77 protein-coding genes, 3 tRNA genes and 3 pseudogenes are annotated in these 87,526 nt (G+C 73.7%); 47 read left to right on the plus strand and 36 right to left on the minus strand.

Going from position 1 to position 87,526, the window contains the following annotated elements; all coding sequences use genetic code 11:
• Positions 1-132: 132 nt before the first annotated feature.
• Positions 133-576: a hypothetical protein gene (locus tag FH969_RS02475; protein ID WP_139985878.1), complete on the minus strand. Its 444-nt coding sequence runs from the start codon at positions 574-576 to the stop codon at positions 133-135.
• 40 nt (positions 577-616) lie between these two features.
• A complete protein-coding gene (locus FH969_RS02480; RefSeq protein WP_139985880.1) occupies positions 617-1,381 on the minus strand; it encodes a maleylpyruvate isomerase family mycothiol-dependent enzyme in 765 nt (254 codons plus the stop codon).
• A gap of 42 nt (positions 1,382-1,423) precedes the next feature.
• Here FH969_RS02480 and lepA point away from each other — a divergent pair, with 42 nt between their 5' ends.
• From lepA to FH969_RS02495, 3 genes are all read left to right on the plus strand, one after another.
• Complete coding sequence (gene lepA / locus FH969_RS02485; RefSeq protein WP_139985882.1) at positions 1,424-3,313, plus strand: translation elongation factor 4; 1,890 nt, start codon at positions 1,424-1,426, stop codon at positions 3,311-3,313.
• A complete protein-coding gene (gene hemW / locus FH969_RS02490) occupies positions 3,310-4,530 on the plus strand; it encodes a radical SAM family heme chaperone HemW (protein WP_139985884.1) in 1,221 nt (406 codons plus the stop codon). The genes lepA and hemW overlap by 4 nt, the downstream gene beginning before the upstream one ends.
• Positions 4,531-4,713: 183 nt before the next feature.
• Positions 4,714-5,889 (plus strand): DUF2189 domain-containing protein, encoded by a 1,176-nt coding sequence (locus FH969_RS02495; RefSeq protein WP_139985886.1) that lies wholly within the window; start codon positions 4,714-4,716, stop codon positions 5,887-5,889.
• Positions 5,890-5,955: 66 nt separating this feature from the next.
• Here the strand turns inward: FH969_RS02495 and FH969_RS02500 are convergent, their stop codons facing one another.
• The gene (locus FH969_RS02500) at positions 5,956-6,870 is read right to left on the minus strand and encodes a DUF3097 family protein (protein ID WP_425462444.1); all 915 of its coding nucleotides are present in this window, start codon (positions 6,868-6,870) and stop codon (positions 5,956-5,958) included.
• A gap of 98 nt (positions 6,871-6,968) precedes the next feature.
• On the opposite strand from FH969_RS02500, the gene hrcA reads away from it, so the two are divergent.
• The 10 genes from hrcA (at position 6,969) to FH969_RS02550 (ending at position 17,668) form a co-directional block, all read left to right on the plus strand.
• On the plus strand, positions 6,969-8,048 hold the full coding sequence (gene hrcA, locus FH969_RS02505; RefSeq protein WP_139985888.1) for a heat-inducible transcriptional repressor HrcA: 1,080 nt from the start codon (positions 6,969-6,971) through the stop codon (positions 8,046-8,048).
• A gap of 69 nt (positions 8,049-8,117) precedes the next feature.
• The gene (gene dnaJ, locus FH969_RS02510; RefSeq protein WP_139985890.1) at positions 8,118-9,230 is read left to right on the plus strand and encodes a molecular chaperone DnaJ; all 1,113 of its coding nucleotides are present in this window, start codon (positions 8,118-8,120) and stop codon (positions 9,228-9,230) included.
• On the plus strand, positions 9,227-10,261 hold the full coding sequence (locus tag FH969_RS02515) for a PhoH family protein (RefSeq protein WP_139985892.1): 1,035 nt from the start codon (positions 9,227-9,229) through the stop codon (positions 10,259-10,261). Before dnaJ ends, FH969_RS02515 begins: the two co-directional genes overlap by 4 nt.
• A complete protein-coding gene (gene ybeY / locus FH969_RS02520) occupies positions 10,258-10,710 on the plus strand; it encodes an rRNA maturation RNase YbeY (RefSeq protein WP_139985894.1) in 453 nt (150 codons plus the stop codon). Before FH969_RS02515 ends, ybeY begins: the two co-directional genes overlap by 4 nt.
• Positions 10,711-10,717: 7 nt before the next feature.
• Positions 10,718-11,671, plus strand: a complete 954-nt coding sequence (gene era / locus FH969_RS02525) for a GTPase Era (RefSeq protein WP_139985896.1) — start codon at positions 10,718-10,720, stop codon at positions 11,669-11,671.
• Entirely contained in the window at positions 11,671-13,455 is a 1,785-nt protein-coding gene (locus FH969_RS02530; RefSeq protein WP_139985898.1) for an alpha/beta hydrolase family protein, read from the plus strand. The genes era and FH969_RS02530 overlap by 1 nt, the downstream gene beginning before the upstream one ends.
• Before the next feature lie 171 nt (positions 13,456-13,626).
• Positions 13,627-15,411, plus strand: coding sequence for a 2-isopropylmalate synthase (gene leuA, locus FH969_RS02535; protein ID WP_246071657.1), 1,785 nt, complete (start codon positions 13,627-13,629; stop codon positions 15,409-15,411).
• Positions 15,412-15,598: 187 nt separating this feature from the next.
• Entirely contained in the window at positions 15,599-16,393 is a 795-nt protein-coding gene (gene recO, locus FH969_RS02540) for a DNA repair protein RecO (protein ID WP_108717672.1), read from the plus strand.
• Positions 16,390-17,247 carry an isoprenyl transferase gene (locus FH969_RS02545; protein ID WP_246071658.1) on the plus strand — a complete coding sequence of 286 codons (858 nt, stop codon included), beginning with the start codon at positions 16,390-16,392 and terminating at the stop codon, positions 17,245-17,247. Before recO ends, FH969_RS02545 begins: the two co-directional genes overlap by 4 nt.
• A 73-nt stretch (positions 17,248-17,320) precedes the next feature.
• Positions 17,321-17,668: a VOC family protein gene (locus FH969_RS02550; RefSeq protein WP_139985900.1), complete on the plus strand. Its 348-nt coding sequence runs from the start codon at positions 17,321-17,323 to the stop codon at positions 17,666-17,668.
• A gap of 32 nt (positions 17,669-17,700) precedes the next feature.
• Here the strand turns inward: FH969_RS02550 and FH969_RS02555 are convergent, their stop codons facing one another.
• The 5 genes from FH969_RS02555 to FH969_RS02575 are packed head-to-tail and all read right to left on the minus strand — an operon-like array spanning position 17,701 to position 21,377.
• Positions 17,701-18,261 (minus strand): DedA family protein, encoded by a 561-nt coding sequence (locus FH969_RS02555; RefSeq protein ID WP_246071659.1) that lies wholly within the window; start codon positions 18,259-18,261, stop codon positions 17,701-17,703.
• Positions 18,258-18,659, minus strand: a complete 402-nt coding sequence (locus tag FH969_RS02560; RefSeq protein ID WP_108717670.1) for a Fur family transcriptional regulator — start codon at positions 18,657-18,659, stop codon at positions 18,258-18,260. Before FH969_RS02560 ends, FH969_RS02555 begins: the two co-directional genes overlap by 4 nt.
• A 23-nt stretch (positions 18,660-18,682) precedes the next feature.
• Positions 18,683-19,579: a metal ABC transporter permease gene (locus FH969_RS02565; RefSeq protein WP_425462445.1), complete on the minus strand. Its 897-nt coding sequence runs from the start codon at positions 19,577-19,579 to the stop codon at positions 18,683-18,685.
• Positions 19,576-20,412, minus strand: a complete 837-nt coding sequence (locus tag FH969_RS02570) for a metal ABC transporter ATP-binding protein (protein ID WP_139985902.1) — start codon at positions 20,410-20,412, stop codon at positions 19,576-19,578. The genes FH969_RS02565 and FH969_RS02570 overlap by 4 nt, the downstream gene beginning before the upstream one ends.
• Positions 20,409-21,377, minus strand: coding sequence for a metal ABC transporter substrate-binding protein (locus FH969_RS02575; protein ID WP_108717668.1), 969 nt, complete (start codon positions 21,375-21,377; stop codon positions 20,409-20,411). Before FH969_RS02575 ends, FH969_RS02570 begins: the two co-directional genes overlap by 4 nt.
• A gap of 140 nt (positions 21,378-21,517) precedes the next feature.
• On the opposite strand from FH969_RS02575, the gene FH969_RS02580 reads away from it, so the two are divergent.
• Genes FH969_RS02580 through FH969_RS02595 form a run of 4 tightly spaced genes read left to right on the plus strand, consistent with a single transcriptional unit; the run spans position 21,518 to position 26,822 of the window.
• The gene (locus FH969_RS02580; protein WP_139985904.1) at positions 21,518-22,900 is read left to right on the plus strand and encodes a glycine--tRNA ligase; all 1,383 of its coding nucleotides are present in this window, start codon (positions 21,518-21,520) and stop codon (positions 22,898-22,900) included.
• A 4-nt stretch (positions 22,901-22,904) separates the two neighbouring features.
• Positions 22,905-24,119, plus strand: a complete 1,215-nt coding sequence (locus FH969_RS02585) for a YibE/F family protein (protein ID WP_139985906.1) — start codon at positions 22,905-22,907, stop codon at positions 24,117-24,119.
• Between the two features lie 50 nt (positions 24,120-24,169).
• Positions 24,170-25,312, plus strand: coding sequence for a tRNA dihydrouridine synthase DusB (gene dusB / locus FH969_RS02590; protein WP_246071664.1), 1,143 nt, complete (start codon positions 24,170-24,172; stop codon positions 25,310-25,312).
• The gene (locus FH969_RS02595; RefSeq protein ID WP_180359635.1) at positions 25,305-26,822 is read left to right on the plus strand and encodes an alpha-amylase; all 1,518 of its coding nucleotides are present in this window, start codon (positions 25,305-25,307) and stop codon (positions 26,820-26,822) included. Before dusB ends, FH969_RS02595 begins: the two co-directional genes overlap by 8 nt.
• Before the next feature lies 1 nt (position 26,823).
• On the opposite strand, the gene FH969_RS02600 is transcribed toward FH969_RS02595, so the two are convergent.
• Positions 26,824-27,879 carry a LacI family DNA-binding transcriptional regulator gene (locus FH969_RS02600; protein ID WP_108717664.1) on the minus strand — a complete coding sequence of 352 codons (1,056 nt, stop codon included), beginning with the start codon at positions 27,877-27,879 and terminating at the stop codon, positions 26,824-26,826.
• Positions 27,880-28,228: 349 nt separating this feature from the next.
• Between FH969_RS02600 and FH969_RS02605 the strand changes: the two genes are divergently transcribed.
• The 5 genes from FH969_RS02605 (at position 28,229) to FH969_RS02625 (ending at position 35,790) form a co-directional block, all read left to right on the plus strand.
• Complete coding sequence (locus FH969_RS02605; protein WP_139985908.1) at positions 28,229-29,569, plus strand: sugar ABC transporter substrate-binding protein; 1,341 nt, start codon at positions 28,229-28,231, stop codon at positions 29,567-29,569.
• Between the two features lie 176 nt (positions 29,570-29,745).
• Entirely contained in the window at positions 29,746-31,380 is a 1,635-nt protein-coding gene (locus FH969_RS02610) for an ABC transporter permease subunit (protein ID WP_246071660.1), read from the plus strand.
• 1 nt (position 31,381) lies between these two features.
• On the plus strand, positions 31,382-32,326 hold the full coding sequence (locus tag FH969_RS02615; protein WP_139985910.1) for a sugar ABC transporter permease: 945 nt from the start codon (positions 31,382-31,384) through the stop codon (positions 32,324-32,326).
• A 4-nt stretch (positions 32,327-32,330) separates the two neighbouring features.
• Positions 32,331-34,292 carry a glycoside hydrolase family 13 protein gene (locus FH969_RS02620; protein ID WP_139985912.1) on the plus strand — a complete coding sequence of 654 codons (1,962 nt, stop codon included), beginning with the start codon at positions 32,331-32,333 and terminating at the stop codon, positions 34,290-34,292.
• 145 nt (positions 34,293-34,437) lie between these two features.
• Positions 34,438-35,790, plus strand: coding sequence for an alpha-amylase family glycosyl hydrolase (locus tag FH969_RS02625; protein ID WP_108717659.1), 1,353 nt, complete (start codon positions 34,438-34,440; stop codon positions 35,788-35,790).
• 57 nt (positions 35,791-35,847) lie between these two features.
• Here the strand turns inward: FH969_RS02625 and FH969_RS02630 are convergent, their stop codons facing one another.
• On the minus strand, positions 35,848-37,689 hold the full coding sequence (locus tag FH969_RS02630; protein ID WP_139985914.1) for a glycoside hydrolase family 13 protein: 1,842 nt from the start codon (positions 37,687-37,689) through the stop codon (positions 35,848-35,850).
• A 231-nt stretch (positions 37,690-37,920) separates the two neighbouring features.
• Between FH969_RS02630 and FH969_RS02635 the strand changes: the two genes are divergently transcribed.
• Positions 37,921-39,207 carry a deoxyguanosinetriphosphate triphosphohydrolase gene (locus FH969_RS02635; RefSeq protein WP_139985916.1) on the plus strand — a complete coding sequence of 429 codons (1,287 nt, stop codon included), beginning with the start codon at positions 37,921-37,923 and terminating at the stop codon, positions 39,205-39,207.
• Positions 39,208-39,288: 81 nt separating this feature from the next.
• Here the strand turns inward: FH969_RS02635 and FH969_RS02640 are convergent, their stop codons facing one another.
• The 3 genes and pseudogenes from FH969_RS02640 to FH969_RS02650 form a co-directional block, all read right to left on the minus strand.
• Positions 39,289-40,425, minus strand: a complete 1,137-nt coding sequence (locus FH969_RS02640; protein ID WP_139985918.1) for a hypothetical protein — start codon at positions 40,423-40,425, stop codon at positions 39,289-39,291.
• Positions 40,422-41,156 (minus strand): LLM class F420-dependent oxidoreductase, encoded by a 735-nt coding sequence (locus tag FH969_RS02645; RefSeq protein ID WP_246071665.1) that lies wholly within the window; start codon positions 41,154-41,156, stop codon positions 40,422-40,424. Before FH969_RS02645 ends, FH969_RS02640 begins: the two co-directional genes overlap by 4 nt.
• Before the next feature lie 138 nt (positions 41,157-41,294).
• Positions 41,295-42,402: pseudogene (locus FH969_RS02650) on the minus strand (pyridoxal-dependent decarboxylase).
• Positions 42,403-42,652: 250 nt separating this feature from the next.
• Here FH969_RS02650 and dnaG point away from each other — a divergent pair.
• The gene (dnaG, locus tag FH969_RS02655) at positions 42,653-44,581 is read left to right on the plus strand and encodes a DNA primase (RefSeq protein WP_139985919.1); all 1,929 of its coding nucleotides are present in this window, start codon (positions 42,653-42,655) and stop codon (positions 44,579-44,581) included.
• 8 nt (positions 44,582-44,589) lie between these two features.
• Here the strand turns inward: dnaG and FH969_RS02660 are convergent, their stop codons facing one another.
• Positions 44,590-45,525 (minus strand): LysR family transcriptional regulator, encoded by a 936-nt coding sequence (locus tag FH969_RS02660; RefSeq protein WP_108717641.1) that lies wholly within the window; start codon positions 45,523-45,525, stop codon positions 44,590-44,592.
• Positions 45,526-45,596: 71 nt separating this feature from the next.
• On the opposite strand from FH969_RS02660, the gene FH969_RS02665 reads away from it, so the two are divergent.
• Positions 45,597-46,676 carry an aminotransferase class V-fold PLP-dependent enzyme gene (locus FH969_RS02665; protein ID WP_139985921.1) on the plus strand — a complete coding sequence of 360 codons (1,080 nt, stop codon included), beginning with the start codon at positions 45,597-45,599 and terminating at the stop codon, positions 46,674-46,676.
• Positions 46,677-46,682: 6 nt separating this feature from the next.
• Here FH969_RS02665 and FH969_RS15405 read toward each other — a convergent pair whose 3' ends face one another.
• Positions 46,683-47,780 carry a glycosyltransferase family 2 protein gene (locus FH969_RS15405; protein ID WP_199916508.1) on the minus strand — a complete coding sequence of 366 codons (1,098 nt, stop codon included), beginning with the start codon at positions 47,778-47,780 and terminating at the stop codon, positions 46,683-46,685.
• Positions 47,777-48,541, minus strand: a complete 765-nt coding sequence (locus FH969_RS15410; protein WP_218975242.1) for a lysophospholipid acyltransferase family protein — start codon at positions 48,539-48,541, stop codon at positions 47,777-47,779. The genes FH969_RS15405 and FH969_RS15410 overlap by 4 nt, the downstream gene beginning before the upstream one ends.
• 68 nt (positions 48,542-48,609) lie before the next feature.
• Between FH969_RS15410 and FH969_RS02675 the strand changes: the two genes are divergently transcribed.
• The 5 genes and pseudogenes from FH969_RS02675 to FH969_RS02695 all read left to right on the plus strand — a co-directional run bounded on the left by FH969_RS02675 (position 48,610) and on the right by FH969_RS02695 (position 51,240).
• Positions 48,610-48,682, plus strand: a tRNA-Asn gene (locus tag FH969_RS02675).
• 179 nt (positions 48,683-48,861) lie between these two features.
• Complete coding sequence (locus FH969_RS02680) at positions 48,862-49,191, plus strand: PadR family transcriptional regulator (RefSeq protein ID WP_139985925.1); 330 nt, start codon at positions 48,862-48,864, stop codon at positions 49,189-49,191.
• 1 nt (position 49,192) lies between these two features.
• Positions 49,193-49,630, plus strand: a complete 438-nt coding sequence (locus FH969_RS02685; RefSeq protein ID WP_108717637.1) for a DUF1048 domain-containing protein — start codon at positions 49,193-49,195, stop codon at positions 49,628-49,630.
• A pseudogene (locus tag FH969_RS02690) lies at positions 49,627-50,394 on the plus strand (ABC transporter ATP-binding protein); the annotation flags it as partial. The gene FH969_RS02685 and the pseudogene FH969_RS02690, both read left to right, overlap by 4 nt.
• A 42-nt stretch (positions 50,395-50,436) precedes the next feature.
• Positions 50,437-51,240, plus strand: a complete 804-nt coding sequence (locus FH969_RS02695) for an ABC transporter permease (protein ID WP_108717635.1) — start codon at positions 50,437-50,439, stop codon at positions 51,238-51,240.
• On the opposite strand, the gene FH969_RS02700 is transcribed toward FH969_RS02695, so the two are convergent.
• The 3 genes from FH969_RS02700 to FH969_RS02710 all read right to left on the minus strand — a co-directional run bounded on the left by FH969_RS02700 (position 51,237) and on the right by FH969_RS02710 (position 52,568).
• Positions 51,237-51,908 (minus strand): ThuA domain-containing protein, encoded by a 672-nt coding sequence (locus tag FH969_RS02700; RefSeq protein ID WP_139985927.1) that lies wholly within the window; start codon positions 51,906-51,908, stop codon positions 51,237-51,239. The two genes, FH969_RS02695 and FH969_RS02700, sit on opposite strands and share 4 nt — an antisense overlap.
• Positions 51,905-52,450 carry a hypothetical protein gene (locus tag FH969_RS02705; RefSeq protein WP_108717633.1) on the minus strand — a complete coding sequence of 182 codons (546 nt, stop codon included), beginning with the start codon at positions 52,448-52,450 and terminating at the stop codon, positions 51,905-51,907. Before FH969_RS02705 ends, FH969_RS02700 begins: the two co-directional genes overlap by 4 nt.
• 44 nt (positions 52,451-52,494) lie before the next feature.
• Positions 52,495-52,568: transfer RNA gene (locus FH969_RS02710), tRNA-Ile, on the minus strand.
• A 176-nt stretch (positions 52,569-52,744) separates the two neighbouring features.
• On the opposite strand from FH969_RS02710, the gene FH969_RS15920 reads away from it, so the two are divergent.
• From FH969_RS15920 to FH969_RS02725, 3 genes are all read left to right on the plus strand, one after another.
• Positions 52,745-53,884, plus strand: coding sequence for a hypothetical protein (locus FH969_RS15920; protein WP_139985929.1), 1,140 nt, complete (start codon positions 52,745-52,747; stop codon positions 53,882-53,884).
• The gene (gene def, locus FH969_RS02720; protein ID WP_139985931.1) at positions 53,884-54,369 is read left to right on the plus strand and encodes a peptide deformylase; all 486 of its coding nucleotides are present in this window, start codon (positions 53,884-53,886) and stop codon (positions 54,367-54,369) included. The genes FH969_RS15920 and def overlap by 1 nt, the downstream gene beginning before the upstream one ends.
• Before the next feature lie 177 nt (positions 54,370-54,546).
• The gene (locus FH969_RS02725) at positions 54,547-55,044 is read left to right on the plus strand and encodes a DUF3145 domain-containing protein (protein WP_139985933.1); all 498 of its coding nucleotides are present in this window, start codon (positions 54,547-54,549) and stop codon (positions 55,042-55,044) included.
• Between the two features lie 88 nt (positions 55,045-55,132).
• On the opposite strand, the gene FH969_RS02730 is transcribed toward FH969_RS02725, so the two are convergent.
• The 5 genes from FH969_RS02730 to FH969_RS02750 form a co-directional block, all read right to left on the minus strand.
• Positions 55,133-56,353 carry a beta-ketoacyl-[acyl-carrier-protein] synthase family protein gene (locus FH969_RS02730; protein ID WP_139985935.1) on the minus strand — a complete coding sequence of 407 codons (1,221 nt, stop codon included), beginning with the start codon at positions 56,351-56,353 and terminating at the stop codon, positions 55,133-55,135.
• A 114-nt stretch (positions 56,354-56,467) separates the two neighbouring features.
• Positions 56,468-56,716, minus strand: a complete 249-nt coding sequence (locus FH969_RS02735; protein ID WP_108717628.1) for an acyl carrier protein — start codon at positions 56,714-56,716, stop codon at positions 56,468-56,470.
• Positions 56,717-56,840: 124 nt separating this feature from the next.
• Positions 56,841-57,869, minus strand: a complete 1,029-nt coding sequence (locus tag FH969_RS02740; RefSeq protein WP_108717627.1) for a beta-ketoacyl-ACP synthase III — start codon at positions 57,867-57,869, stop codon at positions 56,841-56,843.
• Positions 57,866-58,840, minus strand: coding sequence for an ACP S-malonyltransferase (locus FH969_RS02745; protein WP_139985937.1), 975 nt, complete (start codon positions 58,838-58,840; stop codon positions 57,866-57,868). The genes FH969_RS02740 and FH969_RS02745 overlap by 4 nt, the downstream gene beginning before the upstream one ends.
• Before the next feature lie 78 nt (positions 58,841-58,918).
• Positions 58,919-60,100, minus strand: coding sequence for a PucR family transcriptional regulator (locus FH969_RS02750; protein WP_342776986.1), 1,182 nt, complete (start codon positions 60,098-60,100; stop codon positions 58,919-58,921).
• Positions 60,101-60,291: 191 nt separating this feature from the next.
• On the opposite strand from FH969_RS02750, the gene FH969_RS02755 reads away from it, so the two are divergent.
• On the plus strand, positions 60,292-60,939 hold the full coding sequence (locus FH969_RS02755) for a hypothetical protein (RefSeq protein WP_139985939.1): 648 nt from the start codon (positions 60,292-60,294) through the stop codon (positions 60,937-60,939).
• Positions 60,940-61,059: 120 nt separating this feature from the next.
• Here the strand turns inward: FH969_RS02755 and aceE are convergent, their stop codons facing one another.
• A complete protein-coding gene (aceE, locus tag FH969_RS02760; protein ID WP_139985941.1) occupies positions 61,060-63,819 on the minus strand; it encodes a pyruvate dehydrogenase (acetyl-transferring), homodimeric type in 2,760 nt (919 codons plus the stop codon).
• A gap of 280 nt (positions 63,820-64,099) precedes the next feature.
• On the opposite strand from aceE, the gene FH969_RS15090 reads away from it, so the two are divergent.
• From FH969_RS15090 to FH969_RS02780, 5 genes and pseudogenes are all read left to right on the plus strand, one after another.
• A complete protein-coding gene (locus FH969_RS15090) occupies positions 64,100-64,522 on the plus strand; it encodes a DUF3052 domain-containing protein (protein WP_108717623.1) in 423 nt (140 codons plus the stop codon).
• Between the two features lie 8 nt (positions 64,523-64,530).
• Positions 64,531-65,004, plus strand: a complete 474-nt coding sequence (locus tag FH969_RS15095; protein WP_281285324.1) for a redoxin domain-containing protein — start codon at positions 64,531-64,533, stop codon at positions 65,002-65,004.
• A gap of 9 nt (positions 65,005-65,013) precedes the next feature.
• On the plus strand, positions 65,014-66,144 hold the full coding sequence (locus tag FH969_RS02770; RefSeq protein ID WP_139985945.1) for a CPBP family intramembrane glutamic endopeptidase: 1,131 nt from the start codon (positions 65,014-65,016) through the stop codon (positions 66,142-66,144).
• A gap of 14 nt (positions 66,145-66,158) precedes the next feature.
• Positions 66,159-66,232 (plus strand) — tRNA-Val (locus FH969_RS02775).
• Positions 66,233-66,362: 130 nt separating this feature from the next.
• A pseudogene (locus tag FH969_RS02780) lies at positions 66,363-67,569 on the plus strand (arginine deiminase).
• Between the two features lie 247 nt (positions 67,570-67,816).
• Here FH969_RS02780 and FH969_RS02785 read toward each other — a convergent pair.
• Entirely contained in the window at positions 67,817-68,095 is a 279-nt protein-coding gene (locus FH969_RS02785; RefSeq protein WP_108717620.1) for a metal-sensitive transcriptional regulator, read from the minus strand.
• Positions 68,079-69,869 (minus strand): FAD-dependent oxidoreductase, encoded by a 1,791-nt coding sequence (locus FH969_RS02790; protein ID WP_281285319.1) that lies wholly within the window; start codon positions 69,867-69,869, stop codon positions 68,079-68,081. Before FH969_RS02790 ends, FH969_RS02785 begins: the two co-directional genes overlap by 17 nt.
• 162 nt (positions 69,870-70,031) lie before the next feature.
• Between FH969_RS02790 and FH969_RS02795 the strand changes: the two genes are divergently transcribed.
• On the plus strand, positions 70,032-72,269 hold the full coding sequence (locus tag FH969_RS02795; protein WP_139985949.1) for a glycoside hydrolase domain-containing protein: 2,238 nt from the start codon (positions 70,032-70,034) through the stop codon (positions 72,267-72,269).
• A gap of 57 nt (positions 72,270-72,326) precedes the next feature.
• A complete protein-coding gene (locus FH969_RS02800; protein WP_139985951.1) occupies positions 72,327-73,625 on the plus strand; it encodes a glycosyltransferase in 1,299 nt (432 codons plus the stop codon).
• Positions 73,626-73,701: 76 nt separating this feature from the next.
• Here the strand turns inward: FH969_RS02800 and ypfJ are convergent, their stop codons facing one another.
• Positions 73,702-74,625: a KPN_02809 family neutral zinc metallopeptidase gene (gene ypfJ, locus FH969_RS02805; protein WP_139985953.1), complete on the minus strand. Its 924-nt coding sequence runs from the start codon at positions 74,623-74,625 to the stop codon at positions 73,702-73,704.
• Between the two features lie 153 nt (positions 74,626-74,778).
• On the opposite strand from ypfJ, the gene FH969_RS02810 reads away from it, so the two are divergent.
• Both FH969_RS02810 and FH969_RS02815 read left to right on the plus strand, forming a co-directional pair.
• The gene (locus FH969_RS02810) at positions 74,779-75,381 is read left to right on the plus strand and encodes a biotin transporter BioY (protein WP_139985955.1); all 603 of its coding nucleotides are present in this window, start codon (positions 74,779-74,781) and stop codon (positions 75,379-75,381) included.
• 54 nt (positions 75,382-75,435) lie between these two features.
• Positions 75,436-77,034 (plus strand): ABC-F family ATP-binding cassette domain-containing protein, encoded by a 1,599-nt coding sequence (locus tag FH969_RS02815; RefSeq protein ID WP_139985957.1) that lies wholly within the window; start codon positions 75,436-75,438, stop codon positions 77,032-77,034.
• Positions 77,035-77,094: 60 nt separating this feature from the next.
• Here FH969_RS02815 and phoA read toward each other — a convergent pair whose 3' ends face one another.
• From phoA to FH969_RS02840, 5 genes are all read right to left on the minus strand, one after another.
• The gene (gene phoA / locus FH969_RS02820; RefSeq protein ID WP_139985959.1) at positions 77,095-78,984 is read right to left on the minus strand and encodes an alkaline phosphatase; all 1,890 of its coding nucleotides are present in this window, start codon (positions 78,982-78,984) and stop codon (positions 77,095-77,097) included.
• A 157-nt stretch (positions 78,985-79,141) separates the two neighbouring features.
• Entirely contained in the window at positions 79,142-79,543 is a 402-nt protein-coding gene (locus tag FH969_RS02825; RefSeq protein WP_108717612.1) for a hypothetical protein, read from the minus strand.
• Between the two features lie 88 nt (positions 79,544-79,631).
• On the minus strand, positions 79,632-80,573 hold the full coding sequence (locus FH969_RS02830) for an SURF1 family protein (protein WP_180359637.1): 942 nt from the start codon (positions 80,571-80,573) through the stop codon (positions 79,632-79,634).
• Entirely contained in the window at positions 80,570-80,800 is a 231-nt protein-coding gene (locus tag FH969_RS02835) for a hypothetical protein (RefSeq protein WP_108717610.1), read from the minus strand. The genes FH969_RS02830 and FH969_RS02835 overlap by 4 nt, the downstream gene beginning before the upstream one ends.
• On the minus strand, positions 80,797-81,177 hold the full coding sequence (locus FH969_RS02840) for a DUF3099 domain-containing protein (RefSeq protein WP_108717609.1): 381 nt from the start codon (positions 81,175-81,177) through the stop codon (positions 80,797-80,799). Before FH969_RS02840 ends, FH969_RS02835 begins: the two co-directional genes overlap by 4 nt.
• A 54-nt stretch (positions 81,178-81,231) precedes the next feature.
• Between FH969_RS02840 and fabG the strand changes: the two genes are divergently transcribed.
• The 3 genes from fabG to FH969_RS02855 are packed head-to-tail and all read left to right on the plus strand — an operon-like array spanning position 81,232 to position 83,272.
• Positions 81,232-81,969: a 3-oxoacyl-ACP reductase FabG gene (fabG, locus tag FH969_RS02845; RefSeq protein WP_246071662.1), complete on the plus strand. Its 738-nt coding sequence runs from the start codon at positions 81,232-81,234 to the stop codon at positions 81,967-81,969.
• A 29-nt stretch (positions 81,970-81,998) separates the two neighbouring features.
• Positions 81,999-82,766, plus strand: a complete 768-nt coding sequence (fabI, locus tag FH969_RS02850) for an enoyl-ACP reductase FabI (RefSeq protein ID WP_108717607.1) — start codon at positions 81,999-82,001, stop codon at positions 82,764-82,766.
• Positions 82,766-83,272, plus strand: coding sequence for a SixA phosphatase family protein (locus FH969_RS02855; RefSeq protein WP_108717606.1), 507 nt, complete (start codon positions 82,766-82,768; stop codon positions 83,270-83,272). Before fabI ends, FH969_RS02855 begins: the two co-directional genes overlap by 1 nt.
• Here FH969_RS02855 and serB read toward each other — a convergent pair.
• Positions 83,269-83,922, minus strand: a complete 654-nt coding sequence (gene serB / locus FH969_RS02860) for a phosphoserine phosphatase SerB (RefSeq protein WP_281285322.1) — start codon at positions 83,920-83,922, stop codon at positions 83,269-83,271. The two genes, FH969_RS02855 and serB, sit on opposite strands and share 4 nt — an antisense overlap.
• A 16-nt stretch (positions 83,923-83,938) precedes the next feature.
• On the minus strand, positions 83,939-85,207 hold the full coding sequence (locus FH969_RS02865) for a glucose-1-phosphate adenylyltransferase (protein WP_108717605.1): 1,269 nt from the start codon (positions 85,205-85,207) through the stop codon (positions 83,939-83,941).
• A gap of 129 nt (positions 85,208-85,336) precedes the next feature.
• Here FH969_RS02865 and glgA point away from each other — a divergent pair, with 129 nt between their 5' ends.
• A complete protein-coding gene (gene glgA, locus FH969_RS02870) occupies positions 85,337-86,578 on the plus strand; it encodes a glycogen synthase (protein ID WP_139985965.1) in 1,242 nt (413 codons plus the stop codon).
• A gap of 30 nt (positions 86,579-86,608) precedes the next feature.
• On the opposite strand, the gene FH969_RS02875 is transcribed toward glgA, so the two are convergent.
• Positions 86,609-87,346, minus strand: a complete 738-nt coding sequence (locus tag FH969_RS02875; protein WP_139985967.1) for a hypothetical protein — start codon at positions 87,344-87,346, stop codon at positions 86,609-86,611.
• Between the last annotated feature and the right edge of the window lie 180 nt (positions 87,347-87,526).

The raw sequence follows: 87,526 nt of genomic DNA on the forward strand, positions 1-87,526 counted from the left end.
CTCCTCAGATCGTCGGTGCCGGCCTGGTCAGGTGTGCCCGGGTCCCCGAGGGGGCTCCGTGCGGTGCCGGGTCGCCGAAGGCAACCTGGGACGATAGCGCACTCGGCACGGCCGCCGCACTCAGAGCCGCACTCAGAGCAGCGCCGCGATCCCGATGATCACGAGAATGCCGAACGAGATCCCCGCCGAGGCCAGCGACGCGAACGCGAGGGCGGTGAGCCCACCGATGCCGGTGCGCGGCACGACGCTGGTCTCCGCACCGGACACCACGACGGTGACCTCCTGACCGTCCGGGGTCCGGGTGTGCACGACGTTGTCGGGGTGCTCGCCCGTGCGCTCCATCTCGCCGAGCCGGCCCAGCACCTGGTGGCGCCGGACGGCGAGCCACACCACGGGCACGGCGAGCAGCAGCGCCACGAAGCGCAGCACCCAGGCGCCGAACCCCTGGACGGACAGGGTCGCGAGCACGAGCCCGCCCACGCACACCCCGGCGATCACGAGCACCACGAGCGAGGGTCGTGCGACGGCGCGGGTGCCACCGCGGCCGAACGCGCCCCAGTCCACACCGTTCGTCATGGCTCGAGCCTGACACGTCACGCTGCGGCGTGCATCCCGCCTACGGGGTGAGGCTCGTCGCGAGGAGCGCGTCCAGCGCGCGCAGCCCGTCGGGATCGCCCCCGACGGCGAGCGAGGGGTCGTGCGCCGACGTGCGGCCCCACAGGAGGAGGGCGAGCGCGGGCGCCGGCCCGGTGACGCTCACCGCCGGTGCGCCGGGCGGCGCACCCGACAACGTCCACCTCTGCTCGCCGTCGGCGGCGAGCGTGAGGGCGATCGGCGGTGGCGCGATCCGGGCGAGCCGGATCTGGCGCGGGTGCATCACGGTGACGGCCTCGTCGACGCAGTCCAGCCACCACGCGTCCGGGACTTCCGCCGTGTGGAGGCCGGTCGCCTTGCGCAGGTCCCACAGGTGCACGAGCGTCTCGGACTTCTGGCGTCGGTGCCAGAACGCGACCGTGCCACCGGCGTCACCGGGGGAGTCGTCCAGGAGGGTCCACGCGGGCGCGTCGGCGTCGAGGCGGCGCAGCACGTCCGCGAGCTCGGTCGCTCCCGCCCGGTAGTGGCAGGCGAGGTCGACCGGCGCGTCGACGGGCTCGGCGAGCGGCGCGTCCGGCGGCGGCTCGGGGAAGCGCGCAGCCTGGGCGGCGGCCCAGCGGTGGATCTCGACGAGGTGCGTCACGAGGTCCCTCACGCGCCAGGTGCCGCACGAGGGGACGGGCTCGTCGGGATCCACGAGCGGCACGGTGGCGAGGAAGCGGGCCTGGAGGTCGAGGAGGTCGAGGAGGTCCGTGGGCAGCGCGCGCGGGGGGTGGTCCGGGCTCATGGGACCATTGTGGGAGTCCCACTCGTCTGTCCCGGAGCACTCGTGCCGATTCCCTCGCCTGCGCTCGCCGCCGGCATCCAGCCCGCCGCCACGGCGCCCCACCTGCTGCGCAACTTCTGCATCATCGCGCACATCGACCACGGCAAGTCCACGCTGGCCGACCGGATGCTCCAGCTCACCGGGGTGGTGGACTCGCGCGCCATGCGGGCCCAGTACCTGGACCGGATGGACATCGAGCGCGAGCGCGGCATCACGATCAAGAGCCAGGCGGTCCGGATGCCCTGGGGCGTCACCGGCGACGACGGCGTGGAGTCCGCCTACGCGCTCAACATGATCGACACCCCGGGCCACGTCGACTTCACGTACGAGGTCTCGCGCTCGCTCGCGGCGTGCGAGGGTGCCGTGCTGCTCGTCGACGCCGCGCAGGGAATCGAGGCGCAGACCCTGGCGAACCTGTATCTCGCGCTCGAGAACGACCTCACGATCATCCCGGTGCTCAACAAGATCGACCTGCCGGCCGCCCAGCCCGAGAAGTACGCCGAGGAGCTGGCGAACCTCATCGGCGGCGACCCCGAGGACTGCCTGCGCGTCTCGGGCAAGACCGGCGCCGGCGTGGTCGAGCTGCTCGACCGCATCGTCGCGGACATCCCGGCGCCGACGGGCGACCCCACGGCGCCGGCGCGCGCCATGATCTTCGACTCGGTCTACGACACCTACCGCGGCGTGGTGACCTACGTGCGCGTGGTGGACGGCCAGCTGAGCCCGCGCGAGCGCATCCTCATGATGTCCACCCGCGCGACCCACGAGCTGCTCGAGATCGGCGTCTCGGCGCCGGAGCCCACGCCGACCCGCGGCCTCGGGGTGGGGGAGGTGGGGTATCTCATCACGGGCGTGAAGGACGTGCGCCAGTCCCGCGTCGGCGACACCGTGACGAACGCGCACAAGCCCGCGAGCGACGAGCTCGGGGGGTACCGCGACCCCAAGCCCATGGTCTTCTCCGGGCTGTACCCCATCGACGGCTCGGACTACCCCGTGCTGCGGGACGCCCTTGACCGGCTCAAGCTCAACGACGCCGCGCTGGTGTACGAGCCGGAGACGTCCGCGGCGCTGGGCTTCGGCTTCCGGTGCGGCTTCCTCGGCCTGCTCCACCTGGAGATCGTGCGCGAGCGGCTCGAGCGCGAGTTCACCCTCGACCTCATCTCCACCGCGCCGAACGTGGTCTACGACGTGACGATGGAGGACGGCACCGAGCACGTGGTGACGAACCCGAGCGAGTATCCCGCGGGCAAGATCCGCGAGGTCCGCGAGCCCGTGGTGCGCGCCACGATCCTCACGCCGAACGAGTTCGTCGGCGGGATCATGGAGCTGTGCCAGTCGCGGCGAGGAGCGCTGCAGGGCATGGACTACCTGTCCGAGGACCGCGTCGAGATGCGCTACACGCTCCCGCTCGCCGAGATCGTCTTCGACTTCTTCGACCAGCTGAAGTCGAAGACCCGCGGGTACGCCTCGCTCGACTACGAGACGACCGGCGACGCGCCCGCCGACCTCGTCAAGGTCGACATCCTGCTGCAGGGCGAGACGGTCGACGCGTTCAGCGCCATCGTGCACAAGGACAAGGCGTACTCCTACGGCGTGATGATGGCCGGCAAGCTCAAGGACCTCATCCCGCGTCAGCAGTTCGAGGTGCCGATCCAGGCCGCGGTGGGGTCGCGGATCATCGCGCGCGAGACCGTCCGCGCGATGCGCAAGGACGTGCTCGCCAAGTGCTACGGCGGTGACATCTCGCGCAAGCGCAAGCTGCTCGAGAAGCAGAAGGAGGGCAAGAAGCGCATGAAGACGATCGGTCGCGTCGACGTGCCGCAGGAGGCCTTCATCGCCGCGCTGTCCTCCGACGCCCCGACCGGCAAGGACGCCAAGGACGCGAAGAGGTGAGGCTGCCCGACGGCGAGGACGCGCCGTCGGACGGCACGCTTCCTTCCGCGGTGGTCCAGGGGGCGGCGGAGCGCGCGTTCGGGGTCTACCTGCACGTCCCGTTCTGCGCCGTGCGGTGTGGATACTGCGACTTCAACACCTACACGGCGCTGGAGCTCGCCCGCCCCGGCGAGCAGCTCGTCGGCGCGAGCCAGGACACCTACGCCCAGGCCGCATGCGCCGAGATCGCCTTCGCCGACGCCGCACTGCGGGCGTCGGGCGTGCCGCGCCGCACGGTGGAGACCGTCTTCGTCGGCGGGGGGACGCCCACCCTGCTGCCCGCGGCCGACCTCGCGGCGATGCTCCAGGCGGTACGGGACACCTGGGGCCTCACCCCGGACGCGGAGGTGACCACCGAGGCCAACCCGGACTCGGTCACGCCGGACGCCCTGCGTGCACTGGCCCGGGCGGGCTTCACCCGCATCTCGTTCGGCATGCAGTCCGCCGTGCCGCACGTGCTCGCCACGCTCGACCGCACCCACGATCCCGAGCGGGTGCCCGATGCGGTGCGCTGGGCGCGCGAGGCGGGCCTGGGGGTGTCGGTGGACCTCATCTACGGCACACCGGGGGAGTCCCTCGCGGACTGGGCCACGAGCCTCGCGGCCGCCGTCGCGCTCGAGCCGGACCACGTGTCGGCCTACGCGCTCACCGTGGAGGAGGGCACCGCGCTGCACCGCCGCGTGGCGCGGGGTGAGCTGCCCGCCCCCACCGACGACGATGAGGCCGCGAAGTACGAGCTCGCCGACGCCGTGCTCGCTGGGGCGGGCTACGACTGGTACGAGATCAGCAACTGGGCCCGCACGCCCGCCGACCGGTGCCGGCACAACGTCGCCTACTGGCGCAACCAGGACTGGTGGGGCATCGGCCCGGGCGCGCACAGCCATGTCGGCGGGACGCGGTGGTGGAACATCAAGCACCCGCGGGCGTACGCGGCGCGGATCGCCGCCGGCGTCTCGCCGGCCGCCGCGCGCGAGGTGCTCGACGGCGAGGCTCGCCTGCTCGAGGACGTCCTCCTCGGGACGCGGCTGGTCGAGGGGTATCCGGTCAGCGCACTCTCGCGGCAGGCGGTCGAGGGCCTGGTTGCCGACGGCCTCGCCGTCCGCACCGACGCCGACCGGCTCGTGCTCACGCTGCGTGGACGCCTGCTCGCCGACACCGTGGTGCACCGCCTGACCTGAGCCGTGCCCGTGCGATCGCGTGACCGGGAGCCGGGTCTCGGGTGGCCGGGTGCATGGGACTGCCGGGCGCCTGCTTGACACTCCTGGGGCGTACCGCTTCGCTGACAGGTGCGGTGACCGCCGCCCGCGTGGACACGGCTGCTCGAGGGCCGTAGCGCACGACAGATCGAGAGGACGTCATCGATGAGCGAGCCCAACGCTCCAGAGGAGAAGAAGCCCACCGCGCCGGACGGTGAGGGTTCGACGCCCGCGCCCCCGCCGCCTGCGTGGGGTGGCACCGAGGGCGACTCGCCCGCGCCGACCACCCCGCCGGCGCCGTCCGCCCCCGCGCCGTCCGCGCCGTCCGCCCCGAGCTGGGGCGCCACGCCGTCGGACACCCCGCCGCCCAGCGCGCCGCCCGCGTACGGCAGCCAGACGCCGCCGTCGCCGTACGGCGCACCCAGCGCGCCCACGCCGCCGCCCGCGTACGGTGCGCCGAGCCAGCCGACGCCGCCGTCGCCCTACGGTGCGCCGAGCCAGCCGACGCCGCCCTACGGTGCGCCCCCGCAGCCGTCGAGTGCCTACCCGCAGTCCTCCGACGCGGGCTACACGCCCCCGCCGGGTTCGGGCGGCTTCCCGACGCCGCCGCCGGCCCCCGAGTACGGGTACGGCTCCCAGCAGGCCGGCTACGCCGGCGGCTACCAGCAGCCCGCCGACATCGGCAGCGCGCTGGGCTGGGGCTGGAAGAAGTTCGGCCAGAACGCCGGCGTGCTCATCGGCTCGCACGTCCTGTGGTACCTGGTGATCATCGCGATCGCGCTCGTCGGGTTCGCCGTCGCGGGCCTGTTCGGCACCACGCGCTACAACACGTCCGACGGCGTGAACGTCGCCGCCGCGTTCGGCGTCTTCGGCTCGATCGTCCTGTACTTCTTCGTCTTCGCGGCCGTCTTCCTCGCCCAGATCGGCCTCATCAACGGCTACCTCACGATCGCGGACGGTCAGCGCGCGGCGCTCGGGACGTTCTTCACGTTCCGCAACATCGGGGCCGCGCTGCTCGCGGTGCTGCTGATCGCGGTGGTGTCCGCCGTGCTCTCGATCGTCCCGGTGATCGGTTCGATCGCCGTCGCGTTCTTCACGGTCTTCGCGCTGTACTTCGTGGTCGACCGCAACCAGGACGCGATCTCCGGGATCCGGTCCGCCGCCACGCTGGCGATCCAGAACCCCGCGCAGACGCTGCTGCTCATCGTCGTGACCTACCTGCTCAACGTGGTCGGTGCGCTCGTGTGCGGCGTCGGCCTGCTCGTCACGGTGCCGCTCGCCGGCCTTGCCACGGTGTACCTGTACCGCCGCCTGTCCGGCGGCCAGGTCGCCGCAGCCTGAGCCGGCGACCGCCCCCGGTCACACGAACGAACGCCGGTCCCGCATCGCGGGGCCGGCGTTCGGCGTTCAGTGAGCCGTGACGAAGTCGACGAGCTCCTCGACCCGGCCGAGCAGCGCGGGGGAGAGGTCGCGGTAGTCGCGCACTCGCCCGAGGATGCGGGCCCAGCCGCGCGCGACGTCGGCCTGGGTCGCGTGGGGCCAGCCCAGGGCGGTGAGCGTGCCCACCTTGATGTCCGTGCCGCGCGGTACGTGGGGCCACGCCGTGAGACCCACGCGGTCGGGGTTCACCGCCTGCCAGACGTCGACGTACGGGTGGCCCAGCACGAGGACGTGGGCGGCCCGCCCGCCGAGCGCCCGCAGGGTGTCGTCGGCGAGCCGACGCTCCTTCGACCCCGGGACGAGGTGGTCCAGGAGCACGCCGGCCCGGCGCTCGGGGCCCGGGGCGAAGTCGGTGAGCACCTCGCAGAGGTGATCCGCGCCGTCGAGCATCTCCACGACGACGCCCTCGAGGCGCAGGTCCTCGCCCCAGACGCGCTCGACGAGCTCGGCGTCGTGCTTGCCCTCCACCCAGATCCGCGAGGCGCGCGCCACGCGAGCGCGAGCACCGGCGACGGCGAGCGAGCCGGACGCGGTCCGCGCCGGTCCGGTCGCGCCCCCGGCGCCCGCGGGGCGCGGCGGACGGACGAGGCGCACCGGCGCGCCGTCCACCCAGAACCCCGCGCCGAGCGGGAACGAGCGCTGGGCGCCACGGCGGTCCTCCAGCACGACGACGTCCCCGCCGTTGGTGCGCTCGACGCGCAGCACGGCGCCCACGTACCCGGTCGTGACGTCCTCGACCACGAGGCCGGCGACGGCGGGCTCGTCCCGGGTGACCTTCCGGCTGCCCGTGCGCACCCGGGGGTCGCGCACGCGGTCGGGGGCGTCGGCGGCGAGCACGTCGGCGGCGTAGAGGTCGGGTCGGAGCGGGTCGCGCGAGGGCACCCGCGGACCATACCGGCGTAGGATTAGCACTCTGGCACGTCGAGTGCCACGGCGGCGCGGGCTGCGTCGCGTGCGGTGAGCGGACCTGGGAGGGGACGATGGCAGCGGATCGGCGCCTGGACGTGCTGCGCGCCATCGTGTCCGACTACGTCGAGACGCGGGAGCCGGTCGGCTCGCGCACGCTCGTCGAGCGGCACCAGCTCGGCGTGTCGCCGGCCACCATCCGCAACGACATGGCGGCGCTGGAGGAGGCCGGCTACATTGCGCAGCCGCACACCTCCGCGGGCCGCATCCCCACCGACGCTGGCTACCGCGTGTTCGTGGACCACCTCGCGTCGCTGCGCCCCCTCCAGCCGCCCGAGCGCCGGGCCATCGAGTCCTTCCTCAGCGCCTCGGTCGACCTCGACGACGCCGTGAGCCGCACGGTGCGCCTGCTCGCGCAGCTCACGCACCAGGTCGCCGTCGTGCAGTACCCGTCGCTGCGCCGCTCGGCGCTGCGCCACCTCGAGCTCGTGCCGCTCGGCGCGGACCGGATGCTGGTCGTGATGATCACCGACAGCGGCCGGGTCGAGCAGCGCACCCTCACCGTCCCGTCCGCAGGCGCCGCGCACGACGCGACCGCCACGACCGCGCTCGACGAGGGCGTCGTCGCCGACCTGCGGGCGAGGCTCAACGCGGCCGCCGCCGGTCGGCGGATGCCGCAGCTCGCCGTCGCGCTCGCCGCGGTGGGGGACGAGGTCGAGCCGCGCCTCGCGCCGCTGGTCGAGGCACTCGCCGCGGTGGTGGGCGAGACGCTCCTGGAGGAGGTCGAGGACCGCATCGTCATGGCCGGCACGGCCAACCTCGCGCGGTCGGGCTTCGACTTCGCGCACACGATCTCGCCGGTGCTCGAGGCGCTCGAGGAGCAGGTCGTCCTCATGCGCCTGCTCGCCGAGATGGCCGCGGACGCCGACGCGCTGCGCCAGGAGCACGGCGAGGTCGCGGTCCGGATCGGCGCGGAGAACCGGCACACCGGGCTCGCGGAGACGTCTGTCGTTGCCGCGCCGTACGGTGGGGAGGGCAGCGGGGACGCGCTGGCGTTCCTCGGCGTCCTCGGACCGACCCGGATGGACTACCCGGGAACCATGGCGGCCGTCCGGGCCGTCGCGCGGTACCTCTCGCGCATCGTCACGCCGTGACCGGCGCGACCCACGCCTTTCGTCCCAGCACTGACCACCCAGATCCCCGAACGAGGATGAACCACCCACGTGACTGACTACTACGAGGTCCTCGGCGTCTCGCGTGACGCGTCCACGGACGAGATCAAGCGCGCCTACCGCAAGCTCGCCCGGCAGCACCACCCCGACATCGCGGGTGAGGCCGGCGCGGAGCGGTTCAAGGAGGTCACGGCCGCGCACGAGGTGCTGTCGGACCCGGACAAGCGCGCGATGTACGACGCGGGCGGCGGCCCCGGCGGCGCCGGTGCGGGGGCCTTCGGGTTCTCCGACATCTTCGAGACGTTCTTCGGCGCGGCCGCCGGCGGCAGCGCACGCGGCCCCGTGCCGCGCGCCCGCCGAGGGCAGGACGCGCTCGTGCGGCTCGACCTCGAGCTGGCCGAGGAGGCGTTCGGCGCGCGCAAGGAGATCACGGTCGAGACCGCCGTGGTGTGCGGCACGTGCCACGGCTCCTGCGCGCGGCCCGGCACCTCGCCCCGCCCCTGTCAGGTGTGCGGCGGCCGCGGATCGGTGCAGCGCGTCGCGCGCTCGTTCCTCGGCAACGTCATGACCCAGGCGCGCTGCGACGCGTGCCAGGGCTTCGGCTCGACGATCCCCGAGCCGTGTCCCGAGTGCTCCGGCGAGGGGCGCGTGCGCACCCGCCGCACCATCACCGTGGACGTGCCCGCCGGCGTCGAGAACGGCACGCGGATCAAGCTCGTCGGGCACGGCGAGGTCGGCCCCGGCGGCGGCCCCGCCGGCGACCTCTACGTCGAGATCCGCGAGCACCCCCACCCCGTCTTCACCCGTCGGGGGGACGACCTGCACTGCACCACCTCCCTGCCGATGACCGCGGCCGCCCTCGGCACGGTCGTCTCGCTCGACACGCTCGACGGCGAGCAGGAGGTCGACATCGCACCCGGCACCCAGGGTGACCACGTCATCACCCTGCGCGGCAAGGGCATGGGCCGGCTGCGCGGCCACGGGCGCGGTGACCTGCACGTCCACCTCGACGTCCAGGTGCCGACGCGCCTCGACGAGCGGCAGGAGGAGCTGCTGCGCGAGCTCGCCGCGCTGCGCGGCGAGGAGCAGCCGCAGGCGCGGCTCGCGCCGGTCGGGGCCGGGATGTTCTCCCGACTGCGGGACAAGCTGGCGGGTCGCTCATGACGGTCGCCCACCAGGTCACGGTCCCCGACGACGTCGACATGCGCTCGCTGCTGGGCCCGCGCGACGAGGTGCTGCGCGCGTTGGAGCGGGGGTTCCCCGACCTCACGGTGCACGTGCTCGGCAGCGTCGTCACCCTGGAGGGCGAGCCCGCCGACGTGTCCCTGGCCGAGCGACTCGTGGACGAGCTCGCCCAGGTCTCGCGCGCGTCCCAGCCGCTCACGGCCGACGCCGTCGAGCGCGCCATCGCGATGCTGCGCTCGCCCGCGCCGACGTCGCCCGCGAGCGTCCTGACGATGAACATCCTGTCCTCGCGCGGCCGCACGATCCGGCCCAAGACCGTGGGGCAGAAGGAGTACGTCGAGGCGATCGACCGCAACACCGTGACGTTCGGCATCGGCCCGGCCGGCACGGGCAAGACCTACCTCGCGATGGCGAAGGCCGTGCAGGCACTGCAGGCCAAGCAGGTCGCGCGGATCCTGCTCACCCGCCCCGCCGTGGAGGCGGGCGAGCGGCTCGGGTTCCTGCCGGGCACGCTCAACGACAAGATCGACCCCTACCTGCGGCCGCTCTACGACGCGCTGCACGACATGGTCGACCCGGACTCCATCCCGCGGCTCATGGCCTCGGGCACGATCGAGGTCGCCCCGCTGGCCTACATGAGGGGCCGGACCCTCAACGACGCGTTCATCGTGCTCGACGAGGCGCAGAACACCTCGCCCGAGCAGATGAAGATGTTCCTCACCCGCCTCGGGTTCGGCTCGCGGATGGTGGTGACGGGCGACGTCACCCAGGTCGACCTGCCCGGAGGCACGCAGTCCGGCCTGCGCGTGGTCTCGGAGATCCTGCACGACATCGACGACATCGCGTTCTGCCGGCTCACCTCCGCCGACGTCGTGCGCCACCGCCTCGTCGGCGAGATCATCGACGCCTACGCGAAGTGGGACGACGTCGCGCGCGGGGGCGAACGTCCCGTGCGCCGCGAGGGCGCCGACCACCCGCGCGGCGACCGCCGCGGCAGGAGGACACCGTGAGCACCGAGATCACCAACGAGTCCGCCCACGAGATCGACGAGCTCGAGTTCGCCGCGCTCGCGCGGTACGTGCTCGACCAGATGCACGTGCACCCCCAGGCCGAGCTGTCGGTCATCTTCGTCGACGTCCCGGCCATGACCGAGCTGCACGTGCGCTGGATGGACGAGCCCGGCCCGACCGACGTGATGTCCTTCCCCATGGACGAGCTGCGCCCCGGCACCGAGGGTGAGCCGTCCGATCCCGGGATCCTCGGCGACATCGTCGTGTGTCCCGAGGTCGCCACCGCGCAGGCCCGCGAGGCCGGCCACTCGGCGCAGGAGGAGATGCTCCTGCTCGTGACGCACGGCATCCTGCACCTGCTCGGCTTCGACCACGCCGAGGAGGAGGAGCGCACCGAGATGTTCGACCTGCAGCGCCGCCTCCTGCTCACGTTCCTGGCGAGTCGGTGAGGCCGGCATGACGCTCGACTACCACCGCCCCGAGCACCCGGAGACCTACCGGGCCGGCTTCGCGTGCATCGTCGGGCGCCCCAACGCGGGCAAGTCCACGCTCGTCAACGCGCTCGTCGGCACGAAGGTCGCGATCACGTCCGGGCGGCCCCAGACCACCCGGCACACGATCCGCGGCATCGTGCACCGCGAGGACGCCCAGCTCGTGCTCGTGGACACCCCGGGCCTGCACCGACCGCGGACACTGCTCGGCACGCGCCTCAACGACCTCGTGCTGGGCACGCTCGCCGAGGTCGACGTCGTCGGTTTCTGCATGCCCGCGGACCAGAAGGTCGGGCCCGGCGACGAGTTCATCGCGCGCATGCTCACCGACGTGCGCACGCCGGTGGTCGCCCTCGCCACCAAGGCTCACACCGTGCCGCAGCCGCGCCTGGTGGAGCATCTCATCGCGATCGAGCAGCTGGGCGAGAGCTTCGGCGGCTTCGCAGACATCGTGCCGGTGAGCTCGCTCGAGGACTACCAGGTCGACGTGGTGGCGGACGTGCTGTGCTCGCACCTGCCGGTGAGCCCGCCGCTCTACCCCCAGGGCGAGCTCACGGACGAACCCGAGAACGTCATGATCGCCGAGCTCGTCCGCGAGGCCGCCCTCGAGGGCGTGCGCGACGAGCTGCCGCACTCCCTCGCCGTGGTGGTCGAGGAGATCGAGACCCGCCCGCGCCGCCCGAATGCGCGCCCGGAGGACCTCGACCTGCTCGACGTGCACGTCACCGTCTTCGTGGAGCGCGACTCGCAGAAGGCCATCGTGATCGGGCGCAAGGGCGCCCGCCTGCGCGAGGTCGGCACGCGTGCGCGCGAGGGCATCGAGGCCCTGCTCGGGGCACGGGTGTATCTCGACCTGCACGTCAAGGTCGCCAAGGACTGGCAGCGCGACCCCAAGCAGCTGCAGCGACTGGGGTTCTAGTGCCAGCTCGACCCGGTGGCGCACCGGTCGACGCCCGCGCGGACGGCGCGTCGGCGCACGACGGCGCAGCGCGCGACGGCGAGCCCGCCTCGGTCGGTCACCCCGCCTCGGGCGCAGTGGGCGACGGCGCAGCGCGCGACGGCGAGCCGGGTGCCGATCGGCGAGCGGTCCGCACGCGCCCGGCCTGGGTGCGTGTCGCGGTAGCGACCGTCGTCGCGGTGCTGCTGTTCGCCGTCGTGGGCTTCGCGGCCGGACCGCGGTGGGACCCCGAGCTCGTGACGACGTCGGTGGTGCCCGAGACCGCCTCGGTCGCGGTCGACGGGAGCAGCGCGGAGGCGACGCTCGGGCGGTACGACACGACGAGCAAGCTCGTCGACGTCGAGCTCGACGGCGCCACCACGCAGGTGCTCGTCGTCGAGCCCGTCGGGCTCACGGAGCCGGCGCCCGCCGTCGTCTTCCTGCACGGCGCCGGGACGGGCCTGGCCGAGTCGTTCTCGGCGCACGCCCAGGCGCTCGCGAGCGCGGGCGTGGTCGCCGTGTCCCCGAGCAAGCGCCTGGACACCTACTCGACGGCGCAGCGCGACTACGTCGCGATGGCCGCGGACTACGAGCGCAGCGTCGCGTACGCGCGCACCCTGCCCTCGGTCGACCCGGACCGCGTCGGGCTCTACGCGGAGAGCGAGGGGACGTGGATCGCCCCCGTCCTGGCGGACGAGGACCCCGACGTCGCGTTCGTCATGCTCGTCAGCGCGCCGGTCGTGACGCCGCGCGAGCAGGCGGCGTTCGCCGTCGACGCCTACCTGCGCAACGTCGGCGTGCCCGCGCCGCTGCTGCGGGCGATCCCGCGCGCGACCGGCGCCCACCTGCCCGGCGGCATCCTCGCTTACGCGGACTTCGACGTGCTGCCCTACCTCACGACGATGACCCAGCCCACGTTCATGGCGTACGGCACGCAGGACGCGTCGATGCCCACCGTGCAGGGGCCGCAGATCGTGGCGGGCGCGCTGCCCGAGGGTGCCGACCAGCTGCTCGTGCGGTACTACGCCGGCGCGAACCACGGCATCCGGGTCGGCTCGTCGACCGATGCCGTGGTACCGGACTTCCTTGCCGGCGTCGCGGCCTTCGCGCTCGACCCGGCGGGTGCGCTCGCCGCCGGGCCGACCGTGGCCGGGGCGACCCCGGTCCAGGTCCACCTCGCGAACGCCGTGCCCCAGCCGCGCTGGTTCGCCGACGGCGAGATGCTCCTGCGGGTCCCCGCGATCTCGATGACGGTGCTCGTGGGCGGGTATCTCCTGCTGCTCGGCGCCGCGCTGGTGCGGACGGTGGCGCGACGGCGAGCGCGTGCGTCCGCCTCGACCGGGGCGCCGAGGCCGCCGGTGCGCATCCCGGCCACGCTGGGCCGACGGGCGGTGGGCTACAGCCTGGCGGGGCTGTTTGTCGTCGTGCTGCTCATCGCGTACGTCGTCGTCGTCGCGCAGCTCGCGCTCAACTACCGCACGAACGCGGCGATGGTCTGGGGCGGCTGGGTGGTGCTGCAGCTGTCCGCCGTCGGCGCAGCGCTGCTCGGCGTGCTCGCGGTGCGCGACCTGCTCCGGGCCCGCCGGGCCTGGCGCGCCCACCGCTCCGCGGTGCGCCTCGCCGGCGAGCGGCCGCCGCTGGTGGCGCGTGGCGCGCGCGGCGCGGTCGCCCTGCTCGGCGTCGTCGGCGCGTGGGCGGTGGCTCTGGGCACGACCGGCCTGCTCGTCGTCGCCGCGTACTGGGGGGCGTTCTCGCCGCTGTCGTGACGGGTGGGGCGGACGCGCGCGACGGGCGTGCGGCGACGTGGGCTAGGGTGGCGAGCGTGCGACTGTCGGCGCTCCTCCTTCGGTGCCGCGACGAGGTCCTGTAACGGCCGGACCCTCGTTGCGGCGACCGTCATGCGCCCGGCCGGCCCACAGCCCAGCACAGAGGACGTCATGAACCAGCGCAGCACCGTCGACACCAGCATCAGCAACGTTCCCGCCCGGCCCGCCGCGAGCCCCATGCCGCTGGCGAAGTACCGGCCCTTCCACGAGGTCAACGGCATCGACCTGCCGGACCGCACGTGGCCCGCCAAGCGGATCACCGTCGCCCCCCGGTGGCTGTCCACCGACCTGCGGGACGGCAACCAGGCCCTCATCGAGCCGATGGACCCCGCCCGCAAGCACCGCATGTTCGAGCTCCTCGTCCGGATGGGCTACAAGGAGATCGAGGTCGGGTTTCCGGCCGCGAGCCAGACCGACTTCGACTTCGTGCGCTCCCTCATCGAGACGGACGTGATCCCCGACGACGTGACGATCTCGGTCCTCACGCAGGCGCGCACCGACCTCATCGAGCGCACGGTCTCCTCGCTCGTCGGTGCGCACCACGCCACGGTGCACCTGTACAACGCGACCGCGCCCGTCTTCCGCGACGTGGTGTTCCGCAAGGACCGCGCGGGCACCAAGGAGATCGCGGTGTCCGGGACGCGCGACGTCATGGACTACTACGAGAAGTACCTGGACTCCTCCGACACGGTGCTGGGGTACGAGTACAGCCCGGAGATCTTCATCGACACCGAGCTGGAGTTCGCGCTCGAGGTGTGCGAGTCCGTCATGGACGTGTGGGAGCCCGCGGCCGGCCGCGAGATCGTCCTCAACCTGCCGGCGACGATCGAGCGCGCGACGCCCAACGTGTACGCGGACCAGATCGAGTGGATGAGCCGGCACCTGTCCCGCCGGGAGAGCGTGTGCCTGTCGGTGCACCCGCACAACGACCGCGGTACGGCCGTCGCCTCCGCCGAGCTCGCCGTGATGGCCGGCGCGGACCGGGTCGAGGGCTGCCTGTTCGGCCAGGGCGAGCGGACCGGGAACGTCGACCTCGTCACCCTGGGGATGAACCTGGTCTCGCAGGGCGTCGACGCGGGGATCGACTTCTCCGACATCGACGACGTGCGCCGCACCGTCGAGTTCTGCACGCAGATGGACGTCCACCCGCGTCACCCCTACGGCGGCGACCTCGTCTACACCGCGTTCTCCGGCTCGCACCAGGACGCGATCCGCAAGGGCCTGACGAAGCGGGACGCCGACGTCGAGGCGGCCGGCGGCGACGAGCTCGCCGTCGCGTGGGCCGTGCCGTACCTGCCGGTCGACCCGCGGGACGTCGGCCGCACGTACGAGGCGGTCATCCGCGTCAACAGCCAGTCCGGCAAGGGCGGTATCGCGTACCTCATGTCGACCGAGCGGCACCTGGACCTGCCGCGCCGCCTGCAGATCGAGTTCTCCCGGATCGTGCAGGAGCACACCGACAGCCGCGGCGGCGAGTTCACCGCGGACGACCTGTGGCGCATCTTCGTCGACGAGTATCTGCCCGCCCCCGCCGACTCCGAGCTGGAGCCGTGGGGCCGGTTCGCGCTGCGGTCCACCCGCCTCACCTCGGCCGGCGACGGCAGCGACGAGGAGCTCGTGGTCACGCTCGTGGACGACGGCGAGGAGCACGTCATCACGGCGCGCGGCAACGGCCCGATCGACGCGTTCGCGGCCGCGCTCGCGACGCGCGGGGTCGAGGTCGCGGTGATCGACTACGCCGAGCACGCGCTCGCCCAGGGCGAGGACGCCTCGGCCGCCTCGTACATCGAGGCCGAGGTCGACGGTCAGGTGCTGTGGGGCGTGGGCATCGACCCGTCGATCACGACGGCGTCGTTCAAGGCGATCGTGTCGGCGGTCAACCGCGCGGTGCGCTGAGCGGCGGCGTGCTCGCGGCCGCGCGCGTGGCTGCCGGACACCGGGTGCCGGATGCCGACGGTGGTGACGCCGTCGGCGTCCGGCGGGCCGCGGTGCATCGGGGCGTGATCGCGGTGCATCGGGGCGTGATCGCGGAGCGTCGGCGGGGCAGGCGGGCGATGTCGGTGGGCTGGGGGATGATGCTGCGGTGAGTCGGACCTATCGCGACGAGGCCGTGGTGCTGCGCACCCACGACCTGGGCGAGGCGGACCGCATCGTCACCCTGCTGACCCGTGGTTCCGGGCAGGTGCGCGCCGTCGCCAAGGGCGTGCGGCGCACCTCGAGCAAGTTCGGGGCGCGGCTGGAGCCCTTCGGCGTGGTCGACGTGCAGCTGCACCTGGGTCGCTCGCTCGACGTCGTGACCCAGGCCGACACGCTCGCCCCGCACGGTCGCTCGATCATGGCCGACTACAGCCTCTTCACGACGGCGACGGCGATGGTCGAGACCGCGGCGCGCCTCACCGAGGTGGAGCGCGAGCCGGCCACGCAGCAGTACCTGCTGCTCGCGGGTGCGCTGCGGGCGCTGGCCGAGCGGGCCCACGCGGCCACCCTCGTGCTGGACTCCTACCTCCTGCGGGCGCTCGCCGTCGCCGGCTGGGCCCCGAGCTTCGCCGAGTGCGCGCGCTGCTCCCGGCCCGGTCCGCACCGCGCCTTCTCCGCCCCGATGGGCGGCGCGGTGTGCGGCGGCTGCCGCCCGCCCGGCGCCGCCGCGCCGGCCGAGGAGACGTTCGCGCTGCTCGGTGCCCTGCTCGCGGGGGACTGGGCGGTGGCCGACCGCAGCGACGACCGGCACCGGCGCGAGTCCAGCGGACTCGTCGCGGTGTACCTGCAGTGGCACCTGGAGCGCCAGCTGCGCTCGCTGCGGCACGTGGACCGGACCGGCGCGGCGCGCGTGGACCGCACGCTCGACCCCGCGGTCGCGATCATCGGGCGGACGGCGTGAGGCTGCGCCGCCGGCCCGTGGTGTGGGAGCCGCACGAGCCCAGCCCGCCGTTCGAGCATCCCTCCGGCGAGCGCCCGCCCGTGCTTCCCGAGGGTGTCGTCCCGCGGCACGTCGCCCTCGTCATGGACGGCAACGGGCGCTGGGCCAACGCGCGTGGGCTCACGCGCACCGAGGGTCACGCGGCGGGCGAGCAGGTGCTGCTGGACGTGGTGGCCGGCGCGATCGAGATCGGTGTCACGCACGTGAGCGCGTACGCGTTCTCCACCGAGAACTGGAAGCGCAGCCCCGAGGAGGTGCGCTTCCTCATGGGGTTCAACCGCGACGTGCTGCGGCGCCGGCGCGACGAGATGAACGACTGGGGCGTCCGGGTGCGCTGGGCGGGGCGTCGGCCGCGGCTGTGGCGCAGCGTCATCACCGAGCTCGAGACCGCCGAGCAGCTCACGGCCGGGAACACCACGTGCACCCTCACGATGTGCGTCAACTACGGCGGGCGCGCCGAGATCGTCGACGCCGTGCGCGCGATCGGGCACGAGGTCGCGGCCGGCCGGCTCGATCCCGAGCATGTCACCGAGCGCACCGTGGCGCGGTATCTCGACGAGCCCGACATGCCGGACGTCGACCTGTTCATCCGCACGGGCGGTGAGCAGCGCGCGTCGAACTTCCTGCTCTGGCAGGCGGCCTACGCCGAGTTCGTGTTCCTCGACAAGCCGTGGCCCGACGTCGACCGGCGCGACCTGTGGCGCGCCGTCGAGCAGTACGCGCGGCGCGATCGCCGCTACGGCGCCGCGGTGGACCGCCCGACCGCCGCGAGACCCGACGAGCACGCCGACGGCGAACCCGCGCACGAGCGGTGAGACCGCCCTCGACCGGTGAGACACCGACCCGGGCGACCGCGCGGTGTCGCAGGTCGCGGCTAGCCTCCGGAGCATGACGCTCGCGATCGGCATGATCACCGTGGACTCCACCGACCCCGTCCCGCTGGCGCACTGGTGGGCGCGGGTGCTCGAGGGCGAGGTGGTCGCCGAGAACGAGGGCTGGTTCGTCGTGGTCACCACCCCGGCCGGCACGCTGGGCTTCCAGCGCGTCGACGCCGTGACGCCGGGGAAGAACAAGGTGCACCTCGACCTCACGACGCACGAGGACCTCGCGCTCGTCGCCGGCGGTCTGCTGGCCGCCGGCGCCACGCTCGTCGGTGAACGGGCCGAGGGCGCCGCGCGCTGGTTCACGCTGGCGGACCCGCAGGGCAACGAGTTCTGCGTCGCCCACGAGGGCTGACGCCGCGGACCGCGCGCCGGGTCAGCGACGCGTCACTCCGCCGCGGCCGACCCCTGCGCCGGTACGGCCTCGGCCAGGGCGTCCCGCGCGCGGGAGCGGCGCCGCAGCACGACCAGCACGGCGATCGCCGCGAGGATCGCGACCACGCCCGCGACGCCCCACGGCGAGCCGGCCGCGGCCGCCACGACGGCGAGGAACACCCCGAGCCCGACCGTCGCGTAGATGAGCGCCCACGCCACGCAGCCGGGCAGCATGAAGAGCGTGTAGCGCAGCCACGGCATCCGCACGAGGCCGGCCGCGGCGTTGACCACGGTCTGCAGGCCCACGGTGAAGAACGACAGCGTCACCGCGATCGGACCCCAGCGGTGCAGCAGCGCGATCGCGCGCACCATCGCCGGCCCCTCGCTCAGCCGACGCACCCGCTCGCTCCGGGTGACCCCCGCGGCCACGCCCCGGCCGACCCAGTACGTGCCCTGGGCGCGGCACAGCACGATGACGAACAGCGCGAGCACGACGAGCGGGAACGGGAACCCGTCCAGCCCGTACGCGGCCACCACCGACTCCTGCGCCGGCGCCTCGGCGAGCAGCGTCACCGCGCGTCCGCGCTGCGCGACCCGCACCGCGCGCACAGGCCGAAGAGCTCGACCGTGTGCTCGACGTCGGTGAACCCGTGCGCTCGGGCGATGCCGCCGGCCCACGCCTCCACGGCCGCGGCGTCGAGCTCCACCGTGGTGCCGCAGGACCGGCACACGAGGTGGTGGTGGTGCGCCTCCGCCTCGCAGCGGCGGTAGCGCAGCTCGCCGTCGGGCCCGCGCACGGAGTCGACCTCGCCGAGGTCGGTGAGCACCTGCAGGGTGCGGTACACCGTGGCGAGCGCGACCCGCTCGCCCCGGTCGTGCAGCATCCGGTGCAGGTCCTGCGCGCTGTGGAAGTCGGGCACGCCGTCGAGCAGGTCGGCGACGGCGGTGCGCTGCCGCGTCGTGCGTGGCACGTGGACGCTCCTTCCGTCGGTCCTCAGGGGGTGACGATGACGTCGTCGGGGACGTCGAGGTGCGGGTCCCCGGGTGCGCGGTGGCGCAGGAGCCCCCGCACCAGCGCCACGCCAGCGTAGACGGCGATCGCGAGACACACGATGACGGCGCCGGGGGAGAGCGGGTACAGGTACGTGATGACGAGCCCGAGCACGCACACGCCCACCCCGACCCCCATCGCGGTCCGCATCGTCGAGCGGAACGACAGTGCGACGAGCTGCGCGACGGCGACCGGCACGATCATCACGGCGCTCACCAGCAGGAGGCCCACGACGCGCATGGCGACCGTCACCGTGAGCGCCGCGAGCACCGCGATGACGAGGTTGAGGCCGCGCACCGGCAGGCCGAGCGAGCGTGCGTACTCCTCGTCCTGGGAGACCGCGAACAGCGCCGGACGCAGGCCGAGCCCGACGACGAGCACCACGACGCCGAGGACGGCGATCGTGACGAGGTCGGTCTGGCTCACCGTGGCGATGGAGCCGAACAAGTAACCCATGAGGTTCGCCGTCGTGCCGCCCGCGAGCCCGATGAGCAGGACGCCGCCCGCGATGCCGCCGTAGAAGAGCAGCGCGAGCGCGATGTCGCCGCTCGTGCGGCCGCGCTCGCGGAGCACGTCGATCCCGATGGCGCCGAGCACGGCGGCGACGACGGCGCCCGGCACCGCGAGCACGTCGTAGGGCGTGAGGTCGAGCGCGTTGCCGACGAGCCAGCCGGCCGCCACGCCCGTGAGGGCGACGTGCCCGATGCCGTCGCCCAGCAGGGAGAGCCGGCGCTGCACGAGGTAGGTGCCCATGACGGGCGCGGCGAGGCCGACGACGACCGCGGCGATCAGGGCGCGCTGCATGAGGGGGCTGGCGAGCATGTCCGTCAGCGTGGTCACGGCAGGCCTCCCGGTTCGACGCGCAGGGCGTGCGCGCGGTGCTGCCCGTCGGCGCCCTCGTCGGGCGCGTGGGCGTGCTGGTGGTGGTGCTCGGCGTCGTCGTTGCCGGGTGCGGCGGGCGGTGGCGGGCCGTCGTGCACCACGCGGCCGTGCCGCAGCACGACGGTCCGGCTGATGAGCGGTGCGAGCGGGCCGGTCTCGTGCAGCACCACGAGCACCGTGACGCCGCGGTCGCGCAGGCGCGCCATCGTCGTCGCGAACGCCGTCTGGCTGGCCGAGTCGACGCCTGCGAGCGGCTCGTCGAGGACGAGCAGCTCGGGGTCGCGCACGAGGGCCCGCGCGATGAGGACGCGCTGCTGCTGGCCACCGGACAGGGTCGCGACGGCGGAGCGCGCCCGGTCGGCGAGGCCCACCTGCTCGAGGGCGTGCCGCACGCGGTCGGCGCCGTCCGGCGTGCGCCGGAACCCGACGCCCGTGAGCAGACCCGACGCCACGACCTCGGCGACCGTCGCCGGCACGCCGGCGCTCGCCGTCGAGCGCTGCGGGACGTACCCGGCGCGGTGCCACGGCACGTGGCGGCGCTCGGTGAGGTCGACGCCGAACAGCCGCACCCGCCCCGCGGTGGCGGGCAGCACGCCGACGACGGTGCGCACGAGCGTGGACTTGCCCGACCCGTTCGCGCCGAGCAGCGCGACGAACTCGCCGGGTCGGACGGCGAACGTCACGTCCCGCAGGATCCGGGAGGCGCCGATCGCCACGTCGAGCTGGGACACGTCGAGGACCGGCGCGGCGGCCGGGTCGTCACCGGCCGGAGGGCAGTCCTGCTGACTCACGCGCAGTCCAGGGCGGTGCGCAGCGCCTCGAGGTTGGCGGTCATGACCGCAAGGTAGTCCTCGCCGGCGCTGTCCTTGGTGAGCGTCTCGACCGGGTCGAGGACCGCCGTCGTGATGCCGAGGTCGGAGGCGAGCACGTCGGCGACCTTTGGGTTGACGAGGCTCTCGGTGAAGATCGTGGTGACGCCCTCGTCGCGGACGACCTGCTGGATCTCGCGCAGGCGCGCGGGCGACGGCTCGGCCTCGGGATCGAGGCCGGAGATGCCGACCTGCTCGAGGCCGTAACGGTCGGCGAGGTAGCCGTACGCCTCGTGTGAGGTGACGATGACGTGGCCCGAGCACTGCGCGAGGCCCGTGCGGAAGCGCTCGTCGAGCGCCTCGAGGTCGGTGCGCAGCGCGTCCGCGTTGGCGCGGAACTCCTCGGCGTGGGCCGGGTCCGCCTCGGCCAGCGCGTCGGCGACGGCGTCCGCCGCGTCGGCCATCCGGGTCGGGTCGAGCCAGAAGTGGGGGTCCTCGCCGCTGTGGTCGTGCTCGTCCGTGGACGCAGACTCCGTCTCGCCGTCGGCGTGCTCGTCCTCGTCGGCGTGCTCGTCGGCGGTGAGGTGCACGACCTCGTGCACGTCGACGGCGTTCGGCGCGACCTCCTGCACGGCCGTGTCGACCGAGGGCTGGAAGTCCGACAGGTAGACGAGCAGGTCGGCGCGGCCGAGCGCGGCGACCTGGGCGGGGGAGAGCTCGAGGTCGTGCGGCTCGGTCCCGGCGGGGGCGAGGCTCGTGACGTCCACGAGGTCGCCGCCGACGCGCTCGGCGAGGAACTGCAGCGGGTAGAAGGACGCCATCACGCTGAGGGTCGCGTCGCCGTCGCCCGACCCGCCGGAGCCGTCGTTCGCGCCGTCGGCCGAGCACGCGGCCAGCGGGAGGGCGAGGACGAGGGCGGACGCGGCCAGCGCGCGGCGGTAGTTCATGAGAACTATTCTCATTACGGAGGGGGCGGGGGTCAAATCCGCGCGACGAGGCTCACGTGCGCGGCGCCGGAGCGTGCGCCCGGTAGGTTGAGGGACTGCCCAGTGCAGCCAGCACTGGGTGTCGCGCACAAGGAGAACCCGTGGCCGCCAGCCGTCTCGATTCCGTCATCGCCCTCGCCAAGCACCGGGGCTTCGTCTTCCAGTCCGGTGAGATCTACGGCGGATCGCGCTCCGCGTGGGACTACGGACCGCTAGGCGTGGAGCTCAAGGAGAACATCAAGCGTCAGTGGTGGCGCGCGATGGTGCAGCGCCGCGAGGACATCGTGGGCCTCGACTCGGCTGTGATCCTGCCCCGCCAGGTGTGGGTCGCCTCCGGCCACGTCGGCGTCTTCACCGACCCCCTGACGGAGTGCCTGTCCTGCCACAAGCGGTTCCGCGAGGACCAGCTCATCGAGGAGTTCGAGGAGAAGAAGGGCCGCACCGCCGAGAACGGCCTGGCGGACGTGCCCTGCCCGAACTGCGGCACACGCGGTCAGTGGACCGAGCCGCGCGACTTCAACATGATGCTCAAGACCTACCTCGGCCCGGTCGAGGACGAGTCCGGACTGCACTACTTGCGGCCCGAGACGGCGCAGGGCATCTTCGTCAACTACGCCAACGTCGCCACGGCCGCGCGCAAGAAGCCGCCGTTCGGCATCGCGCAGATCGGCAAGTCGTTCCGCAACGAGATCACGCCGGGCAACTTCATCTTCCGCACGCGCGAGTTCGAGCAGATGGAGATGGAGTTCTTCGTCGAGCCGGGCACGGACGCGCAGTGGCACCAGTACTGGATCGACACGCGCACCGCCTGGTACACCGATCTCGGTATCGCGCCGGAGAACCTGCGCCACTACGAGCACCCGGCCGAGAAGCTCTCGCACTACTCCACGCGCACCGTCGACATCGAGTACCGCTTCGGCTTCACCGGCAGCGAGTGGGGCGAGCTCGAGGGCATCGCGAACCGCACGAACTTCGACCTCAGCACCCACAGCGAGCACTCCGGCAAGGATCTGTCCTACTTCGACCAGGAGAAGGGCGAGCGCTGGGTGCCGTACGTCATCGAGCCCGCCGCCGGCCTCACCCGCTCGCTCATGGCGTTCCTCGTCGAGGCCTACCACGAGGACGAGGCGCCGAACACCAAGGGCGGCGTCGACAAGCGCACCGTCCTGCGGCTCGACCCGCGCCTCGCGCCCGTCAAGGCTGCGGTGCTGCCGCTGTCGCGCTCGGGTGAGCTGCCCGCCAAGGCGCGCGCCCTGGCGAACGAGCTGCGCGCGTCCTGGAACGTCGACTACGACGGCGCGCAGGCGATCGGCCGGCGCTACCGCCGTCAGGACGAGATTGGCACGCCCTACTGCCTCACGGTCGACTTCGACACGCTCGAGGACGACGCCGTGACCGTCCGCGAGCGCGACTCGATGAGCCAGGAGCGCGTCGCGCTCTCGCAGGTCGCCGGGTACCTGGGGGCGCGCCTCCTCGGCGCGTGAGGTCGTGGGTCGACACGCGGTGCACGGGGCGGCGACCCACGCCCACGCCCACGGCGAGCTCGCGCTCGACGGCGGGGAACGCCGTCGGGCCCGCGCGGTGCTCGCGGCGATCGTCCTGCCGCTGCTGATCGCCACGGTGGTGGGGCTCGTCGCGCTGTGGCCGCGCGGCGACACGATCGCGGGCTCGGTCGACATGACGGCGTCCGGGTACTCGTTCGAGACCGCCCGGATCACTGCGGTGCCGCTGACCCAGGGCGCCGAGATCGAGGCCGAGCTGCTCACGGGCGAGGGTGAGGGGCAGGTCGTCCCCGTCGCGGTCGCGCCCGAGGTGCTGCGCGAGGACATCCCCGTCGGGGCCGAGATCACGGTGCTCTTCGACGTGGCGGGGCTCGCCACCGGCGTGCCCTTCACGTTCGTGGACTACGTGCGCGAGGTCCCGCTGCTGCTGCTCGCGGCGGCGTACGTCGTGCTGGTCGGGCTCGTCGCGCGCTGGCGCGGGCTCGCGGCGATCGTCGGGCTGGCGACGTCGCTCGCCGTCGTGGGGCTGTTCGTGCTGCCCGCGCTCATGTCGGGCACGTCCCCGCTGCTCGTGGCGCTCGTCGGGTCCAGCGCGATGATGTTCGTGGCGGTGTATCTCGCGCACGGGATCTCGATCCGCACCACGACGGCGCTCGTGGGCACCTTCGTCGGCCTCGCCGTGACCACGGGCCTCGCGCTGTGGTCCGCCGACGCGACGCGCCTGCTCGGCACCGGGTCGGAGGAGGGGTACCTCGTGGCCGGCACGTTCGGAGAGATGAGCCTGCGCGCGCTGCTCGTGTGCGGGTTCGTCATCGCCGGGCTGGGGGCGCTCAACGACGTGACGATCACGCAGGCCTCGGCCGTGTGGGAGCTGCACGCGGCGGACCCGAGCGTGCCGCGGCGCCGGGTGTTCGCACGGGCGATGCGGATCGGGCGCGACCACATCGCCTCGACCGTGTACACGCTCGCGTTCGCCTACGTCGGCGCCGCCCTGCCGATGCTGCTCGTGTCCTCGATCTACGACCGCAACCCCGTGCAGTTCGCCACGTCGGGCGCGGTGGCGGAGGAGCTCGTGCGCACCCTCGTCTCCTCGATCGGCCTCGTGCTGGCCATCCCGGTCACGACGGCGATCGCCGCGGCCCTCGTGCGCACCTCGCGTCGGGTGAGGGTCGCGCCGCCGGTGGGAGAATCCTCCCCGTGACCCTCGCTCTCGGCCGCCACACCCTCGGCACGCCCGTCGTCCTCGCGCCCATGGCCGGCGTGACGAACGCGCCGTTCCGGCAGCTGTGCCGCGAGGCCGCCCGCGCGGGGCTGCCCGCCGAGGGTGCGGCGCCCGCCCTGCACGCGACCGACGTCCCCGAGGGGATCTTCGTCTCGGAGATGGTGACCTCGCGCGCGCTCGTCGAGCGCACCGAGGAGTCGATGCACATCATCGAGCCAGCCCCCGACGAGCGAATCCGCAGCGTGCAGCTGTACGGGGTCGACCCGGCCACCGTGCGTGCGGCGGTCCGGATGCTCGTCACCGAGGACCGCGCCGACCACATCGACCTCAACTTCGGCTGTCCCGTGGCCAAGGTGACCCGCAAGGGCGGGGGAGCGGTGCTGCCCTGGAAGCGGGACCTGTTCGCGGCGATCGTGCGCGGCGCCGTCGAGGAGGCCCGCCCCTTCGACGTCCCGGTCACGGTGAAGATGCGGATGGGCATCGACGACGCGCATCCCACCTACCTCGACGCCGGCCGCACCGCGCAGGACGCCGGGGTGGCCTGGGTCGCGCTGCACGCCCGGACCGCCGCCGACTACTACTCCGGCGAGGCGCGCTGGGAGGCGATCGCGCGGCTCAAGGGCGCGGTCACCGACATACCCGTGCTCGGCAACGGCGACATCTGGTCCGCCGAGGACGCGCTGGCGATGATGGCCGGGACGGGGTGCGACGGTGTGGTCGTGGGCCGCGGCTGCCAGGGCCGCCCGTGGCTGTTCACCGACCTCGTCGCCGGGTTCGCCGACTCGCCCGTGCGGGTGCGGCCCGGGCTCGGGTACGTCGCCTCGGTGCTGCGGCGGCACGCCGAGCTCATGGTCGACTACCACCGGGGAGATGAGCTGCGCGCCCTGCGCGAGCTGCGCAAGCACATGGCCTGGTACATGAAGGGCTACCCCGTGGGCGGCGAGGCGCGCACCGAGCTCACGCGGGTCTCCAGCCTCGCCGACCTCGACGCCGCCCTCGCGGGGCTCGACCTCGACCTGCCCTACCCGGGCGTCGGCGCCGAGGGTCAGCGCGGCCGCGGCGGGTCGCCCAAGGTGCCGCACGTCCCCGACGGCTGGCTCGACACGCGCGACGTCGACGACCGCCTCCGCGCGATGCTCGCCGAGGCCGAGCTGAGCGTGTCCGGTGGCTGACGCGCCGACCGGGCGAGGCGCGCGGGGCGCGCGGGCGCGAACCGCCGCGATCGCGGGCGCGGCGACGCTCGCCGTCGGGGGCCTCGCCGCGTGCACGGGCGGGACGGGCGGCGCGAACGGCGCCGGCGACGGCGACGCGCGCTCCGACGTCGGCGTCCAGATGTTCCAGTGGACGTGGGACTCGATCGCCCAGGAGTGCACCGACACGCTCGGGCCCGCGGGCTACGGCTGGGTGCTGACGTCGCCGCCGCAGGAGCACATCCTCGGCGAGGAGTGGTGGACGTCCTACCAGCCCGTGTCCTACCGCGTGGAGTCGCGACTCGGCACGCGCGAGCAGTTCGAGGCGATGACGGCGGCGTGCCGGGAGGCGGGCGTCGACGTCGTCGCCGATGCGGTGATCAACCACATGACCGGCTCCGACACGGGCGGCACGGGCTGGGCCGGGAGCTCCTACGAGCACTACGACTACCCCGGGATCTACACGACAGGAGACTTCCACCACTGCGGCCTCACGCCCAGCGACGACATCGTGAGCTACGGCGACGCGGCGCAGGTGCAGACGTGCGAGCTGCTCAACCTCGCCGACCTGGACACCTCGAGCGAGAAGGTCCAGGACACGCTGCGCGCCTACCTCCAGGACCTGCTGGACCTCGGCGTGGCGGGCTTCCGGATCGACGCGGCCAAGCACATCGCGCCCGAGGACCTCGCGGCGATCCTCGACCCTTTCCCGGACGACACGATCGTCAGGCAGGAGGTGATCGGCGCCTCGGGCGAGCCGGTCCAGCCCGCGCAGTACACCGGCACCGGTCAGGTCTTCGACTTCGTCTACGCCCGCGCGCTCACGGCCGCGGTCCGCTCCGGCGACCTGGCGGGCGTGCTCGACCTGCCCACCTCGACCGGGTTGTCGAGCAACCAGGCCGTGGTGTTCGTCGACAACCACGACACCGAGCGCAACGGCGAGACGCTCTCGCGCAGCTACGGCGACCAGTACGCGCTCGCGACCACGCTGCTCCTCGCCGCGCCCTACGGCACGCCGGTGGTGCTCTCGAGCTACGCGTTCGGCATCACCGACCCGAACCTCGGCCCGGCGCAGGACTCGACCGGCGCGGTGCTCGACGCGGCGTGTCCCGACGAGGTCGGACCCGGGGTGGCGTATCCCGACCAGACGTGGGTCTGCCAGCACCGCTGGGACGCCGTGGTCGGCATGGTGAACTGGCGCATCGCTGCGGGCGACGCCCCCGCGGAGGAGATCACCGCGATGGACGACGGCGTGCTCAGCTTCCGCCGCGGCGACGCGTGGGTGGTGCTCAACGTGACCAGGGAGCCGGTGTCGTTCGGCCTCGAGACCGCGCTCGAGCCGGGGGAGTACTGCGACGTGGTGAGCGGCCTGCTCGTCGACGGCGCGTGCGCCGGCGGGACGGTCGAGGTGCACGACGACGGCGTGGCCTCGCTCGTGGTCCCGGCGCAGGGCGCCGTCGCGTTCCACCCGGGGCAGCGGGTGTCCGGCTAGCTCAGCGCGGGTGCATCCCCGCCGTCGAGCCCCGCACGATGAGCTCGGGGGCGAACCGCAGCTCGTCGCGCACGGAGCGGCCCTGCATCGTCGAGAGCAGCAGGTCCACGACGGCCTGGCTCATCGCGACCACGGGCTGGCGCAGCGTGGTGAGCGGGGGGTCGGTGAAGCCGACGAAGAACGAGTCGTCGAAGCCCACGATCGAGACGTCCTCGGGCACCCGCAGGCCGGCGTGCTTCACCGCGCGGATCGCGCCGAGCGCCATGAGGTCGCTGCCGCAGACGATCGCGGTCACGCCCTCGCGCACCAGCACGCGCGCCGAGGCCTCGCCGCCCTCGACCGTGAACAGCGACGTCAGCACGCGATGCTCGGCGGTCGGGCCGACGTAGCGCTTCATCGCGGTGACGAACCCCTCGCGCTTCTGCGCGGAGGGCACGAGGCGCTCGGGCCCGACGGCGAGCGCGATCCGGCTGTGCCCCATCGCCGCGAGGTGCCGCACGGCGATGTCCATCGCGAGGCGCTCGTCCACCGACACCGACGGCGCGGTGAGATCGTCCCGGTGGCCGTTGACGAGGACGTACGGGACGCCGCGCTCGGTGAGCCGCTCGTAGCGGGTCAGCGGGGACTGGACGTCGGCGTGCATCCCGTTGACGAAGACGATGCCGGCGACGTCGGCCGCGAGCAGGGTCTCGACGTACTCGTCCTCCGTGACCCCGCTGGCCGTCTGCGTGCACAGCAGCGGCGTGTAGTCGTGGTGTGCGAGCGCCGTCTCGATCGCCTGGGCGAACGCGGGAAACACGGGGTTGGACAGCTCGGGCACGATGAGGCCCACCAGGCCGGCGGACTGCGAGGTCGGGCGGTTGGGCCGCTCGTACCCGAGCATGTCGAGCGCGTGGTACACGGCCTGCCTCGTCGACTCGGCCACGCCGGGCTTGCGGTTGAGGACGCGGGAGACCGTTGCGGTGCTGACGCCCGACTGCGCGGCCAGGTCGGCCAGCCTCGTGCGTTGGCGGTCGCGTTCGCTCACCGTGATCGTCCCTTCCTTGGGCGAGAGCATCCGTTGCGTCATCCGTTGCGTCACTGCAAAGGAGCAGAGCGTTTTCGTAGGCTTGCATAGTTTCGCGAAGCGCGGGCCCAGCGCAAGCACCACGATTCCGGGAGTCACGGGCGCGTCGGCGCTGTTCGGCCCTGCAACGACGCCGCAGGTCGGCGAAACGCTGCAACCGCGCGCACCGCGGTTGCCACGGACTCTGGGTCACGATTCAGTCACAGTCCTGCGTCGCGCACCACACCCCCTGTTGGCTTGCAGAAAGTTGCACTAGCGTGACGTGCGTCGCAGTGCCTCGTCTCGTCTGGCCACCGGGGTCCAGAGGTGGTGCTGCCCGTTCCACTGGAGGACGATCGACATGCGCAAGTCCCTTCTCTCGGTCGCCGCCGTCGCCTCGGTGACGCTGCTGCTGACCGCCTGTGGTGGTGGCGGAGGCGGTACCGACGCCACGGGTGACTCGACGGCGACCACGGACGCCAGCGCCGAGGCCACCGGCGACGCCGGCGCGAGCGCCGACCCCAGCGCCCCGCCGGTCCGCGGCAACGAGGACCTCGTCGTCTGGACCGACGCCACCAAGCTCGACGCCGTGACCGCCGTCGCGCAGGCGTTCGGCGAGGCCAACGGCATCACGGTCGGCGTGCAGGCCATCGTCAACACGCGTTCGGACTTCATCACGGCGAACCAGGCAGGCAACGGTCCCGACGTGCTCGTCGGTGCGCACGACTGGATCGGTCAGCTCGTCGCCAACGGCGCGATCGACCCGCTGCAGATCTCGGCCGACTCCCTCTCGGGCTACTCCGAGAAGGCGGTCACCGCCGTCACGTACAACGGCCAGCTCATGGGCATCCCCTACGGCGTCGAGTCGCTGGTGCTCTACTGCAACAAGACCTACGCCCCGGACACCTACGCGACGCTCGACGACGCGATCGCCGCCGGGCAGGCCGCCAAGGACGCCGGCAGCGTGCAGTCCGCGCTGAACATCCCGCAGGGCGTGAACGGTGACCCGTACCACATGCAGCCGCTGTTCACCTCGGCGGGCGGCTACCTGTTCGGCCTGGACGCCACCGGCACGCCCGACGCCAACGACCTGGGCGTCGGCACCGACGCGGGCATCGCAGCTGCGCAGAAGATCGCCACGCTCGGCGACGCCGGCTCGAAGGTGCTCTCGACGGCCATCACGAACGACAACGCGATCTCGCTCTTCGCGCAGGGCCAGGCGGGCTGCCTGATCTCGGGCCCGTGGGCGCTGTCCGACGTCGAGGCGGGCCTCGGCGCGGACGGCTACACCGTCCAGCCGATCCCCGGCTTCGCGGGCATGTCCCCGGCTGAGCCGTTCATGGGCGCCCAGGCGTTCTACGTCGCTTCCAACGGCCAGAACAAGAGCTTCGCGCAGGCCTTCGTGACCGGCACCTCCGGTGGCGGCCTGAACTCCGAGGAGGCCATGACGACGTTGTTCGAGGGCACGAACCTGCCGCCCGCGATGACGTCCGTGCGGGCGACGGCCGCCGCCTCCGACCCCCTGATCGGGGTGTTCGGTGACGCCGCTGACGCGGCCTACCCGATGCCGGCGATCCCCGCGATGGACCAGGTGTGGACGCCGCTCGGCCAGGCGTACGCCGCAATCATCGGTGGCGCCGACCCCGCCAGCACGATGACGACGGCGGCGCAGACGATCAGCTCCGCGATCGCCTCCTCCTGACGCAAGGCCGGGGTCGGCACCCGACTCGGGTGCCGACTCCGGCGCGTCGCTCTCCGCCGGGCCGCCCCGGCGCCCGGGAGACTCGGCCACGACGTCGTCGCCCGAGTCGCAGTTCCGCTCAGGCGCCGGCGCCAGGCCCGCATCGCCCACGTTCAGGAGTGCCAAGGAGTGCCGCTGTGACCACCACCGCCCCCCCGAAGACCGACGCACGACCCCCGGCCGGCTCCCGCCGGTCCTTTCCCATGGAGATCACCGGTGGCTCGACCGGTGTGCTGATCGCCAAAGTGATCGGCCTCGGCCTGATCCTCGCCCTCGCGATCGGCCTGACGCCCACGCTCATCGCGACCTCGAACTGGGCCTTCCTGGCCATCCTCTGGGTCATCACGCTCGTCATCCTCGCGATCTACCTCACGGGGCGCGCGGTACCGGCGAAGTACCTCCTGCCCGGCACCCTGTTCCTCGTCCTCTTCCTCATCTATCCGATCCTCCTGACGTTCCAGCTCTCGACCACCAACTACGGCGACGGAACCCGCACCAGCCGCGAGGCGGCCATCGCCCGCATCGTCGGCAGCTCGGCCGTGCAGGTCGAGGGCGGTGCGACCTACGGCATGGTGATCGGCACGTCGGGCTCGACCACGACGGGGCCGTTCGTCATGCTGCTCGTGAACTCCACGACCGGTGACGCGTACGTCGGTTCCGAGGAGGACGGCCTGCAGCCGCTCGACGAGGACGCCGTGACGATCGAGAGCGGCGTCGTCACCGAGGCGGACGGCTACACGATCCTCACCCGCCAGGAGCAGAACAGCCTCTCCAGCTCGGGTCAGCCGCTCGACGGCTTCTCGGTGCCCGCGGGCGGTGACTCCGTCATCAAGGTGCAGGGCTTCCAGGCGATCGAGATGCGCACCCCCCTCGTCTACGACGAGGAGGCGGACACCATCACGAACACCGACACGGGCGTCGTCTACACCGAGCAGCTCGGCCCGTCCGGTGACCGTTCGTTCTTCGTCGACGAGGACGGCAACCGGCTCTCCAACCAGTCGTGGGGAGAGAACATCGGGCTGCAGAACTACAAGCGGATCTTCACCGACCCCGCGATCACCGGGCCGTTCGCCGGGATCTTCGCGTGGACGCTGGTCTTCGCGTTCGTCTCGGTGGCGAGCACGTTCCTGCTCGGTCTGCTCCTCGCCGTCACCCTGAACGACCCCCGGATGCGCTTCCAGCGCGGCTTCCGGTCGATCCTCATCCTCCCGTACGCCATCCCCGGGTTCATCTCACTCATGGTGTGGGCCGGGTTCTGGAACCGCGACTTCGGTCTGGTCAACGACCTGCTCGGAACGGGCATCGACTGGCTGGGCAACGCGACCTGGGCCAAGGTCGCGGTGCTCGCGACCAACCTCTGGATGGGCTTCCCGTACATGTTCCTCATCAGTACCGGGGCGCTGCAGTCGATCCCTGGCGACCTCAAGGAGGCGGCGTCGATCGACGGCGCGACCGGGTTCACCCAGTTCCGCAAGATCGTCTTCCCGCTCCTCATGGTCGCCACGGCGCCGCTGCTGGTGTCCTCGTTCGCGTTCAACTTCAACAACTTCAACGCGATCCAGCTGCTCACGGAGGGCGGTCCGTTCACCCCGGACAACCCGACGGCCGGCGGCACCGACATCCTCATCAGCTACACCTACCGGCTCGCGTTCGGCTCGGCCGGTCAGCAGATCGGGTTCGCGTCCGCGGTCTCGGTCGTGCTGTTCGTCCTGACCGGCGTCATCGCCGCGATCCAGTTCCGTGGCACCCGCGCGCTCGAGGAGATGAACTGACATGGCGACCCCGGACCTGACCTCGGCCACCGCCGTCCCTCCGACGGTCGTGGCTCCCGCGAAGCCGCAGAAGGGAGCCGGCCCCGACAAGCTCAGCGGGGCCCGCTGGTGGCGCATCCTGTCGTGGCGCTACCTCGTCGGCATCGTGGCCTGCGTCTACGCGCTCATCCCGGTGCTGTACATCGTGTCCGCCGCGCTCAACCCGATCGGGTCGGTGGCCTCCACCGAGATCATCCCGAACACCGTGAGCTGGGTGAACTTCGAGGCGCTCACCAACAACCCCTCCCGCCCGTTCTTCCGGTGGTTCGGGAACACGGTGATCGTCGCCGTGGTCGTCGTGTTCGCCCAGCTGCTGTTCAGCTCCCTGGCGGCGTACGCGTTCTCCCGGTTCCGGTTCAAGGGCCGCCGGCTCGGGCTGCTCTCGCTGCTGCTGATCCTGATGTTCCCGCAGATCCTCGTGACGGTCGCGCTGTTCCAGATGTTCAGCGTCATCGGCGCGGTGATGCCGTCCGTCGGACTGGACACGCTGCCGGGGTACATCCTCATCATGCTGGGCGGCTCGCTCGGGCAGGTGTACCTCATCAAGGGCTTCTTCGACACCATCCCGCACGAGCTCGACGAGGCGGCCAAGATCGACGGCGCGGGGCACGTGCGCGTCTTCTTCGAGGTCTGCCTGCCCCTGGTGCGGCCGATCCTCGTGATCTCCGGCCTGCTGGTCTTCGTCGGAGTGGTCGGGGAGTTCCTGCTCGCGTCGATCTTCCTGCGCTCGACGACCATCAAGACGCTCGCCGTGGGCATGTACGGCGTGCTCGCGAGCGACCGGTCCAACAACCTGGGCTGGTTCGCGGCGGCGTCGGTCGTCATCGCGGTGCCGATCATCATCCTGTTCCAGTTCCTCCAGCGCTTCATCGTCGGGGGCATCACCTCCGGTGCGGTCAAGGGATGACCAGGTGAGTCCGGAGTCGCCCACCGACCTCCTGCGTCACCCGCACCACGACGGATCCGCGTGCTACGCGGCGCCCGGGCCTCATCGCCTGGGCGCCGCGGTGCCGCTCCGCGTCCTCGTGCCCGACACGGCCGACGGCGAGAGGGGCGCCGACCACGTCGTGCTGCGGGCGGTGCGCGACGGCGAGCCGCACCTCACGCCCGCCGTCGCCGGCGCGCGGGGGCCGCACGGTACCTGGTGGCACGTGGACCTCGTCCTGGTCAACGCACTGACCTCCTACCGGTTCTTCGTCGGGGGCCCGCACGGGCGCTACCGCTGGCTCAACGCGGAGGGCGTGCACGAGCGGGACACGTCCGACGGTGCGGACTTCCTGATCCGCGCCGACGAGCAGCCGCCGTCGTGGGTCGCCGACCAGGTCGCGTACCAGGTGTTCCCCGACCGGTTCGCGCGCTCGGCCGGCTCCGCGGACCGGTCCACGCCGGAGTGGGCGGACCCGATGCCGTGGGACGCCCCGGTTCTCGTGCGCGGGCCGGGCGTGGAGCGGCAGTGGTACGGCGGCGACCTCGACGGCGTGGCGGAGCGGCTGGACCACGTCGCGGACCTGGGCGCGACGGTGCTGTACCTCACGCCCGTGTTCGAGGGTCGGTCCAACCACCGCTACGACGCCGTCACGTTCGACACCGTCGATCCCGTGCTGGGCGGCGACGAGGCCCTCGTGCGGCTGATCGACGCGGCACACGAGCGCGGCATCCGCGTCCTCGGCGACCTCACGACGAACCACACCGGTCGCGAGCACGCGTGGTTCCGCGCCGCGCAGGCCGACCCCGACTCGGTGGAGGCCGGCTTCTACCGCTTCCGCCGCCACCCCGACGACTACGTCGCGTGGCTCGACGTGCCGAGCCTTCCCAAGCTCGACCACCGCAGCGCCGAGCTGCGCGCGCGGCTGTACGAGGGGGAGTCCTCGGTGGTCGCGCGGTGGCTGCGGGCCGGGCTGGACGGCTGGCGCATCGACGTCGCGAACATGACCGGGCGGATGGCCGCGGACGACCTCGCGCGCGACGTCGCCCGCCGGATCCGCGCCACGATGCTCGCCGAACGGCCGGACGCGTGGCTGCTCGCCGAGCACGGGCACGACGCCGGGCCCGACCTCACGGGGGACGGCTGGGACGGCACGATGGACTACCAGGGCTTCACCCGCCCGCTGTGGGTGTGGCTCAACGGGGGTGCGCCCGACGTCGCGGATCGCCCGGGCGACGGCGAGCAGGCGAACGACGGCGAGCCGCAGCGGGTGCCGCACGGCCTGGACTTCCTCGGCCTGCCGATCGACGTGCCGGTGCTGCCCGCGACCTCGGCCGTGGGCACGATGCGCGAGGTGCATGCCGCCATGCCCTGGGCTGCCCAGAGCGCGTCGACGCTGCACCTGGACTCCCACGACACCCCGCGGTTCCGCACGATCGCCGGCGGCGGGACCGACGGCACGATCGACGTGGCCGGCCGCGGCCGGCGCCGGCACCTGCTGGCGCTCGCGCTGCAGATGACGATGCCCGGCGTGCCCTCGGTCTTCCAGGGCGACGAGATCGGCCTGACCGGGACCACGGGAGAGCACGCGCGCACCCCGTTCCCGTGGGACCGGGACGTGTGGGACACCCCGACGTGGGAGGCCTACCGCGCGTGGGTGCACGCGCGGACCGGCAGCGTCGCGCTGCGGCGCGGCGGGCTGCGCTGGGTGCACGTGGGCGCCGACAGCCTCACGTTCCTGCGCGAGCACCCCGACGAGCGCGTCCTCGTGCACGTGGTGCGCGCCGCCGTCGAGCCTCTCGCGCTGCCGCTGGACCTGCTCGGCGGGGCGCTCGAGGGCGTCCTCGTGGGCGCCGAGGCCCGGGTGGACGCCGGCCGGCTCGTGCTGCCCGGTGCGCCGGGTGCGTCGGCCTGGCGGCTGGGCGCACGCGGCCTGGCGTGGCGGTGACCGGGTCGAGATGAGCACGGCTGCGCGACCTCACCGCGGTGCCGCACCACGACGGCTCGACGTTCGACACCGTCGACCCGCTGCTCGGCGGGCTGCCGGCGAGCGCGAGGCCCAGAGACTTGTCTCGAATCGCGAACGGAGCACCATGAGCTACTCCCACCACCCGTCCCGGCTCACGCACCCGGAGTGGGCGCGCGACGCGGCGATCTACCAGGTGAACACGCGCCAGCTCACTCCCGAGGGCACGCTGCGCGCCGCGATCGAGCACCTGCCGCGGATCGCCGCCCTGCACGTCGACATCGTGTGGCTCATGCCGGTGCACGAGATCGGCGTCGTGAACCGCAAGGGCGTGCTCGGCAGCCCCTACGCGGTGCGCGACTACTACTCGGTGAGCTCGGAGCTGGGCACGCTCGAGGACCTGCGCACCTTCGTGGACCGCGCGCACGAGCTCGGCCTGCACGTCATCCTCGACTGGGTCGCCAACCACACCTCGTGGGACAGCGTGCTCCTCGAGGAGCACCCGGAGTACTTCCCGCGCGACGCCGACGGTGAACTCATCCCGACGCCGTGGTGGGACTGGGACGACATCGTCGACCTGGACTACGACCAGCCGGGCGTCGCGGACTACATGGCCGACGCGATGGAGTACTGGGTGCGCGAGGCCGACGTCGACGGGTTCCGGTGCGACGTCGCGGGCCTCGTGCCGACGTACTTCTGGGTGCGGGTGCGCGAGCAGCTCGAGCGGATCAAGCCGGTGTTCCTGCTCGCCGAGTGGGAGTCGCGGGAGCTGCACGACGAGGCGTTCGACATGACGTACGCATGGACCTGGAACTCTGCGATGCACGAGATCGCGACCGGCAAGGCCAACGTCGACGCGCTGCGCGGCTACTACGCGTGGAACGACCGCGCCTACCCGCGCGACTCGATCCGGATGCTGTTCGTGTCCAACCACGACAAGAACGCGTGGGACGGCACCGAGTTCGAGCAGTTCGGCGACGCGCTCGAGGCCGCGATCGTGCTGTCGGTGACGAGCGACGGCATGCCGCTGATCTACTCCGGGCAGGAGGCGGGCAACGACCGCCGGCTGCCGTTCTTCGACCGCGACCCGATCGAGTGGCGCGAGCACCCCATGGGCGACTTCTACACCGCGCTGCTCGCGATGCGGCACCGCTACCGCGCGCTCGACAACGGCGCGTGGGGCGCGCCCATGCTCGAGGTGCGCACGTCCGACCCGCAGCAGGTGATCGCGTTCGTGCGGGACGCCGGCGGCGACGCCGTGCTCGTGGTGCTCAACCTCTCCGACGCCGCGCGCGATGTCGAGCTGCGCACGGGTCCCGTGGCGGGTCAGTGGCGGCGGTGGACGCCGGAGGTCGAGGCCGCGGGGTCTGGCGACGCAGCGTCCGACGGCGCAGCCCCCGCGGGCGAGCAGCTCACCCTCGAGCGCGGGGACACGATCGCGCTGCCCGCGTGGGGCTGGGCGGTGCTGGTCCGGCCCTGACGGGGCGGTGGGGCGGGGCCGCCGGCCCCGCCCTGCGCCGCCGGGTCGGCCGGGTGATCAGTCCGGACCGAACGGCTCGCGGCGCTCCGCCGAGGTGCGCCGCAGCCAGACGGTGGTGTCCGGGGGAAGGTGCGTCTCGCCGTCGTGCTCGCGGAGGGGACCGCTCGCGAGCAGCACCTCGTGGTCGTCCGGCAGGGGGTAGTCGTGTCCGCCGGTGTTGGCGGCGACGACGACCTCGCCGTTGCCGAACGCCACCACGTCCTCGTCCTCGAGGTCGACCCACGCGAGGCCGCCCGAGCCGAGGGAGTAGGAGCGGCGCAGGCGAAGCGCCGTGCGGTACATCTCGAAGGTGGAGCCGGGGACGCCCTTCTGGGCGTCGAGGGCGTACGTCGCCCAGTCCGCGGGCTGCGGCAGCCACGTGGCGCCCGACGGCGAGAAGCCGAACCCCGGCGCGTCCGCCTCCCAGGGCAGCGGGACGCGGCAGCCGTCGCGGCCGTTGCCGCCGCCGCGCGCGACGGCGGGGTCCTGGCGCAGCTCCATCGGCAGCAGCGTGTGCTCGGGCAGTCCGAGCTCCTCACCCTGGTAGAGGTAGGCGGACCCGGGCAGCCCGAGCTGGAGCAGGGTCGCGGCGCGGCCGCGGCGCAGGCCGAGCTCGGCGTCAGGCACGGGGTCGGTCGGGCTGAGCGCCTCGACGTTGCCGCCTGCCGAGGGCAGGCCGAACCGCGAGTGGTGCCGCACGACGTCGTGGTTGGACAGCACCCACGTGGTCGGTGCGCCGACGGCGTCGTTGGCGTGCAGCGAGCGCTCGACGACGGACCGCAGCTCGTGCGGGTGCCAGTGCGCTGAGAGGAACGCGAAGTTGAAGGCCTGGTGCATCTCGTCCTCGCGGACGTACTCCGCGAGGGCGCTGAGCGGCTCGACCCACGCCTCGGCCACGAGCATGCGGTCCGGCCCGTACTCCGCGAGCACTCGGTGCCAGTCGCGGTAGACCTCGTGGACGCCGGGCTGGTTCCACATCGGGCCGTCGTTGACGTCGGCGTCGGCGTCGGCGTCGGTGTCGGTGTCGGTGTGCGTGGCGGGCGTGGCGTCGGCGTCCCCAGCGTCCTCGATGACGTCCCCGACGTCGTGCGTCGGCAGCTCACCGTGCTCGGTCTCCGAGACCATCGAGGAGTGGCCGGCCCAGTCCGGCAGGCCCTCCTTCTTCACGAGGCCGTGCGCGACGTCGACCCGGAAGCCGTCGACGCCGCGGTCGAGCCAGAACCGCAGGACCGAGCGGAACTCCTCGGCGACCTCGGGGTTGGACCAGTCCAGGTCCGGCTGCGTGGTGTCGAACAGGTGCAGGTACCACTGGCCGGGCGTGCCGTCCGCCTCGGTCACCCGGGTCCAGCCCTCGCCGCCGAACACGCTGCGCCAGTTGTTCGGGGGGAGCTCGCCGCGGGAGCCGCGGCCCTCGCGGAAGAGGTAGCGCGCGCGCTCCGGGCTGCCGGGTCCCGCGGCCAGGGCCGCCCTGAACCACGCGTGCTCGGAGGAGGTGTGGTTGGGCACGAGGTCGATGACGACCTTGAGCCCGAGCTGGTGGGCCCGCTCGATGAGGGCGTCGGCGTCGGCGAGCGTCCCGAACAGCGGGTCGACGTCGCGGTAGTCGGCGACGTCGTAGCCCGCGTCGGCCTGCGGGGACGTGTAGAAGGGGGAGAGCCAGAGAGCGTCGACGCCGAGTCGGGCGAGGTGACCCAGGCGCTGGGTGATGCCCGGGAGGTCGCCCACGCCGTCGCCGTCGGAGTCCGCGAAGGAGCGGGGGTAGACCTGGTAGACGACCGCGGTGTGCCACCACTGCTGGGTGCCGGTCCGAGGCGGGGAGACGGGGCTGGTGCGGCACACGGTCGAGGTCGTCGCGCTCATCAGACCATCCTCCCGCGGGCCGCACGAGCGGGCAAATCCCGCCAGGCCGCGGCTCGCGGCCCTCGGGCACCGCGTCTCGTCCGTCACCGCGCGGGTGACCGTGCACGCGAAGCGGATGCTCGCCGTCGCGCGTCCCGCCCCCTCGCCGGGGCGCCGCGCTGAGCCGGGTGGCCGTCCACAGCCGTCGCCTGACCACCGCCGCCAGGGCGGTGCGCCACTAGGCTGGCGACGATGTCCTGGCAACCTCCCCTCGCGCACGCGAGCCGTCACGCGATGATGGCCTCCGACGTCGAGCGATGGCTCCCCGAGGTCGCCAAGAACCCGCGGCGCTCCCCGTTCGAGCGCGACCGTGCGCGGATCCTGCACTCCTCGGGGCTGCGCCGGCTGGGTGCCAAGACGCAGGTGCTCGCGCCGTCGACCGACGACTTCGTCCGCACGCGGCTCACGCACTCGCTCGAGGTGGCGCAGGTGGGCCGGGAGCTGGCCAAGCAGCTGGGCTGCGACCCGGACGTCGTCGACGCCGCGTGTCTCGCGCACGACCTGGGCCACCCGCCGTTCGGGCACAACGGGGAGGCGGCGCTCGCCGTCGTGGCCGAGGACGCGGGCGGCTTCGAGGGGAACGCGCAGACGCTGCGGATCCTCACCCGGCTCGAGCCCAAGGTGTTCCGGCCGGACGGACGCTGCGTGGGGCTCAACCTCACCCGCGCGAGCCTGGACGCGTCCGCGAAGTACCCGTGGCAGCGCCGCGATGCGCCGCGCCGGGTGGACGGTCGGCGCTCGCGGAAGTTCGGCGTGTACGACGACGACCTGCCCGTCTTCACGTGGCTGCGCGAGGGTGCGCCCGGGCGGGAGCGCTGCCTCGAGGCGCAGGTCATGGACCTCGCCGACGACGTCGCGTACTCGGTGCACGACGTCGAGGACGCCGTGGTCGGCTGGCGCGTGGACCCGCGGGTGCTGCGCGAGGACCGCGAGCAGGCGCGGGTCGTGGCGCAGGTGCGGTCCTGGTACGACCCGGACCTGACCGACGACGAGCTGGGTGACGCCGTCGCGCGGGTGGTCGCGCTCCCGGACTGGGCGAGCGAGTACGACGGCACGCGCGCCTCCCTCGCGCGGGTGAAGGACCTGACCTCCCAGCTCATCGGGCGGTTCGTCGGCTCCGCCGTGGACGCGACCCGTGCGGTACACGGCTACGGCGACCTCGGGCGGTACGACGCTCGGCTGGAGGTGCCGCGTGGCACGCTCGCCGAGATCGCGGTGCTCAAGGGCGTGGCGGCGCTGTACGTCATGGCGCCGCGCGAGCACGAGCCGCTCTACACGTTCCAGCGGCGGGTGGTGACCGACCTCGTGGGGGTGCTGCTGGAGCGCGCCGAGCTCGCGCTCGAGCCGCACTTCGTGAGCGACTACCGCGGGGCGGAGTCCGACGCCGAGCGGATGCGGGTCGTGGTGGACCAGGTCGCGTCGCTCACCGACCTCTCGGCGATGGCGTGGCACGCGCGGCTGGTCGGGCCCGTCGGCTGAACCGCTTCGCGAGGTGTTTTCCGTCCTTTCGCGAGAGGATTTCTGGCGTCTGCGAGAGGATTTCTGGCGTCTGCGAGGTGGTCAGCCCCGCGTCTCGAACGCGGGATACCCGTCGAGCTCGGCCACGTCCTGCGCCCGCCAGCTTGCCTCAGCCCAGCGACTCAGGTCCGCCCCGACGGCGGCGAGCGGTGGCGCGACCTCCCGCATGCTCTCGGCGAGCCACCGCCACCGCGCCGCGAGGTAGCGGCGCCGCGTCGGTGCGGCGGGGTGGAGGCGCGGGGTGGAACCTGCTGCGCCCGAGTCCAGAGCACTCGAGCCCGCATCGTCCGACTCCTCGCCGCCCGCCAACTCCCGCGGCAGCAGCGAGCCCGACATGCCGAGCACCCAGGCGGTGCTCGCCAGCGCGACCTCGCGGGGCCACGCGGCGCGCGAGGTGACGTCGGGCGCGAAGGCGGCGTACGCCGTCGTGAACGCGCCGGTCATCGCGCGGGTGAAACCCGCGGGCGGCGCCGCGACGCACCAGCACGTGGGGAACGGGAGCGCGGGGTAGGCGGCCACGAGCGCGGCGTGGCTCACCGTGGTCCCCTCGAGGTCCAGGAACACCCAGCCCGACGGCGTGCGCACCGCATTGTCGGGACACGTGTCGCTCGGCCAGACCACGTCGGCCTCGGAGGGCTCGAGCAGGGCCGCGACCTCGGCGAACGCGTCGTCGAGGCCCGACGGCGAGCCTCCCGTCAACGCGGTCACCGCACCTAGACCGTCGCGCAGCCAGGCGGCCGCGTCCCAGCCGTCGACGTGCGGCGGCAGCGCCGCCCGCGCCTCCTCGACCCGCTCCCGCGACGCTCCGGCGAGAGTGCCGAGCGCGGCGGCCCACGACGTCGCCTTTTCGCGGGCGGCCACCGCGTCGTCGCCGAGGAGGAGGTCGGCGAGCGTGGGCCCGGTCCCGGCGTCGGTCATGACGACAAGGCGGAGCTCGTCGTCGACCGCGAGGACGTCCGGGGTGTTCGCGAGCAGCCCCAGCCCGGTGCGCTCGGCCGTGTACGCGGCGCCCGCGCCGAGGAACTGCTTCGCGACCGCCGTCGACCCGTCCGCGAGCGTGAGGCGCGCGACCAGCGAGCGGGTCGATCCGCCGAGCCCGACGGCGTGGGTCACCTCCCGGCGCAGGAGGTCGCCCGCGGCGAGAGCGAGCTCGTCGAGAGCTGCCGAGTCCGAGCTCACCCGCGGGCGCGCTCGTCCCGCCAGGCGACCCACTGCGCCGCGAGATCGAGGTCGTAGTCCGGGCCCGACGTGCCGATCGTGAACAGGGTGGCACCGGCGTCGAGCAGGTCGTCGGCGACCTCCGCCGGCGGCGCGCCGACACCGACCGACCGCTCGACGGCGCCGGCGGGCCGGCCGACGGCCGCCGCGTGCTCCTCGAGCAGCACGGTGCGCTCGCGCAGGGCGGCCGCGTCCCCGAAGGAGTGCCACACGTCGGCGTGCTCGGCGACGAGTCGAAGGGTCTTGCGCGGTCCGGATCCGCCGATGAGGACCGGGATGTCGCGGGTCGGCGCGGGGTTGAGCGCGGCCCAGCGGGTCTTGATCCGGGGGAGCGCCTCGGCGAGGTCGGCGATCCGAGCCCCGGCGGTGCCGAACTCGTAGCCGTACGCGTCGTAGTCCTTCTCGAACCAGCCCGCACCGATGCCGAGGATCAGCCGCCCCGGACCGCCGTCGCGCGCCGAGATGTGGTCGACCGTGCGGGCCATGTCCGCCAGCAGCTCGGGGTTGCGATAGGAGTTGCACGTGACGAGGGCGCCGATCTCGACGCGCTCGGTCTGCTCGGCCCAGGCCGCGAGCATGGTCCAGCACTCGAAGTGCAGGCCGTCGGGGTCACCGCTCAAGGGATAGAAGTGGTCCCAGTTGAAGACGACGTCGACGCCGAGGTCCTCGGCGCGCAGCACGGCGTCGCGGATCTAGGTGTAGGTCGCGTGCTGGGGCTGGAGCTGGACGCCGATGCGCACGGGGAACTCGGGGGTGGTCATGGCCCCAACCTACGCGGCGCGCGCGGCGGCGAGGGCGGTGCGGCGCAGCGCGCGCGGCAGCCCACCGTCTCAGTGGTGGAACCCGCCCTCCGGCGCCTCGAGCGGCATCGCCGCCTCGAGCCGCTCGAGGTAGTCGACCTGCTCGCGCAGGTCGTGCAGGAAGGCGTCGGCGAGGTCACGGGAGAACCCGTTGCGCACCACGATCCGCTGCACCACGAGGTCGGTCATGTCCTGCGGCATCGGGTAGGCGGGGACGAGCCAGCCGCGCGTGCGCAGCCGGTCCGACAGGTGGTAGAGGGTCCAGTTCCCCGAGGCGGCGTCCGAGAGCCGCCAGGCGAACACCGGGATGTCGGAACCGTCTTTCCACAGCTCGAACTGCGCCAGCGCGCCGATCTGCGACGCGAGGTAGCGCGCGACGTCGCGGCTCGCGCCCTGGACGGCGGTGTATCCCTCGTGGCCCAGCCGCAGGAACAGGTAGTACTGCAGCAGCACCTGCGATCCGGGCCGGGAGAAGTTGAGCGCGAGCGTGGGCATGTCCCCGCCGAGGTAGGACACGCGGAAGACGAGCTCCTCGGGCATGGCGTCGGCGTCGCGCCAGACGATCCACCCCAGGCCGGGGTAGGTGAGGCCGTACTTGTGCCCCGAGGTGTTGATCGACGCGACGCGCGGCACGCGGAAGTCCCACTCGAGGTCGGGCTGGAGGAACGGCGCGATCATGCCGCCGGACGCGCCGTCCACGTGGATGGGGACGTCCAGGCCGGTCTCGGCCTGGATCGCGTCGAGCGCGGCCGAGATCTCCTTCACGGGCTCGTACATCCCGGTGTACGTCACGCCCATGCATGCACGCCTCGGACGAGCCGATCGTGGACGTCCCGATCGTGGTGGTGGGCGACGGCGCGTGCCACAGGTCCGCGATCATCTGCCAGCACCGCGTCTCGATCGCCGCCGTCGCCGGGTACTCGTCCTTGTCGATCATGTTCTTGTCGGCGGCCTCGTCGTAGAGCCGCCGTGCCGGGTCCTCCATCCACGTCGAGACGAAGGTGGCGAGGTTGAGGCGCGAGTTGCCGTCGAGCATCGCCTCGTCGTGCACGATCTGGTACGCCGTCTCCGGCGCCGCGGGCCGTCGCGGCAGCGAGGTGCGCGAGAACTCCGTCGCCTCGCCGGGGCGCGCGAACATCGGGTTGACCTCGACGACGTCGCGCAGCTCCTCCTGCTCGTACCGGGCGCGCGGGTGGGCGTGGTGGTGGGTGGTGTCCACGGGCTGTCTCCTCGTCGTCGTCGGTAGCCGGCTCGAACCTACCCGCGCAGGCTCTCGACGCGCAGGGGTTGCCCGAGCCCGCGCAGCCGCCCCGCAGCCGCCCGCGGCCCGTCCACACCCCCGGCCCGCCCCGCGCGAGCGCCCGGGAACGCGACCTAGACTCGCGGTCATGGCCGCCCGCATCCGTCGTGAGGACATCGCGACGGTCCGGGAGAAGGCCAGGATCGAGGAGGTCGTCGGCGAGCACGTCTCGCTCCGGCCGGGCGGCGTCGGGTCGCTCAAGGGCCTGTGCCCCTTCCACGACGAGCGCACCCCGAGCTTCAACGTCCGTCCCCAGATGGGCCTGTGGCACTGCTTCGGCTGCGGCGAGGGCGGCGACGTCATCTCCTTCGTGCAGAAGATCGACCACCTCCCGTTCGGTGAGGCCGTCGAGCGCCTGGCGGGACGCTACGCCGTCGAGCTGCGGTACGAGGACGACGGCGGACCCGCCCGCCCCCGCGAGGAGCCGGGCAAGCGCCAGCGGCTGGTCGAGGCGAACCGTGCGGCGGCGGAGTTCTTCGTCGAGCAGCTCGTCACCCCGGAGGCGGCGCCCGGGCGGGCGTTCCTCGCCGAGCGCGGCTTCGACCGCCAGGCGGCCACGACGTTCGGCGTGGGATACGCCCCGCAGGGCTGGGACGCGCTCATGCGTCACCTCCAGGGCCGCGGCTTCACCCAGGCCGAGCTCGCGGCGGCCGGCCTCATCTCGCAGGGCAACCGCGGGCACTACGACCGGTTCCGCGGCCGCCTGATCTGGCCGATCCGCGACCTCACCGGCGACACCGTCGGCTTCGGCGCGCGCCGCCTCTACGACGACGATCCTGGCCCGAAGTACCTCAACACCCCCGAGACGCCGCTCTACCACAAGTCGCAGGTGCTCTACGGGATCGACCTCGCGAAAAAGGCCATCGCGACCGGTCGCCAGGTGGTGGTCGTGGAGGGCTACACCGACGTCATGGCGTGCCACCTCGCCGGGGTGGGCACCGCCGTCGCGACGTGCGGCACCGCGTTCGGCAGCGATCACACGCGCATCGTGCGGCGCCTGCTCGGCGACTCCGCGACGGGCGCGACCGGCGTGCTCCTGTCGTCGGGTCGGGCGATCGGCGGCGAGGTCGTGTTCACGTTCGACGGCGACGAGGCGGGCCAGAAGGCCGCCCTGCGCGCGTTCGGCGAGGACCAGAGCTTCGCGGCGCAGACGTTCGTCGCCGTGTCCGCCGACGGGATGGACCCGTGCGAGGTCCGCGTCGCGCACGGCGACGCCGCGGTGCGCGCGCTCGTCGCCGGCCGCGAGCCGATGTTCGAGTTCGCGATCCGCTCGGTGCTCGCCCAGGTCGACCTCTCGACGGCGGAGGGCCGGGTCGCGGGGCTGCGCGTCACCGCGCCCGTGGTCGCCGGGATCCGGGACTACGCGTTGCGCGCCGAGTACGCACGCCAGCTCGCGGGCTGGCTCGGGATGGATCCGGGGGACGTGCGCCGCGAGGTGCAGCGCGGGCCGCGCGGCGGCCAGGGTGGTGCGGCCGGGCAGGGCGGCGGCCGTGAGCGCGAAACGGACGACGGCGAGCCTCGCCTCGATCGCGCGCCTCGCCGCACCCCGGTGCCGGACGACCCGGTCGCGCGCCTGGAGCGCCAGGTGCTCGAGGTCGCGCTGCAGGCGCCGACCGCCGCGGCGGGCGCGGGCTTCGACGCGCTCGCCGGCGACACGTTCACCCTGCCCGTGCACCGCGCGGTGCACGACGCGCTCCGAGCCGCCGGGGGAGCAGCGGCCGGCGTCGACGCGCCTCCCCGCTGGCTGGCCGACGTGCTGGAGGGCGCGCCGGAGGGGATCGGAGCGTTCGTCCGCGAGCTCACGGTCGCGCCGCTGCCCACCACCGAGGACGACGTCGCGGACTACGCGGCGGGCGTCGTGCTCGCGCTGCGGCGGCTCGGCATCACTCGCGAGATCGCGAACCTGCGCGGCCGCGCCCAGGCGATGGAGCCGTCCGACCCCGCCCAGCGCGAGGCGTGGACGCGGATCTACCAGCTCGAGGAGGAGCGGCACCGCCTCACCGGTGGCGCCGCCTGAGGCTCGGTTCAGGCCGCGGACGCCGCCGACTCCTGCGCCGACGCCCGTACGGCCTCGAGCAGCGCGGCCACGGCCGGCACCCCGAGCAGCTCCGGTGAGGTCACGGCCTGCACCGTGCGCGCCGTGACGCCGAGGACGCTGCGCAGCACGACGTCGTCCCGCCCGCGCGCCACGGGCGCCACCAGCCCGGGCAGGAGCGCGACGCCGAGCTCGGCGGCCACGAGTCCGAGCAGCGCCGAGTGGTCGTCGGTCGCGAGCACGACGTCGGGCACGAACCCCTCGTCCTGACCCGCCGCGAGGAGGTGGCCGCGACACCGGGGGCAGCCGGCGATCCACCGCTCCTCGGCGGCGTCGCGCAGGCGGGGGTGCTCCGCCGTCGCGAGCGGGTGCCCCGCGGGCACGGCGAGCAGCGTCGGGTCCTCGAGCAGGGGGAGCACCGTGAGCCCGGCGAGGTCGTCCTCGCCGCGGCCGAGCTCGACGCCCGGGTAGGTGAACGCGAGTGCCACGTCCGCCGCGCCCTGGCGGACCAGCGCGAGCGACTCGGGCGGCTCGACCTCCTCCAGGCGCACGGTGAGCCCGGGGTGCTCGGCCCGCAGGCGGGCTAGGGCACGCGGCACGAGCGTCGCGTTCGCGGAGGGGAACGCCGCGAGGCGCACGACGCCGGAGCGCAGGCCGGTCAGGGCGGCGACCTCCGCCGTCGCCGCACGCAGGGCGGCCGAGACGCTCTCGCCGTGGCGCGCCAGCACCTCGCCCGCCTCGGTGAGGCGTACCGTGCGGCCGGACCGGACGAGCAGCGACGTGCCGAGGCGCCGCTCCAGGCGCCGGACGTGCTGGCTCACGGCAGGCTGACTCACGCCGAGCGCCTCGCCGGCCGCGGTGAGGGTGCCGCGGTCGCGGATCGCCTGGAGGAGCCGGAGCGCGCCGACGTCGAGGACCTCGTTCATAGGCCCATCTTATGGATCGGTGTCAAGACTGTCGCTTGTGTGATGCGTGTGCCTCGCCGCAGGGTGGAGGCATGCCGACGGACCACCTGAGGGATCTCCGCGCCGCCTTCGCGCCCGACCCGGGCAACCTCGACGCCGCGACGTGCGGGATCCCGCCGCGCTCCGCCGTCGTGGCGATGCAGTCCGCACTCGCAGACTGGGCCGCGGGGCGCACCTGCCCGGTGACGCTCGGCGCCGACGTCGAGCGCGCCCGCGCGGCGTTCGCGCGGATCGTCGGGGTCGAGACGGCTCGCGTCGCGGTCGGCTCGCAGACCTCGGCCGCCGTGGGCACGGTCGCCGCGTCGCTGCCCGACGGCGCCCGCGTGGTCGTCGTCGAGGACGACTTCACCTCCGTGACCTACCCGTTCCTCCAGCACGCCCACCGCGGCGTGACGGTCCGCGCGGTACCGGCCGCCGCCCTGCCCGACGCCGTCGCGGAGGGCTGCGACCTCGTCGCCTTCTCGGTCGTCGCCTCGCGCACGGGAGCCGTCGCGGACGTCGGGGGCGTGCTCGCCGCTGCCGGTGCGGTCGGCGCGCTCACGCTCGCCGACCTCACCCAGGCCGCGGGCTGGCTCCCGGTCGAGGCGGGGCGCTTCGACGTCACGGTGACCTCGGCGTACAAGTGGCTGTGCTGCCCGCGCGGCGTCGCGTTCACCACGCTGTCCGACCGCGCGCAGCGCCTCGTCCGGCCGATCCTGGCCGGCTGGTACGCCGGGGCGGACGTGTGGGACAGCTGCTACGGCGTCGATCCCGCGCTCGCGCCGGACGCGCGGCGGTTCGACGTCTCGCCGGCGTGGCTCGCGTTCGTCGGCGCCGCGACGAGCCTCGAGGCGATCGCCGCGGTCCTCACCCGGCAGCCTGACGCGATCGCGGCACACGACGTCGCCCTCGCCGACGCCCTCCTCGCGGGCCTCGGGCTCGCCCCGCGCGGGTCCGCCGTCGTCTCCCTGCCCGACCCCGACGGCGAGCACCGCGCCGCGCTCGCGGCCGCCGGCCTGCGCGTGGCCGGGCGCGGCGGCAACGTGCGGCTGTCCTTCCACCTGTGGAACGACGAGCGCGACGTGGCGCGCGCGCTCGAGGTGCTGCGCACGGCCCGTCGAGCGGCCGCCTGAGATCGCTCAGCGGGCCGGGTAGCTGCGCCCGCGCCACACCACCCGGCGCCGCAGCGCGCGCGCGTACACGGGCACCGCGAGCAGTGGCGTGAGGGGCCCGAGCAGGCCCTCGGCGAGGTCGGCGGGCGCCGTCCGACCGGTGGTCGCGGCGACGACGGCCCGGTCCACGAGCGTGAGCAGTCGGGCGAGGTGCGTCGCGCCGGTGGGCGGCACGAGCCACGGCCCGAGGAATGCGACGAGGTAGGTGAGCGCCGAGCCGACCATGGCGGCGCGCGAGCCGCCGTGCAGCCCCGGCGTGCTCTTGGCCAGGCCCGCCACCGACGCTCCGAGGGAGTCGTACATCCGCACCGACACCGCATCGTCGCCGCGGGCGAGTGCGACCGGCAGGCCCGCGCGCTGGTACGCGAGCGCGAGCCCGACGTCGTCGAGCACCGATCCCGCGACGGCGCCGTGCCCGCCGACCCGCTCGTACGAGGCGGGATCGGTGAGCATGACCTGCCCGTTCGCCGCGACGGCGCCGCGCAGTCCGGCCCGCATCAACGGGTAGGGCAGGTGCCCGAGCATCGCGGCGTCCACGAGCGGGGTGAGCAGCCGCTCCTGGGCCGAGGCGAGCCGCTGACGCGGCCAGGCGCTCGTGAGCGCGGCGCCCGTGCGCGCGTGCTCGGCCACGAGCGCCGCGACACCGCCGTCGGCCCACGTCACGTCCGCGTCGGTGAACAGCAGCAGGTCGCCCGTGGCCGCCTCGGCGAGCTGTGCGCACGCCCAGGGCTTGCCCGCCCAGCCCTCCGGCAGCGGAGCGCCGGTGAGGACGCGGGCGCCGAGCGCTCGCGCCGTCGCGGCGGTGTCGTCGCTCGAGCCGTCGTCGAGCACGAGGACCTCGTGCGCGCCCTGGCGCAGCAGCGCGGGCAGCGTGGTCGGCAGCGTCCGGGCCTCGTCCCGAGCCGGGACCAGCACCGACACCCGCCGCGCGGGCGGCACGCCCGGCGTCGGGCGCAGCACCGGGATCGTCGCGGCGTTCACGGCGAGGGTGGCCAGTCGCGTGCCCACGACGGCGAGCGACACCCCCGTCACGACGCGCGCCACCCGCGCGCCCGCTGTGCTCACTCGACACCCCGCGTCATCGCCGCGAGGAGCCGGCTGGCCGGCGACGTCTCGCGCGGCGCGCCGTCGTGGCCGTGCAGCACCACCCGGTAGCCGCGCGGCACGTCGTCGGGCGGGGTGCCCGCGACGTCCGCGTCGAGGCGCTCCTCGGCGAGCCGGAGCGCGTGGGCGAGCTGCGCCGTCGTGCCCCGGAGGTTCGGCGAGGCCGCGTCGAGCGACGCGGCGAAGCGGAGGAACGCCTCGGGCGTGCGCCGACCGCGCTGCAGCACCCGCAGGGCGACGGGGACGAGCGGGACGCTCGCGCGACGCGCGACCCAGGCTGCGCCGTCGTGCAGGGCGGGAAACGGTGCGCCGGGTGCGCGGATCTCGCCCTCGGGGAACACGACGACCCACCGCCCGGCCGCGGCGTCGAGCGCGAGGGCGGGGACCTCCGACGGGGGCCGTGCCCCGACGAGCCGCAGGTACGGGAAGGCGTCGAGCTGGGGGCGCGCCATCATGACCGAGCCCGTGCGGCCGACCAGGCCGGCCATCCCGGTCAGGAGGTAGCCGTCCCACCACGAGACGTGGCTCGGCGCGAGGACGGCGCCCGTGCGCGGCGGCTCCCCGGCGATCGCGACCCGCGCGAGGCCGCGGCGCAGGTCGCGGCCCACGCTGCGCAGCAGGATCCGGCGCGCGCGGGTCGCGGACATCGGCGGGACCGGCAGGCGACGCGTCCGGGCGACGTCGTCGAGGGTCACGGGCCGGGCGGGGGAGTCCTGCGGCATGACTCGAGCATGGCGCACGTCCGGCGGTTCGTCCCACGTCCGCGGCGCTGGTAGAGTCTTCCGGGCGATCCCGCATAGCTCAATTGGCAGAGCATCCGACTGTTAATCGGACGGTTACTGGTTCGAGTCCAGTTGCGGGAGCACACACGAGGCCCCTGACCAGCGCAGATGCGCGGGTCGGGGGCCTTCGTCATGCCCGGGCGGCGCCGCGGCCCGCGCCGGTCACCCCCCGTCCGCCGCTCTTGCCCCCTCGTGACCGCCCGGTACTCAGCGTTACTTTGTACCGGTACTCAGCACCATTGAGTAGCGAGGAGGTTGCGGTGGGCAGGCAGATGACCGAGATGCTCAAGGGCACGCTCGAGGGGATCGTCCTGGCGATCCTCGCCGTGCGCCCCGCCTACGGTTACGAGATCACGGCGGGCCTGCGGGACCGCGGCTTCACCGACATCGCCGAGGGCACGGTCTACGCGCTCCTCGTGCGCATCGAGCAGCGCGGCCTCGTCGACGTCGAACGCGTGGCGTCGCAGAAGGGCCCGCCACGCAAGGTCTACACGCTCAACGACGCGGGCCGGACGAGCCTCGCGGAGTTCTGGGGGACGTGGAGCTTCCTCGCCCAGCGGCTCGGACAGCTCCGTGCGGAAGGACAGTGACATGACCGGCTGGATCGAGAAGGTGACCGGACCGCTGGAGGAGAAGAAGCGGTACCGCCAGCACCGGGCGCGCCTGCGTGCGCTGCCCGAGCCCTACCGCACGGCGCAGGAGGGCGTCGAGCGCTACCTCATGCACGCCGGCGGCATGGTCGGCGGCGACTCGCTCGTGCGCATGCTCGACGACCTCGACGAGATCTTCGCCGGCGCCGTCGCCGATCGCACGCCCGTGCGCGCCCTTGTCGGGGAGGATCCCGTGGCGTTCGTCGAGGACTTCCTGTCCGGCTACGCCGAGGGTCAGTGGGTCGCGAAGGAGCGCCGGCGGCTCGTCGAGACCATCGACCGCGCCGCCCAGGCGGACCCGTCCGTCCCTGACGGTGAGGCGCCCGACGGCGAGGCGCCCGACGGCGAGCGGCCCACCTCGGGCGGGGGTGCGTCGTGAGCACGGCCGGCGCGGCCCCGCTCGCGATCGACGTCCGCGGTCTCGTGAAGTCCTACGGCGAGCTCGCGGTGCTGCGCGGCGTCGACCTGCGCGTCGCCCGCGGCACGATCGTGGCGCTGCTGGGCTCGAACGGCGCGGGCAAGACGACGCTCGTGCGGATCCTCGCCACGCTGCTGCGTGCGGACGCCGGCACCGCGTCGGTCGCGGGGCACGACGTCGTCGCCCGCCCCGACCTCGTGCGCTCCGCGATCAGCCTCGCGGGCCAGGTCGCCGCGGTCGACGAGGTCCTCACGGGCCGGGAGAACCTCGTGCTCGTGGCGCAGCTGCGGCACCTCGCCGACCCGGCGTCCGTGGCCACCGACCTGCTCGAGCGCTACTCCCTCACCGACGCGGCCGACCGGCCCGCCGGCACGTACTCCGGCGGCATGCGGTGCCGGCTCGACCTCGCGATGAGCCTGGTCGGAGAGCCGCCCGTGATCCTGCTGGACGAGCCGACCACGGGTCTGGACACGCAGGCCCGGCACGAGGTGTGGCGCGGCGTCCGGGCCCTCGCCGATGCGGGCACCTCCGTGCCTCTCACCACGCAGTACCTCGAGGAGGCCGAGCAGCTCGCCAGCCGCATCGCGATCCTGCACGACGGCGTCGTCATCGCCGACGGCACGTTCGCCGAGCTGCGCGCGCTCCTGCCGCGGGTCGAGGTGACCTCCGTGGAGCGGCAGCCCTCCCTCGAGGAGGTCTTCCTCGCACTGATCGGCTCGGGTGGGGCACGATGGCGAGCCGGCCACTCCCTCCGCAGGGACGCAGCGATGAGCGCCCAGGGCGGGCACGTCGTCGCCGCCACCGTCGACGCCGTCGCCGTCGCCGACACCGTGGTCCTGACGCGTCGCTCGCTGCGGCACGTCACGCGCAGCCCGGACACGATCATCACGACGGCGGTGCTGCCGATCGCGTTCCTGCTGCTCTTCGTCTTCGTGTTCGGCGGCGCGATCGATCTGGGGCCGGGCGGCGGGCCGTACGTCGACTACCTCCTGCCGGGGATCCTCGTGATCACGATCGCGCAGAGCGTGAGCTACGCGTCCTACCGGCTGTTCCAGGACCTGCAGGGCGGGATCGTCGAGCGGCTGCAGTCGATGCCGATCGCGCGGTCGAGCGTGCTCGCCGCGCACGTGGTGACCTCGCTCGCGGCGACGCTCGTCTCGCTCGTTCTCGTCGTCGCGCTGGCGCTCGCGATCGGGTTCCGCACGGGGGCGGGCGTGCCCGCGTGGCTCGCCGTCGCAGGCCTGCTCGTGCTGCTCACGCTGAGCCTCACGTGGCTGGCGATCCTCGCGGGCGTGTCCGCGCGATCGGTCGACGGCGCGAGCGCGTTCGCCTACCCGCTCATCCTCCTGCCGTTCCTCAGCTCCGCGTTCGTTCCGACGGCGTCCATGCCCGCGCCTGTGCGCTGGTTCGCGGACCACCAGCCCGTCACGTCGATCGTGGACACCGTGCGAGCGCTGTTCGCCCAGGAGCCGGTCGGGAGCGAGATCTGGGTCGCCGTCGCCTGGTGCGTGGGCCTGCTCGTGTTGTTCTGGGCGCTGGCCGTGCGGGTCTACCGGCGCCGCCTGGCCTAGGCGGTGAGCCAGCGCGCCTCCCGCACCAGCAGGTCGCACCGGGCGGGTGCGTCGTACGACGGTCCGTGGTGCCCGAGCGCGTCGAACACGACCCGGCCCCGTGCGTCCTCGCGCGCCCACGCGCTGACGTGCGTGACGCCGTCGTGCACGTGCGTCAGCAGCGGGACCACGTCGGCGTCGCGCTCGAGCGCGGAGTAGCGCTCCTCGTCGGGCACGTCCACGGCCGTGAGGCCCGCGAGGATCGGGTGCTCGGACGCGGTCGTGAAGTGCGCGGGGCCACGCTCGGGGTGGAAGGACACGTCCTCGACCCAGTGGCCGCCGAGTGCGGTGCGGTACGCCGGGACGTCGGTGAACGCGTTCGCGGCCCCGTGCACGCCGAGCAGCGGGACGCCGGTCGCGAGGAGTGCCGTCAGAGCGGCGTGCGCGGCGCGCCACGCGTCGTCCGGAGGGTCGGAGTGCACCCCGCCGCCGGCATCGACGACGAGCAGGTCCGGTCGCCGCGGCCCGGCGCACACGGCCACGACGGCGTCGGGCACCGTCGGCACGACGTCGACCGCGAGTTCGAGTTCGTTGCGCAGCAGCCGCGCGATCCGCCCCGAGGTCTCCTCGAACGGGTGCCACGGGTCGGCGTACCGGCCACGGCCGGACAGGACGACGGCGGCACTCACGCGCGCAGCCCGACGGCGGAGCGCACCTCGCGCTCGAGCTCCTCGCCCGCGCGGTCGATCGCCGCCGTGCGCGTGGCCGCGCCCAGGACCGTGACCTGGCTGGAGAGGTCGCCCGACGCCGAGCGGCGGACCGCGGCGCGGACCGTGACACCACGGCCGAGGTCACGGGTCTGCACGTGCACGATCGAGGCCTCCACCCGCTCGCGCACGACCTGCGGGAAGGTGCGCTCGCCGTCGGGCAGCGGGAGGCGGTGCTCGGCGCCGTCGAGCGCGCGCACGAGCAGGGTGGCGCTGTCGGCGAGCCACTCCGCGCCGTCCGTGAGCTCCCAGGGCACCGTGACCGCCTGGTCCTCGTCGGTCGCCGTGGGGTCCGCCGTCGCGACCATCACGAGGGCGGGGACGGTCGCCGCGGCGGTCCCGCCGCCTCTCAGGGCGACGCGGGCGAGCACCTTGCCGCCACCGAGCGCCTTGAGGCGCGCATCGGGCACGACGGCGGAGGTCGTCTCGGGCGGGGACGCGGGGGAGCGGCGCAGCAGACCCATGGACTCACGCTAGTCCCGGCGTGCCCGGTGCCCCCGACAGACGGTGCCCCGTGTGGGGCTTGAACCCACGACCGACGGATTATGAGTCCGCTGCTCTGACCGGCTGAGCTAACGGGGCGAGGCGGCTCGCGCCGCCCGTCGATCCTAGTTGCGTCGGTGCTCCGGTTCTGCCATCCTCCAACGTTCGTCGCCGTCCGGCGGGGTGTCTGACACATCCGGCCGAGAGACGAGATGAGCCCACGCGGGGGTGCCCCGCTCTGGAAGGATCGCCTCGCACGCACCTAGGAGGGCACCATGAGCTACCGATTCAACCCCCCGCCCGGATGGCCGACCCCGCCGTCGGACTGGTCCCCGCCCGAGGGGTGGCAGCCCGACCCCTCCTGGCCCACGCCGCCGCAGGGCTGGCAGTTCTGGGTCGAGGACACGCCCGCCGCCCCGACGACCCCGAGCGCCCCGAGCGCCCCCGTCACGGGTGCCGCGGCCGGTGCGGCCGCCGGACAGGCGTGGGGTCCGACCGGCGGTGTCGACCCCACCACGCAGATCCCGACCGGCTCGGGCCCGGCGTACCCGCCGGCCCCCGCCCCGTACTCCGGTGAGACGCAGCAGCTGTCCTTCGGCGCGAGCGGTGCGCCCGTCTACAACCCCGGCGGCTACGCCGGCGGACCCGGTCAGCCGGGCTCCGGCGTCCCGGGCGGTCCCGGGGGCTCGAGCGGCTTCGGCGGCCCCGGTGGGCCGGGTGAGCCCAAGAAGGGCAAGGGTCCGCTCATCGCGATCATCGCCGGTGGCGCCGTCGTCCTCGTCCTGGTGATCGTGCTCCTGGCGAACCTCTTCGGCGGCGGCGACGACGACCCGTCGCCGGCTCCGACCTCGGCCGACGCGCCCACCTCGGCCGCTCCCTCCTCGGACGCGCCGTCGGACGAGCCGTCCTCGGCCGCTCCGACGCCGGCCGCCCCGACCTCGGCCGCTCCGACCACCGCGCCGACGCAGGACGCCCCGGCCGGTGCCACGCCGCCCGCGGGCAGCACGGCCGTCGCGATCGGCGCCCCGTTCGCCGCACCCGGGTTCGACGACGAGGTGGCGGCGAACGTCACGCTCACCAAGGTGACGTGGGACGCGGAGTGCAACGCGGGCTTCGGCTCGGGGCCCGAGGGCCGCTACATCGGCCTGGAGTTCCAGGTCGAGGTGCCGGCGGACGCGACCGAGGCGTTCAGCATGAACGGCTACATCGACATGACGCCGTACTCCGACTCCAACAGCCTCGAGCTCGGGGACGACTCGCTGTTCTGCAACCCGGACAACGCGCTGCCGGACGACATCCAGCCCGGAGCGACCGTCAGCGGCGTGATCGTGCTGGACGTCCCGGCGGAGACGACCTGGATCGTCTACGACCCGACGTGGGGCCTCTACGACAGCGCGGCCTGGCGCATCGTCTGATGCCGCTGCGTGACATCCGCATCGTCGGCGACCCGGTCCTGCGCACGCCGTGCGCACCGGTCCGGGTCGTCGACGACGGCGTGCGTGCGCTCGTCGCCGACCTCCTCGACACGGTGGACCAGGAGGGCCGGGCCGGCCTCGCGGCCAACCAGATCGGCGTGAGCCTGCGCGCCTTCTCCTGGAACATCGACGGCGACCTCGGGTACGTGCTCAACCCGCGGATCGTGGAGCTGGGCCAGGACGAGGTGCAGGACGGCGACGAGGGCTGCCTCTCGGTGCCGTCCCTGTGGTTCCCGACCCGGCGGGCGTGGTACGCCCGGGCGGTCGGAACGAACCTCGACGGCGACGAGGTCGTCGTCGAGGGCGAGGGGCTCATGGCCCGGTGCATCCAGCACGAGGTGGACCACCTCGACGGCATGCTCTACCTCGACCGGCTGGACAAGGACGTGCGCATCAAGGCGATGCGGGCGCTGCGCACGCTGTAGCAGCCCCCGCCCGCCACGGCCGCTGTGCGAAGTGTGCCCGCGATCAGCACCGAGACCCCGTTCGGGGGTGCGCGCAGGCCCCGGGTGGGGCATAGTGGTGCCACGCCGTTCGCGCGTGCCGTACCGCCTCGGGCGAGATTCGTTGGGGAAGACGTATCTCGAGTGAGGAGGGTCGACATGCCGGGTACCACCCGCGGTGTTCTTTTCGTGCACTCAGCGCCCCGCGCGCTGTGCCCGCACGTCGAGTGGGCGGCGACGTCCGTGCTCGGCGGGCGTCCCGTCGTCGACTGGACGCCGCAGCCCGCCGCGCCCGGCACGATGCGCGCCGAGCTGTCCTGGACCGGCCCCGTCGGCACGGGCGCGCGGCTGACCTCCGCGCTGCGCGGCTGGGACCACCTGCGCTACGAGGTGACCGAGGAGGCCACCACCACGACCGACGGGTCGCGCTGGTCGCACACCCCCGGGCTCGGGATCTTCCACGCGCAGACCGACCGCGTCGGCAACGTCGTCGTCCCCGAGGACCGCATCCGCGCCGCCCTCGTGTACGCCGGCGATCCCGCGCGGCTCGCCGAGGCGCTCGACCTCGCGCTCGGTCAGGCCTGGGACGACGAGCTGGAGCCGTTCCGCTACGCCGGCGCCGGCGCGCCCGTGCGCTGGCTGCACCGCGTCGGCTGAGGCGCCCGGCCCACCGTTCTCCGACCCTGCCTGACGGCGAAGGCCCGGTCCGTACGGACCGGGCCTTCGCCGTCGGGCACCTCGCGCGTCAGGCGGTGGTGACCAGCAGGCTCACGTTGTGGCCGCCGAAGCCGAAGGAGTTGTTCAGCGCCGCGATGTCGCCCTCGGGCAGGGGGCGCGGCGCCGTGGCGACGTCGACGGGCAGGCGCGGGTCCGGCGTCGTGAGGTTGATCGTCGGGGGAGCCACGCGGTCGCGCAGCGCCAGCACCGTGAAGATCGTCTCGAGCGCGCCGGCGCCGCCGAGCAGGTGCCCGGTCATGGACTTTGTGCCCGATACCACGACGTCGCCCAGCACGCTGTGGATCGCCTCTGCCTCGCCGATGTCGCCGGCGGGCGTGGAGGTCGCGTGCGCGTTGGCGTGCACCACGTCCTGCGGCGTGAGGCCGGCGTCGGTGAGCGCGTCGCGCATCGCGCGGGCCTGGCCGGCGGAGTCCGGGGCGGCGATGTCGCCCGCGTCGGAGCTGAGCCCCGCACCGGCGATCCGGCCGTGCACGCGGGCGCCGCGGGCGCGGGCGTACTCCTCGCGCTCGAGCACCACGACACCGGCGCCCTCGCCCAGGACGAAGCCGTCACGCGTCTCGTCGTAGGGTCGCGACGCGGTCTCGGGGGAGTCGTTGCGGGTCGAGAGCGCCTGCATGCGGGCGAAGGCCGCGATCGGCAGCGCGTGGATGCACGCCTCGGTGCCGCCGGCGACCACGACGTCGGCACGACCGGTGGCGATCATCTCCTTGGCGTAGGCGATCGCCTCGGCGCCGGAGGCGCACGCGGAGACGGTGGCGTGCGTGCCCGCCTTGGCGCCCAGCTCGATCGAGACGTAGGCGGCGGAGGAGTTGGGCATGAGCATCGGGACCGTGAGGGGCAGCACGCGGCGCGGGCCGCGCTCCTTGAGCGTGTCCCACGCGTTCATGAGCGTCCAGAGGCCACCCAGGCCGGTGCCGATCACGACGCCGAGCCGCAGGCCGTCGACCTCGGGCGTGCCCGCGTCGGCCCACGCCTCGCGCGCCGCGATCATCGCGAGCTGCGCGGAGCGGTCCATCCGGCGGGTCTCGGGCACCGACAGCACCTCGGCCGGCTCGACGGCGACCTCGGCCGCGAAGCGCACGGGCAGCTCGTAGCGCTCGACCCAGTCGTGCTCGAGCGTGGCGGCGCCAGGGGTGCCGGCGAGTGCGGCCGCCCACGTGTCGGCGACGTTCCCGCCGAGCGGCGACGTGGTGCCGAGCCCGGTCACGACGACGTTCGCGTCACTCATCGTTGTCTCCTCGTTCCGAGCGGGTGGTGGGGGACGACGTCGACGGGGCGCCCGGCGCCGCTTCGCGGCCGGACGCCCCGTCGACTCACCGCGGCGTGTGCCGCGGGGACGTGCTCAGGCCTGGGCGCCGGCGATGAACGAGACGGCGTCGCCCACGGTGACGAGGTTCTTGACCTCGTCGTCCGGGATGGTGACGCCGAACTTGTCCTCGGCCTGCGTGACGATCGTCATCATCGACAGCGAGTCGATGTCGAGGTCGTCGGTGAAGGACTTGTCGAGCTCGACGGAGTCGGCCGGCAGACCGGTCTCCTCGTTCACGATCTCGGCGAGGCCGGCGAGGATCTCCTGCTCGGTGAAAGCCATGCTCTTCTCCTTGGTGCGGGGCGGGGTTCGCCCGGTCGGTTCGATGTGCGGGTCCAGTGTTCCAGCAGTCCGCCGTCGGGAGCGGCAGGCTGCCCGGGGCGGTGGTTCGGCGCGGGGGAGTGCGTCAGGGCAGCAGCACGACCTGCGCCGCGAACGCCATCCCGGCGCCGAAGCCGATCTGCAGCGCGACCTGACCCGAGCGGGCCTGGCCCTCGCGGAGCAGGCGCTCGGTGGCGAGCGGGATGGAGGCGGCCGAGGTGTTCCCGGTCTCCACGATGTCCCGCGCGACCACGACGTCCTCGCGCAGCCCGAGGGTCTTCACGAGCTGGTCGGTGATCCGCAGGTTCGCCTGGTGCGGGACGAACACGTCGATGTCGGCCATCGTGAGCCCGGCCGCCTCGACCGCGCGGCGGGCGATGTCCGGGACGTTCGTGATGACCCACTTGAAGACGCTCGGCCCGTTCTGGCGCAGGGTGGGCCACGTGCCGCCCTGGATGTCCGCGGGCGTGTCGTTCCCGGTGCCCTCGCGCAGGTTGAGCCAGCTGTCGGTCTGGTAGATGTGGCCGGCGAGCGAGCCGTCCGCGCCCCAGACGGTCGGCCCGATCCCGGGCACGTCGGCGGGACCCACGACGGCCGCACCGGCGCCGTCGCCCAGCAGGAACGAGATCGACCGGTCGGTCGGGTCGATGAAGTCGCTCATCCGCTCGACGCCGATCACGAGCACCTTGCGCGCCTGACCCGAGCGCACGAGCGCGTCGGCCTGGCCGATGCCGTAGCAGTAGCCGGCGCACGCCGCGGACACGTCGTACGCCGCCGCGGGGGTGGCGCCGATCGCGTCGGCCACGCGGGCCGCCAGGGCCGGGGTCTGCTCGAAGTAGGTGACTGTCGACAGGAGGACGACGTCGAGCTCGTCCGGCGTCGTGCCGGCCATCTCGAGCGCCTCGTTCGCGGCCGCGACCGCCATGTCGAGGATCGTGGTGCTCTCCGCAGCGCGGCGGCGCGTCACGATGCCGGTGCGCTGGCGGATCCACTCGTCGCTGGAGTCGATCGGCGCGATGATCTCGTCGTTCGGCACCACGCGTTCGCCGCGGAAGCCACCGATCCCGAGGATGCGGGTCCCGGCGACCGGCTGGATCGAGGTGAGCTGGGTCATGCGTCTCCCTTGCGTCCCGTCTGTGGGGTCTCGGTCCGGCTCAGCGCGTGCTCGGCGACGAGCTCGGCCGCGGCCCCGAGGTCGTCCGGACTCTTGATGGCCACGCGGACCACGTCGGGCAGCGTACGCCGGGCCAGCCCCGTGAGGACGCCGCCGGGCGCGAGCTCGAGGACTGCGGTCACGCCCCGCTCGGCGAGGGTGGCCTGGCACAGGTCCCAGCGCACGGGCGAGGTGATCTGACGCGCGATCCGGGCGAGAGCGTCGTGCCGGTCGGTCACGACCTCGCCGTCGGCGTTCGACAGCAGCGGGAGCACCGGGTCGGTGGCCTCCCACGACGCGGCGACCGCCGCGAACGCGGTGCCGGCGCTCGCCATGAGCGGGGTGTGGAAGGCGCCGGCCACCTGCAGCGGCACGACGCGCGCCTTGGCGGGCGGTGCGGCCACGAGCGCGGCGATCGCCTCGTGCGTCCCGGCGGCGACGACCTGCCCGCCGCCGTTGACGTTCGCGGGCCACGCGCCGGCGGCCTCGATGGCGGCGGCGACCTCGTCCGGGTCGCCCCCGAGCACCGCGGCCATGCCGGACGGGTTCTCGGCGGCCGCGCTCGCCATGAGGCGGGCTCGCTCGCCGACGAGCGCGACGGCGGAGGCGTCGGTCAGCACGCCGGCCACCGCGGCCGCGGCGAGCTCGCCCACGGAGTGTCCGGCGGCGACGTCGGCGACGTCGGTCGCCGTGGCGTCCAGGCGCGCGAGCAGCTGACGGAATGAGAGCAGGGACGCCGCGACGATGAGGGGCTGCGCGATCGCGGTGTCGCGGATGGTGTCCGCGTCGGAGACGGTGCCGTGCGCGAGGAGGTCGACACCGGCCGCCTCGGCGAGCTCGCCGAGCTGGTCGGCGACGCCGGGCAGCTCCAGCCAGGGCGCGAGCATGGCGGGGGTCTGGGCGCCCTGTCCGGGCGCGAGGATGGCGAGCACCAGGCAAGCATGCCGTCTCGGGGCGGCCGCACCGGGTCACGGCGCGGACGAAGGCGCCGCGGGCTCTTTGTAGGAAACCTACGGAGTCACCGAGGGGCGCGCGACCGGCGTCCGCCCCAGCCGGCCGACCACGAGAGCCACCTGGAGCACGAACCCCTCGCGCGCGTCCGTGGCGTCCCAGCCCGTCACCTGGGTCACCCGGCGCAGCCGGTAGCGGACCGTGTTGGGGTGCACGAACAGGGCCCGGGCGGCGGCCTCGAGCGAGCGGCCGGAGTCCAGGTAAGCACCGAGCGTCTCCACCAGCGGGCCGGCCGCGGCCTCCAGCGGGGCGACGATCTCCTCGCGCAGCGTGCGCGCCGCCTCGGCATCGCCGCCGAGCAGCCGCTCGGGCAGCAGGTCGTGCGCGGCCGCCGGCCGCGGCGCGCCCGGCCAGCCCGGTGCGGCGGCCAGGCCCGCGAGGGCGACCCGTGCCGAGTGGCCCGCGCGCATGACGTCGTCGACCGGCGGGCCGAGCACCACCGGGCCGGGTCCGAGCAGGGGGAGCAGGGCGTCGGCCGCCGCCCGCAGCGGGCCGGGGCCGCCCATGATGACGATGGCGCGGTTGCCGTGCAGACCGACCAGAGCGTCGCCCGCGGCCCGGCGCGCCGCGCGCCGCAGGTCCGACGCGATGCCCTCGTGCACGGGCGACTCCACGGTCCCGACCACCGCCATCACCTGGCCTGTGCCCGCCCAGCCGAGCGTCGCGACGCGGCTGCGCAGGTTGTCGTCGTCGTCACCGCGCAGCATCGCGTCGACCGTGAGGGCCTCGGTGCGCGCGTCCCAGGCGCCGCGGGCCTCGGCGGCCCGGGCGTAGACCTCGGCCGCGGAGAACGCGACCTCGCGGGAGTAGACGAGCACGGCCTCGCGCAGCTCCGACTCGCCCGCGGGCGTGGCGATCTCACCCGTGTGCGCCTCGACCACCTCGACGATGAGGCGGACGAGCGCGAGCGCGTGCTGCAGCGAGATGGACCGGATGAGCTCCGGCGGCGCGGCGCGGAAGATCTCGGCCGCGTTGTACGTGGTGGGCGCCGGGTTCTCGTACCAGTCGATGAACGCGGTGATGCCGGAGGAGGCCACCACGCCGATCCACGACCGGTCGTCGGCCGGGAGGGCGCGGTACCAGGCGGCCTCGGCGTCCAGGCGGCGCGTCGCGGCGGCCGTGAGCATCGCGGTGCGCTGGCGCAGGCGGGCGATCGTCTCCGGGTCGGCGCGCCTTCTCACGCGCCGAGGATACTGCCGCCGTGTCGTCACCGGCGCCCGCCTGTTGTAGAGGAGGCACAACGACGGGTGGGCGGCGCGGCCGGGCGAGGCACGCCGTCGGGCCGGGTGCGGCCTCGGCGGACGCGGGTGCGGACGGGCAGAGCGGGGGTAGCACCCGTGCCGGTTCGCCAGGATCCCGATATGGTCAAGAAATGGCATTGATGAGCTGGTTGCGACGACTCGCCGAGCGGCACGATCCCGAGGGCGCGAAGAAGACGCTCACGCACCGCGAGACGACCCCCCGCGAGGACGAGCTGCGGGCCGTGCTCGCGGCCGACCCCAACGACGAGGACGCGTTCGACGCGCTCGTCGAGATCGTGCGCGAGCGCGCGGACGAGGGCACGCAGCCCGACCCGCTCATCGCCGAGCACGTCGACCCGCAGGTGCGGCAGAACCACGCCGTGTGGGCGCTGGCCGAGGAGCTCGCGGGTCAGCCCCGCGCCTGGCTGCCGCTCATCGTGCTCGCCCGGCTCTCGCTCGGCTCGGACCACGAGGCCGCGATGCGTCGGCTCAGCCTCGCGTGCGAGCGCGAGACCACCGGGCTCGCCCTCACGCACGCCGTCGCGATGCTGCGCGACGCCGGCGCCTCCGCCGAGGCGATCGCCTTCGGCGTGGCGCACTGGGAGCTCGCGAGCCGCGACGTCGAGGCCGGCCGCGAGATCGTGCTCGCCGCGCTGGAGTCCGGCCGGGTCGCCGAGGCGCGGCGCCTGCTCGACTCGCTGCTGGAGTCCTCCGGCTCGCCCCGCCTCGACGACGTCGAGGACCTCGTGGCCTACGCGGAGAAGGAGCAGCAGGCCTGACGAACCCGCACCCGCACCAGCACGACGTACGACGGCGAAGGGGCGCCTCCCGCTCGGGAGGCGCCCCTTCGCCGTCGTGTGCGTGCGATGTGGTGCGTGCGATGTGGTGAGCCGGGAGGCTCAGGCGTCCCCACCCGCGGAGCCGGTGCGACCCGCGGTCACGTCGAGCAGCTGGTAGCGCTCCACGGCCTGCGCCGGCACCGACCGGTCGATCTCGCCGCGGCGGGCGAGCGTCTGCAGCGCCTTGGCGACCAGCGAGTGGCTGTCGATGAGGAAGTGGCGCCGCACGGCCGGGCGGGTGTCGGACAGGCCGAACCCGTCGGCGCCGAGCACCGCGTAGTCGCCGGGCACCCACTGCCGGATCTGGTCGGCCACGAGGTGGTCGTAGTCCGACGTAGCGACGAACGGGCCGCCCGCACCCTGCAGCTTCTGCGTGAGGTAGGGCACGCGCGGCTCGCGGTCGGGGTGCACGAACGCCTCCCGGTCGGCGGCCAGGGCCTCGCGGCGCAGCTCCGACCACGAGGTGACCGACCACACGCCGGCCCGCACGCCCCACTCCTCGGCGAGGATCTGGCGCGCCTCGAGCGCCCACGGCACGGCCACGCCGGAGGCGAGGAGCTGCACCTGCGGTCCCTCGCCGTCGGGCGCCGCGAGCTGGTAGATGCCGCGCAGGATGCCCTCGACGTCGACGTTCTCCGGCTCGACCGGCTGCAGCATCGGCTCGTTGTAGACCGTGAGGTAGTAGATGACGTTGCGGTCGCGCTCGCCGGGCAGGAGGCCCTGCGCGCCGTCGGGGCCGTACATCCGCTCGATGCCGTCGCGCACGATGTGCCGGATCTCGTACCCGTAGGCCGGGTCGTAGTGCACCACGGCGTGGTTCGTCCCCGCCAGCAGGGGCGAGTGGCCGTCGGCGTGCTGGAGGCCCTCGCCGGTCAGCGTGGTCCGTCCGGCCGTGGCGCCGATGAGGAAGCCGCGGGTCATCTGGTCCCCGGCCGCCCAGAACTGGTCGCCCGTGCGCTGGAAGCCGAACATCGAGTAGTAGATGTAGAACGGCACGAGGACCTCGCCGTGCGTGGCGTAGGACGTGCCGACGGCCTGGAACGCGGAGGCCGAGCCGGCCTCGTTGATCCCGGTGTGCATGATCTGCCCGGCCTCGGCCTCCTTGTAGCTCAGCATGAGCTCGCGGTCCACCGGGAGGTAGTTCTGGCCGAGGGTGTTGAAGATCTTCGCGCTCGGGAAGATCGAGTCCAGGCCGAAGGTGCGGGCCTCGTCGGGGATGATCGGCACGATCCGGCGGCCGAACTCCTTGTCCTTGATGAGGTCCTTGAACAGCCGGACGAACGCCATCGTGGTGGCGACCTCCTGCTGGCCCGAGCCCTTCGCGAGCAGCGCGTAGGTCTTCTCGCCGGGCAGCGTGACGGGCTTGTGCTCCGGGCGGCGCTCGGGCACGAAGCCGCCGAGCGTGCGCCGGCGCTCCATCATGTACTCGATCTCCGGCGCCTCGAAGCCGGGGTGGAAGTACGGCGGGAGGTAAGGGTTCTCCTCCAGCTGGGCGTCCGTGAGCGGGATGTCGAGCGCGTCGCGCAGGAGCTTGGCGTCCTCCGGCTTGAGCTTCTTCATCTGGTGGGTCGCGTTGCGCGCCGCGAAGTGCGGGCCGAGGCCGTAGCCCTTCACGGTGTGCGCGAGGATCACCGTGGGCGCGCCGACGTGCGACGTCGCGGCCTTGTAGGCGGCGTAGATCTTGCGCGTGTCGTGGCCGCCGCGCTTCATCGCCCAGATGGTGTCGTCGGACAGGTCCGCGACCATCTCCTTGGTGCGCGGGTCGCGCCCGAAGAAGTGCTCGCGGATGAACGCACCCGACTCCGCCTTGAAGGTCTGGTAGTCGCCGTCGGTCGTGGTGGACATGAGGTCGACGAGCGCGCCGTCGGTGTCCTTGGCAAGCAGGTCGTCCCACTCGCGGCCCCACACGACCTTGATGACGTTCCAGCCGGCGCCGCGGAAGAAGCCCTCGAGCTCGGTGATGATGCTGCCGTTGCCACGGACCGGGCCGTCGAGGCGCTGCAGGTTGCAGTTGACCACGAACGTGAGGTTGTCCAGCTTCTGGTTCGCGGCGACGTGCAGGAGACCGCGCGACTCCGGCTCGTCCATCTCGCCGTCGCCGAGGAAGGCCCAGACGCGCTGCTCGGAGGTGTCCTTGATGCCGCGCAGGTGCAGGTAGCGGTTCGTCCACGCCTGGTAGATCGCACCCGAGGGGCCCAGACCCATCGAGACGGTGGGGAACTCCCAGAAGTCCGGCATGAGCCGGGGGTGCGGGTAGGACGGCAGGCCGCCCGCGGGGTGGGAGAGCTCCTGGCGGAAGCCGTCGAGGCGGTCCGCGGACAAACGGCCCTCGAGGAACGCGCGGGCGTACATGCCGGGGGAGGCGTGCCCCTGGAAGTAGACGGAGTCGCCGCCGCCGGGGTGGTCCTTGCCGCGGAAGAAGTGGTTGAGGCCGACCTCGTAGAGCGTGGCCACCGACGCGTAGGAGGAGATGTGGCCGCCGACGGCGACCCCCGGGCGCTGCGCCCGCGTCACCATGACGGCGGAGTTCCACCGCAGGTAGTCGCGGTAGCGGTTCTCGATCTCCTCGTCGCCGGGGAACTCGGGCTCGTCCTCGGGGTCGATCGTGTTGATGTGCGGGGTCGTCACGACGCCGGGGACCTGGAGGCCACGCTGCGTCGCGTGTCCCAGGACGGCGTGCACGACGTCGGCGGCGTGGTCCTCACCGCGGGCGTGGACGAGGGCGTCGAGCGATTCGATCCACTCCTGGCGCTCCTCGGCGTCGTCGGCGTCGAGCGAGACGGAGTCGGCTGTGGTCACAGACGTGCGCTCCTTCAGCATCAGGGCCCGCGCGCGTGGCAGGGGCCGCCATCGGACCCGTGAGTACCGGGCCTGCGGGCGCGGGACCGCGTGGGTCAAGCGCCTTGCACAGCCTATCCAGCGCGGGACGGCCGCGCGGGCTGGCAACCGGGGCCCGGCGGCCCGACGGCGCGTTCCCACCTGCGCGAAGGGCGCGTGCGGGCGGTAGTCTCGCGGGCACACCCTGCTGGACACGGCGCGGTGGCGTGACGAACACCACCGTGACGCACGGCATGACCTCCATCACGAAGGGACAGAAGGCGTGGCATCGACCAGCGACCCGGGCGTCGAGGGCACCCGGTTCGGGTTCCGCACCGGGCAGGTGATCCAGGAGTGGGGCTACGACGACGACGTCGACGAGGACGTCCGTGACGCGCTCGAGGGACTCGGGATCGAGCTCGTCGACGAGGACTACGGCGACGTCACGGACTCCGCCATCGTGTGGTGGCGCTCGGGCGACGGCGACTCCACCGACCTCGAGGACCTGCTCGTCGACGTCTCGAGCGCGCTCGACGACGGCGGCCTGATCTGGGTGCTCGTGCCCAAGGCGGGTGCGCACGGCCATGTCCGCCCCGCGGAGATCGGCGAGGCCGCGCGCACCGCGGGCCTGCAGACCACCACCTCGATCGCGGCCGCGCCCGCCTGGCTCGGGGTGCGCCTCGTCGCCAAGGGTCGCGGGCGCTGACGCCGCCGCTGACGAGGGCGCCCTCGTTCACGCTGGCGCTGCCCTACGGCGCCGCGCTGACGGAGCGCGACCTGCGCGGCCGGCCCGCGCTCCTGCTGTTCGTGCCGGGCGCCTTCACGCCCGTGTGCACGCGCGAGGTGGTCGCGCATGCCGCGGCGTTCGGCGCTCCCGCGTCGGCCACGACTCCGCGCCCGGTCCCACCCGTCCGCCTCGTCGTCGTCTCGTGCGACTCGCCCGCCACGCTCGCCGCGTGGCGCACCGCGCTCGAGCTGCCCGACGGCGTCGACCTCGCCTCGGACTTCTGGCCGCACGGCGCGGTCACGACCGCGTTCGGCGCCTTCGACGAGGTCCGTGGCACACCGCGTCGGCGCACCGTGCTGCTCGACGGTGTGGGTACGGTCCGGTGGACCACGACCAGCCCCGGCGGGGTCGAGCGCGACGTGGCCGAGGCGCAGCGCGCCGTCGCCGCGCTCGCGAGGTAGCGTGCCAGCGTGAGCGTCCCCGTCCTCCCGCCCGGCGACCGCCCGCTCCCCGCGTTCCCCGAGCCGACACGCAAGGTTCGCTCGGGCGCCGCAGCCGGCGCACCGGTCGGCGACGCCGCGACGCCGTACGAGCGGCTGCCCCGGACCCTCGCGCGCTGGTCGTGGTGGCGGATGCTGCTGGCCCTGGTCGCCGCGGGCGGCCTGTTCGTGGCGCTGCAGACGCCCGTGTTCGGCGTCGGGCTCATGCTGTCGGTACTGCGCGGGGACGTGCAGCTCACCGACGCGGGCTTGTTCGACTGGCTGAACCGGCTGGTCACCCTGGACGCGGCGCGGCCGCTCGACCTCGCGATCACGCTGCTCTCGCTCGGCGTCATCATCCCGAGCGTCTACCTGGGGCTGCGGATCGTGGGGTTCGTGCCGACGGGACACGTCGCCTCGGTCGCCTACCGGCTGCGGTGGGGCTGGCTGCGCCGGTGCGCGCTCGTCGCCGGCGCGACGATCGTCGTCTCGCTCGGCGGCAGCCTGCTGCTCTCGCTCGCGTTCGGCGAGGAGCTCACGCCGGCCTGGACACCCTGGCCCACGCTCGTGGCGAGCGTGCTAGTCGTCGTGCTGCTCGTGCCGTTCCAGGCCGCTGCCGAGGAGTACGCGTTCCGCGGGCTTCTGGTGCAGGCGCTCGGCTCCTGGCTGCCGCGGCGCTGGTGGTCCCGCGTGCTCGTCGTGGTGATCCCGACCGCGCTGTTCGTCGCGGGGCACGTGTACGACCCGTGGGGGCTGGCCGACGTCGGGACGTTCGCGCTCGCCGCGATGTGGCTCACGCTGCGCACCGGGGGCCTCGAGGCGGCCATCGCGCTGCACGTCGCGAACAACGTGGGCATCTTCCTCATGCTCGCCTCGGGCGTGCTGGGCTCGACGGCGCAGTCCGACGAGGGCGGCTCGCTCACCGGGGTGCTCATCACCGCGATCACGTCGTTCCTCTACTGCTGGGTAGTCGAGGTGCTCGCGAACCGCACCGGGCTGCAGCGCCGCTCGCCGTGGCCGGAGCACGGCGCGACAATGCCGCTGCCCGTCCCGGTGCCGCCGCCGTACGTGGCTGCTCCCGCGCCCGTCGCCGCGGCGGGGTACCCAATGCGCGACCGTTAGGCTGGTCCGCCGTCGGGCCTATAGCTCAGCTGGTCAGAGCGCCGCGCTTACACCGCGGAGGTCGAGGGTTCGAGCCCCTCTGGGCCCACCGGCGCAAGACCCGGGCGGTTCGCCCCTCGCCACGCTCGCGTTCGCAGGGTCCACACACACCGTCGGCGAGGAGACGCCATGGCCGCCACGTCAACGCCGTCGTCGGTCGACCACGTGTCCACTCGGAGGTGGGACGCCTGCGCGAGGTGCTGGTGTGCGCGCCGGGGCTCGACCACGAGCGTCTCACGCCGAGCAACTCTGACGACCTGCTCTTCGACGACGTGCTGTGGGTCGAGGCGGCGCAGCGGGACCACCTCGACTTCGTGGACAAGCTGACGGACCGCGGTGTTGAGGTCATGGAGCTTCACGACCTGCTGGCGCAGACGCTGGCGCTTGCTGAGGCGAAGGCATGGTTCCTGGATCGCGCGGTCGTGCCCAACAAAGTCGGTCTGGGTCTCGTGGAAGGTACCCGCGCCTACCTCAACTCCCTCTCCGAGCGCGAGCTTGCGCGCTTCGTCGTGGGTGGCCTCGCGACGACGGATCTGCCCGCCGACTACCGCGCCGACTACGCCACCGTCGAACGCGAGTCGACCGGCGGGTCCGAGTTCCTGCTACCGCCGCTGCCCACCCTCTACACGCGGGACACCACCTGCTGGATGTGAGGCGGCGTGACGCTGAACCCGCTGTACTGGCCGGCGCGCCAGGACGAGACCCTGCTGATGACGGCGATCTACACGTTCCACCCGGAGTACCGGGACTCGAGGGTGTGGTGGGGCGATCCGGAGCAGGACTGGGTGCAGGCCACGCTCGAGGGCGGCGACGTCATGCCCGTCGGCAACGCGACCGTCCTCGTGGGCATGAGCGAGAGGACCTCGCGGCAGGCGATCACGCAGCTCGCGAGGGCGCTGTTCGACGCCGGGGCTGCGGAACGGGTCGTCGTGGCGGGGATGCCCCGGTTTCGCGCCGCGATGCACCTCGACACCGTGTTCACGTTCGCCGACCGGGATCTGGTCACCGTGCACCCCGCGATCGTCGACGGCATCCACGCGTTCACCTTGCGTCCCTCGGACACAGCACCCGGCGTGGAGGTCACGGACGAGGGCGACACCGCCTTCGTCGACGTGGTGGCCCGCGCGCTCGAGCTGCCCACGCTGCGCGTCGTGACGACGGCGGGCGACGTCTACGCATCGGAGCGCCAGGGTTGGGACTCCGGGGAACAACGCCATCGCCGTCGAGCCCGGCGTCGTGTTCACCTACGACCGGAACACCTTGACCAACGCCGCGCTGCGCCGGGCCGGCGTCGAGGTGATCACCATCGTCGGCGCCGAGCTGGGCCGGGGCAGCGGGGGCGGTCACTGCATGACCTGCCCGATCGCTCGGGACCCGCTGGACTGACCCGCCTGCGCTCGCCGCCCTGGCGAGGTCAGCGCCTGAAGAGGCGAGCCAGGAAGCCGGTCGGGGTGCTCTGCGAGGCGGTGCAGGCATGTCCGGCGCACCACTGCGCGGCCGGGACGGTGCGCCTGACGTCGGCGACGTGCTGGCCGCAACCGGCCCACGTGGTCTTCCCACAGGTTCGACAGGTGACGGCGCGGCACATGGGGGCTCCTTCGGAGGAGGTCGGGTGGCGGGTGGGCGTGACGAGTCAGGCGAGCGTGAGGAAGAGCTTCTCGAGTTCCTCGGTGGTGAGGCCGTCGACCTCGCGCTCACCGTCGGGCGACGCGACGCAGTCCTTCATGGCGGTCGCGATGATGGTGAACCCCGCCCGGTCGAGCGCGGCGGACACGGCCGCGAGCTGGGTGACCACGTCGCGGCACGAGCCGCCGTTCTCGACCGCGTCGATCACGGCGTTGAGCTGCCCGCGGGCGCGCCGCAGGCGGTTGAGGGCGCGACGCTGAGCGTCAGGATCAGGGCTGGAAGGCACGGCGGGCTCCAGGGGTTGAGGTGTCAGGCACCGACGGGCACGAGGACGGCGCGGGGACGTGGAGGACGTCGTCAGCGGCGTCGCCGAGGACGGCACGCAGCGTCAGCATGCCCCCGGACAGGGAGGCGGAGTCGAACCCGGACTGTGCGAGTACGCGGTGCGCGATCGCCGAGCGCACGCCCGAGGCGCACAACACCCGAACCGGACGCCCTGCGGCCGCGCCCCGCACCTCGTCCAGGCGAGCCCGCAGCTCGGTGTGCGGGACGTTGAGCGAGCCGGGCAGGTGCCCGGTGGTGTACTCGGCCGTGCTGCGCACGTCGAGCACGAGCGCGGTCTCCCGGACCTCGGGCAGATCCTCGCTGTACCAGAGGCGAAGGGTGCCGTCGAGCACGTTCGTCGCGACCATCCCGGCGAGGTTGACGGCGTCCTTGGCCTGTCCGTACGGCGGGGAGTACGCGAGGTCGAGGTCGATGAGGTCGCCCGCGTCGAGGCCGGCCCTGATGGCGGTAGCGAGCACGTCGATCCGACGGTCGACGCCGTCGGTGCCCACCGCCTGGGCGCCGAGCAGGCGACCGCCGTCCTGGGCGACGTGTACGACGAGGTGGATCGGGTCGGCGCCGGGGAAGTATCCGGCGTGCTGCAGCGGGTGCAGATGGAGCGTGCGGTGGGGCGTCCCGGCCCGGTCGAGCGCCGCCCGGTTCGCCCCGGTGATTGCCGCCGTCAGCCTTCCGACGCGCACGATCGCGGTCCCGACCGGACCGGAGATCGGTCGCGCGGAGCCCGGGCGCAGGATGTCGTCGGCGACGAGCCGTCCGGCACGGTTGGCGGGTCCGGCGAGCGGGACGGGCCGCCGGGCGCCGGTCACGGCGTCGGAGGACACGGTGGCGTCGCCGACCGCCCAGACGCCCGGCGCCGAGGTACGGCCGTGCTCGTCAACGATGATCGCGCCCGCCTCGCACGCGATGCCGGCCGCCTCGACGATCGCGGTGTCCGGGCGCACGCCGACCGACAGCACCACGAGGTCGGCGGGGACGCGGTGGCCGTCGGTCAGCACCACGACGTCCTCGTCGACACCCTGCTCGATCGCGGCGGCACCCACGCCCACCCGGACGTTCACGCCGAGCTCGCGCAGCTCGGTCGTGACCAGGTGTGCGAGCTCGGGCTCGAGCGGGGGCAGCACGTGGTCGGCGAGCTCGACGACCGTCACGGCGAGGCCCCGCCGGGCCAGCGCCTCGGCCGCCTCGAGGCCGATGAAGCCCGCACCGAGCACGAGCGCGCGGCGTGCGCCGTCCTCGATGTCGCGCCGGAGCCCGACGGCGTCGCCCACGGTGCGCAGCGTGCGCACCCGGGGAGAGTCGAGCCCGTCGATCGGGGGGCGCACCGGACAGGCGCCGACGGCGAGCACGAGCGCGTCGAAGCCGACCTCGCTGGTGCCGCCCGCGGCACGCACGGTCACCGTGCGACGGACGGGGTCGAGCGCGACGACGTCGTGCCCCGTGCGCACGTCGAGGTCAAGCGCGGCCCTCAGGGAGCCCGGCGTCTGCACGAGCAGGCGGCCGGTGTCCTCGATCTCCCCGCCCACGTGGTACGGCAGGCCGCAACTCGCGTACGACACGAACGCCCCGCGCTCGAGCACGGTGATCTGCGCGGTCTCGTCGAGGCGCCGCGCGCGCGCCGCGCAGCTCATTCCGCCGGCAACGCCCCCCACGACGACGATCCTGGTTGGGCCACCGGCAGCGGTGGGCGCCTGAGCTGTCTTCGGTGCTTGCGTCACGGTCCGACTATACCCCACGGGGTATCGGGGTCGCCATGTGATCGGTGTGCACGCCCGGTATGTCTCCACCCGTAACCGGTCGTAACCCGGCGGACACATGCGGGCACCTAGCGTGAGGCCACGCGGCTCCACCGGTCCCGCGGGCGAGCGGAGGGAGCGGGGATGCTCGAGCACGTGGACCCGTTCATCGGGACTGCCGGCACCGACCTGCCGGCGCCCACCGGCCTGGCCGCCACCTGGTGGTGGCCCAAGCCGCAGGTCGGCAACACCCACCCGGGCGCCGCCTACCCGTTCGGCATGGTCTCCGCGTGCGCCTACTCCGGCGGGTACCCCACGGGGTACGGGCCGTACGAGCTCGGCACCGAGGGGCTGCCGGTCCCGTTCCTCGACGCGCACGTCGCCTCCGGCTTCACGCACTTCCAGCAGTCCGGCACCGGAGCGATCCGCAAGTACTACAACTACCTGCGGGTCACCCCGATGCTGCAGCGGCTGGACGACCTCGGCGAGACGTGGGAGATCCTCGAGGAGGAGGCAAGCCCTGGCTACTACCGCACCCTGCTGTCCAGCGGTATCACGGCCGAGATCACGGTCGGCCCCAAGAGCGCGGTGCACCGGTACACGTTCCCTCGCCACCACGACGCCCGCGTCGTCGTGGACCTCTCCCACGGCGGGATCGAGGTGCCCTACGGCGCGACCGTGCCGCTGCGCGCCTCGCTGCAGTCCCACGGGCCCGGCGTCGCGAGCGGCGAGGTCGTGGTGGAGGGCGCACCGCTCGCGGTGCACTTCGAGGTCGACGCGCCGGGCATGCGCCAGCTGCTCTGGTACGACCGCCGCCTCATGCCCGGTGGGTCGCGCCTGGACTTCCACGACATCCGCCCGACGACGCTGCGCACCTTCGGCCTCATGTGGTCCGGTCCCACGGCGGCGGGCCAGGTGGTCGAGCTGCGGATGGGGTTCTCCCTGCGCGGCACGGACCAGGCGCGCGCCAACCTCGCGGCGGACTGCTCGCCGTCGGGCACCGTCGCGGGACCGGCCTTCGACTCCCGCCGCGCCGCGACGCGCGCGGCCTGGGCCCAGCACGTCGACGCGATCCGCGTCGACACGCCGTCCACCGAGCGTCGCACGGTGTTCGCGACGGCGCTCTACCACTCGCTCCTCAAGCCCAGCTTCGCGCCCGAGGAGAGCCCGTTCTGGCCGGCCTCGGGACCGTTCGTGTTCGACATCTCGACGATGTGGGACATGTACCGCACGCAGTTCCCGCTCATGACGCTGCTGCGGCCGGAGCGGTCCGTGGAGCTGGCCAACGCGCTGCTGCGGATCTGCGAGGAGGAGGGCAACTTCCCGATCGGCTACCGGATGGCGCGCGGCGCGGACCGGTTCTCCCGGCAGGCGAGCGCGCTGGCGCACACCCTCCTGGCCGACCTCTGCGCGCTGGGCCTGAACGGCGTGGACTGGGACTGGGCACTCGTGCACATGACGGCCGACCTGCGGCGCACCTACGGCGAGGAGTACCTGCTCGCCGGCATGACGCAGCCGGTCACCCACGTCCTGGACCTGGCGTTCGGCTACTGGTGCACCGCGCAGATCGCCGAGCACGTGGGCGACCGCGCGCTGCACGCGGAGATGGCGCGCTTCGCCGGCGGCTGGACGCGCGCGTTCGACCGCGCGACGGGGCTGCTGCGCGACTCGACGTTCTACGAGGGCACCACCTGGAACTACTCCTTCCGCCTCCTGCACGACATGGCGACCCGGATCGCGGGGGTCGGGGGCGACGCGGCGTTCGTCGCCCTGCTCGACACCTTCTTCGGCTACGGCGCGGACCCGGTCACGCAGCCCGGGCTGCGGCCCGGTCGTGCCGAGCTCGCCGCCGGGTACGCGCTGGGCCGCTTCGAGGGCCTCAACAACGAGCCCGACATGGACGCGCCGTGGGCCTACCTGTACGCCGGGCGACCGGACCGGACCGCGGAGGTGGTGCACGGCGTCGTGCACCAGATGTTCGGTCCCGGCCGCGGCGGCCTGCCCGGCAACGACGACTCCGGCGGCCTGTCCTCCTGGTACGTCTGGGCCGCGCTGGGCCTGTTCCCCGTCGCGGGCCAGAACCTCGTGCTGCTGCACCCGCCCTCGTTCGCCGAGGCCGAGGTCGACGTGCCCGGCGGCCTGCTCGCCCTGCGTACGCGCGGCTTCCGAGAACCCGAGCCGGGCGGTCCGGTGCAGTACGTCGAGGGCGTGACGCTTGACGGCGAGCCCCTGGACGCCGCGTACCTCACCGGCACGCGGCTGCACGCCGGCGGTGAGCTGGTGGTGAGCCTCAGCGACCGCCCGACGGCGTGGGGCACCACGACCCGCCCGCCCTCCACACCCCTGACCGGCCCGGCGCCGGACTCCTGGCCGCCGCTGTGACCTACCGACCCTGATCGCACCGACCCCACCTGCCCGGCTCGACCGAAGGAGCCCGACATGACCGCACTGCTGGACCGCTACCGCCGCCTCGTCATCGTCGTCCGCGCCGACCCCGTCATCTGCGGCCACTCCGTGGAGGCGCGCAACCTCGCCGAGGCGGCGCTGCTGCGCGGCTTCACCGAGGTCAGGATCGTCACCTGGCCGCTGGACCGGCTCGAGGCCGCCGGCCTGCCGCTCAAGCCGCTCGAGCACCTCCTGCCCTACAGCGACGGCATCACGGTGGAGCGCCCCGAGCCCGTGGGGGACTACCGCGTGGTGGACGGGCGCTACACCGGCGGCGTGGTCGGCCGGCTCGTGGAGCTGTTCACCGACGGCGTGCCGACCATCTGCCTCTCGCTCTACCTCTCCCCGCACACGCTCGCGGTGCAGGAGGCCGTCACGGCCGCGCACCGCACCGGGCTCCCGGTCGACGTCCTCACCGTCGCCGAGGCGGTCGGCTCCGACATCACGAACGTGGTGCGCACCGCCGTCGCGCAGCAGCGCTACGGGGCGGCCGCGCACGTGCTGGGCACCTACCTCGCGAACGACTGCTGCGTGGCCGTCTCGGAGTACACCAAGGAGCTCATCGTGGCCGCGGCCGCCGAGGTGGACGCCGGCCTCGGGACGTCGTTCGCCGCGCGCTGCCAGGCGCAGGTCGGGATCTCCTACCCGGCGCTGGACACCGCGAGCTACCTGGGCGTCGACCCGGCCGGGGCCGGCGCGGTGCTCGCGCGGCGCGGCATCCCGGACGAGCCGTACGTGCTGTTCCTGTCCCGGCTCACCGAGGCCAAGGGAGTGCCGGACCTGCTCGAGGGCTACGCGCGCAGCGGGATCGCCGACCGGGTCCGGCTCGTCGTCGCCGGCCGCGGACCGCAGGAGGAGGAGATCGCGGCGCTCGCCGCGGCGTCACCGCTCGCCGGCCGCATCCACGTGCTCACCGACGTCGACGACGAGGAGAAGCCCGCGCTCATGGCCGGCTCGCGCGCGTTCTGCCTGCCCACGCTGCCGCGAGCGGAGTTCGTCGAGACGTTCGGCATCGCCGTCGTGGAGAAGATGCTCGCGGGCGGCGGCCCCGTCATCACGACGACGACGGGTGGCGTGCCCGAGGCCGTGGGGGACACCGCGATGATCGTCGGCGTGCAGGATCCGGACGCGATCGCCGTGGCGCTCGCGGCCGCCGTCGCGCTCGAGGGCGACGAGCGCGAGGCGTGGGAGGCGCGGGCGCGGGACTACGCGCTCCAGTTCGACCGGGCGACAGTCCTGGACCGCATGCTCGGTCAGCTCGAGGTGGCCGTGGGGGAGACGGTCGCCGCCTGAGACCGCACGACGGCGGGGGCGCCACGTGCGCCCGGCGTCCCCGCTGCCGTGCCTCGGCTCACGGCCTCGCCAGCGCCTACAGCTCGCCGTCGGACACCGCGAACGTGTCGCAGGCCGCGAGGGAGCCCTGGTCGTGCCCCACGAGGAACCAGCGCTGGCGCTGCTCGGAGCTGCCGTGCGTCCACGTGTGGGGCGTCACCTGGCCCTGGAACGTCTCCTGGATGTGGTCGTCGCCCACGGCGGCGGCCGCCGAGAGCGCGTCCTCGATGTCCTGCCGCGTCGGCGGCTCGAGGTAGGTGACCCCGTTCTCGTCCTTCGTCTGCGACGCGCCGCGGACCCACATCCCGGCGTAGCAGTCGGCCTGCAGCTCCAGGCGCACGGAGTCCGACGTCGGTCCGGTCGCGCTCTGGTCGATCGTGCTCATCGTGCCGAGCTGGTTCTGGATGTGGTGACCGAACTCGTGCGCCACGACGTAGAGCTCGGCAAGCGGTCCGCCGCTCGCGCCGTAGCGGGACTGCAGCTCCTCGAAGAACGTGGTGTCGATGTACACGGTGCGGTCGGGCGGACAGTAGAACGGCCCGACGGCGGAGGTCGCCGCCCCGCACCCGGTGCTCGTCTGCCCGGTGAACAGCACGAAGTCGGGCAGCTCGTACTCGATGCCGGCCTGCTGCGGCAGGGTCGCGCCCCAGTAGTCGTCGAGCGAGAGGGCGGTGAACTCCATCCGGCAGGAGACGTCCTCGTTGGCGTCGGCGCCGGTGGTGCAGTCGGCGATCGACTCGCCCTCGGGGTTCTCGTACTCCGCCTGGTTCTGGCTCGTCAGGCCGGGGATGTCGAGCGTGCCGCCGCCGCCACCGCCGCCGAGCACGTTCATGAGGATCAGCACGATGATGCCGACCACGCCGAGCCCGCCGCCGACGGCGACCCCACCGGTCCGCGCCCGGCTGCCACCCCCGCGGCGCACGCGGCCGCCCGAGCTGCTCGCGTTCGGGTTGAACGTCATGTCCCTCTCCTTCCTGATGACGGATGGGCCAGGCCCCTGTCGTGGAGGGTAGGCCCCGCCGCGGGGATGCACGATCCCGACAAAGCGACCGAGGCGAGTTGGTGGGGTGGCGTGCCTTCGCCGTCGGGCGTCCCGCCCCTACGGTGGGGAACCGTGACGACCTCCACCGCGGCCCTGCGCCGCCCCGTGCTCGCCGACCTCGTTCCCGCCGGCGCCGGCCGCGCCCGCGGCGCCGCGGTCACCGCCGCCCTCGTGCTCGCCGGCACCGCGCTGGTCGCGGTGCTCTCCCAGGTGGCCGTTCCCTTGCCCTTCACGCCCGTGCCACTGTCGCTCGGCACCTTCGGCGTGCTCGTCGTCGGCGCCGCCCTCGGGCCGGCCCGCGCGACGGCGTCGCTCGGCCTCTACCTGCTCGCAGGCGTCGCGGGCGTGGGCTGGTTCGCCGGGGGCGCGAGCGGCTGGCAGTTCGCGTCGTTCGGCTACCTCCTGGGCTACGTCGTCGCGGCCGCCGTGGTCGGCGCCCTCGCGCGGCGCGGGGCCGACCGCTCGGTCTGGGGCACGATCGGCGCGATGCTCGCGGGCAACGTCACCGTCTACGCGTTCGGCGTGCCCTGGCTGACGGCCTACCTGGGGGTGGACCTGCCGACGGCGCTCGGGCTCGGCGTCGTGCCGTTCCTGCTCGGGGACACGGTCAAGGCGATCGTCGCCGCGGTGCTGCTGCCCTCGGCATGGGCGCTGGTGCGTCGCGCGCAGCGCTGAGGACCGGGCGCGCAGCGCTGAGCGCGCTGTGCGCGGGCCGTAGACTCGTGCCACGTGATCACCACCCAGGCCCTCGAGATCCGCATCGGCGCGCGGACCCTGCTCAGCGACGCGTCGCTGCGCATCGACTCGGGTGACCGGATCGGACTCGTCGGGCGCAACGGCGCCGGCAAGACCACGCTGACCAAGATCCTCGCGGGCGAGGCCCAGCCGACCGGTGGCAGTGTCATCCGCTCCGACGACGTCGGCTACCTGCCGCAGGACCCGCGCACGGGCGACCTCGAGGTGCTCGCCCGCGACCGGGTGCTGTCGGCGCGCGGCCTGGACGCCACGATCCGCAACATGCGCAAGGCCGAGATCGCGATGGCCGAGACCACGGGCGCCGAGCGGGACGCCGCGATGGCCCGCTACGAGCGGCTGGAGAACACGTTCCTCGCGCGCGGCGGCTGGACCGCCGAGGCCGAGGCGGCCCGCATCACGAGCAACCTCGGCCTGCCCACGCGCGTCCTGGACCAGGAGCTGCGGACGCTGTCGGGCGGTCAGCGCCGCCGGGTCGAGCTCGCCCGCATCCTCTTCTCGGGCGCGCGCACGCTGCTCCTGGACGAGCCGACCAACCACCTCGACGCCGATTCGATCGTGTGGTTGCGCGACTACCTGCTGGCCTACCCCGGCGGCTTCGTCGTCATCTCCCACGACGTCGAGCTCCTGCGGGCCACGGTGAACAAGGTGTTCCACCTCGACGCCAACCGCGCGGTCATCGACGTGTACAACCTCGGCTGGGACGCCTACCTCACGCAGCGCGAGACGGACGAGAAGCGCCGCCGCCGCGAGCGCGCGAACGCCGAGAAGAAGGCCGCCACGCTCCTGGCGCAGGCGGACAAGATGCGCGCGAAGGCGACGAAGGCGGTCGCGGCGCAGAACATGGCGCGGCGCGCCGAGCGGATGCTCTCGGGCCTGGAGGAGACCCGCGCGGCCGACAAGGTCGCCAAGCTGCGGTTCCCCGAGCCGGCGCCGTGCGGGCGCACGCCGCTGCGTGCGTCCGACCTGTCCAAGAGCTACGGCTCGCAGGAGGTCTTCACGGGCGTCGACCTCGCGATCGACCGCGGGTCCCGGGTCGTCGTGCTCGGCCTCAACGGTGCGGGCAAGACGACGCTGCTGCGCATCCTCGGCGGCGTCGAGGCGCCCGACACGGGCCAGGTGGAACCCGGCCACGGGCTGAAGATCGGCTACTACGCGCAGGAGCACGACACCCTCGACACCTCCGCGACCGTCGTGGAGAACCTGCGGCACGCGGCCCCGGACCTCACCGACACGCAGGTGCGCAGCGTGCTGGGCTCGTTCCTGTTCTCCGGGGACGACGCCGACAAGCCCGCGGGCGTCCTGTCCGGCGGGGAGAAGACGCGGCTCGCGCTCGCGACGCTCGTCGTGTCCGCCGCGAACGTGCTGCTGCTGGACGAGCCGACCAACAACCTCGACCCCGCGAGCCGCGCGGAGATCCTGGCCGCTCTGCGGACGTACGCGGGCGCCGTCGTGCTCGTCACGCACGACGAGGGCGCCGTGGAGGCGCTCGAGCCCGAGCGCGTCCTCCTGCTGCCCGACGGCGACGAGGACCTCTGGAACGTCGAGTACGCCGAGCTCGTCTCGCTCGCGTAGGACGCGACGACGGCCGCCTCGCGGAGGCGAGGCGGCCGTCGTCGGCGGGCGCGGGCGGGCTCAGGCGGCGTGCGCGATCCGCCGAGCCCGCACGAGCAGCAGACCGAGCGCGATGAGCGCAGCAGCCACGAGCGTCGCCCCGAGCACCTGGGCGCCCGTGCCGGGCAGGTTCCCGCTGCCGCCGCCACCCGCGATCACCGCCGCTGCCGTGCTCGCGGCGGGGTCCGTCGGGGAGGCCTCCGCGGTCGCGGTCGCCGTCGCGGTCGCGGTGGCCGACGGCGAGCTCGCCACGACCTGGAACGTCGCCGCGGCGCTCACGCCGGTCTGGGTCCCGGTCACGGTGACGGTGTGCTCGCCGACCTCGGTGGGCGCCGTCGCGGTCAGCACGGCGGACCCGTCCACGACGTCGGACGCGCCCAGGTCCACCGGGTCGGACTGCAGGAGCGCCGACAGCGTCTTGTCGCCGGCCAGGCCCGCCACCCGGATCTCGAACGGCTGACCGGGTGCGACCGACTCGGGCAGGGTGACCGTGGCGTCGGCGCTGAGCGAGGCGAGGTCGCGCTCGAGGCCGAGGGCGTCGGCGATCGTGAAGAACGTGTCGGTCTGGTCGGTCAGCCCCGCCACGTTCGCGGCGCCGGGACCGTAGGCCGCGACGCGCAGCTGCGAGCCCGTGTGCTGCTGCGACCCGCCCTGCGGCGCCGTGCCGTAGGAGACCAGCATCGGCGCGCCGTCGGCGGTGGTGAGAGAGATCGAGAGCCCGGGCGTTGTGGCGTCGACGATCTGGCTTGTATGAGCGTGGTCTGCCGTGACGATGACGAGGGTGTTCCCGTCCGCGGCGGCGAAGTCCAGCGCCACCTGCACCGCCTCGTCGAGGTCCTGCGTCTCGCCGATCTGGCCGCACGCATCGGCGGCGTGGTCGCGCTTGTCGATGGACGCGCCCTCGACCTGGAGGAAGAAGCCGTTCTCGGCGTCGGAGTCGAGCAGGTCGATCGCCTTGGTGGTGAGCGCGGCGAGGGAGAGGTCCGGCGTGAGCCGGTCGGGGCTCTCCGAGCACGTGATCGGCGCCGCGTCACCGCCCCCGGCAGTGGCGTACGCCGGGGCGAACCGGGTCGGGAAGTTGCCGGGCGTGAACAGTCCGAGCACGGGGGCGTCCGCGGACGTGACGGCGGCGAGCTCCGCCGCCGTGCGGACCACCTGGTAGCCGCGGTCGGTCGCCTGCTGCCAGAGGGTCTGCCCGGCCCACCGTCCGGCGACGGCGGTCTCGTCGAAGGACGCCGCGCCGCCACCGAGCGTCACGTCCGCGCGCGTGTCGAGCAGCTGCTCGCTGATCGACCCGGCCCCGCCGTTCTCCAGCGCGTTCGTGGGGCACTGCGTCGACGTGGTGCTCGGGCCGTAGCACCGGCGCGAGGTCACCGAGGCCACCTGCACCGCCGGGGTCGCGTCCTGGATCTCCGCCGTCGAGACGTCACCGGTGCGCAGGCCGTTCGCGTTCGCGATCTCGAGGAGCGAGGGGAGGTCGGCGCCGTCGAGGTCGACCGAGATCGCGCCGTCGTAGGACTTGGTGCCCGTCGCCCAGGCCGTGCCGGTCGCGGCCGAGTCGGGCGTGTAGTCGGGCAGACCGTAGAGCTCGTCGTCGGCGTGCAGCGAGTACGTCGTGTACTGCCCGGTCACCGGCAGCGCGTCGATCCCGGGCAGCTCACCGGCCGCGCCGACCAGGTAGTTGCGCGCCACCGTGATCTCGGAGTCGCCCATGCCGTCGCCGATGAGCAGGATGACGTTGCGCGCGCCCGGATCGCGGACGGCGTCGCGCAGCGCCTGCGTCTGGTCGCCGTCGTTGCGGGCCGCGTCGCCGGTACCGGTCAGGGGGTCGGCTGTGGCCGAGGTCGCGCCGAGCGCGAGGGCGAGTGCCGCGAGCGCCAGGGCGCTCCCGGCCCGGGTCAGGGTGGACATGCGTCTCCTCCGGGGTGGGGTGTCGGGTCAGGCCCTCGGAGGCACGGCTGGGGCCGTGCGCACGCGAAGGTCGAGACCATGCCATCCCGTCCGGGTGAGGGCCGGTCGCACGCAGGATTGCCGGAGCGTGAGCACTCAGGAAACGAGTGTCGTCGGGCTACCTCAGCCGGACGCGCAGCCGGTCCGTCGTCACGGCGACCACGGCGGCACCGGCGAGCACGCCGAGGCGCGCGAGGTCCCCGAGGTCGAACGACAGGTCCGCCGCCCCGTTCGCCGCGAACCCCGTCACGGTGCACCACGCGAGCACGACGGCGAGGCTCGCCGCCAGCGGTCCCAGCCCCTGGGCGCCGACCACCAGGACGAGCGCCACGAGCACCGTGGCCGGCCACGGCCCGAGGCCGAGGGCGTCGGTGATCGCCACGCCGGCGACGACGACAGCGACGACGCCGAGGAACCGGACCGCCTCGCCGAGCTCGTTGCGCGGGCGGGCGTCTTTGACAGGGGTGACCTGCGAGACCGGGGTGACCTGCGAGACCGGGGTGACCTGCGCTGCTGCCATCGCCGCAGCATGCTCGGTCACCCTGGGGGGAGCCTGGACGCAGACCCAGACGTTCCTCGACCGGCTCGCCGGCTCGCCGGCGCACCGGCTAGCCGGTGCGGCCCGCGGTCCGGCGCTCCTCCTCCGCGGCGTCGAGGATCGCGTCCTCCTCCTCAGCCATGGTCGGCCGCCGGCGCACCCGCGGCGCCGGAGCCACGGGTGGGGCCTCGCCCGCGGCGAGCGCGCCCTCCTGCGCCGCCTCGAGCTCGGCGTCGCGGCGCGAGCGGCGCCCGATGACCACGGTGGCGATCGGGATCGTGAGCGCGAACACCCACCACTGGAACGCGTAGGAGAGGTGGTTGCCGAGGTCCTCGTCGGGCTTGGGCAGCGCGCCGAGCGGCGCGATCGGGGCCGGGCTCGCCAGCATCCCGTAGGCGTCCTCGACCAACGTCCCGGTCGCGACGGCGGCGGGCCAGGCCGCGGGATCGGGGCCGAACGCGGCCTGCACGACGTCGAGCGCCACGACGTCGTAGACCTCGCCCTCGGGATTGGTCCGGCCGTCGGCGGTCTCGGCGGCGCGCAGCCGCACCACGACGTCGGCGCGGCCGCTCGGGACGGTGAGCGCGCCGTCGGGCACGACGTCGGTCTGGCGCCACCAGCCGCGGTCGACGACGAGCAGCGCACCGTCGTCGGTGCGCAGCAGGGCGAGGGCGTGCGAGGCGTTCGCGCCGTTGACGGGCCGGTTGCGCAGCTGGACGCCGGAGCCCGCCACCCACGTGCCGGTGACCTCGACCGAGCGCCACACGTCGCCGGGGTCGAGGGGGTCGGTGAGGTCGGGGCCGAGCAGGTCGGCCGCGGGCACGGCGTCGGCGTCGTAGTTCGTCTGGACGAGGTCGACCTGTGCCACGCGGTCCGTGTGCCGGTGGTACTGCCAGCGACCGAGCAGCACGCACGTCGCCGACGCCGCGAGCACGAGCAGCACCACGCCGGCCGTCCGCAGGATCCGCTCGAGCCTCGAACGCGTCGGTGCGTGGGTCCCCGCCGTGGTCACGAGGGCCCCGGGTCGGTGCCGAGCGGCCCGACGTCGACGGGGAACGAGCGGGCCTCGAGGAAGCGCTGCAGGTGGTCCAGGTGCTCGGGGCACGCGGTCCAGACCTTGCGCCGCCCGCCGTCGTGGATGCGGGGGTTGCGCCAGCCGATCGCCCACACGGCGGTGGCTCGGCACCCCTTCGCGCTGCACACGACGACGTCCTGACCGGTGGGGCTGTCCAGGGTCACGCCGCGGCCTCCGGGCGCCGACGCGATTCGGGGTCCTCCCGCACCTCCGTGCGGTAGGGCAGCTCGCCGTCGTCCGGCGTGGCGTCGCCGTCACGCACGACCGGCGACGCGGCGTGCTCGGGCAGGGCCGGCGCCTCGACCACCTCGTCCACGCCGCGCGACATCCGGGTGGACCCGACGTTCGCCAGGACGACGGCGACGTAGGGGAGCACCACGGCGCCGACGGCGAAGATCCAGCGCCACGGCGGGGGCAGCATGATGGCGAGGGCGAAGCAGCCCATCCGGACGCCCATCGTCATGAGGTACCGCTTCGTCCGGGTGTCGCTCTCGAGCGCGTGGGAGCGGCGCGCGGTCGTGATCGACGGCACCTGGCTCATGTCGACGAGCGTACGCCGGGCCGGTCGGGGGCGCCGATCCGCTAGGTTGACCGGGTGCCAGCGCCAGAGCCCTCCCAGCCCGTGAGCGAACCCCGAACCGTCGTCGTCACCGGGGCCACCCGGGGCATCGGCCGGGCGATCGCCGAGCGGTTCGTCGCCGCGGGTGACCGGGTCGCCACCCTCTCCCGCGGCAGCGACGTGCCCGACGGCGTGCTCGCCGTCCCCGGTGACGTCACCGACTCCGCGGCGGTGGACGACGGCTTCACCGCGATCGAGCAGGAGCTCGGTCCGGTCGAGGTGCTCGTGGCGAACGCGGGCATCACGCGCGACTCCCTGCTCATGCGGATGTCCGACGAGGACTTCGACGCCGTGCTCGACGTCAACCTCGTCGGGGCGTTCCGGTGCGCGCGGCGTGCGAGCAAGGGGATGATCCGGCTGCGCCGCGGGCGCATCGTGCTCATCTCCAGCGTCGTGGGCCTGTACGGCGGCGCCGGGCAGGTCAACTACGCGGCGAGCAAGGCCGGCCTGGTCGGCGTGGCGCGCGCCATCACGCGCGAGCTCGGCGGCCGCGGCATCACCGCGAACGTCGTGGCGCCCGGGTTCATCCGCACCGCGATGACCGACGCCCTGCCCCAGGCCCAGCAGGACGCCTACCTCGCCGCGATCCCCGCCGCGCGGTTCGCCACGGCCGACGAGGTTGCGGGCGTCGTCCAGTTCCTGGCCGGCCCCGACGCGGGCTACATCTCCGGCGCCGTCATCCCCGTCGACGGCGGCCTCGGCATGGGCCACTAGCAACCACACCCGATCGGAAGGAGCACCCCGTGGGCATGCTCGAGGGCAAGACCCTGCTCATCACCGGCGTCCTGACCGACGCCTCCATCGCGTTCCACGCCGCGCGCCTCGCGCAGGAGGAGGGCGCCACCGTGGTGCTCTCCTCGTTCGGCCGGCAGGCCAAGCTCACGCAGCTCGCGGCCAAGCGGCTGCCGTCCCTCGCGCCGGTCGTCGAGCTCGACGTGACCGACCCCGAGCACCTGGCCGGCCTCGCCGACGCGGTGCGCCAGCACGCGGACTCGCTCCACGGCGTGGTGCACTCGATCGGCTTCGCCCCGCAGAGCGTGATGGGCGGGAAGTTCCTCGAGGCCGAGTGGCCGGACGTCGCCACGGCCGTGGAGGTCTCGGCGTACTCGTTGAAGTCGCTCGCCGTGGCCGCCCGGCCGCTCCTGTCCAGCGGTGGCTCCCTGGTCGGCCTCACGTTCGACGCGCGCTACGCGTGGCCCGTCTACGACTGGATGGGCGTCGCGAAGGCGGCGTTCGAGGCCACCGCGCGCTACCTCGCGCGCGACCTCGGCGGGGACGGCATCCGTGTCAACGTCGTGTCCGCGGGGCCGATCCGCACCACGGCCGCGCGCTCCATCCCCGGGTTCGAGCGGATGGAGGGGAACTGGTCCGAGCGGGCGCCGCTCGGCTGGGACTCCAAGGACCCCGAGCCGGCCGCGCGCGCCGTCGTGGCGCTGCTGTCGGACTGGTTCCCGGCGACCACGGGCGAGATGGTGCACGTGGACGGCGGCTTCCACGCGATGGGTCAGTAGTGCCGACCCTCGTCCTGCTGCGGCACGCCAAGGCGGAGCCGCACGCCGCGTCCGACGCCGCCCGGCCGCTCGCGCTGCGCGGCCGGCGGCAGGCCGCGGCGGTGGGCGACGCCCTCGCGGCGGACGGCCCGGTGCCCGACCTCGTGCTCGTCTCCGCGGCCACCCGGACCCGGCAGACCTGGGAGCTCCTCGCGGCGCGGCTGCCGGTCCGGCCGGACGTCGCGGTGCTGGAGGAGCTGTACGACGCCGGACCGCGGACTGTCCTGTCGCTCCTGCGCGGGGTCGACGACGCGGTCGGCACCGTGCTCGTCGTCGGGCACGAGCCGGTCATGAGCTCGACGGCGGCGCTGCTCGCCTCGGCCGACTCCGACGAGCACCTCCTCGACGCCGTGCACCGGGGCGTGCCGACGGCGGCGCGCAGCGTGCTCGAGCTCGACGCCGGGTGGGCCGCGCTCGACCGCGGCACGGCCCGGCTCGTCGCCGTGGAGCGCGCCGTGGAGGACTAGCGCAGCAGCGCGACGACCTCGGCCATGGTGTGGTGCACCGCGTGGTCCGCCTGCGCGGCGACCACGGGCTTGGCGTTGAACGCGATCCCGACGCCCGCCGTCGCGAGCATGTCCAGGTCGTTGGCGCCGTCGCCGATCGCGACGGTGTCGGGGAGCGGGACGCCCGCCTCGGCGGCGAACTCGCGCAGCGCGGCGGCCTTGCCCGCGCGGTCCACGACCGGGCCGGCGACCCGTCCGGTGAGGCGGCCGTCCGCGCCCACCTCGAGGGCGTTGGCGCGCACGCGGGTGATGCCCCACCGGGCGGCGAGCACCCGGACGATCTCGACGAACCCGCCCGACACGAGGCACAGCGGCCAGTCCCGCTCGGCGAGGAAGGCGACCAGCTCGGGCACGCCGGGGGACACCTCGACCTGCGCGGCGACGTCGTCCAGCACCGAGACGGGCAGACCCGCCAGGGTCGCGACGCGCGCGTGCAGCGACTCGGCGAAGTCGAGCTCGCCGCGCATCGCGGCCTCGGTGACCCGCGCGACCTCCTCGCGCGTCCCGGCCCGGTCGGCGATGAGCTCGATCACCTCCGCGGTGATGAACGTCGAGTCGACGTCCATCACCACGAGGCGACGGCGGGCGGGCACGGTCGAGGCACCGGTCACGCGGTCGGGCACGTGCTCAGATGGCCCAGCTCGACGGCGTGACGGAGTCGACGCCGATCCGCATGCCCTTCGGGACGACGGTGATGCCCGACGGCGTGACCGTGAAGCCGCGCGCGAGGTCGAGCTCGCGGTTGAGGCCGATGCTCGCGCCCTCCTCCACCACCACGTTCTTGTCGAGGATCGCGCGGTTGACCTGGGCGCGCCGCTGGACGATGACGTCGTCCAGCAGCACCGAGTCCGTCACGCGTGACCAGGAGTTCAGGCGCCCGCCCGGGGAGATCACCGAGCCGTGCACCTCCGAGCCCGACACCACGACCCCGGGGGAGATGATCGAGTCGACGGCGAGGCCGATCCGCTCGGGCGAGGCGTGCACGAACTTCGCCGGCGGGAGGCCGGTGTAGCCCGTGAAGACCGGCCACTCGTCGTTGTAGAGGTTGAAGACCGGCACCACGGAGATGAGGTCGCGGTTCGCCTCGTAGTAGGCGTCGATCGAGCCCACGTCGCGCCAGTAGTCGCGGTCACGGTCGTTCGAGCCGGGCACGTCGTTCTCGATGAAGTCGTAGAGCGCGGCCTCGCCCCGCTCCACGAACGCGGGCACGATGTCCCCGCCCATGTCGTGACGCGAGTCCTCCAGGGCGTCGCTGCGCACGGCCTCGACGAGCGCGTCCGCGTCGAAGACGTAGTTGCCCATCGACACGAGGACCTCGTCGGGGGAGTCCGCGAGCCCGACGGCGTCGGTCGGCTTCTCCCGGAACGCCTTGATCCGCCGGGGGTCGTCCGGGTCGGCCTCGATCACGCCGAACTGGTCGGCGAGCGAGATCGGCTGGCGGATCCCGGCCACGGTGAGGCGCGCACCGGAGTCGATGTGCGCCTTGACCATCTGGGAGAAGTCCATCCGGTAGACGTGGTCGGCCCCGACCACGACCACGATGTCCGGTCGCTCGTCGGCGAGGAGGTTGAGGCTCTGGTAGATCGCGTCGGCCGACCCGAGGTACCAGTTCTTACCCATCCGCTGCTGGGCGGGGACCGGCGCGACGTAGTTGCCGAGCATCCGGGACATGTCCCAGGTCTTGGCGATGTGCCGGTCGAGGCTGTGCGACTTGTACTGCGTCAGCACGACGACGTGCAGGTAGTGGGAGTTGACGATGTTGGAGAGGGCGAAGTCGATGAGGCGGTAGATCCCCCCGAAGGGGACGGCCGGCTTGGCCCGCTCGGCGGTGAGCGGCATGAGGCGTTTGCCCTCGCCACCGGCGAGGACGACCGCGAGGACACGTGGTGCAGCCATACGGCGACCCTAGGGGGTCCCGCGTGATGTTGGCCACGAACACCACACCGAAGTGGTGCACGTCCACCCGCGGGGGACGCCGCGTCTTGAGGACCGGGACCGCGCCCCGATCGGTGGCATGATCCCGCCATGCGCGTCGACCTGCTGACCCGGGAGTACCCCCCGCACGTCTACGGGGGCGCGGGCGTCCACGTGGCCGAGCTCGCCGCCGTGCTCGCCGAGCACCTCGACGTGCGCGTGCGCTGCTTCGAGGGGCCGCGCCCCGACGCGCCGAGCGGGCCGGGGCTGCCCACGGTGACCGGCTACTCCGCGCTCGCCGAGCTCGCGGGCGCGAACGCCGCCCTGGCCACGCTCGGGGTGGACCTGACGATCGCGCAGGACGTCGGCGGCGCCGACCTCGTGCACTCCCACACCTGGTACGCCAACATGGCCGGGCACCTCGCGGGCCTGCTGCACGGCGTCCCCCACGTCGTGAGCGCGCACAGCCTCGAGCCGCTGCGGCCCTGGAAGGCCGAGCAGCTCGGGGGCGGGTACGCCCTGTCGAGCTGGGCCGAGCGCACCGCCTACCTCGGTGCCGCCGGCATCATCGCCGTCTCCGGCGGCATGCGGGCCGACATCCTGCGGTCCTACCCCGACGTCGACCCGGCGCGGGTGCACGTCGTGCACAACGGCATCGACCTGGCCCGGTGGGTCCGGCCGGTCGCCGCGGGGGACTCCACGCCGACGCCGCGGGCCCGCGAGCTCGCCGTCGCGCGCGGGATCGACCCGGACCGCCCCGCGGTCGTGTTCGTCGGTCGCATCACGCGGCAGAAGGGCCTGCCGTACTTCCTTCGCGCGGTGCGCCGCCTCGACCCCGAGGTCCAGGTCGTGCTGTGCGCCGGGGCGCCGGACACGCCGGAGATCATGGCCGAGGTGTCCGGGCTGGTCGAGGAGCTGAGCCACGAGCGCTCCGGGGTCGTGTGGATCCCGGACATGCTGCCGCGCGAGGAGCTCGTGGCCGTCCTGGCGGCGTGCACCGTGTTCGTGTGCCCCTCGATCTACGAGCCGCTCGGCATCGTGAACCTCGAGGCGATGGCGGTCGGTCTGCCCGTCGTGGCCTCGGCGACCGGCGGCATCCCCGAGGTGGTCGACGACGGCGTGACGGGCCTCCTCGTCCCGCTCGCGCAGGAGAGCGACGGCACCGGCACCCCGCTGCACCCCGAGAGGTTCGAGGCGGACCTCGCCGCGGCGCTCACGCGCGTGGTGAGCGACCCGGCGCGGGCGCGCGAGATGGGCCGGGCCGGGCGCACCCGCGCCGAGGAGCACTTCTCCTGGGGCGCGATCGGGGAGCGCACGATCGAGGTCTACGAACGGGTCCTGGCCGGGTCCTGAGGGGCTCGGTCCCGCCGATCGACAGACCCGTCAGCCGACGCGGCGCACCGTCGCGGCCGCGACGACGACGCGCGCGGCCCGTGCGAGCGCGGCGAGCGCTGCGCTGCGGGCGCCGAGCTGGCCCGCCGTGACGGCGGCGCCGGGGTCCTCCTCGGCGAGCTCGACGATCCGCAGCACCCGCAGCGCCTGCAGCAGGGCCGCGGCCGGGCGCTCCGGCAGCGACTCGAGCAGCTCCGCCGTGCGGTCGTCCGCCGGACCGGACAGGTCCAGCAGCGCCTCGCGCAGCTCCGGGCGCTCGCGGGCGACGTCGAGTCGCGTGAGCTCGTCCGTCGCGTCGTGCAGCGCGTGCACCAGGGCGAGCCGCGCCTCGCCCAGGTCGGCGGGCGGCGGGACCACGGCCCCCGGTCCCAGCGCGACCGGTCGCCACCGCACCGTCCAGCCCGGTTCGAGCGCACTGCCGAACGCCGCGACGTCGGGCACGAGCACCACGGTGTCGCGCGCCCCGCGCACGACGGCGGCCTCCCCGGCCAGCAGCGCGGGCGCGGCGGCGGACGGGGGCACCCCGGGATCGCCGGGCACCGGCAGGACGGCCCAGGCCACGCCCGTGCCCGTCGTCGTGAGGAGCTCGGGGAGCGCGACGGCGAGCGGCCGAACGCCGATCCGGTGCGGCTCGTCCGCGCCCTCGAGGAGGGCGAGCGCGCGTGCCTCGGCCGTGCCGAGCCGGTCGGCCAGGAGCACGAGGGCGACGGCGCGGGGGACGAGCGGCACGCCCGTCACCCTAACGAGGGTTGCGTGGGTCGAGGCCCGGCCGCTGCGCGGGTGCGCCGTGGCGTGCGCCCGGGCCCGACGTCGGTAGGGTCGAGTCAGTGTCAGGGTGACAGTGCCGCTTCGCGGTGGTTGGGTCCTGATCACCAGTCGTCTGACTCGTAGGGTCGCTGCCTTCGTGGC

The sequence above is a fragment of the Miniimonas arenae genome, assembly GCF_006351005.1.
Taxonomy (GTDB): domain Bacteria; phylum Actinomycetota; class Actinomycetes; order Actinomycetales; family Beutenbergiaceae; genus Miniimonas; species Miniimonas arenae.

Coding starts and splice junctions, on each gene's coding strand:
- FH969_RS02475 (WP_139985878.1), bottom strand. CDS start 576: ATGACGAACGGTGTGGACTGGGGCGCGTTCGGCCGCGGTGGCACCCGC.
- FH969_RS02480 (WP_139985880.1), bottom strand. CDS start 1,381: ATGAGCCCGGACCACCCCCCGCGCGCGCTGCCCACGGACCTCCTCGAC.
- FH969_RS02495 (WP_139985886.1), top strand. CDS start 4,714: ATGAGCGAGCCCAACGCTCCAGAGGAGAAGAAGCCCACCGCGCCGGAC.
- hrcA (WP_139985888.1), top strand. CDS start 6,969: ATGGCAGCGGATCGGCGCCTGGACGTGCTGCGCGCCATCGTGTCCGAC.
- FH969_RS02515 (WP_139985892.1), top strand. CDS start 9,227: ATGACGGTCGCCCACCAGGTCACGGTCCCCGACGACGTCGACATGCGC.
- era (WP_139985896.1), top strand. CDS start 10,718: ATGACGCTCGACTACCACCGCCCCGAGCACCCGGAGACCTACCGGGCC.
- leuA (WP_246071657.1), top strand. CDS start 13,627: ATGAACCAGCGCAGCACCGTCGACACCAGCATCAGCAACGTTCCCGCC.
- FH969_RS02550 (WP_139985900.1), top strand. CDS start 17,321: ATGACGCTCGCGATCGGCATGATCACCGTGGACTCCACCGACCCCGTC.
- FH969_RS02575 (WP_108717668.1), bottom strand. CDS start 21,377: ATGAACTACCGCCGCGCGCTGGCCGCGTCCGCCCTCGTCCTCGCCCTC.
- dusB (WP_246071664.1), top strand. CDS start 24,170: ATGGCCGGCGTGACGAACGCGCCGTTCCGGCAGCTGTGCCGCGAGGCC.
- FH969_RS02600 (WP_108717664.1), bottom strand. CDS start 27,879: ATGCTCTCGCCCAAGGAAGGGACGATCACGGTGAGCGAACGCGACCGC.
- FH969_RS02605 (WP_139985908.1), top strand. CDS start 28,229: ATGCGCAAGTCCCTTCTCTCGGTCGCCGCCGTCGCCTCGGTGACGCTG.
- FH969_RS02615 (WP_139985910.1), top strand. CDS start 31,382: ATGGCGACCCCGGACCTGACCTCGGCCACCGCCGTCCCTCCGACGGTC.
- FH969_RS02625 (WP_108717659.1), top strand. CDS start 34,438: ATGAGCTACTCCCACCACCCGTCCCGGCTCACGCACCCGGAGTGGGCG.
- FH969_RS02630 (WP_139985914.1), bottom strand. CDS start 37,689: ATGAGCGCGACGACCTCGACCGTGTGCCGCACCAGCCCCGTCTCCCCG.
- FH969_RS02635 (WP_139985916.1), top strand. CDS start 37,921: ATGTCCTGGCAACCTCCCCTCGCGCACGCGAGCCGTCACGCGATGATG.
- dnaG (WP_139985919.1), top strand. CDS start 42,653: ATGGCCGCCCGCATCCGTCGTGAGGACATCGCGACGGTCCGGGAGAAG.
- FH969_RS02660 (WP_108717641.1), bottom strand. CDS start 45,525: ATGAACGAGGTCCTCGACGTCGGCGCGCTCCGGCTCCTCCAGGCGATC.
- FH969_RS02665 (WP_139985921.1), top strand. CDS start 45,597: ATGCCGACGGACCACCTGAGGGATCTCCGCGCCGCCTTCGCGCCCGAC.
- FH969_RS15410 (WP_218975242.1), bottom strand. CDS start 48,541: ATGCCGCAGGACTCCCCCGCCCGGCCCGTGACCCTCGACGACGTCGCC.
- FH969_RS02685 (WP_108717637.1), top strand. CDS start 49,193: ATGACCGGCTGGATCGAGAAGGTGACCGGACCGCTGGAGGAGAAGAAG.
- FH969_RS02695 (WP_108717635.1), top strand. CDS start 50,437: ATGAGCGCCCAGGGCGGGCACGTCGTCGCCGCCACCGTCGACGCCGTC.
- FH969_RS02705 (WP_108717633.1), bottom strand. CDS start 52,450: ATGGGTCTGCTGCGCCGCTCCCCCGCGTCCCCGCCCGAGACGACCTCC.
- FH969_RS15920 (WP_139985929.1), top strand. CDS start 52,745: ATGAGCTACCGATTCAACCCCCCGCCCGGATGGCCGACCCCGCCGTCG.
- def (WP_139985931.1), top strand. CDS start 53,884: ATGCCGCTGCGTGACATCCGCATCGTCGGCGACCCGGTCCTGCGCACG.
- FH969_RS02725 (WP_139985933.1), top strand. CDS start 54,547: ATGCCGGGTACCACCCGCGGTGTTCTTTTCGTGCACTCAGCGCCCCGC.
- FH969_RS02730 (WP_139985935.1), bottom strand. CDS start 56,353: ATGAGTGACGCGAACGTCGTCGTGACCGGGCTCGGCACCACGTCGCCG.
- FH969_RS02735 (WP_108717628.1), bottom strand. CDS start 56,716: ATGGCTTTCACCGAGCAGGAGATCCTCGCCGGCCTCGCCGAGATCGTG.
- FH969_RS02740 (WP_108717627.1), bottom strand. CDS start 57,869: ATGACCCAGCTCACCTCGATCCAGCCGGTCGCCGGGACCCGCATCCTC.
- FH969_RS02755 (WP_139985939.1), top strand. CDS start 60,292: ATGGCATTGATGAGCTGGTTGCGACGACTCGCCGAGCGGCACGATCCC.
- aceE (WP_139985941.1), bottom strand. CDS start 63,819: ATGCTGAAGGAGCGCACGTCTGTGACCACAGCCGACTCCGTCTCGCTC.
- FH969_RS02795 (WP_139985949.1), top strand. CDS start 70,032: ATGCTCGAGCACGTGGACCCGTTCATCGGGACTGCCGGCACCGACCTG.
- FH969_RS02800 (WP_139985951.1), top strand. CDS start 72,327: ATGACCGCACTGCTGGACCGCTACCGCCGCCTCGTCATCGTCGTCCGC.
- ypfJ (WP_139985953.1), bottom strand. CDS start 74,625: ATGACGTTCAACCCGAACGCGAGCAGCTCGGGCGGCCGCGTGCGCCGC.
- phoA (WP_139985959.1), bottom strand. CDS start 78,984: ATGTCCACCCTGACCCGGGCCGGGAGCGCCCTGGCGCTCGCGGCACTC.
- FH969_RS02825 (WP_108717612.1), bottom strand. CDS start 79,543: ATGGCAGCAGCGCAGGTCACCCCGGTCTCGCAGGTCACCCCGGTCTCG.
- FH969_RS02840 (WP_108717609.1), bottom strand. CDS start 81,177: ATGAGCCAGGTGCCGTCGATCACGACCGCGCGCCGCTCCCACGCGCTC.
- FH969_RS02865 (WP_108717605.1), bottom strand. CDS start 85,207: ATGGCTGCACCACGTGTCCTCGCGGTCGTCCTCGCCGGTGGCGAGGGC.
- glgA (WP_139985965.1), top strand. CDS start 85,337: ATGCGCGTCGACCTGCTGACCCGGGAGTACCCCCCGCACGTCTACGGG.